This is a genomic window from Labrys monachus (assembly GCF_030814655.1).
GTDB lineage: Bacteria > Pseudomonadota > Alphaproteobacteria > Rhizobiales > Labraceae > Labrys > Labrys monacha.
The window spans coordinates 1,592,842-1,702,510 of record NZ_JAUSVK010000001.1 but is presented as its reverse complement, the minus strand read 5'-3'; the positions used below and the strand labels follow the sequence as shown (position 1 = coordinate 1,702,510).

Here is a 109,669-nt window from a genome sequence, read left to right as displayed (position 1 = left end):
GCGGTCGCACATGACGAACAATTCTTCCATTTCCGACGAAGCCACGATGACCGCGATGCCATCGGCTGCAAGCTCCCGCAGCAGCCCGTAGATCTGGATCTTCGCTTCGATGTCGACGCCGCGGGTCGGCTCGTCCAGCAGCAGGATGCCGATGCCGGCGTTGAGCCACTTGCCAAGGACGATCTTCTGCTGGTTGCCTCCGGAAAGCGTGTGCACGGCCCTTCCCGGATCATCCACCTTGATCGACAAGCGCCGGATAGAAGCCGCGGCGATGGCATTCTCCCGGCTCCGCGACAGGAAGCCCCCTCGCCGGATCCTGGCCGGGCAGGACATGGCGAGGTTGTTGGCCACCGACATGCCGAGGGCCAGCCCCTCACGCTTGCGATCTTCCGGTGCGAAGCCAAGCCCGCAGGCAATAGATCGCCGGGGCGAGGCGCCCCGCATGGCGGCACCGATAATTTCGACGCTGCCCGCGAATGGCTGAGACAGGCCGTAGATCATCCGAAGGAGCCGAGTGCGGCCGGAACCAAGCAAGCCGGCAAGGCCCAAGATCTCGCCCTTGCGCAGTTCGAACGTGATGCCGGCCAGCTTTTCATCCGAGAGGTTCGAGACACGGAGCGCAACTTCGCCAAGCGACGCCGTCCGAGGCGTTGGTGCGAAGGCAGTCGAGGCACCGCCGGTCATCAGGCGGACGACTTCAGCCGTCGGCATCTCGCCGATCGGGCGGGTTGCGATATGCCGACCGTCCCGCAGCACGGTGACGCTGTGGGCGATTTTAGGGATCTCATCCATACGGTGTGAGACATAGATGATGGCAATGCCACGGCTCGACAGATGCCGCACAAGCGCCAGCAAACGCTCGACCTCGCTCGCCGGAAGCGAGCTGGTGGGTTCGTCGAGAATGAGCAGCCGCGGCCGGAAGGAGAGTGCCTTGGCAATTTCCACGATCTGCTGGTGGGCGATGGAAATCCGCCCTGCCTTGGTGCGAGGATCGAGATCAACGCCCAGTTCTGCGAGTTGCCTGGCCGCCTTGGCCTCCAGCACGGCGGGTCTGACGAACCCGCGCTGGCCGGAGGCTTCGCTCCAGCGTCCAAGATAGATATTCTCGGCAACGGAGAGTTCGGGGACGATCGCCAGTTCCTGGTTGACGATGGCGATGCCTCGCTCTCGCGCCGAATGCGGCGATTCGAGCCGAGCCACCTCGCCGCCAACGAGGACATCACCGCGGTCGGGCGTCGTAATCCCGGCCAGTATCTTGACGAGCGTCGACTTCCCGGCGCCGTTCTTGCCCAGCAATGCGCGAACCTCGCCGGCCGCGATCTCGAAGTTGACGCCGTCGAGCGCCTGAACGCCGGGATAGGCCTTGAAGCATTCGCGCACCGCCAGCACGGGTCCCGGACGACGCCCGCCTTGGCCGACTTCCTTGATTGCGATCATCCGTTAGCCGCCATTGGTAAGACCCCGTCCCGGTCGTCAGTGCGTCTCGAGATATTTCTTCGCCGCGGCGATATCCTTCTTCGAATAAGTGGGCGAGGCGGTGAACTGATAGAAATCGCCGAGGCTCTTGCCCCGAACCTGCTTGAGAGCCAGCTCGACGCCGGCAGCGCCCATGGCATAGGGGTCCTGGCCCGTGGTCCACACCACCGCGCTCTTGGGATCGACGATCGCATGCGCGACCTGCGGATTGATGTCGATACCGAAGACCTTGACCTTGTCCGCCATTCCTTTGGAATCAACCGCCTGGCCGGCGGCGATGGTGCCGTCATCGTTCTCGCCGATGAAAACCTGCGCATCCGGATGCGCCGTCAGCATGGCATCGGCGATCGGCCGGGCCTTGTCGACCTGGAAGCCCTCCTGCTCGTCGGCGAGCGTGATGTTCAGACCCGGGCCCGCGAGCGCTTTGTTGATGCCGGCTCGCCGGTCTTTGCAGGTGTCGAAGGTCTGGCAGGTCAGCATGAGCAAGGTTGCCTTGCCGCCCAGTTGCTGGCGCACATAGTCGGCGACCTGGGTGCCCGTGATCTCTCCGATCTTCTTGTTGTCGCTGGTGACGAAGGCTTTGACGAGTTGCTTGTCTTCCGGCGAGCGGATGCAGGTGTTCCAGCACACGACCGGTATGCCCGCGTCCTTGGCCAGCTTCAGCGCGGCGATTGAACCCGTGGCTGACTGTGCGGAGATCAGGATTACGTCGACCTGGCGGCGGATGAAGGTCTGCACGAGTTCGGCTTCGCGGCCGACGTTCGAGTTCGCGTTCTCGATCAGAAGTTCCGCGCCATCCTTTTCAGCAACGCTCTTCATGCCCTTGCGAGCTTCAGCGAAGAAAGGGTTACCGAAAAGCTCGATGACCCCGATGACCGGCTTGGCGGCGTCGGCCCTTGCGGCGCCCTGCGTGAAACAGGCGATGGCGGAAGCCATAGCCAGAGCCGTCAATAATTTCGTCCTCATGAGCGTTCCTCCTGCTTGCATTTTTTTCATTGGGTCGTACATGTGTTCGGTATGTTGAACAAATGAATGCTAGGAGAGCACGCGAACGGTGTCAAGGGGATCAACTTGCACGGACTGGTGGAGATTGGTGGCGCTGCATTCCGGAGTTGCGGCTGCAGCCTGCCTGCGCCATGCTCCATGCCCCCGGCCGACGCCGCATTGGAACGCCGCAACTATCCGGTCCGACAAGGCTTCGCCGCAGCGGACGAACAGGGCAGCGCCGGAAGACTTTCATGGAACGCGAAGTAGTAGGCATTATGCGCGATCACGACGACCGTGGCCGTTCGATGGCCCCTGATGGGACTGAGCTCGGCCCGCGTGGCGAGGCAGCCAATTCCCCGGCGGCCCCACAGGCTCAGAGCCCCGCAGCGGAAGCCGCCGGCGCCAGTCGAGTGCCCGCCTTGTCGAGGGCGGCAGCGCTTCTCGACGTGGTATCGACGGCCGAGAAGGGCTGTACGCTGTCCGAGCTCGCACGCTTGCTCGCCGCGCCCAAGAGCAGCCTGCTCAATATCTGTGACACGCTGGTGGGCGAGCGGCTGCTGCGCAAAGATGCGACGGGCCACTATCGCATTGGCATACGGATGGCGGAGTTCGCGGCCGCGCAGCTCAGCCATCCGCCGCGACTCAAGACGCTGGGCGTGGTGGTCCAGAACTTCACCAATCCGTTCTTCCGGGTGGAAGCGGATGCGATCACCGTGGCGGCGGAGCGAATGGGCGTGGCGGTGACGGTTCTCGACGCTGAGCAGATGCTGGACCGCCAGCTTCTGCAGCTGGAAAGCCTCGCGGCCCAAGGCGTCGACGCAGTGATCATCGATCCCGTCGACTCCGAGGCCGTTGCGACGGGAGTGGCGGCCGTCGTCAGGCGCGGCATCCCGGTGATTGCCGTCAATGCGGGCGCAAGCGGTGCCGATGCCATGGTGGCCACCGACAACGTGCAAGCGGGCGAGCTGATCGGCCGCCATCTGGGCGCGGCGCTCCATGGAAAGGGCGACGTCGTCGTCATCGGCGGGACACGCATCACCGGCAACGTCGACAGGATCGGGGGCTTCCTCGGGGCGTTGCGGGAATACCCCGAGATCCGAGTGGTCGACCGCCTGGACGGCGACAATACGTTTGAACGCGGGCGGAAGCTCGCTCATACCATTCTCGACCGCCATCCGAATGTCGATGCGGTATTCAGCATCAATGATCCGACGGCACTCGGCGTCCTTGAAACGTTCGAGGAGCGCCACGCCACGGTGGCCGTCGTCAGCGTCGACGGCTCGTCGTCCGCAGTCGAAGCTCTCAGGTCCGGGCGTGGCATTATCGCAACTGCGGCGCAGAATCCTCAAGAACTCGGTCGCGCCGCGCTCCGACTGGCCGATCTTCTCTATTCGGGAGGGAATATGCCACGCCGCACGTGGCTGCTGCCCACGGCTCTGGTAACATCCTCCAACGCCGACACCTATGCGCCATGGGACGCCCCGCCGACGTGAATGAACCGTCTTTGACAGAGGTGACGAGGAAACGCGCGCTGCGCCAGTCTTCTGCCCCAGCCAATAAAGCGCCTGCGGTCGCCAAGGCCATCGCGATTCTCGACGATCTGGCGCAACTGTCCGGCGCGGCCTCGGTTTCGGCAATCGCCCGACGGACCGAATTCTCCAAGAGTTCGGTCTCGGACATCTGTTCGACGCTATCAGGTCTGGGGCTGCTCTGGCGCGACCGCGAAGGACACTATCTGCTTGGACACCGCATCGTCGAGTTGGCGCGCGCCCTCGTCGGTGGTCACAGGCTGATCGAAGTCTTTGCCGAGGCCTGTGAGTCGGTGCCGGAAGTGCGCGACGAGACCGTCACCCTTTCAATTCTCGACGGCGTCGACGTCGTCATCGTCGCGACGAGGCACGGCCGCGCAGCCCTGCCAATCACCGCGAGGATCGGGCTGCGTTTGCCGGTGTGGTCGACAGCCTCCGGCCGGTGCTTTCTCCAATCTCACACGCCGGCCCGTCTCGAGGAAATCCTCGCCGTCGCTTCTGCGGCGCCGACCAGCGTTTCCGGGCGGGTTCCGTCCATCCGACAATTGGCATCTGAGCTTGCGCTCGAGCACGTCAAGGGCTTCCATGTAGACGAGGGATCGACCGCAGCCGGCCTGACGTGCTTCGGCGCCCCTGTCGAAGCCGACGCTCCGGGTAGAACCATTGCGGCCGTGGCGATCGCGGTGCGGAGCGATGCGCTGTCGGCGACACGGCGAGCCGATCTCGGCCGAGCCGCCGTCGCTGTCGCCGTCGCATGCAAGACGCTGGCGGGTCCCGATTTGGTGGACCTCGCCGCCGCTCGCTGAGATGCGCCATGGTGCTGAAGTCAAACCCAAGTAAGACGAGAAAGTGCCTTACGCCGGTGTCGGGCACGATTTTGTCGCCGCGGAACTGCCAATGGGGCGTGGAGAATTTTGCCTTCAGAGACAAGCCGGGGGCGACGCGACCATTCCGCTCTTGAGCGCGACGAAAGCCTCGCGAAGGCGCGCATATCCTTGGCGGAAAAGTCCATCAACTTCGCTGAAAGATGCTCTACGGCCCCGATTGCAGCAGGTTCAGGCGCTGCCAATACGCCGTCGCGATGCAGGCGACGGCGCTGCCGCAGCGGTCGCGCTGGGAGCGCCAAGCCGCCTGGTCGGCCGAGAACGGGGCGCGGGCCTGATCCGGCAGGGCGCGGAAGCGCAGCTTGAAGGCGACGGTCAGCGCCTGGTCGAGGCGCGCGAGGTCGCCGTTCCCGCAGATCGCTCTTTCGGCAGGATTGAGCCTGCCGCCGCAAGGAAAGCTCGGCGAGACCCGATCGGCGCTTCGTGCGACCTGGCCGAGAAGCGCCAGCCGCTGCCGGTAACTTGCGGCGATGCAATCGGCATCGCTGCCGCAGCGGTCGCGCTGGGCGCGCCAGTCCGCCTGGTTCGTCGTCAGCTGCGCGCGTCCGTTGCCGGACAGCGCGGAGAGGACCGCGCCATAGGTCGCAGCCAGGCTCTGGTCGAGGGCGGCGAGGCCGCCATTCCGGCAGATCGTCGCCTCGGCGGGGTTGAGCATGCCGTCGCAGCGAAAGCTCGGATGGGCCGCCTCGGCCGGCACGGCGAAGGCCTGCTGCTGTTCCGGCGGCTCCGGCTCCAGCGAGGCCTGCTGCGTCCGCACCGGCGTCTCCGGCTGAGCGAATGCCTGAGCCGCCTGCGTCGGCTGGACGGCGGCGGCATTGTCCTGGGCGGGCTGGACGACCGTCACCGGCTGCGGATCGGCGACGCTGCCGGCGATGGCGAAGGAGCCGATGATCGCCTCGTTGACCCAGGGCGTCTGCGCGCCCTGCGTCGCCTGGTCGACATCCGCCCGGACCTGGCCGAACATCTGGCGGATGTCGAGCCCGGGCGTGCCCATATGCGCCAGCAGCGCCTGCGTGAACGGCGAGTTGCGCCCGGTGCCGTCCTGCGCCACCGAGCCGGGCGCCGTCGAGAAGGCGATCAGCGTGCCCTTGGCCTCGGACGCGTCGAGATCCACCCGCGCCAGCCCCCGCGTCCCCGCCCCGCGCACCAGAGCATGCGCCAGCGGATTGTCCCGGCACGAATCCAGGATCACGATCTTCACCTTCGCCGAGGCCCCGTCCACCAGGTCCAGCAGCTTGTCCAGCGACAGCGCCTGGGTGTCGAGGTCAAGCTCGTCCGCGATCTTCGCCGACACCGGGATCAGGTAGTTGCGCCCCTTCACCTGCACGCCATGGCCCGAATAGAACACCACCACGCTGTCCGCATGGTCGGCATCGCGCAGGAACGCGCGCACCCCATCATTCATCGCCTGCAGGTCGCCGTCCCTGACCAGCGTCACCCGGTAGCCCAGCCGCCCCAGGCTCGCCGCCATGTCCGACGCATCGTTCGCCGGATTGACCAGGGGCGTCACCGACCGGTACGCCCCGTTCCCGATCACCAGCGCCGCCTTCGGCGCGGCATGGGCGGAAACCATGCCGAGCCACGCTGCAAACACAAGATTCAGCACGACGGAGACGGCAAGGCGGATCAGGCGCTTCATGGGATACTCGGAAGGCCGGCAAAAGTAAGCGGACCTTACTGCGCCCATCCGGCCCGTGTAAACGGGATTGGCTGCATGACAGCGAGGAAGCGCCCGGAGCCTGTCAGTCCGAGCGGCTCGCTTCCATCCGGCGCCGTCATGGCCTAAGGACAGCGCCTGACTTGCCGACAGGTGCCCCGTGCTCGACTACGTCCGCAGAATTCTCGATGCCCGCGTCTACGATGTCGCGTTGCAGACCCCGCTCGACGCGATGGTGCGCCTCGGCCAGCGGCTCGGCCGCCCCGTGCTGCTCAAGCGCGAAGACCTGCAGCCGGTGTTCTCGTTCAAGATCCGCGGCGCCTACAACCGCATCGCCCGCCTCTCCGACGAGGCGAAGGCTGCCGGCGTGATCTGCGCTTCGGCCGGCAACCATGCGCAGGGCGTCGCGCTTTCGGCCCGCAAGCTCGGCATCGAGGCGACCATCGTCATGCCGGTGACCACGCCCAGCATCAAGATCGACGCCGTGCGCTATTGGGGCGGCAAGGTCGTCCTCCACGGCGACACGTTCGACGAGGCCCACGGCCATGCCCGCCAGCTCGAGCGCGAGCAGGCGCTGACCTTCGTCCATCCCTATGACGATGCCGACGTGATCGCCGGCCAGGGCACGGTCGGCGTCGAGATCCTGCACAGCCATCCCGGCCCGATCGAGGCCATCTTCGTTCCCATCGGCGGCGGCGGCCTGGCGGCCGGCATCGCCTCCTATGTGAAGTTCCTGCGCCCGGAGACCCGGGTGATCGGCGTCGAGCCGGTCGACGCCGCCTCGATGAAGGCGGCCATCGAGGCCGGCGAGCGCGTCGTGCTCGACCGCGTCGGCCTGTTCGCCGACGGTGTCGCGGTCAGGCAGGCGGGCGAGGAAACCTTCCGCCTGTGCCGGCAGCTGCTCGACGACGTGCTCGTCGCGGATACGGATGCGATGTGTGCGGCGATCAAGGATATTTTCGAGGATGTCCGCGTTCTCGCCGAGCCCGCCGGCGCCCTCTCGCTGGCGGGGCTGAAGGCCTATGCGCTCGCCAACCCGGAACGCCGCGGCGCGCTCGTCGCCGTCAACAGCGGCGCCAACATGAATTTCGACCGCCTGCGCCATGTCGCCGAACGGGCCGAGGTCGGCGAGGCGCGTGAGATCCTGCTCGCCGTCACCATTCCCGAACGGCCCGGCAGCTATCGGCGCTTCATCCAGGTGCTCGGCAGCCGCATCGTGACGGAATTCAACTATCGCTTCGCGGGCGGTTCGCAGGCCCATGTGTTCGTCGGCCTGAAGCTCGCCGACGCCAAGCGCGAAAAGCCCGCCATCATCGCCGAACTGCATGGGCTCGGCTATGGCGTGCTCGACATCAGCGCCGACGAGACCGCCAAGCTGCATGTCCGCTACATGGTCGGCGGGCGCGCGCCGGCGCTCGTCGACGAGCTCATCCTGCGCTGCGAATTCCCGGAGCGTCCGGGCGCGCTGCTGCGCTTCCTCGACGGCATCGGATCCGACTGGAACATCACCCTGTTCCATTACCGCAACCATGGCGCCGATTACGGCCGCGTGCTCGTCGGCGTGCAGGTGCCGCCGGCCGACAGGGCCCGTTTCGAAGGCCGCATGGCGTCGCTGGGCTATCCCTACGAGGACGAGAGCGCCAACGAGGCCTATCGGCTCTTCCTGCGCGGATAGGACGGGAGCGGGCGCACAGGCGGCGTCGGATCCCGGATGTCGAAATTGCCGGCCTGGAACGAGCGGAACAGCGCGCATCCCGAGGCCCTTCAACCGCAGGCAGCGCCGCCCGCGCGATCAAGCCGTCAATTCAGGCGTCGCTATCGCCGGTTTGCGTCCAGCGCGATGCGGCGGCCTCGTCTTCGTCCTTCGCGCCGACCCATCCGGAGCCGTTCGCGCGCTCCTCATATTTCCAGAACGGCGCCCGCGTCTTGAGGTAGTCCATGAGGAAGGACGCCGACTCGAAAGCCGCCCGGCGATGCGCCGACGCGGTGACGACGAGGACGATGTTGTCGCCGGGGACCAAGCGCCCGTAGCGATGGATGATGGTCACGCCCTGCAGCGGCCAGCGGCTGCGCGCCTCCGCCTCTATCCGCTCCAGTTCGGCCTGGGCCATCTCGGGATAATGGTCGAGCGTCATCGCGGTGATGCGGTCGTCCCCCGCTCCCGCCCGGCAGATGCCAATGAAATTGACCACCGCCCCGATGTCCGTCCGCCCCTTCGCCAGGGCGGCAACCTCGGCGCCGACGTCGAAATCCGCGCGCTGCAGGCGGACGCCCATCTCAGCCGCCCGTCATCGGCGGGAAGAACGCGATCTCGCCGGCTCCCGCGATCGACGCCGCCGGCTTGACATGCCGGCGGTCGATGGCCGCCCGTACGATCCGGCGGTTCCCGAAGGCGTGGGCATGGGCCTCGTCCCGCTCCGACAGCCATTGCATGAGGTCCTCGATCGTCCTGACGTCCGGCGGCAGGTCGACGACCTCCTCCGTCAGGCCGATGCGCTCGCGCAGCCAAGCGAAATAGATCAGCTTCATTGCGGATCCTCCAGCAGGTGCCGCACGCCGCTGCGGAAATAGTCGTAGCCGGTGTAGAGCGTCACCACCGCGGAGATCCAGAGCAAAACCAGGCCGATATTGACGGTACCCGGCAGGATGGTCTCGCCCGCGGGCCCCGCCAGCAGGAAGCCGATCGCCAGGAGCTGCGCCGTCGTCTTCCATTTGGCCAGCCGCGTCACCGGCACCGAGACGCGCAGTTCCGCCAGGAATTCCCGCAGGCCGGACACCAGGATCTCGCGGCAGAGAATGACGATCGCCGCCCATAGCGACCAGCTCCGGATGGTATTGTCGGCCGTGAGCATCAGGAGGCAGGCGGAGACCAGCAATTTATCGGCGATCGGATCGAGCATGCGCCCGAGCGAGGATTGCTGTCCCCAGGCCCGCGCCAGGTACCCGTCGAAATAATCGGTGATCGCGGCGAGCGCAAAGGCGCCGAAGGCGACCCAGCGCACCCAGATATCCGCCGGCCAGAACAGGCAGGCGACCACCACCGGCACGGCGGCGATCCGGCCGTAGGTCAGGATGTTCGGCAGGGCCAGCGGCGAGATGCGTCGTTTGGGACTGTCTGGAGTCATGGTCCGAAGGAACATGGCGAGGGCCGCTGCGTCAACAAGCTTCAAATGAGCTTTTCGTGAAAGAAAGCATACACCTTGCGCGCGGTCGCCTCGTCGATGCCGGGACAGCCCTCAAGATCCGTCATCGAGGCGCGTTCGATCGCCTTGAGCGTGCCGAAATGCCGCAGCAGCGCCCGTTTGCGCTGGGGACCGATGCCGCCGATTTCCTGCAGCCCGCCCTCGCGCATGGATTTCGAGCGCTTCTGGCGGTGGGCACCGATGGCGAAGCGGTGGGCTTCGTCGCGCAGGCGCTGGACGAAATAGAGCACCGGGTCTCGCGGAGCGAGCTTGAACGGCGGCTTGCCCTCGGCAATGAAGGTCTCCCGTCCGGCATCGCGGTCGATCCCCTTGGCGACGCCGACCAGGGCGACGTCCTCGATGCCGAGGTCGGCGAACACCTGGCGCGCCACCTGCATCTGGCCGGCGCCGCCGTCGATCAGCACCAGATCCGGCCAGGCGGGCAGCCCCTCCTCCGCGGCGCCGCCGCTGTCGACGCGCGGCGTCTCCTTGATGAGGCGCGAGAAACGCCGCTGCAGCACCTCGCGCATCATGCCGTAATCGTCGCCCGGCGTGATCTCGTCCGAGCGGATGTTGAACTTGCGGTACTGGTTCTTGGCGAAGCCTTCCGGCCCCGCCACGATCATGCCGCCGACCGCATTGGTGCCCATGATGTGCGAGTTGTCGTAGACCTCGATGCGGCGGGGCGTCTCCTCCAGGCCGAAGGCCTCGGCCGCCCCCTCCAGCAGCTTGAGCTGGGAGGAGGATTCCGCCAGCCGCCGCCCCAGCGCTTCGCGCGTGTTGGTCAGCGCATGTTCGACGAGATCGCGCTTCTCGCCGCGCTTGGGGGTGACGACCTCGATGCGGTGGCCGGCGCGCAGGCCGAGAGCCTGCTGCAGGAGGTCCGCGCCTTCGATCTCATGCGAGAGCAGCACCAGCCGCGGCGCCGGCTTGTCGTCATAGAATTGGCCGAGAAAGGCTTCGAGCACCTCCGCCTCGGTGAGCGTCCGGTCCGCCTTGGGGAAATAGGCGCGATTGCCCCAGTTCTGCGAGGTGCGGAAGAAGAACACCTGGATGCAGAACTGGCCGGCCTGCTCGTACACGGCGAAGACGTCCGCTTCCTCGATCGAGCGCGGATTGATCCCCTGCGAACCCTGGATGGCCGAGAGTGCGGCGAGGCGGTCGCGATAGCGGGCGGCGCGCTCGAATTCGAGCGTCTCGGAGGCGACCTCCATCTCGCGCGCCATCTGCTCCTTGATCGCCTTCGACTTGCCGGACAGGAAGGCCCTCGCCTCGCCGACCAGCGCGCCATACTCCTCGATCGCGATCTCGCCGGTGCAGGGCGCCGAGCAGCGCTTGATCTGGAACAGGAGGCAGGGGCGCGTGCGCGAGGAAAACACCGAATCCGTGCACGAACGCACGAGGAAGGCCCGTTCGAGCGCATTCATGGTGCGGTTGACGGCGAGGACGCTGGCGAAGGGGCCGAAATAGTCGCCCTTGCGGTTGCGGGCGCCGCGATGCTTGGTCAATTGCGGCGCGGGATGGTCACCGGTGAGCAGGATATAGGGAAACGACTTGTCGTCGCGCATCAGCACGTTGAAGCGCGGCTTGAGGCTCTTGATCAGGTTGGTCTCGAGCAGCAGCGCCTCGGTTTCCGTCTGCGTGGTGACGAACTCCATCGCCGCGGTTTCGGAGATCATGCGGGCGATGCGGGCGCTCGACGCCACGCCGCGCGCATAGCTCGCAACGCGCTTCTTGAGCGAGCGTGCCTTGCCGACATAGAGCACGGTCCCCTCGGCATCGATCATGCGATAGACGCCGGGCGCATTGGGCAGCGCTTTCCAGAAATCGTGGATCACCGCCGCACCGGCCCGCATCGAGGATGGGAGAGCGGCGACGTCGAAGGCGAAATCGACCGAAGAATGGGTCTCTTCGGTCTCGGGGGTATCGATCGAGTCGGTCATGTCCCTAAAATAGGATGCGGCGGAGGCGGTGACGAGAGGGAAGCGCCGCATTCGCGCCCGATCGCGGCATGCTCGCACGGCGCGGCAGCGTCCGGAGAAACGATGGGCCGGGCTCAGGGCACCAGATGCTGGCCGGCATCGACGGCGAGCATCTGGCCGGTGACGCTGCGGGCCGAAGCGAGGAAGAGCGCCGCCTGCACGATGTCCTCCACCGCACTGCCATGATGCAGGAGGGTCGCGGCTTCCTCGGCGGCGAATTCCTCCGGCGACTGGGTGACGCTCTGGAGCGTCGGCCCGGGCGCGATGGCGTTGACGCGGATGCGCGGTGCCAAGGCCTGCGCGAGCGTCTGGGTCGCGACCTGGAGCACCGCCTTGCTGAGATAATAGGAAAAATAGTCGGGCTGCGGGCGAAGCACGCGCTGGTCGACCAGGTTGATGACGGAGGGATCCGGTGCCTCCCCGGCCACCTGCGCGGCGAAGGCCTGGGTCAGCAGGATGGGCGCCTGCGCATTGACGGCGAACTGGCGGTTCCATTTCTCCGCGCGGAGGGTGCCGACCGCATCCGCCTCGAAGCTGGAGGCGCTGTTGACCAGCAGGCTCAGGGGCCCGAGCGCCGTCGCCGCCTGCTCGACGATGGCGGCGACGCCGTCGCCGGCCGAAAGGTCGCCGGGAACGACGCTCGCCACGCCGCCCATGGCCGCGATCTCAGCGGCCAGCGCATCGGCCTCCACGCGCGAACGATTGCAATGCAGCGCCACGGCATAGCCCTGGCCCACCAAGGCGAGCGCGATCGAACGACCGATGCGCTTCGCAGCGCCGGTGACCAGAGCGGCACGGTGCAAAGCTGTGACTGCCATGAATTCCCTCTCAGAGTCCGGTTCGGCATGGTTACCTTCAAACCGGCTTTCTTCACAGACCATTTACGCTGCGACAAGATTGCCGCCCCCGCCGCTGGCCGTTAACGCCACCTAGCGAGTTATCGCTGTTCAAAGGCCAAGAGGACCAGCCCGCAGGCGGTCGCCGGAACATGCGATGCTGAAGATCACCATCCTCACCTGCGCGATCATCACCATGCCGCCCGCGCTCGAAGCGGCGCTGGCCGGTGATTCTGCGCCCCAGGCGTCCGACCACGCCGCGCTGGTGTGGACCGGCCGCTTCGTCGACATCGCGCGGGTGCCCGCAACGCCGGGGAACGCGCCGAACCAGCGCGATATTCCGATACGCGGCTCCGGTGACCCCGACATCGTCGGCTCGATTCCGCCCGCGGCCGCCGGCATCGCCTATCTGGAGCGCATGCTCGCCCGCGGGACGCAGGACGTACGCTCATGCGCCGCGCCGGCGGCCGATGCGCCCGGCCAGGACCTTGCCTGCGGCGGCGCCGGCAACAACCGATGGTCCGAACGAGTGGAGCATTTCAACTACGACGTCGGGACGGCGGACATGCGCTGGATCGATCCCCTGCTGCACTCCTCCCCTTCCTCGGCAGGTCCTTGAGCCCGATTTTCCGCGGGCGCCTCTTTACGTAAAATTCACCATAAGCAAACACAGAGCCGAGACAGAACGCCTTATAAAGACATATGGCATGGTTAACAATTATATACCTGAACAATATCTCTTGTCGTCACAATATTGCCTTTTTGAAATCCAACAATAGGAACGTCAGAAACCTTCTCTTAACAAACTTAAACTAACACGGCTGTATCTTTGTTCGATCGGGGGCTCCCCGCCACCATCGCGAGTGTGAGTATCAGGAGTTCACGATGAAAAAGCTTCTTCTGGCCATGGCAGCGACGCTGATCGCCGGCTCCGCCTATGCAGCCGACCTGCCGAACTACCAGGAAAACCAGCCGGCCTATCAGGCGGCGGAACCGGCGATGACGTGGACCGGATTCTATGCCGGTGCCAATATCGGCTATAATTTCAGCGGCGATTTCGACACGCATATCGTGAGCACCCGCCTGAACAGCGGCAGCGGCTTCAGCGGCGGCGTCCAGGCCGGCTACAACATGCAGTTCAATCCGATCGTGCTGGGCATCGAAGGCTCGATCAATTACGGCAGCGTCACCGATTCGTTCGCCGGTGCCCGCGGCAATTACGGCTTCAACGGCTCGCTGACCCCGCGCCTCGGCTATGCGATGGGCAACCTCATGCCCTACGTCAAGGCCGGCCTCGCCGTGGGCGATGTCGAGCTCAAGGCCTCGGGCGCCAGTGCCTCGCAGACGCGGGCGGGCTGGACCGCCGGTGTCGGCGCCGAATATATGGTGACGCCCCAGATCTCCGTCCGTGCCGAGTATAATTATACGGATTACTCCCGCACGAACTACACTCTCGGCCTCACGCCCGCGAGCGCCGGCTATAGCGGCAGCGACATCAAGCTCGGCGTGAACTATCACTTCTGATCGTCCGGAGCCGCGAGCGGCTACCCTGAGCAGAATTTTGCTGCGTCTTTTCAAAAGTCTTGCAGAGATTCACGGGCGTTCTCGCTCGTGAATCTCTGCTTGGCCCGGCCTCGTGCCGGGCCTTTCGCCGTTCGAGGGCCGCCCGTTCTCCGCCACGATATTGCCGATGACGGCCGCCATCACCACGGCGCCGCCCAGCAGCGTGGCCGGCTGCGGCGTCTCGCCGAAGGCGAGCCATACCCAGAGCGGCGCGAGCGGCGTCTCCAGGGCGCCGATCAAAGCCGTCTGCGCCGCCGGGATCAGGGCCGCGCCGATGACGAAGAGGATGAGGCCGAGACCCATATTGGTGCTGCCGAACAGCGCGAGGGCGGCCAGGTCATGCCACGGCACCGGCCAGGGCGAGGCGAGCGGCAGGCTGGCGAGCGCCGTCAATGCCGCCGAGAGGCAGGCGGCGGGCACCATCGGGACGTCGCGGCTGCGCCGGCGGACCACCATCACCGCCGCCATGAAGCAGGTCATCGCCAAAGCGAGGGCATCGCCCGCCAGGCCCCCTTCCCCGCCGCTTCCCGCCACCGTCACCGCCACCCCGGCAAGGGCGGCGAGGCTCGCCGCCAGGGTCGCCGGGGAAGCGCGCTCGCGCAGGACCGTCCACGCCAGGGCCGCCGCGACGAAGGGAACGGCGGCATAGATGATCGCGACATGGGCGACGCTCGTCAGCTTGAGCGCGTAGAGGAAGCTGATCATGCCGCAACTCGACAGCACGCAGAAGGAAAGGCCCGGCCATCCGATTCTCGCGAAAGCCCGCAATGTTGCGCCCCGTTCCATCGCGACGATGAAGACCAGGCCGGTCGCCGCGCCGAAGACGCCGCGCCAGAACAGGATCGTGCCGGCATCGAGGGGTATGGCACGCGTGAAATAGCCGGCCGTGCTCCAGGCGACGGCGGACAGGGTGACGAGCAACAGGCCCATCCTGTAGGCCGACGCCGAATCCGCCGGCAGGACACCGCGTTCGATCGTCATGGTCATCGTCCTCCTCACAAGAGTCTTGCCTGCCCATTGAAGCAGAGCCTTGCTGACATGAACCTGTCAGCAGTATGAGGACGTGTCCGGATGCGAGGGGCCGATCGATGCGCCGTACCACGCGCCTCTTCGAGATCATCCAGCTGCTGCGGGTCGCCAGAAGGCCGTTGACGGCCGAGACGATCGCCACGCAGCTCGAAGTCACCAAGCGCACGGTCTATCGCGACATCGCCTCGCTCCAGGCCCTGTCCGTGCCCATTCATGGCGAGGCGGGCATCGGCTATGTGATGCGGGCCGGCTACGACCTGCCTCCGCTGATGCTCTCCATCGACGAGGTCGAGGCGCTCGTCGTCGCGCTCGGTCTGGTCGAACGCACGGGCGACCGCGGCCTGAAGGCTGCGGCGGCATCGATCCGCGCCAAGGTGACGACCGTGCTGCCGGTCGCGGCGCGCCAGCCCATCCAAGGGCGCAGCCTCTATGTCTCCAACTGGGGCAGCAGCGAACCGACAGCGGTCGACCTCGCCGAGGTCCGGCGGGCCATCCGCGAGGAACGCAAGCTGGCGCTGTTCTACGGCGACGCCCAGGGGCAGGAGACGAACCGGATCATCCGTCCGATCGCCGTCGTCTATTATGTCGAGGTGGTCAGCATCGTCGGCTGGTGCGAGCTGCGCGGCGATTTTCGCAGCTTCCGCGCCGACCGCATCCGCGCCTGCAAGCCGACCGAGGAACGTTTCGCAGGCGAAGGCGCCCGCCTGCGCGACCTGTGGCAGGCGAGGCAGGAATAGAAGGGAACTACGCCGGTCGCGTCAGGCCGAAGGCCGGTATCCGCTCCTCGAAAGCCGTCAGCCAGGCGACGAGCCCGGGATGCTCGGCGCGCCATGTTCCCGCAAAGCGCAGATCGAGATAGCCGAGCGCGCAGGCCAATGCGATGGCGCCGGCGTCGAGGGCGGGATCGAAGGCCCCCGCGCGGCTTTCGAAGGCGGCCAGCCCCCGGCTGACCTTGCCGGCCTGGAGCTCGAGCCATCTGGGACTGTGCTGCTCGGGCGTGCGGAACCGGCCTTCATAGACCTGCAGCAGGGCAGCATCCATGATACCGTCCGCCAGCGCCTGGCGCGTCAGCACGTCGAAGCGCGCCGGGCCGGGCGGCAGGAGCAGGCCGCCGCCGGCCAGATGGTCGAGGTATTCCACGATGACTCGGCTGTCGTAGAGCGCCGTGCCGTCATCGAGGATCAGCGCGGGTATCTTGCCCAGCGGCGCCTGCCGGCGCAGGGGCTCTTCGGGATCGGTGGTATCGGCGGGAACGACGGTGATGCGATCCATCAGCCCAAGGAAATGGGCGGCGATCTTGACCTTCCGCCCGAAGGGCGAGGCCGGGGAGGAACGTAGCTGCATGTGAATTGCCGACATTGAGGTGGAACGAACGCGCCCGACGGGCTGCAGCATCACCTTGCATGCCAGCCTTCCACCCACAAGGAATATCCGGCCGGCGCCGCCTGTGCCGCAGCGACGGGCGGTCCGCGGCTCAGGCCTTGATCAGGTTCACGGCCTTCGGGCCCTTGCCCTTCTTGTCGGGCTCGACATCGAAGGAAATCTTCTGTCCTTCGATCAGCGTTCCCAGACCGGAGCTCTCGACGGCGGTGACGTGCACGAAGATATCCCGCCCGCCATCGTCGGGCGTGATGAAGCCATAGCCTTTTTGGGCGTTGAAGAACTTGACGGTGCCGCTCTGCGCCATCTTATGCTCCCAGTCCCGACCCGGCGCCTGCAGCCGGATCCATTTCACATGACCGAAAACGAAGTCTCTTCCAAAGAACGGCCATGTGCAAGAGGCGATCTTGCCGGGGTAGTTCTTCACAGGTCCGTCGATTGCGCCGGCAACGACTGAATTGACGGGACAGAACATCGTTCCAGCCTTGCCTTCGCTCCCGTTCAGCCCTGCAATTCTCGTCCCTCCAACACGCCTGTCGGCGAAGCATGATCGGCCCGCGCAGTTCCGAATATCCACCCGGCCGCTACTGCCGGAAGAGGCGTGAGCACGACGCAGACGCCGCCCTCTTCTGCGCATCGGAAAGCACACCCACGGACACTCGCCGGACAGCCACTGTTGCGCGGAACGACGACACGGAAAAAGACTGGTTCCGGCACCCCGAAAACATGGCCGCCATCCTTGCGAGAGCCTCGCCGCCGAACCCGCGGCCGCGGCGATCGGCCTGCAGCCTTTCGCCTCAGGGCGCGCTATATCATGCGGCATGAGCGACGACATCCCCTTCAACCGCGCGCCTCCGGCCGGCGGCCCCCTCGAGACGGTCCTGCCGCATCTGAGGCGCCTGATCGCGCCCAATGGCGGGCCCTTCACCTTTACCGGCACGTGCTCCTATATCGTCGGGCGCGACAAGGTCGCCATCCTCGATCCCGGCCCGGACGATCCCAGCCATATCGCGGCGCTCCTCGACGCCGTAAGAGGCGAAAGCGTGGAGGCGGTGATCGTCTCCCATACCCATCGCGATCATTCGCCCGCCGCCGCCGCGATCGCCTCGGCGACGGGTGCGAAGACCTATGGCGCGGGTCCCCACCGCAGCGCCCGCCCCCTCCATCGCGGCGAAGCCGCCGCGCTCGACACCGGTGCCGACCGGCAGTTCATGCCCGACCTCCGCCTTGCGGAGGGAGACACCCTCGATGGGCCGGGATGGCACGTGGCGGCGATCGAGACGCCCGGCCATTGCGCCAACCATCTCGCCTTCGCGCTTGACGGCGCGCCCGGCAGCGGGCCGGTGCTGCTGTCGGGCGACCATGTGATGGCGTGGTCGACCAGTATCGTCGCGCCGCCCGACGGCTCGATGGGCGACTACATGGCCTCGCTGCAGAAACTCGTCGGCCGGCCGGAAACGCGTTACTTTCCGGGCCATGGCGGCCCCGTCGACGAGCCGCAGCGCTTCGTGCGGGCGCTGATCCATCATCGCCGCATGCGCGAGGCCTCGATTCTCCAGGCCCTCGCCGACGGCGCCACCACCATTCCGGCCCTCGCGGGCAGGGTCTATGCCGGCCTGCAGCCCGCCCTGCTCGGCGCCGCCGCGCTCAACACCTTCGCCCATCTGGAGCACCTGGTCGAACAGGGCCGCGCGGCCACCGACGGTCCGCCGTCATTCGAGGGAACCTACTGGCTGGCCTGATCGGGCAGCAGGGCCAGATCGCGCAGGTCCGCCATGAACCGCTCGACCCGGCCGGCATTGACGCCGAAATCGAAGGCGCCGAACCGGGCCGCCGAACGCATGTCGATGCGGGACTTGCCGTCCTCGGTACGGATGCGGATCGCGATGTCGTCGATCGTGCCGAACAGCGTCGAGGCCGCGACCGCCTCGATGCGGTCCATCGGCGCGATATCGGGAAGGCGGACCCGCGCGGCCGTCTCGGCGAGGCGGATGTCGCCGACGATCTGCCAGCGCCGATCGCGGACCAGGCGCAGGACCAGTTTGCGCATGTCGTCCGCGGGAAGGTCGACCAGCATCGAGCGGATCTGCGGAAAGGCCTCGTGCTGGCGGGCGATGTTGGCGGGATCGTAGGCGGCCGGGTTGGCATCCGGCGGGCGGACCCGCGCGGCAAAGGACAGGGCCGGCGGATCCACGACGTCGGTCGAGATGTCGACGATCTCAGGCACGCTCAGCGCCAGGGCGGCCGCGAAGGCCGCAGGCGCCAGCATCAGCAGCGCCAGGGAGAAGGCGACGACGGCGCGCCCGAACCCCCGCACGCCCTTGCGCCAGATCGCGACGAAGGCGGCGACGGCGAGCGCCAGCGCCAGCAGCGCCACCGCAAGTCCGCCGGTCAGCGCCGCCAATCCCGGCATGAAGGGCACCAGATGGAAGCGGAGCAGGAACAGGGCGATCAGCACCGCATCGAACGCGAACACCGCGGCCTTGCCCGCGGCGCTCGCCAGGTCCGTGGGTGGTGCGGCCGCCAGCCGGCGCATCGTCAGCCCTTGAGCGTGCGCAACAGGGCCGGAAGCGCCATGACGTCGTCGAGGACATAATCGGCATGGGGCGCCAGTTCCTCGCGTCCGGCAAGACCGGAAAGGACGGCGACGGCGAGGCCTCCCGCCGCCCTCACGGCATGCAGGTCATGGGTGGAATCCCCCACCAGCACGATCTCCTGCGGCGCGAGGCCGTGGGCGGCGGCGAAACCGAGGATCGGGCCGGGCTCCGGCTTGCGGCCATGGCCGGAATCATAGCCGATCACCATGTCGAGCCATGGCATCAGGCCGAGCTTCTCACATTGTGCCCGGGCGCCGGCTTCCGAATCATTGGTGCAGATGCCGAGCAGATAGCCTTCCGCCTTCAGCGTCGCCAGCAGCCAGGGCGGGTCGCCGATCGCCGAGACGTGCAGCAGGCTTTCCTCGGTCAGCAGCCTGTCCATATTGGCGATGAAGGCGGCGTCTCCGACCTCGTCGAGGGCCTGGGCCCATGCGAGGCCGTAATCGGCCGAAGATCCCGCCACCAGGACGGAGGTGGGACGGATGCGCCCATTCTCCAGGTCGTAGTCATTGACCTCGACGAGCCGCGCCAGCTTGGCCGGGTCACCGCCGCTCATGCGCTGCATGACCGAATAGGTCGCCGCGCTCCAGGTCAGGTGAAAATCGACCAACGTACCGTCCTTGTCGAAGAGAATGGCGCGAAGCGTCATGGCGAATCCTGGAAATCCCGATGATGGCGCCCCTGCATAGGCCATTTCCGATCGAGGATGGAAGCTCGGCTGTTGTTCTTGAACAAACGATGCGATAAGGCCATCTCATCGTGGCTTCTTGATGCCGTTATTTGCTCGGAGGCCGCCGACGTCGAGAAATTGACGCATTGGCATCGTGGGCATATTGCCGAATCCGCCGCTTGTTCCCATCTTTCCTGTGCGTCGCGGGCCAATGGCGGACTGTAGGGTCTGAGGCCGCGAAGCCGGTCGCCCGGATGGGGACCGGCCGGAGGAATGTAGAATGCGTGATCCCTATACCATATTGGGCGTCTCGAAGACGGCTAGCGTCTCGGACATCAAGAAAGCCTATCGCAAGCTCGCCAAGCAATACCATCCTGACCAGAACAAGGATGCGAAGGCGGCCGCGAAATTTGCTGAGATCAACAGCGCCTACGAGATCGTCGGCGACGAGAAGAAGCGCGGCCAGTTCGACCGCGGCGAGATCGACGCCGAAGGCAAGCCGCGCTTCCAGGGCTTCGAAAATCAGGCGGCCGGCGGCCCGGGCGGCTTCGCCCAGGACGGCGGTTACGAGTTCAACTTCGGCGGCGGCCGCGGCGGATTCGCCGGCGGCGGCTTCGACGATATCCTGTCGGAAATGTTCGGCGCCCGGGCGAACCGGCGCGGCGGGCGTGAATCCGCCCCGCGCGGCAGCGACCTTCAGGCCACCGCGCATGTCCCCTTCTCCGTCTGGGCGCTGGGTGGGAAGATCCGCGTCGAACTCGCGCCTGGCCGTGTGGTCGATGCCTTCATTCCCGCGGGCATCGCGCCGGGCAAGAATGTGCGCCTCAAGGGTCAGGGCGAACCCGGCCCGTTCGGCGGCGAGCCGGGGGATGCGCTGCTCACCGTGGCGGTGGACCCGCACGAGCAGTTCCGCGCCGACGGCAAGAACATCCGCGTCGACGTCAACGTCACCATCTATGAGGCCGCCTTGGGCGCCAAGGTCCGGGTGCCCACCCTCGATGGCTCGGTCGACCTGACCCTGCCTGCCGGCACGACCGGCCTGCGCTCCTTCCGCCTCAAGGGCAAGGGCGTGCAGGTCAGGGAAGGCGCGGGCGACCTGATCGTGCAGCCGCGCATCATCATGCCCGACAAGATCCCCGCGGACCTCGAGGCGGCCCTGCTGAAGCTCCGCGACGAGGGGTATGATCCGGGACGCTGACGCATAGCGGCAAACCCGGCGCCACCGCCGGGCGCCGGCCGTCAATCCGCCGGCGCGAAGGGCCACGCCACCGAGGTGCCGACCTGGCCGCGATGCCTCAGCACATGGTCGGCGAGGACGCAGGCCATCATCGCTTCCCCGACCGGAACGGCGCGGATGCCGACGCAGGGATCGTGCCTGCCCTTGGTGACGACCTCGGTGTCCCGCCCGTAGCGATCGACCGTCCGCCGCGTCTGCAGGATCGAGGATGTCGGTTTGACGGCGAAGCGGACGACCACCGGCTGCCCCGTCGAAATGCCGCCGAGAATGCCGCCGGCATGGTTGGAGAGGAACAGCAGCCTGCCGTCATTGCCCATTCGCATCTCGTCGGCATTGGCCTCGCCGCCGAGTTCCGCCGCGGCGAAGCCGTCGCCGATCTCGACGCCCTTGACCGCATTGATGCTCATCATCGCCGCGGCGAGATCGGCATCGAGCTTGCCGTAGACCGGCGCGCCGAGGCCCGGCGGCACGCCTTCGGCCACCACCTCGACGACCGCCCCGATCGAGGAACCCGCCTTGCGGATCGAATCGAGATATTCCTCGAAGAACGCCGCTGCGACAGGATCGGGACAGAAGAACGGATTGGCGCGTACGGCTTCCCAATCCCAGCGTTGCCTGTCGATCTTGTGCGGCCCCATCTGCACCAGGGCGCCGCGGATCGACACGCCCGGCAGGACCTGGCGCGCAACGGCGCCGGCCGCCACCCGCGAGGCCGTCTCGCGTGCCGAAGAGCGTCCGCCGCCCCGATAGTCGCGCAGGCCGTATTTGACGTCGTAGGCGAAATCGGCGTGGCCCGGCCGATACTTGTCCTTGATGTCACCGTAATCCTTCGACCGTTGGTCGACGTTCTCGATCATCAGGTGGATCGGCGTCCCCGTCGTCTGCAACTCCCCGCTCGCCTCGTCCGCCATAACCCCCGAAAGGATCCGCACCGCGTCCGGTTCGCGGCGCTGCGTGGTGAAGCGGCTCTGCCCCGGCCTGCGCTGGTCGAGAAACCCCTGGATCATGCCTTCGCTCACCGGCAGCCGCGGCGGGCAGCCGTCGATGATGCAGCCCAGAGCAGGCCCGTGGCTTTCACCATAGGTCGTCACGCGAAAGAGATGGCCAAAACTATTGAAGGACATGAGTTTGTTCCTGAGATTTAAGCCCGTCTCCAATACCGAAAACTTTTTCAACAAGCTTATCGTCGATAGAAAATTCCATTTCCGCCCGAACGCCGGCACCGAAGCCGCTTTTCCGAGACAAGATCACGGAAAAATCACCGGTACTCAAGCTTATCTCCCATCGTAGCATCACGCGTACAGAGGTATCGAAGTCGAAGCGAAGGGCTGGATGCGATGTCTTTGGCGTCTGACGTAACGTCTCGGGAGAATGCGAGCGTTCCGAAACGCCAAAGGCATGCCGCTTCGTGGCTCGCGACTGCCATTCGAGAGGCAAAGCCTCGCAGAGGAGAAGCTCATGAACATGCCAAGGATCATTCTTGTCCCCGCCGTTGCGCTGGCACTTTCGCTCGGCGCGGAGGCCGCGGCCTTCGCCGAGTCGCCCGCCCATGCCTCGCCTGCGTCCTCCAACGCGATACCGACCGACGCCGAGGTCAAGGCGGCCACGACGCCCGTCCGGAAGATCGACGTCTCCAAGGCCTGCTCGGCCGCTGCGGACAGACAGAACCTTCATGGCAAGGCGCGCAAGACGTTCTACAGCGACTGCAGGAGACATGGCGGACCCTCGAGCTGATCCGCGCCTCTCGCGACCCGGAAGGTTGACCGCCGCGCCGGGCTTCGATGCATAGCCCGGCTACGTGTTCAAATCCATTCGGCCGTGTCGCCCCGGAAGACGAGAAGCCGGCCCTGCCAGATGTCGGCATCGGCGGCATCGGCTTCGGCAAGGCCCGCCCGCAGCACGCACAGGACGCGGGCCACGCCGCCGTGGCTGACCACCACGGTGTCCTGGCCTACCGTCTGCAGCCAACCGGCGATGCGGTCGCGCAGCATGGCGTAGCTCTCGCCGTCCGGCGGCACGAAATCCCATTTGCTGCGGAAACGTGTCGCCACCGCGGGGGCATCGACCGCACGCAGGTCCTGCCAGGTCTTGCCTTCCCATTCGCCGAAGGTGAGTTCCTTCAGCCTGTCGTCCATGCCGTAGCGCTCCGGCGGCAGGCCGATCGCGGCGCGGGCGATCTCGGCGGTCTCGCGGGTGCGCGACATCGGGCTGACGATCCAGGGCAGGCTGTCCGGTTCCGGCAGGATGGTCGCAAGGCGGCGCCCCGCCTCCGCGGCCTGGACGCGCCCCTTCGCATTGATCGGAATATCCCGCTGCCCCTGCAGGCGGGCATCGACATTCCAGTCGGTCTCGCCGTGCCGGATGAAATAAAGCGTGGGCGCCACGTCTCAATCCTTGCCGGCAAGGGTGATGTCGGGCGAAGTCGGGTTCTTCATGCCGACGACGTGGTAGCCCGCGTCGACATGATGGATCTCGCCGGTGACGCCGCGAGACATGTCGGAGAGGAGATAGGCTCCGGCCTCGCCCACCTCGTCGATCGTCACGGTCCGCCGCAGCGGCGCGTTGTATTCGTTCCATTTGAGGATGTAGCGGAAGTCACCGATGCCCGAGGCGGCGAGCGTCTTGATCGGGCCCGCCGAGATCGCGTTCACCCGGATGCCCTTCTCGCCGAGATCGGCTGCGAGATAGCGCACGCTCGCTTCCAGCGCGGCCTTGGCGACACCCATCACATTGTAGTGCGGCATCCATTTCTCGGCGCCGTAATAGGTGAGCGTCAGCAGAGCGCCGCCATCCGTCATCAGCTTCTCGGCCCGCTGAGCAACCGAGGTGAGCGAATAGCAACTGATCAGCATCGTCTTGGTGAAGTTCTCCTCGGTCGTCTCGATATAGCGGCCATCGAGCTGATCCTTGTCCGAGAACGCGATGGCATGCACCACGAAATCGAGCTTGCCCCATTTGTCCTGGACCTGGGCGAACACCGCGTCGATCGAATCGCCGTCCGTGACATCGCAGTGCCCGACCACGAGGGCATCCAATTCCGCCGCCAGCGGCTCGACGCGCTTCTTCAGCGCCTCCCCCTGATAGGTGAAGGCGAGTTCCGCTCCGTGCTGCTTGCATGCCTTGGCGATGCCCCAGGCGATCGACCGGTTATTGGCCACACCCATGATGAGGCCACGCTTGCCGGCCATCAAACCACTTGCTGTCATTCCGCAACTGCCCATTCGAAAGGAACGGCATGAATAACGGAAGGGCGCGCAGGGCGAAAGGGGCGTTTGCCTTATTTCTCATATGCCTGCGGCAAACCCCGCGGCAGGGCCGCGGGGTTTGCCGGACCCGATTCAGACGTGCTGGCCGCCATTGATGGCGATCTCCGCCCCGTTCACATAGGAACTCTGGTCCGTGCAGAGGAAATAGATCGTCTTCGCCACCTCGTCAGGGGTGCCGAGCCGGCGCATCGGGATCTGCGCGACGATCTTGTCGGTGCCGGGCGACAGGATGGAGGTGTCGATCTCGCCGGGCGCGATCGCATTGACGCGAATGCCGCGCGGCGCGAAATCGGCGGCCATCTCGCGGGTCAACGCCGCGAGCGCCGCCTTGGACGTCGCATAGGCTGCACCGGCGAAGGGATGCACCCGCGCCCCGGCGATCGAGGTGACGTTGACGACCGATCCTCTCGCCGCCTCCAATTCGTTGATCAGGCCGCGGGCCAGCATGATCGGCGCGAAGAAATTGACCTGGAAGACCCATTGCCAGTCGCTGACCGAGGTGTCGATGCTGCTGAGGCGCCCTCCGCCGGACGCCTTCGGCGAGATCGCCGCATTGTTGACGAGGGCATGGAGGCTCGTGCCCGCGAGCCGGCTCTTGATCTCGCCGATCGCCTCCTCGGTATTGGCGGGATCGGCGAGGTCGACCTGGATATGGTCTTCGGGGCCCGCCTCCCAGGGGCATTCCTCTGGAAAGGCATGGCGCGAGCACGTGATCACCCGCCATCCGGCGGCTGAGAAGCGCTTCACGGTGGCATGGCCGATGCCTCGCGACGCGCCGGTCAGAATCATCGCGCGCTGCGGCGTGGAAGCGGAATTGCTGGACATGGTGGACGGTCGATCCTGGTTTGGCGAAGGGCGGGGATTCGAGGGAGATCGCAACGCCTCCCCGCTTCGCATGGAAAAGCCTTAGATAAGAATGCCGAGGCGCTTCGCATATGGGGGCAGCCTCCCGTGGGGCTGCCTCGAAGAGGCGGCGTCCGCCTTACGGATAGAGCCGCGTCCGCGACCAGCCGTCCGCCTCGCCGCCGCGCCGGAACAGCACGCGGTCATGCAGGCGGAACGGCCGGTCGTGCCAGAACTCGATCTGTGCGGGCAGAACGCGGAAGCCGGTCCAGTGCGGGGGGCGCGGAATGTCACCGACGGCGAATTTGGCCGTATAGGAGGCAACCGCCTTTTCGAGGGCGAAACGGCTCTCGAGCGGCCGCGACTGCTGCGACGCCCAGGCGCCGATGCGGCTGCCGCGCGGACGCGTGGCGTAGTAGGCGTCCGCCTCGGCGTCGCCTACCTTTTCCACCGCGCCCCGGACCCGGACCTGCCGGCGCAGGCTCTTCCAGTGGAAGACGAGCGCCGCCTTGGGCACGGCGGCGAGCTCGTTGCCCTTGGCGCTCTCGGTGTTGGTATAGAAGACGAATCCCCGCGCATCGAATCCGTTGAGCAGGACCATCCGCACGTCCGGCAGGCCCTCGGCATCGACGGTGGCGAGGGCCATGGCGTGCGGATCATTCGGTTCGGAAGCCTTTGCTTCCTCGAACCATTGCGAGAAGAGCGAGAAAGGCTCGCCGGCCTCGACGAAATCGGCCGAGTCACCCGACGTTAACGGGCTTGTGCCAGGATTACTCAACGTCATGCTCACGGGGTGGCTCCAACATGTCACGTGTCTCCGCATCTGTAGCCGGTTATAGCGTGCGATGCGCCTTCATCCCACTGGCGGCGCTCGCCGGTTGCGTTATTTTGGCCGGCTGCGCCATTTCGACGCCGCTGGGGCCCATCTTCGGATCCGCCGGTGACAACACCCCCACCGGTTCGATCCCCGCACCCGACATCCGCTTGAACGCCACCATGAACCAGGCCGACTGGGAGCAGACCAAGGCTGCCCTCCAGGCCGCCATGGATGCCCGCAATCCCGGCCAGTCGATCCTGTGGGCCAACACCTCGGCCAATACGCACGGCTCGGTGACGCCCGTCGCCGATGCCTTCAACGAGAACAAGATTCGGTGCCGAAGCTTCGTCGCCGCCCTCGCCGATGCGGCCGCCACGCAATGGTATCAAGGCAAGGCCTGCCAGAAGGAAGGGCTGTGGACCGTGACCAGCACGGAGCCCTGGGCGCTCCCCCGGGCATGACAGGGCCTCGCCGGGGCCTGACGGCGGCGAGGCCGGTTCATGGAATATTCACGGCGGAAGGCGCAACATCACCTCATAAACAGACGGGAACCCCCATCGGACGCCCCTGCTTGAGGGATGGGCTTCGCCGTCAAATGTCCACAGTACTGCCCTTGCTTCGCTTCAAAGCGCCATCAGGTTGAAGACAAGTCAAGCGTGCAGTTGCGTATGGAGTACACCATGACCAAGTCCAGCGATATCCCGGCCCGGCCCAGCGATATCCCGGTCCCGACAGCCCCCCCGCCCGGCCATGCCCGGGAGCGGCTCGAACATCTCTACCGCGCCATCGGCATTCCGGCGGTCGCCGCCGCGGCGGCCCAGGTCTCGCGCGAGGAACGCCCGGTGGACAAACCGCGACACGAACTTCCGGCCTGCCTTCGCGACGACGACGTCGCGGCCTGATCAACCTTCGCCTCGCTTCCGGCCTATCGTGACAGCGGCTACCGGTACCCGGTCGTGCCGGCCGGACCGCTGCGTGCGGCGCGGCACATCCGACATGTGACGAAAATGCGACACCGCACCGATAAAATCGGACGAATGTCGCAAACGGAGCATCCGCGTCGCGGATTCGTCGTGAAAAAAACGAAGCAGGCTCGTAATTTAGAAGCGAATTCCATCCAGGGTTGCATCCGCCGCACCCTGGGCGGTCACGAGGTCGAGGATCAGATCATGGATAGCGAAGGAACCCGTCCGCAGCAGCCGGCGCGACCGAAGCCCGAAAAGCTCGAGGATCGTTACGGCAAGATCGCCATGCCGGCGCTTGCGGCAGCGGTCGGCGTCGGGCGGAAGGAAACCGATTCGCCGCGCCAGATGAGTGCGGAGACGCTGGTGAGCCGCCTGCAGCAGATGGCGCAGTCGTAAGCGCAGTCCCGGCGGGCTCGCCCAGAGCATCTGCCAGAAAAGTCGACGGACTTTTCAGCTGAGAACATGCGTCGAAGCAATAAGCCGGAGCAAATTGCGATGCGATGAGATCGCAATTTGCTCGCGTTCCCGCTCGGACTGCACGCCTCCTCGGCGCGGCGATGCATCGCGGATGTCGACGCGGTACCGATTCCCCAGCGTTCCAAAAGAGAATGCGCTCCAACGCCGTGACCGTCCGGCGCGTCGGGATATTGCGGGCCCGACGCCAGGGTCCGCCGCGGAATGTCTATCGCACGATCACCTTCGTGCCGACGGGAACCCGGTTGAACAGGTCGATCACGTCGATATTGCGCATGCGGATGCAGCCGGAGGAAACGCTGCGCCCGATCTTTTCCGGCTCGTTGGTGCCATGGATGCGATAGAGCGTGTCCTTGCCGTTCTGGAAGAGATAAAGGGCCCTGGCGCCGAGAGGATTGGTCCATCCGCCGGCGGTCTGGTGCACCTGCGGCCAGCGCGCGATCATCTCGGCCGGCGGGTTCCAGGCCGGCCATTCGGCCTTGTGGTCGACGACCGCCTCGCCCGTCCACCCGAAGCTCTCATTGCCCAGCGCCACGCCGTAGCGCATCGCCTTGTTGTCCGGCATCGTATAATAGAGCAGATGCTGATGGGTCTCGACGACGATGACGCCGGCCGGCTCGCCCGTCGTATTGTCGACCATGTAGCGGGCGAACATCCTGTCCGGCTCCGCATTGGGAATCAGCGCCATGAATTCCGCGTCGCGCTGGGACAGTTGCGGGTCCGGCGTCGACGCATACATGCAACTGCCCAAACTTGCCGACATAGCGGCGAACAGCGCAAGCTGAACGAATTTCATGACATCCCCCGAATAAGATCATGGCCTCTGCCAGGCCATCGAACAAAAATATGGTTAACGTGGCGTTTAACTGACCGTACCTTACGAAAAAGATTTGCCCGCGCGGTGTCAACGCCGTCCGCACAAAAAATTCCGAGTGTTGCCAATATCATACGCAACCGCTCAAGACGAATCGCCGCCGCATGTCGACGATTCCGCCTGATTTGAAACACAAAAGCCGAGGCATGTCGCGCCGAAATCCTCGGCACTTGGCGATAGGGTTTCCCCCGTCCGGGCGCGGGGCCTCGCCGCGTGCCGGCCCTGCCATTCGGCTCCGCGCGAGGTCTACCGGCACGAGCGACCGGCCGGATCAAACGGCCGCAACAGAGCGCGGCGCGCCGCGGCCTCAATGCGCGACCGCCGGACGTGTCGGTGCCGAATAGGTCAGGACATCGTCGATCCCGGCGATGATCCCGCGGGCGAGATCGACATGGCGTTCGATGCCGGCGGAAAGAGCGACACGCTCCTGCGAGTTCAGCGGGGAATTGTCGATGGCGACGCCGAGCTTCGACAAGGTGGAGCACAACTCGTTGAGAAGATGCTGGTGCTGGCGGATCGACGACATGTAGACACGATGCAGATCGGCAATGCCGGGCTCGGACATCTCGGCGTCGTCGGTATCCCCGCGTATAGTACGATAAAACATCAAATTTCCCCCAACAACATCGGCAAGGCCCGTCGCGACAGGCACGCCCTGCCGACGGCCAACCGTTAATTGGGATCGGGCCGTCAGCGATGTGCGAAAACGCACAGCACGGACCGGCCGCGTATACATTCGGGCCTCATGTCGATTATAGGGCGACGAGAGGATCCGGATCACAGGATCGCATCAAAAAGGCCTCGGGCGGGCGGCCGAGGCTCTGACCTTGAATCCTCCCGCCGGTCCGGCAGGCCCTTCGAGCAGGAAGGCGATTTGGAAACAAACGTTGGCGAAGGTTGCGATTCGATGGAATCGCTATTTTCTCTCGTCTGCCGGCGGGAACTGCCGGATCAGGATATCGGCGACCTGTTCACGCGCCTGGTGGGCCTCGGGCAGGGGCAGCAGCATCCAGGCATGCACCATGCCGGCATATTCGATGAGGTCGACGGCCTGTCCTTCGGCCCTCATCCGCTCGGCGAAGCGTCTCGCATCGGGGTTGAGGATATCATGCGTGCCGGTCAGCACGGTGATGGGCGCCAGTCCCGTCAGCACGCCGTTGATCGGGCTGAGGCGCGGGTCGTCGAGCGGCATCTCGCCGGCATACATGCGGGCCGCCGCGAGGGCTGCCTCGATCTTCAGCACGGGATCGTGGCCGGCCTCCTCATGCGTCAGGGTGGCCGGATCACTCATCGTCAGGTCGAGCCAGGGCGAGAGCAGGACGATGCGTGCCGGCTGCGGCAGGCCGGCACCGGGCAACGCCTGCGCCAGGGCGAGCGACAGGCCTCCTCCCGCCGAATCGCCCATCAGCACGATCCTGTCCGGCCCGGCCCGGCCGACGAGGTCCCGGTAATGCGCCTGGGCGCTCGCCAGCGCCTCCTTCGAGCCATGTTCCGGCGCGAGCGGATAGAGCGGCACCGTCACCGCGCAGCCGGTCAGGCGAATCAGGCTTTCGATGAATTGCCAGTGGACGAAGCCGATATCGATCGAATAGGCGCCGCCATGCAGGAAGAAGACATGGAACGGAATGCTCCGCCCCCGCGGTGTCAGGCGGTAGACGAGATCGCCGTGGACCTTGCCGCTCCTGACCTCGCACAAGGCACGCAGGCGGCGCGACGGCCTGGCGGCGCCGCTCCGGCGGCTGAGCCTGACGATGGCCTCCAGCGTCGCCGGGCTCGCCCAGGTCTTGACCCGCAGGAGGCGCAGGCCGGCAAGGAGCAGACGGTTGGCGACGCTGCCCCGCATCCGCCTGTCCCCGAGGTCACCCCGCAGGGTGGACCGCCCGCCAATGGCGCGCAATCTCGACGCGCCTGGCGATCCAGACGCCGTCATGCGCCCGGACATAGTCGACGAAACGTTCCAGCGCAGCCGACTTGCCGGGCCGTCCCACCAGCCGGCAATGCAGGCCGACGGTGAACATCTTGGGCGCCCCCTCCATGCCTTCCCGGTAGAGCACGTCGAACGTGTCCTTCAGATAGGTGAAGAATTGCTCGCCGGTGTTGAAGCCCTGCGCGGTGGCGAACCGCATGTCGTTGGCCTCGAGCGTATAGGGGATGATCAGGTGCGGCCCCTTCGGCCCGTCGACCCAATAGGGCAGATCGTCGGCATAGCTGTCGGAGGAATAGAGGAAGCCGCCCTCCTCCATCACGAGGTCGTTGGTGTTCATCGAGCAGCGGCCCAGATAGAAGCCGAGCGGCCGCTCGCCGGTCACCTCGCGGTGGAGGGCGACGGCTTCGCGCAGATGGGCGCGCTCGACATCCGGCGGCACGTCCTTGTATTCGATCCATTTCAGGCCGTGGCTGGCGATTTCCCAGCCGGCTTCCCGCATCGCCGCCACCTGCTCCGGCGAGCGCTGCAGTGCGGTCGCGACGCCGTAGACGGTCACCGGCACGTCCCGGCTGGTGAACAGGCGCCACAGCCGCCAGAAGCCGGCCCGGGCGCCATATTCGTAGATGGATTCCATGTTCCAATGGCGCTGCCCCGGCCAGTTGGTCGCGCCCATGATGTCGGAGAGGAAGGCCTCCGAATGGGGGTCGCCGTGCAGGACGTTGTTCTCTCCGCCCTCCTCGTAGTTCATCACGAACTGGACGCACACCTTTGCCCCGCCTGGCCAGCGCGGGTCGGGCGGCGTGCGGCCATAGCCGCGCATGTCGCGGGGATAGGGGGTGGAAACGCCGCCGGCGGTCGATCCCTCATGCATGCCAGGCCCCCGTCAGCCCCGCTTGAAGATCGGCTCGACGCGGGTGGCCTGCCGCAGGAAGACGACTATCGCATAGATGGCGCAGAGCCCGAACACGGCTTGCAGGATCGTCTCGAAGGTCGGTCCAAGCTGGAAGAATCCGGCCAGCGCCCATCCCGAGGCCCATGCGGCCCCGAGAAGTTCCGTGCCGATGAGGACGGCGGCGGAGGCGATCGTGATCAGGCTCGTCCAATTGATCGATTTGTCAGGGCTGGGCATGGCAGGTTCCGGCGAGTGTCACTAAGCCTCTATACCATGGCGATGCGCTTTGCTACGCCCAACAGGATCAGCGCCTCTTTGCCGGCGCATCCTCCGCACAACGGATCACAGGAAGACCCGCCTATGGAAACGCCCGCCTTTGGACATGCCGCCGTCGCCGCGCCACACCAGCTGGCTTGCGAAACCGGCCAGCGCATCCTCATCCAGGGTGGCAACGCCATCGAAGCGATGATCGCCATGGCCGCGACGGTGGGCGTGGTCTATCCGCATATGAACAGCCTCGGCGGCGACGGCTTCTGGCTGGTGACGGACACCCGCAAGCGCGTACGCTTCATCCAGGCCTGCGGCCCGGCCGGCGCCGGGGCCACCATCGCCGCCTATCGCGAACTCGGCCACGACACCATCCCGGCACGGGGGGCGCTGGCCGCCCTCACCGTACCCGGCGCCGTCGGCGGCTGGCAGGTCGCCCGCGAGATGGCCAAGGCCTTCGGCGGACAGCTCCCTCTCGAGCTCCTCCTGGAGGATGCGATCCGCCATGCCCGCGAAGGCGTGCCGGTGTCGCCGTCGCAGGCGCGGGTCGAGCCGCGCGAATATGATGGGCTGAAGACCGCGCCGGGCTTTGCCGACGCTTTCATGAAGGACGGAAAGCCGCTCGCCGCCGGCGAGACGATGAAGCAGCCCGCGCTGGCGGGGCTGCTGGAGCAGCTGGTGCATGCCGGCCTCGAGGATTTCTATCGCGGCGACGTCGGTCGCGAGATCGCGGCCGACCTCGACAGGGCGGGAAGCTTCGTCACCCGCGAGGACCTCCAGCGCTTCGAGGCCCGCGTCCGCGAGCCGCTGGGCGTGCGCATCGAAGGCGCGACGCTCTACAACGGCCCGCCGCCGACCCAGGGCCTGTCCGCCCTGATCATCATGAGCCTGTTCGAGCGCCTGGGCGTCAAGCGGGGGGGCGGCTTCGAGCATATCCACGGCCTCGTCGAGGCGATCAAGCGGGCGACCGCGGTGCGGGACCGGGTGATCGCCGACCCCGCCATCATGACGGTCGACCCGGCATCCTATCTCACCCCCGCCTTCCTCGACCGCGAAGCCGGCGGCATCTCGATGACGCGGGCCGGCACGACTCCCCTGCCCGGCGCGGATGGCGACACCATCTGGATGGGCGCGATCGACCGCGACGGCATCGCCGTCAGCTATATCCAGTCGGTGTTCTGGGATTACGGCTCGGGCATGGTGCTGCCGCGGACCGGCCTCCTGATGCAGAACCGGGGCATGTCCTTCTCGCTCGACCCGCGCGCCCTCAACCCGCTCGCGCCCGGCCGCCTTCCCTTCCATACGCTGAGCCCGGCCACGGCGCTGTTCGACGACGGCCGCGTCATGCCCTACGGCACCATGGGCGGCGACGCGCAGCCGCAGATCCTGGCGCAGACCTTCTCGCGCTTCCGCTTCGGCGCGAGCCTCGCCGAGGCGCTCGACGCCCCGCGCTTCATCCTCGGCCGCGACGCCAGCGGCAAAAAGCCGGTCCTGCGCATGGAGAACCGCTTCGACGAGGGTCTCCTGAACGCCCTCGATCGGGCCGGCCACCCGGTGGCGGTGATCGATGCACCCTATGCCGATTCCTTCGGCCATTCCGGTGCGCTGGTCCGCCATCCGGCGAGCGGCCGCATCGACGCCGCCCATGATCCGCGCTCGGATGGCGGAGCGCTCGGGGTGTAGGAGGGCGCAGCCAGTCCCCCCGATCCCCTCCCCGAACTCCGACGGAAGCACGGCATGGCGACACGCTACGCGATCTACTTCGTGCCCGGCGCCGACACGGCGCTGTGGCGCTTCGGTTGCGAAATCCTGGGTCATGACGCCTATACGGGCCTGGACGTCCCGCAATGGTGCCCGCCGGGCCATGCCTCCGAGGCCTGGCACGTCATGACGGCCGATCCGCGGCTCTACGGCTTCCACGCCACGCTCAAGGCCCCGTTCCGGCTCGCCGAAGACCGGAGCGAGGCCGGTCTGCTGGCGGCCCTCGAGGCTTTCGCGGGCGGGCACGCGCCGGTCGCCCTGGGGCCGCGCGCCATCCGGCCGATCGCCTCGTCCAGCCCGAACCGCGCCTTCCTGGCGCTGGTGCCGGCCTCGCCGCCGCCGGCCCTGGCCGCCCTCGAGGGCGCGATCGTCCGTCATTTCGACGCCTGGCGGAGCCCCCTGACGCCGGCGGAGGTGGCCAGGCGCAATCCCGGGCGGCTGAACGAGCGCCAGCGCCATTATCTCGACGCGCATGGCTATCCCTATGTGCTGGAGGAGTTCCGCTTCCACATGACCCTGACCGGGGCGGTCGAGGGCGCCGCCGCGCTCGCGGATCTGCTGCAGGCCCGTGCGGAGGCGCTCGACGTCGCCCCTGCGCTGCAGCTCGACAGGCTCGGCCTCTTCCGGCAGGACGGGAACCAGCGCTTCCGCATCGTCGCGGTGGCGCCCCTGCGCGGGGGAAGCTGACCGGCGCCTCCGCGTGCGGCAACGCCGGCGTGCGCCCATCCGCCCGCCGCCGGCGTCATCGTTCCGCCCCAGTCGGGCGATTAGGTTCCCACTGCCGTGAATCACCGCGATCCCCGGCACATTCCCCTGATGGGTCCCGGAGCTCGATGCGCGCCCTCCTTCTCGGCATTCTCCTTCTTGGCTGCCTTGCCGGTACGGCGAGCGCCCATCCGCATGTCTTCGTGACCTCGGCCAGCGATATCGTCTACGACCAGCAGGGCCGCGTCACCGGCGTGAAGCAGAGCTGGACCTTCGACGAAGCGTTCTCCGCCTATGCGACGCAGGGGCTCGAGCAGGGCTCCGACGGCGGCTATACGCGCCAGGCGCTCGCGCCTCTCGCCCAGACCAATGTCGAGAACCTCAAGGAATTCGGCTATTTCACCTTCGCCAAGCTCGGCGGCAAGGATCTCCTGTTCCGCGATCCCGTCGATTATTACCTCGACTACGCCAACAACGTGCTGACGCTGCATTTCTTCCTCCCGCTGTCGTCGCCGCAGATGCAGAGCCGCAAGGCCCTGGCCCTCCAGATCTACGACCCCACCTACTATGTCGATTTCGAGCTGGCCGAGACCGACCCGGCCCGCATCTCGGGAGCGCCGCAGGGCTGCCTCCTCGACGTGCACCGCCCGAGACCGCCGAGCGACGCCCAGAAGGCGGCCGCCCTGCAGCTCGACGAGGCCTATTTCAGCGCGCTCGACGCCAACAAGAATTTCGGGGCGCAATTCGCCAACAACATCCTGGTGAACTGCCCGTGAGTTCCCATGCCGGCGGGCGCCTGCGCTGGGCCGCCATCGCCCTGCCCTGCTTCGTCCTCGCCCTGCTGCTCGGCGCCGGCCATGCCTGGGCGCAGCGCAATTCGCCCTTCGGCGTCACCCAGCCCGAGGCGAACCTGCCCGGGCTCGCCAACCCCTTCTTCGCCTGGATCTATGTCCAGACCGCCGAGTTCAACCGCCAGATCAACACGCTGGTGGTCGAGGCCAAGCGCCACGGCACGCTGGGCTGGGGCCTGATCACCGCGAGCTTCATCTACGGGGTGTTCCACGCCGCCGGGCCCGGACACGGCAAGGCGGTGATCTCCTCCTACCTCTTCGCCAATGACGAGGCGGTGAAGAAGGGCGTCATGCTGTCCTTCGCCTTCGCGCTGGTCCAGGCGGTGTCGGCCGTCGTCATCGTCACCGTCCTCACGGCGTTCTTCAACGCGACCGCCGCGGTCATGGACAATACCACGCTGGCGCTGGAGCGGCTTTCCAATCTCATGGTGATGGCGATCGGGGCCTGGCTCCTCTGGCGCAAGGGCGGCGCGCTCTGGGGCCTGGTCGCCGCCCGGTACGGGCTGCCGGGCGGGCATGTCCATGTCCATGGCGCCGATTGCGGCCATTTCGCCATGCCGCCCGACACCGCTGCCGCCCGGCGCAACAGCATCCGGGCCATCCTCCTCGCCTCGCTGAGGCCCTGCACCGGCGCGCTGGTCGTGCTCGTGCTCGCATGGAAGCTCGACGTCTACGGCGTCGGCATCGCCTCCACCTTCGTCATGGGTCTGGGCACCGCCTGCACCATCGCGGCCATCGCCCTCGTCGCCGTGACCGCGAAGGGACTGGCGGTGCGCCTCGCCGCGCCCGAGAGCTTCGGCGCCGCCGTCGCCGTGCGCAGCCTGGAGACCTGCCTGGCCCTGGCGGTGTTCTCGCTCGGCCTCGGCCTGCTGCTGCTGAGCACGATAATAACCATGCCGGGCTTCTAGCTGCGGCTTGGAACAAAAGACATCATCCAATACTTGGACGAAACACCGGCTCGCAGTAGTATGTCCGCAATGGCGAGGTCTCGGTGGGGCCTCGGACAGCTGTGTCATCCGCGTCGCGAACCCGGAAAGACCAGGATGGCCGGAGGGATCGACCGATGGGCCAACAGATCGAAGTCATGGTGCAGCGCCTGCGGCGTTTCGCCCGGGCGCTGACGCAGGACACCGCCGGCGCGGATGCGCTGGTCCTCGAAGCGCTCGCCGCGACCGAGGACAAGCGGATGGACTTCCACCGCATACTCACCTTCATCATTGCCCGACGACGCGACCAGGAGGAACTCCAGACCCACCAGAGGCAGGCCCGGCCCGTCCCGAAGACGGGCAGCCGTCCCGACATCCTGCGCGTCTTCGAGCACCTCTCCCTGCAGGACCGCGAGGTGATCGCGCTGATCAGCGTCGAGCGGCTGAGCTATGAGGATGCGGCTGCGGTTCTCGCCTTGCGCGAGGAGGCCTTCATCGCCCGCCTCACCCGGGCGCGCGCGGCCTTCGCCCGCCAGATCGACGGCGAGCGCCACACGATTCTCAGGATCGTCAAATGAGCGAGCCCGGCCAGATCCCCGACCGCATGTTCAATGCGCTGGTCGACGAGCGCCTGTCGCCCCGCGTCGAGAGGGAGACGCGCCTCGCCCTCGAAGCCGATCCGCAGACCAGCGAGCGCGCGGCGGCCTGGCAACGCCAGAGCGAGGCGCTTCACGCCGCGCTCGCGCCGATCGCCCGGGAATCCCTGCCGCTGTCGATGATGCTGAAATTGCGCAACAACGCGCCGCCGGAATGGCACCGGGATCCGACATTCTGGCTCTATTTGGCGACCTTCGCCGCCGGTATCGCCGTAGGGCTGGCGATCGATTTCGCCTGGCCGACGGTGCGGATCTATATCGGAGTCTGAAACGGAGAGGCGATCACCGATCGCCTTTTGGGACACGCCGGGCTCGCGGGAGAGGAAGAGGTCGATCGGTGATCGACCCTCCCGTCCGGCGAGAAAGCCCCTGCATTTCAGTCACACTGAAATCGCCGCTCATTTTCATTGAAATTGAACGGGCCCATGCCTATTCTCCCGGCATGAAACTGGATGCATGGCTCAAACAGACGGCGACACCGCGCAACGCCTTCGCGCGGACGGTGGGGCTTTCCCCTGCCAGCATCACCGCCCTGTGCAACGACGACACGGCGTGGATCTCGCGCGAGACCGCCAGCCGCATCGCCGAGGCGACCGGCGGCACCGTCACCCCCAACGATTTTCTGGGGCTCGCCCCCACCAAGGAGACTTTCGTGTCGCATCAGACGATTCAAGCGGCCATCGAGGCCTTTGCCCGCGGCGAGATCGTGGTGGTGGTCGACGACGACGACCGCGAGAACGAGGGCGATCTGATCATTGCAGCCTCCCACTGCACGCCCGAGAAGATGGCCTTCATCATCCGCCATTGCTGCGGCATCGTCTGCGCGCCACTGACGCAGGCCGAGGCCAAGCGGCTGCGCCTCGATCCCATGGTGTCGCAGAACGACGCCCCGCTGGGCACCGCCTTCACCGTCTCGATCGACGTGCGCCACGGCCTCACCACCGGCATTTCCGCCGAGCAGCGCTCCAACACGGTGCGCGCCCTGTCCAACGGCAACATGGGTGCCGCCGATTTCGTCAGGCCGGGCCACGTCTTCCCGCTGGTGGCCAAGGACGGCGGCGTGCTGATCCGCTCGGGCCATACCGAGGCGGCCGTCGATCTCTGCCGCCTGGCGGAACTGCCGCAGGTGGCGGCGATCTGCGAACTCGCCAATGACGACGGCACGGTCAAGCGCGGGCCGGAAGTCGTCGCCTTCGCCGAGCAGCACGGCCTGCACATGGTGTCGATCGCCGATCTCATCGCCTTCCGCCAGGCCCGCGAAAAGCTCGTCGACCGCATCTCGACCTTCACGGTGGACAGCGACATCGGCCCGCTGACCGCTCATGCCTACACGACCCCCTACGACAATGTACATCACCTCGCCTTCGTCTACGGCAAGATCGGCGACGGCGAGAACGTGCCGACCCGCCTGCACCGCGCCGACGTGGTGACGGATGTCTTCGGCGGCGCCAAGACGATCAACACCGCGCTGGCGAAATTCAAGGAGGCCGGCCGCGGCGTCATCGTCTATCTGCGCGACGGCTCGGTCGGCGTGCCCACCGTGTCGCACGGATCGGAGCAAGGCGCCGAAGCGTTGCGCGCCGAGCAATGGCGCGAAGTGGGGATCGGGGCGCAGATCCTGAAGGATCTCGACATCACCTCGATCAAGCTGCTGTCGACCAAGCCGCGCACCTATATCGGCCTCAGCGGCTTCGGCATCGAGATCAAGGGCACGGAAACGGTGTGACCGTCGCGGACGGGCGATAGCCGGCGCAGGCCGAGAAGCGAGCATGAAAACCGCATCGATCGATGTGATCGTGCCTTGCTACGATGCACAGGCGACCCTGGCCAAGGCGGTTCGCAGTGCGCTCGCGCAGAAAGCCTGCGGCACCGTCTGGATCGTCGACGACCACTCGACCGATGGGAGCCTGGACGTGGCGGAGCGCCTCGCCGGCGACAATCCGGGCCGGATCCAGCTTGTTCGGCAGCCGGCCAATGGCGGCGCCGCCAGAGCGCGCAACGAAGGTATCCGACGCAGCCGAAGCGACCTGATCGCTTTTCTCGATGCCGATGACGGGTATGAGCACGATGCGCTCCATGTCCCGTCGGCGGCCTTCGATTGGCTGCCGGAACTCGCGATGGTCCGCCTGCCTCTGCGCCCGCTGGGCGTGCCGCCGGCCTATCTCTCGCATCCCGGCTTCTCGAAGGCATGGCGCGTCATGGAGATGACCGTCGCCGGAAACATGATCGTGCGCCGCGACATATTGCTGGCCTGCGGGGGCTTTCCGGAACACGACCTGTTTCGCCGCTTCGGCGGAGAAGACGCCGCGCTGGGCAACGCAATCAAGGCTGTCTGCCGTGTCGGCACGGCTTTCGATCAACCCGGCGTCGTGTATCGATACCGCCCCGGAGCCTTCGCCCAAAGGCTGTTGGATCTTCATCTCTTCAATCGAATGCCTCCGCAAATATCCGATCGCGACATCGAGGCTTCACGACAGATCAGCGCCTCGATCGCGGACTCCTTGCAGTCGCTGAGCCCGGTCTATCGCGAGAAGGCCGGCGTCGTTCCGATTGAAGTCACCTATGGATAGCAACCCCAAGCCGTGACCGCACCGGGCCTGACATCGCGTCGCCCGGCCTATACCGGCAGCGCCGTCGTCTTCTTGACGCTGCGCAGCGCCAGGGTCGACTGCACCCTGACCACGCCGGGAAGCTGGGTCAGGATCTCGGTGTGGATGCGCTCGAAATCGGCCGCATCCGCATAGGCGACGCGCACCATATAGTCGGCGGCGCCCGCCAGCAGGCAGCACTCCGTCACTTCGGGATGGCGCTGGATCGCAGCCTCGAAGGCGTCGAGAGCGCCGCGCCCCTGCTGGTCCAGCGTGATCAGCACGAAGGCGACGCCCGCCAGCCCCGCAGCCTTCTCATCCAGGAGCATGACGTAGCGCGCGATCAGCCCGCGCTCCTCCAGGAGCTTGACCCGCCTGAGGCAAGCCGAAGGCGACAGGTTCACCCGCTCGGCGAGGTCGACATTGGTGAGCCGGCCGTCCGCCTGCAACAGCTGCAGGATGGCGCGATCGCGCGAATCGAGGGCGGAAACGAGGCTTGGCATCTCATGCGGCCCTATATTGGATCTGCCGCATAAGATGCGAACCTTTGCTCCCGGGAGCAACATGTTCGGCGGGAAATTGCGCGATCTTCCTCCTAATATTCGCCACACGCGGCAAGCCTGGCAAGGGCGGCCTCGACACATCCGGACAGGGGAAAGATCATGCTCATCGGCGTGCCGAAAGAGATCAAGGACAATGAATTCCGCGTCGGCCTCATTCCGTCCTCGGTGGCGGAATTGGTGCATCACGGCCATGCCGTCATGGTCGAGACCCATGCCGGCCTCGGTGCCGGGCTTGCGGATGCCGACTATGCCAATGCCGGCGCCGTCATCGTCGAAGGCCCGGACAGGATCTTCGCCGAGGCCGAAATGATCGTGAAGGTGAAGGAGCCGCTGGCCGCCGAGCGCAAGAAGCTGCGCCAGGGCCAGATCCTCTTCACCTATCTGCATCTCGCCCCCGACGCGGCGCAGACCCACGACCTCGTCGCCTCCGGCGCCATCTGCATCGCCTATGAGACGGTGACGTCCCATTCCGGCGCCCTGCCCCTGCTGACGCCGATGTCGGAAGTCGCCGGCCGCCTCGCGCCGCAGGTCGGCGCCCACAGCCTCGAAAAGGCGCAGGGCGGCCGCGGCGTGCTGCTCGGCGGCGTTCCCGGCGTCCCAGCGGCCGAGGTGGTCATCCTCGGCGGTGGCGTCTCCGGTACCCATGCCGCCACCATCGCCGTCGGCATGGGCGCCAAGGTGACCGTCGTCGACCGCTCGGCCGAGGCGCTGAAGCGCCTCGCCACCCAGTTCGGCACCTCGATCTCGACCGTGTTCTCCACCCGGTCGGCGATCGAGGAACTCGTCAAGCGCGCCGACCTGCTGATCGGTACCGTGCTCGTCCCGGGCGCCGCGGCGCCGAAGCTCGTCAGCCACGCCATGGTGCGGACGATGAAGCCGGGTGCCGTGATCGTCGACGTCGCCATCGACCAGGGCGGCTGCGTCGAAACCTCGAAGGCGACCACCCATTCCGATCCGACCTATGTCGTCGACGGCGTGGTGCATTACTGCGTCGCCAACATGCCCGGTGCGGTAGCGCGGACTTCGACCTTCGCCCTCAACAACGTGACGCTGCCCTTCGCCGTCGCCCTCGCCGACAAGGGCTGGAAGAAGGCTCTCGCCGAGGACCCGCATCTGCGCAACGGCCTCAACGTCGCCGAGGGCCAGATCACCTGCCGGCCCGTCGCCGACGCCCACAATCTCGCTTACGTAACGGCGGAGAGCCTCATCGGCGGCTGATGCCGCAGGTGCCGCAGGCAACGGGGCTGCGGCCGGCCGCACAGGGCCGGCCCGGTATCACGGCGTGACCGTCTCGGCCGGCGCTTGCCTGGCCGCGACGATCGGAACCCGCCTGATATGGACGCGGGTCAGCAGCTTTCCGGCGACGAAGGCGCAGACGGTTGCGGTCAGCACGTCGTCGAGCCGGCCTAAGATCGTGTTGTCCGGAATGAAATCGTAGAAGAACGTGCAATAAAGCAGCGCGAATATCAGGAGCCCCCAGGCGAAGAACTGGTTTCGGGGCTTGCCGAGCATTCTCGACTTTCTCCGCAGATAGCGGGCGGCCCGCTGCGGGAAAGGCCCTCTCACATGACGGACGGCCGGTCTCGCCGCGGCCACGGGCATCGGCGCCGACGCCGTCTTGGAGGAAGAGGCGAGAATCGCATCGGCCTGCAGTTTCATCATCCGGACATAGGGGTCGTCCGCGATCTCCGGATACATCGCCAGCATGTCCATGATCAGCGAGACCGTGCCGGGGTCGAGGCTGCGGCCCCGGCCGGCGACGCCGACGTTCAGCCGGGCTCCCCCGCCCGTGGAAGCCCGCGCGACGCCGGCCGCGACCTGCTCGTCGCGGACCGCGATGCCCGCATAGTCGAGGATGTCGCAAACCGTCTTCTCGGGGGCGGCGATGAGATCCTCATATAGGACGATCCTGGCGTCGCGCTTCCCCCGCCAGCCCATGTAGAAATTGACGTACCAGGGGATGGCCAGCGTCGCCACCATCCGCTCGATATCCGAATTGCTGCGATCGACGTGCTTTTTTTCGAGGTAGAACATCGAGCAGACCGGGCTTTCCCGGCGTACATGATCGCGCAGGCTGACGACGACGTCGAACAGGCTTCGGATCAGCACCACGACACAGACGCCGTAATCCCGGCAGAGCTTCTCGCTCCATTGGCTGTGCCGGATATGATGCTGGGCGACATAATCGAGGCCGGCATTCTCGACCATGCGGATTTCGCACAGTTCCTGCTCGCGCCGTCCGTAGTCCGGTACAAGATCGACCCGTTTCAACTTCGCCGAGAAGGCGACCGCAGTCGAGAGGAACGTCGATCCGGACTTCGGCATGCATGCGATAAGGATATGCTGCGGCATGGAACAACCATTCGTAGAAGTTTATCTTCTGTGTATCCGAATTCGCATCAAGTCGAACCGGCCGGGCAATCGTAGAGGCGCTGCCGTCAGGACCGAAAGGCAGCCGAGCGCGGCCGAACCAGAGGCCTGAATCTTGCGCCCGCAACGTCATCATGACGGCTTGTGCTGGCGCCGTCCAGATGAGAAGCCGCAAATTCTTGGGATAACGCAGGTTGCCGCGCATCAGCATTGTGCGCCGCAGCAACAGGAAGGGGCGGCGATTGCCTGGCGTCGCGCCGCACATGCCATCTGGATGGTCGGTCGCGAGCGCCGCTTCGGCGCAGGTCTTCGATCCAGGTCATGGGCCCTGCGCGATACGGCTCGGGCTGCACGGGTCGCGGGGCTCGCGCTCCTTTTGGGACGCCTGCACCTCTGTGATTGCCTGGCCGGCTAGCCCGAGAGGCAATCATTCGATGGGATGAACAGGGGCTTCATCACGTCCCGACAGGCCTTCACCGCCAGGATTGCGCCCACGCCCAGCACGAAGGAAAGGCGGGGCCGATGGCCCCGCCTCAGCCAATGTCGGTCAGCTGTTCTTGTGGCTCTGCTGACCAGCCTTCACGTGCTGCTCATGCGAACCGCCGCGAGTCGAGCGGCCATCATTGTCGGAGGCCTGGGACATCTGCCCAGAACCCGTATTCTTGTGGCTCTGCTGTCCGGCCTGGACATGCTGCTCGTGCGAACCGCCGCGAGTCGACTGATCTTCGTTGCCCGAACCATGGGACGACTGCGCGGAACCGCTGTTCTTGTGGCTCTGCTGACCCGCTTTCACGTGCTGCTCGTGGCTTCCGCCCTGGCTTGTCATAGGACACCTCACATGTTGGCTTGATGATGCCGGCCACGGGCCGGCGGAGCTCGGTCAGAGCTTCCGCCTTTGAAACGATGTGAGACAGATGGCGTTCCAATCCGTGAAAGATTTTTTGAGAATGGCAAAGATCATAATTTTTACACGATCGAAAAATGTAGAATAAAATTTTACATTGACAATTTACTATCAATTTATCCGTCCGATATGAAGATTGTATTCTCAAATATTGATATACTAGACTTTCAAATACGAGAAATCTAACATGAGTATCAGATATTTTTCGCATATATTGAGAGAGAATTGGGTCTACAGCCGACTGCAAAGGACGTAGTAAACGAGAGGAAGAGGTACAACGTCCTCATGCAAAATCACGCTATTGGTGCCCGGCGGCCCCGGTCCGTACCACGCGGAAAAGCGACCCGCGGATTGGAGCCGACATAAGCATACCGAGGAGAATGCCCGTCCGGTCGGGGTCTTGCGAGACTGCAGGATGCGCACCGGCAGCGGCGTCCACCGGACCCCGGGGGATCGCAAGCGCCCGCGCGCCATCGCATGGCTGGACCGCCACCGCGCAGACCGTTGCACTTCACGCCGACCTCCGCGGCCTGGCACGACGCCGTCAAAGGCCTCTTCGCCATCCGGGCCGAGCGTCGCCTCAAGCGCAGCGTCTTCAAGGTGGCGCCCACACCAAGCCGCGATCAACGGCGTTGTCGCGACCGCCCACGGGCAGCCGGGTCGGATCCAGCCGCTTTTCTAGCGTTCCGCCGCGGCCCGCGCCAGCCGGTCGCGAATCGCCTCGCCGAGGCCCCGCGGCGGGATGGGCGCCACAGCGATGGCGCTGATGTCGGGCCGGTCGAGCGCCCGCAGCATGCCGAACAGATTGGCCGCGGCCTCCGTCAGGTCTCCCGCCGGGCTCAGATCCGCCGCCACGCGCGCCTTGCTGCCGTCGCCCCTGCCGCCGAAGCCGAGCCAGGCTTCGGTCGGGCCGGCGCTTTGCGCGTCGAGCCGCACAGATGCCTTCGGTGCGTAATGGGAGGCCAGCATGCCGGGAGCGAGCGGCTCGTCCGCCGCGCCCTCCGGCCCCTCGGCGAGCGGAAAGCCGAGCACGGCCTCGACGGCCTCGCGCGACAGCCCGCCCGGCCGCAGCATCGCCACGCGGTCTTCCAGGCAGGCGAGGATCGTCGACTCGACGCCGACCGGCGTGGCCCCTCCGTCGACGATGGCGGCGATGCGCCCGTCGAGGTCGGCGGCGACATGCGCGGCCGTCGTCGCGCTGACATGGCCGGAGCGGTTGGCCGAGGGCGCGGCGACGGGGCGCCCGACGGCGGCGAGGATCGCCTGCGCCACCACATGGTCGGGCACGCGCAGGGCGACGCTGTCGAGCCCGGCGGTGGCGATCTCGCTGACCGTGCAGCCCGGCGACTTCGGCACGACCAGCGTAAGCGGCCCGGGCCAGAACGCCTTGGCCAGGCGCTCGGCGGCCGGCGAGAACCGGCCCTGCCCGCGGGCGAGGTCGAACGAGGCCAGATGGGCGATCAGGGGGTTGAAGCGCGGACGTCCCTTGGCTTCGTAGATGCCGGCAACGGCACGGCCGTTGGTGGCGTCCGCCCCGAGGCCATAGACGGTCTCGGTCGGAAAGGCCACGAGCCGGCCTTCCACGATGAGACGCACGGCCTGCTCGATCGAATGCCGGTCGGCCGTCAAATGCAAAGTATCCGAAGCCATCATCCGCCATTGCCCGCCGCGACGCATTCCGTCAAGGTCGAACCTGCGCACCGCCTTCGAGAACGTATCAGCCCGGAACCCCGCATGACCTATCAAGCGCCCGTCGCCGACATCGCCTTTGCGCTCCGCCATGTCGCCGATCTCGACAGCCTGCAGCAGGAGGGCCTCTATCCCGAGGCGACGCCCGACGTCGCCGCAGCCGTGCTGGAGGAAGCCGGACGCTTCGCCTCCGAACGCATCGCGCCGCTGAACCGCGACGGCGACCGCGTCGGCGCCAGGCTGGAGGGACACGGCGTCGTCACCGCGCCGGGCTGGCGCGAGGCGTACCGGGACTGGAGCGCCGCCGGATGGAACGGCCTGGCCGCACCGGCCTCCTTCGGCGGCCAGGGCCTGCCGCTCCTGCTCAACGCCGCCTGTCTCGAAATGTGGAACGCCGCCTCGATGGCCTTCGGCCTCGGGCCGCTCCTCACCATGGGCGCAGTGGAAGCGCTCGGCTCCCATGGCTCGCCGGCGCTCCGGGCGGCCTATCTCGGCAAGCTCGTCAGCGGCGAATGGATGGGCACCATGAACCTCACGGAGCCGCAGGCCGGCTCCGATCTCGGGGCGTTGCGCAGCCGGGCCGAGCGGCGGGACGACGGCAGCTATCGCATCTTCGGCCAGAAGATCTTCATCACCTATGGCGACCACGACCTCACGCCGAACATCGTCCACCTCGTTCTCGCGCGCCTGCCCAACGCGCCGGCCGGCACGCGCGGCATCTCGCTGTTCCTGGTGCCGAAATATCTGCTCGATGCCGAAGGCCGGCCGGACCGGCGCAACGACGTGCTGTGCGCCGGGCTGGAACACAAGCTCGGCATTCACGGATCGCCCACCTGCACGATGGTGTTCGGCGACAAGGAGGGCGCCGTCGGCTACCTGGTCGGCGAGGAGCACCGGGGCCTGGCCTGCATGTTCACCATGATGAACAATGCACGGCTCGCCGTCGGACTGCAGGGGGTGGCGATCGCGGAGCGGGCCTACCAGCAGGCCTTGGCCTATGCCCGGGAGCGGCGGCAGGGCCGCAGCGCCGGATGGCGCGAAGGCGGCATGAGCCCGATCATCGACCATCCGGATGTGCGCCGCATGCTGATGGAAATGCGCGCCAAGACCGTCGCGGCCCGCGGCTTGTGCTACCAGCTCGCCGAAGCGCTCGACCGGTCGCGCCGGAGCGAGGATCCGGCGCGCCGCGAGGACGCCCAGAATCTGGCCGCGCTGCTCACGCCGGTCGCCAAGGCCTTCGCGACGGATATCGGCAACGAGGTCGCCTCCCTCGGCATCCAGGTCCATGGGGGCACCGGCTTCATCGAGGAGACCGGCGCCGCCCAGCATTTCCGCGACGCCCGCATCGCCGCGATCTACGAGGGCACCAACGGCATCCAGGCGATCGATCTCGTCACCCGCAAGGTTCCGCTGGGGGACGGCCGGGTGATGGCCGGCTTCATCGCCGGCCTGCGCAATTCGCTGGAGCCAATGGCCGGCACGCCCCGCTTCGCCGGGTTGGCTCCCCTGCTCCTGCAGCCGGTGGACGCCCTCGAGCGGGCGACGGCCTTCGTTCTCGCCGCCCTGCGCGACCGGCCGGCGGATGCGCTCGCCGGCGCGGCTCCCTATCTGCGCCTGTGCGCCGTCGCCGCCGGCGGCGTGGTGCTCGCCCGCGAGGCGATGGCCGCCGCCGCCATCGACCCGCACGATCCCGCCCATCGCCGGCGCATCGATACGCTGCATTTCCACGCCACCCAGATCGCGCCGCCCGCGGCCGCCCTGGCAACAGGAATCATGCGCGACCATGCGGATGCGGGCCTCGAAACCGTGTTCTGATCCATGGCAGGATGAGGTTCGATAGATTCGCCGTCCCGCTCGAACGATTGCCACGCCATTCTGCCCGGGCGCCCCGCCCCGGCACAGTACCCGGTTGAGGAACCGCCGATGTCGCTCGCCAACAAGACCCTCTTCATCACCGGCGCCTCGCGCGGCATCGGACTCGCCATCGCGCTCAGGGCCGCTCGCGACGGCGCCAACATCGTCATCGCCGCCAAGACCGACGCGCCGCATCCCAAGCTGGAGGGAACCATCCACTCGGCGGCCGAGGACATCGAAAAAGCGGGCGGCCGCGCCCTGCCCCTCGTGGTCGACGTCCGGGACGAAGAGAACGTCAAGGCCGCCCTCGCGCGGGGCGCCGCCGAGTTCGGCGGCATCGACATCGTCGTCAACAACGCTTCCGCCATCCAGATGAGCACGGTGGCGGACATCGAGATGAAGCGCTTCGACCTGATGCACCAGATCAATGCGCGTGGCACCTTCATGGTCTCGAAATTCGCCCTGCCCTATATCGCCAAGGCCGCCAATCCGCACATCCTCATGCTGTCGCCGCCGCTCGACATGAAGGAGAAGTGGTTCGCGCCGCACACGGCCTATTCGATGGCCAAGTTCGGCATGAGCCTCGTCGTGCTCGGCCTCGCCGGCGAATTGCGCGGGCGCATCGCCGTCAACGCCCTGTGGCCCCGCACCACGATCGCGACGGCGGCCGTGCGCAACATCCTCGGCGGCGACGCCCTGATCCGCCGCTCGCGCAAGCCCGAGATCCTCGCCGACGCCGCATGGCGCATCTTCGGCAAGCCCGTCGACTTCTCCGGCAACTTTCTCATCGACGACACGTTCCTGAGCGGCGAGGGCGTCACCGATTTCGAGCCCTATCGCGCCGACCCCACCCAGACGCTCGCGCCGGACTTCTTCGTCCCCGACGATTCGGTTCCTCCCCCCGGCGTGGTCGTCGGCACCACGATGGTATAGGACGATGGCGACCCTCCTCGTCACCCACCCCGCCTTCGCCCGCCACGAGACGCCGCGCGGCCATCCCGAGCGCGTCGAGCGTATTCTGGCGGTCGAGTCCGCCCTTTCCAGCCCCGCTTTCGAGGCGCTCGAACGGCAGGCGGCGCCGGAAGCCGCCTTCGATGCGATCGAATCCTGCCACTCGCGCCGCTATATCGAGACCTTGCAGCGCCTCAGTCCGCATGACGACGAGGGCCTGGCATCGCTCGACGCGGACACATCGATGTCCGCCGGCACCCTCGAAGCCGCCCGGCGCGGCGTCGGCGGAGCCATGCTGGCGGTGGACCAGGTGATGACGGGCAAGGTGCGCAACGCCTTCGTGGCCGCGCGCCCGCCCGGCCATCATGCCGAGCCCGAGCGCGCGATGGGGTTCTGCTTCTTCAACAATGTCGCCGTCGCGGCCCGGCATGCCCAGCGGGCGCACGGGGCGGTGCGCGTCGCGATCATGGATTTCGACGTGCATCACGGCAACGGGACGCAGGCGATCTTCTGGGCCGATCCCACCATCCTCTACGCATCGACGCATCAGATGCCGCTCTATCCGGGCACCGGAGCGCGCGATGAGGTCGGAGAAGCCGGCACCATCGTCAACGCGCCCTTGCGCGCCGGACAGGGCGGCGCCGAGTTCCGCGAGGCGATGAAGACGCTCATCCTGCCCCGGATCCGCGCCTTCGCGCCCGATCTGCTGCTGGTCTCGGCGGGGTTCGACGCCCATGCCGACGATCCCCTCGGCAGTCTCAACCTCATCGAGGAGGACTATGCCTGGGTGACGCTGGAATTGATGCGGGTTGCGGACGAGACGGCCGGGGGCCGCATCGTCTCGGTGCTCGAAGGGGGCTATGACCTCGCGGCGCTCGCCCGCTCCAGCGCCGTCCATGTGGCGGCATTGATGCAGGCCTGAAACGAAGGGAGGGGAGCGCAGCCCGCATCGACCTTGCGAGGCGATCGGCCGATGCGCCGCCGCCGAACGGTGTTCTGAAACCGGCCTCTTGACCTCAGTCGCCGTCCTCGAAGAACTGCCACTTGCCGTCCGGGCCGATGCCGAGGCGGTAGAAGGAGTAGACGCCCTTGTCCTGCATGTCCTGGAAATCGCCGGCGGTGATCAGCCGGAACAGTTCCACCATCTGCGGGCCTGTGAGCTTGCTGAGGGGGTAGCGCGCGAAATAGGGCCAGACATAGGCCTCCTGCGGCGTGCCGACATCGACATGGACGTAGCCGGATTCCAGCACGTCCTCCATGATCGCCAGAATCTCCCGGCCCTGCGGATCCCCGGCGAGCAGCTTGAGCGTGGCGATCGGATCGTCGCTGTCGCCGCCGGACAGTTCGGGCGTCGCGCCATTGGCCTCGATGATCGGCCGCAGCGATTCGAGATCGCCCGTCTTGATGGCGGCGATCAGCTTGCGGCGCAATTCCTTCACCGGGGCGGGCAGGCCATCCTCGCCGTAGAACACCTGGGGCGCCTGGGCGTCCGTGCTGTCGTCGTTCGCCGGCGGGGTAACGGTAACGGTCGGCGTCTGGGTGCTCACCGAGGGCGGAGAGCCCGGGGAGGACTGCGTGGCGTCATTGGCTGCGAGGGACGAGGTGGCGCCCATCAGGAGGACAGCGAGGCCGGAAATGGCGAAGGCTATGCGGCGCATGGGCGACCATCGGGTGAGGAACGTACGAATCGGGGGCGGGCTCATTCCAAGCTAATCACTGCGCCGGGGCATTACGAGGGCGACAACCCGCCTCATGCCACAATCCCCCTGCGGCCAGCGTAACAATCTATTGATGCATACCCTGAAGGGTGAACTCCCCATTGCGCACGCGCTCGGGCAACCGCTCCGCAAAGCGCGCCACCGGCTCTTCGCCATAGGTCGCGACGAGTTCCTTGAATGCCGCGAACAGGGCGGCATTCGCCACGCAGTCCCCGTCGATGCCGTCGAGAATGGCCTCTTCCCACGCCTGCAAGAGATAATCGAGCGCCGCCCGACGCGCATCGTCGGCAGCGAATTGCTGTTGGAGGGTGGTGACGCGATCAAACATGGCCTTTTCCGTGCCGCGGCGCCTGCCGTCGACACCGGCAACATAGCATGCCGGCGTCCCGGGAATAGACAGTTTGAAATTAATCGTTAATGGCCGTAGCGGGATTCGAGCTCCTTGGTGATGGCACCGCTCTGGTCGAGATAGGAGCGGATGATCCCTCCCGCCGCCTCGTTGCAGGTGCGGTAGGTCTCGGAGAACGTCCGGAAGCCGCGGTTGAAGGCACCGGCGAAGCGCTCCTTCGCCGCCTCGTCGAGCGCCTGCGCCGCCATCAGGGCGTTCATCTCGTCGCGCCAGGCCGGCGCATCCGCGAACCCGCAGAGACCGCGCAGATAATGCAGCGCGCCCATCAGCTCCGACAGGCGCAGCAATTGCGGTTCGTAGGGGGGCGCCGAGGGCGCCTGGGCCGGCGGAGGCGGGACCGGAGGCGTCTGGGCTCGCCCCGGCGTGGCGCCGCCCAGCAGGGCCGCCACGAGGCCGGCAAGGAGCCACCGGGCTGCGGAATGTAGTCGCCGCTCGCGCGTCACAACAGACGTCCGGCGGCGGCGACGACCGCGGCGAGGCCCTCCGTCACCGGCAGCCCGTCGAGGGTCTGGGGATCGGCCCAGCGGAAGCCGAGGACCTCGTCGTTCGGACGTGGCTCGCCGGCGCAGCCTCTCGCGGCGAACACTGCGATGACGAAGTGCCGATGCACGGCTCCCGCCTCGTCGCGATGGATCACTTCCTTGTGGCAGACGAAGCCCGCGATCTCCACGTCGAGCCCGGTTTCCTCCCGCACCTCGCGCCGGGCCGCCGCCTCCAGCCCTTCGCCGGCCTCGACGGCACCGCCCGGCAGGGAGAACAGGCCCCGCCCCGGCGAACGCGCCCTTTCCCCCAGCAGCACCTTGCCGTCCCTGAAGATGACGACGCTCGCTGCGAGGATGGGGCGGATGGGATAGGCTCGGGACGCATCTTCCATCCAGGCAGTATTCCTGGCGGACGGACGCGCCGCAACCCATATCGGCGTCAGGAGGCGCACGGTCGCCGAGGGAAATTCCTGGACGCGCCAAGGGGCTCACCTGTCGCCGTGCGGCGTCCGAACCGGATCCATCCCCCTGCCGGCTATCTCAGCCGAACGGGAACATGTCTTCCGGCTTGCGGGCCGCCAGCCTGGGGATTTCCAAGGTGACGGCCAGACCGCCGCCGGCGGCGATCGAAGCCGTCACGCGGCCGCCATGCTCTTCGATCGCATGTTTTGTGATGGCCAGGCCAAGGCCATAGCCGCTTCGCGCAACCGCATGGCTTCCGCGCGAAAAAGGCTGGAAGATCCATTCGAGCTCGGACGCCGGCACGCCGGCCCCCTCGTCCGTGACCGTCACGCGAAGCCGCTCGTCGACGATTTGAGAAAAAATCGAAACGCGGGAATTGTCGGGTGAATATTTGAGCGCGTTGCGGATGACATTCTCAAACGCCCGATAGATCAGTTCCCCGTTGACCTCGGCGACGAATGCCGCGACGCCGTCATGGGACAGGGAAATTCCACGAGCCTGAGCCTCGAAGGCCGCATCGTCCACGATCCCGTTCAGGAGATCCATGAGGTCGAGGGTTTGCACCGCGCCGTCGCCGGAGCGGGCGCTCAGTCGGGCGAGTGTGAGGATCTCGCCAACCAGCCCGTCGATACGCTCGATCTCGCGATCCATGCGATCCATCATGATATCGAGCCTGGACGGATTCTGTCTGAGCACGCCGATGGCCGCCTGAAGACGGGACAGGGGCGAGCGGAGCTCATGGGACACGTCATGAAACAGCCGCTGCTGGATCCCTTGGAGTTCCTCCAGGTGGGCGGCGCTGGCATCGAAGTCGTGCGCGAGAGCCGTCACTTCGTCCTTCCGGCCGTCCATCTTGTCACCGATGCGCACGTCGAACCGGCCCTGGGCGAGAGCGCTCAGACCGTGGCGGAGATGGACGACGGGGAGAATGAGATAGCGGGCCAGCCAGAAGGCGGACACCGCGCTGGCGATGAGGGCCGAGACCCATGGCAGCAGCTTCGGCCAGTCTCCCGCCATGGTGCCGGATTCCTGCGCGATGATGCTCACGCGGCTGCAAGTGCCGCCGACAGCGACGCTCCGCACATTTTCCGCCTCGACGCCCGGGCAAGCGCTGGAAGGGCCAATCTCGGAAACAGACAGGTTGACAGGCCGAGGCAGCGCCGCCACGGCCCGGGCGAAAGCCTCGGCGGCATCTTTCCCTTGCTGCTCGAGCAGCCGCGCCGCCACATCCAGGGTGAAGTCTCGCCGCTCGCGCGCGATATCCTGGGAGAATGGAGCAGCGTCGAGCAGGTTGATGATGATGAAGGGCCCCGCGACCGACGCGGCCATCGTCAACCAGATGATGGTGAAGAACTTCCAGAACAGGCGACGCATCATCGATCCTGCAGGAGCTGGTAGCCTTGCCCGCGCACCGACTGAATCCAGGACTGGCCATCGCCCCTTGCGCCGAGCTTCTGACGGACGCTGCTCAGGTGAACGTCGATCCGCCGATCGAAAGGCGTCAAGGGCCGCCCGAACGCGTGCCTTGAAATCTCCTGCTTGGACACGAGCTGGCCGGCGTTGCGGGCGAGAACTTCGAGCAGGCTGAATTCGGTACCTGTCAGTTCCAGAGGCTTGCCGCGCCATTCCGCCGCCCTGTTTCCCGGGTACATGACGAGTTCGCCCGCACGGAGCACTTCCTGCGCCGTTCCGGCCCCCGACGGGCCGGCGCGGCGCAATATCGCCTTCAATCTTGCGGCGAGTTCGCCGGGAGAGCACGGCTTCGGCACATAATCATCGGCACCGAGGTTGAGCCCGGCGATCCGATCGACGTCATCGCCCTTGGCCGTCAGCATCAGGACGGGCACCGTACTCGACCGTCGGATCCGCTGCAGGACATCGATGCCGTTCATGTGCGGCATCATGATGTCGAGGACGATGATGTCGACGGCGTTCGATGCAGCCTGTGCGATCGCGGTGCGCCCGTCCTGCGCGGTCGAGACCTCGAAACCCTCCTCATTGAGATACTCTTTCAGGAGGGTCGTGAGATCGACATCGTCGTCGATGAGAAGGACCTTTACCATTCTGAGTGCCCGTCATTCGTCAAGAGAAAACCCATACAAGAAAAATGCCGGCCGGATAGGGAGTTTTACTTATCTTAACATTGACTTAACGGCACTTAACGCCCGCGCCGCTATTGATGGATGAGTTTACTGTGTCCCGGGCGCCGAATGAGAGTTGTATTTGACAAGCAAATTGCGCTCGAGCAGGGGCTCGCGGCAGCCATGGCCGATGTCGGGGCGGCGAAAGCCGATCTCTATCCCAGCCTGAGCCTCGGCGATCCGGCGAGGATCGACAGTTCGATGCCGACCGGAACGTCAGTGCCGTGGTCCTTCGGCCCGGCGCCGACGATCCCGCTTTTCGACGGCGGATCGCGCCAGGCCGCCAGGAGCGCGATCGCCGAGATCGAAGCCGCTCTTATGCGGGTCGACGGCGCCCGCAGGCGGATCGGCGATGCGAGCAGCGCAGCTCGTTTCCCTGCCGCTGGCCCATGCAAAGGCACAAGGAAATCTCCTGTGATGTGGCGTTCCGCCTGTTTATTCGTTGCTCTGCTCGCCGGGGCGAGCCCTGCTTTTGCTGCTGAGACCTCCAATGGACAGCAGCAGGAGGAAGCTGCGGCCCTCACCGTGGCCGTGGTCAAGCCGACCCAGCGCCAATGGCCGGAGACCGTCCCCGCGACCGGCTGGCTCAAGCCTTGGCATGAAGCGATCATCGCCTCGGAGATCGGCGGTCTTCGCATCACGGATGTTCTCGCCGATGTCGGTTCGGTGGTCTCGAAGGGCCAGCCGCTGGTGCGCCTCGCCCAGGAAACGGTGCTTGCGGATCTGCGCAAGGAGGAGGCCTCGCTCGAATCGGCCAAGGCGGACCTGGCCAAGGCGAAGGCGAATGCGGACCGGGCGCGCAAGGTGCTGGGCAGCGGCGCGCTTTCGGACGAGAAGGTCACGGAATATCTGATCGCGGAGCAAACGGCGGCCGCCAGCCTCGATTCCGCACAGGCCACGCTCGACGGTCAGAAGATCAAGGTCAACCAGACGACGATCGCAGCGGTCGACGATGGCTTGATCACGTCGCGGTCCGCCCAGCTCGGCGCGGTGGTCTCGTCCGGCACCGAGCTTTTCCGGCTCATCCGTCAACAGCGCGTCGAATGGCAGGCTGAGGTCTCGGCGCGCTACCTCCCCCGCATCAAGGAGGGCCTTGGGGTCGTGATCTTCGGCCCCGGCGATCGGCGCATAGAAGGGACGGTCAGGCTGGTCGGCCCCACGGTCAGCACCGACACGGGTCGGGCGATCGTCTATGTCACGCTGCCGGCAGAGGCCCATCCCCCGGTCGGCATCTACGCGACGGGGCAGATCCAGCTTCAGACGACAAGCGCGCTCACGGTACCCGAGACGAGCCTCGTGTTCCGCGACGGCATCAATTACCTCTTCACCGTCGGCAAGGATCGGCGCGCCCTGCGCGTACGCGTCGAGACAGGCCGCCGCAACGACGGCGAAGTGGAGATCATATCCGGTCTGGAACCGTCCGCCGATGTCGTGAAGTCCGGTGGCGCATTCCTCTCGGACAAGACCCTGGTAAGGGTCGAAGGAGAGGCGCCATGAACTTCTCCGCCTGGTCGATCCGCAATCCGGTTCCCGCCATTCTGTTGTTCGTTCTCCTGACGGTGGGCGGTCTTCTCGCCTTCGATCGACTGTCGGTCCAGAATTTTCCCGACATGGATCTGCCGACGGTCAAGATCACCGCGAGGCTGGAGGGCGCCGCGCCGTCGCAGCTGGAAACCGAGGTCGCGCGAAAGATCGAGGACAACCTCGCCTCGCTCAGCCTCCTCGATCACATCACCACGACGATCACGGACGGGTCCGTGTCGATCAGTGTCTCCTTCCGCCTCGAAAAGAACAGCGAAGAGGCGCTGAACGAGGTCCGCAACGCCGTGGACAGCACGACGGACCTGCCGTCGCAGATGGAGTCGCCGAGCGTGACGAAGGTCACGCTCCAGAGTTCTCCGCTCCTCACCTATGCCGTGCGCTCGACCCGCCTGAACGAAACCGAGCTTTCCTGGTTGGTCGACAACGACATGACGAAAGCGCTGCTCTCGGTCTCCGGCGTCGGCGAGGTCAGCCGGGTCGGCGGGATCGACCGCGAGGTGCATGTCGACCTCGATCCCGGAATCATGGCCTCGCTCGGGATAACGGCCGAGTCCGTCTCGTCGCGTCTGAAATCGGTCCAATCCGATACGTCGGGCGGTCGCGGCGAGATCGGAGGCGGCAAGCAGACAATCCGGACGCTCGGCGCCGTCGCATCGGTGGAGGAGCTCAAGGCCATCGTCGTCCCCCTCTCGAATGGCGCGCTCGTACGCCTCGACGAGATCGGCACGGTGACCGACAGCTTTTCCGATCGCTCGTCGCTCGCCTATCTTGACGGACAGCCGGTGATCGGCGTCCAGGTCAAGCGCTCGAACGGCTTTTCGGACACCGGCGTCGCCACCGCGATCCAAGCCGCGATGCAGAAATTCGCGGCCGCCAATCCGGACGTGAACATCGTCGAAGCTTACACCACGGTCACGCCGATCATCGAAAACTACGACGGCTCGATGCACATGCTCTACGAAGGCGCGATCCTCGCCGTCGTGGTGGTCTGGCTTTTCCTGCGCGACCTGCGGGCGACCTTCCTGTCCGCGGTGGCCCTGCCGCTGTCGGTCATCCCGACCTTTCTTGCGATGTATTTCGCCGATTACAGCCTGAACACCGTAACCCTTCTCGCGCTTTCCCTGGTGGTGGGCATCCTGGTCGACGATGCCATCGTGGAAGTGGAGAACATCGCGCGCCATCTGCGGATGGGGAAGTCGCCGATCGACGCGGCGCTGGAGGCGGCCGACGAGATCGGCCTCGCGGTCATCGCCACCACCTTCACGCTCGTCGCGGTATTCCTGCCGACCGCCTTCATGAGCGGTATCCCCGGGCTCATTTTCCGTCAGTTCGGCGTCACGGCGGCGGTGGCCGTGCTGGCCTCGCTTCTGGTCGCTCGCCTTCTGACGCCGATGATGGCCGCCTACATGATGAAAGCCCTTCCGGTCGAGGAGAAGGATGGCTTCATCATGCGCGCCTACATGGCGGCGATGAAAGCCTGTCTGCGCCACCGGAAGCTGACGGTCGTTGCCGTCTGCGTGTTCCTCGGCTTGTCTCTGTCGACGATCCCCTTCCTGAAATCGGGCTTCCTGCCTGCGTCCGACGACGCGCAGACAAAGGTCACGCTCAAGCTGCAACCCGGCAGCACCCTCGCGCAGACGGACGCGATAACGCGCAAGGCCACGGACATCATTGCGAAGCTGCCCGACGTCACCGGCGTGTTCGCGGCGGTCGGCAGCGCCACGTCGGGGTCCGGTCTCGATTCTTCGATGACGAGCGATGTCACCTCCGCGACCCTCGTCGTCGATCTCAAGCCGATCGGCGATCGCGATCGCAAACAGTCCGTGATCGAGAACGACATCCGCCGGGCCTTGGCCGTGCTGCCGGGCCCGAGGGTCGAAGTCGGCACCGGCGGCAATGGAACCAAGCTCGAGATCACCCTCGCCAGCGATGACGCAGGCGCCCTCGACGAGGCGGGGAGTGCCCTCGAAGAGCAGTTGCGTAGCCTTCAAGGCATCGGCGCCGTGACCTCCAGCGCGTCGCTCCAGGCACCGGAAGTCCAGATCGTGCCGGATTTCGCGCGCGCCGCGGCACTCGGCGTGACATCGGAATCGATTGCCGAGGCGGTCCGTGTCGCGACCAATGGCGACTATTCCTCGTCGATGGCGAAGCTCAACCTATCGCAGCGACAGGTCTCGATCCGCGTGCGGCTGGATCCTCGCAACCGGACGACGCTGGACGATATCGCCAATCTCCGCGTGAGCGGCGCGAAAGGCAGCGTCGATTTCGGCTCGATCGCGGACATTCGGATGGGAGGCAGCCCGTCCGAGATCGACCGCATCGACCGCTCGCGTAACATCACGCTCACGGTGGAACTCAACGGCCGGATCCTCGGCGACGTCAACCGTGAGGCCCAGGCCCTCCCGGCGCTGAAGAATTTGCCGCAGGGGGTTCGGCTGGTCGAGCAGGGCGAGTTGCAGCGGAGCTCCGAATTGTTCGAAAGCTTCGGCATCGCCATGGCGATCGGTGTTTTCTGCATCTATGCCGTGCTGGTTCTGCTCTTCCACGACTTCCTGCAGCCCCTGACCATCCTCATGGCGCTGCCGTTGTCGCTGGGCGGAGCCCTCCTGCCGCTCGTCGTCACCGGCACGAGCTTCTCCATGCCGGCGGTGATCGGATTGCTCATGCTCATGGGCGTGGTGACGAAGAACTCCATCCTGCTGGTCGAATATGCGATCATGTCGAGGCGGGGCGGCCTGTCGCGCTTCGATGCCCTCGTCGACGCCTGTCACAAGCGCGCCCGGCCCATCGTGATGACCACCATCGCCATGGGATGCGGCATGCTTCCCGTCGCCCTGAGCCTCACCGGGGGCGATTCGAGCTTCCGGCAGCCCATGGCGATCGTCGTCATCGGTGGGCTGCTCGCCTCGACATTTCTCAGCCTCCTCGTCATTCCCGTCATATTCTCCTTCGTCGACGACTTCCTTGAACTCGTCAAAAAGCCGTTTCGCGCAAGGCAGGGCAAAGAGCCGGAGGAAATGCCTGGGAAGGCGGTCTGACCTGCCGCCGCCGGGAGCTGCGATCGAAGCAGACGACGAATTTCTATCGCAGCATCGGGGGATCCGGCCGTAAACTGACCGGAGCAATGTCCGCTCTCGATGATCGACCGAACCGCCGAGGCCCTTGATGACCGGCCGCTTCGCCCTCACCCATCCGCCCTCTGAGGTCCGTGACTGGTTCGGCTATGCCGAGGAACCGGATTTCCCGCCGCGCTACAACATCGCGCCGAGCCAGCCGGTGGCGGTGGTGCACGCCGATTTCACGGCGAGGCATTTCACCCTGATGCGCTGGGGCTTCATCCCCGGCTTCATCAAGGACACCTCGACCTATCCCCTCCTCATCAACATCCGTTCCGAGACCGTGCAGGAGAAGCCGTCCTTCCGTGCCGCCTTCATGCGCCGGCGCTGCGTGCTGCCGGCCGACGGCTTCTACCAGTGGCAGGCGTCCGGGCGCGCGCGGCAGCCCTTCCTGCTGCGGCGGCCGGACCGCGGTCTGTTCGCCCTTGCGGCGATCTGGGAGACGTGGTCCGGCACCGACGGCAGCGAGATCGACACGGTCGGCATGCTGACGACCGATGCCAACGGCACCCTGGCGGCCGTCGGCGAGCGCAGCCCGGTCATCGTCCCGGAAGATCGGCTTTCATTCTGGCTCGATCCGCTGACCCGTCCGGGCGACGCCGCCGCCTTGCTGCGGCCGCCTTCCGCCGACTTCCTTGAACTGGTGCGCATCGGACCGCATGTAAACAGGGCGGACAATGATGGCCCGGAAATCCAGCAAAGCGCGTGAAGGCCCGTTGGGCCGGACGCGATCACCGTTCGAGGAGCGTCCCCATGAAGAACCCGCTGATCGGCCTTGCGGCGCTACTTGCCCTCTGTCTCACCGGCTGCTCCGCCGGTGTCTATGCCGGCTCGGCAAGTCTTCGGTCCGGTCCGGCTGCGCAGACGATATGCACCCACAGCTATGGCGCGCAGGTGCAGGTGCCCGACGGCGCCGACAACGGGCTGCGCGAACACAGGCGGTGCGTCACCGCGCCCGATGATGACGACGACGGCTATTGAGACGGCATTTCGGCCGTCCCGCTGAGGATCCGGGCGAGGTTCCCGCTACAGGACCTTGCCGGGATTCATGATTCCGTTCGGATCGAGCGTCGCCTTGATCGAGCGCATCATCGCCAGTTCCACCGGATCCTTCACACCCGGCAGCAGGGCGCGCTTGGCCTGGCCGATGCCGTGTTCGGCCGAGATCGAGCCGTGGAATTCGGCGACGATGCCGTGCACCAGCGCGTTGGTCTGTTCCCACTGATCGAGGAAGGCCTTCTTGTCGCCGCCGACCGGCTGGGAAACGTTGAAGTGGATATTGCCGTCGCCGAGATGGCCGAACGGCAGAGGCCGGCTGCCGGGAATGAAGGCTTCCACCGCCGCGATCGCCTTGTCGAGAAAAGCCGGCACGAGCCGGACCGGCACCGAGACGTCGTGCTTGATCGAGCCGCCTTCGAAGCGCTGGGACTCGGACAGGAGCTCGCGCAGGCGCCAGAAGTCGGCGGCCTGGTCGAGCGAGGCCGCGATCACCGCATCCCTGGCATAGCCCTTCTCATAGGCCTGCATCAGCATGGCCTCCAGCGCCTCGCCGACGCCCAGCTCGGCCGAGGACGAGACTTCGAGCAGGATGTACCAGGGATATTTCTCCGCCAGGGGATCGCGGGCATCGGCGCCGTGGGCCAGCACGAAGTCGACGCCGCGGCGCGGCAGCAGCTCGAAGGCGGTGACGGTGCCGCCGCCATTCTCCCGCGCCACCTGGAGGAGCGAGAGCGCCGCCGCCGGACTGTCGACGCCGATGAAGGCGGTGCCGACCGAGCGGGGCTTGGGAAACAGCTTGAGGACGGCCGCAGTGACGATGCCCAACGTGCCTTCCGAGCCGATGAAGAGGTTCCTGAGATCGTAGCCGGTGTTGTCCTTGCGCAGATGGCGCATGCCGTGCCAGATCCGCCCGCCGGGCAGGACGACCTCGAGCCCGAGAACGAGGTCGCGGGTATTGCCATAGGCGATCACGCCCGTGCCGCCGGCATTGGTGGCGATGTTTCCGCCGACGGTGCAGCTGCCCTCGGACGGCAGCGTCAGCGGAAAGAAACGCCCGGCCGCCTCGGCCGCTTCCTGCGCGCGCTGCAGCGTGACGCCGGCCTCGACGTCCAGCGTGTTGCCTTCGGGATCGACGGCCCGGACCTTGTCGAGCCGCTTCAGGGAAACCACGATCTCATGGCCGGTGGCGTGGGGGATCTGGCCGCCGACCAGGCCGGTATTGCCGCCCTGCGGCACGATCGGCGTGCGGGTCTCGTCGGCGAGCCTGAGGATGGCGGCGACCTCCTCCACCGAACCCGGGAGCAGCACCAGCGGCGTCTTGCCGTGATAGCGGTCACGCCATTCGCGCAGATAGGGCCCCTGCCCGCCGGCATCCGCGATGGCGTAGCGTTCGCCGACGAGGGCGGCAAAGCGCGCCGACAGATCGGCGGAGAATTCGGAAGGCGTCGGCGAAGGCGTGGACGAAGGCATGGGCATTGTCTCTATTCAGATGAATTGGCTGAACGGTTCGATCTCGCTCGCCGTCGCCAGCAAGCCATGCTGACGCAGCGTATCCAGGTAATCGAGGGCTGACCGCGGCGGCTTCTTCAGGCGCATTCTGACGGTCCGGACGGCGTTGAGGAAGGCTGGCTGGCGCAGATGAAATTGGTGTCGCAGGAATTCATCCGGATGTAGCGCCTCGATATCCCATCTCTCAAGCGCGGAAGAGGGAAAGTCCTTCAAATTTGCCGTCACGATCAAGTCCGCGCGTCCTTTGATCGCAGCGGCGAGAACATGGCGATCATCGCGATCCGACAACGACAATCCATCGATCAGCGGCTCGAAATCGATCACCAGCGCATCCCGAACGTGCGCATTCATGAGCCGCCTCGTGCGCTCCAATTGGTCCCGGGTCAGATCGGTGCGGTTTCGCAGCACCGCATGGATCCACTCGTCATGAACCCTGTTCGACCATTTTGCGAAATAAAGGTCTCCGACGGCCAGTTCGAGCAGGATATCGCGTATGGCAGCCGGATAAAGGACGGATGCATCCAGGAATGCCGTGAACCGCGCCAACTCAATATCCCATGTCCAGTTCTTCGGCCTGGGCCACGAGTTCGTCGAGCGCGAGGCGACGATCGCGGTCAATCGCGGTCTTGAACGCCATGACGTCCTCGAATCGAAGACGACGATGCGTTCCAACCGTGCGATACGGAAGCTTGCCGTCTTTCAGCAACTGGATGACGAACGGGCGCGAGACGTTCAGGACATCCGCAGCCTGCTGGGTCGTGAGCTCCGCATCCTGCGGAACGATCGTGACGGCATGGCCTGCGGCCATATCTTCGAGAATATCCATGAGGAGTTGAACCGCACCGACCGGCAATTCGATAATTGTGTCTCGACCGGCGTCTCGCACGCTCATCGTGAGGGGACGCTTCATGCGAGCCAGAGGCGCCAGACGCTGGCCGGAGACACGCGCAAGCTCGGCGTCCTCCTGCGAAGGAGGCAATCTTGAAAGAGATGCTTTGCTCATGGCGGAACTCTCGCATCGAACGTCGAAGGTTCGTCATCATACAGCAAACGAAATAAACGAAACAATCCTTCGCCTGTATCTCAACGAGGAGACTTCGATCCGCGGCTGAACCCAGCGAGTTTTTCCAGCACCATGGCGGCGATCTCGTCGGGCGTCGCGCCGATCGAGACCGCGAGCGGCGCCTCGTCGGCGCCCGGCGGCTCGAGTGTGGCGAACTGGCTGTCGAGCAGGGCCGGCGGCATGAAATGATTCTTCCGCTTCGCCAGCCGCGACGCGATGAGGTCCTTCGTTCCCTCCAGATAGACGAAACGCACATCGCCATGGCCGTCGCGCAGGGCATCGCGATAGATCCGCCTCAGCGCGGAACAGGTGACGATGACGTGCCCTCCCCGCCGGCGGGCTTCCTCGATCCAGGCTGCGATCGCCGCGAGCCAGGGCCAGCGGTCCTCATCCGTCAGGGGCGTGCCGGCATGCATCTTGGCGACGTTTTCGGGCGGATGGAAATCGTCGCCGTCACGGAACGGCCAGCCGAGCTCCGCGGCGAGAAGCTCCGCGATGGTGCTCTTGCCGCTGCCGGAGACGCCCATGACGATCAGGGCCGTGGGAAGTGGGGATTCGACAGGCATGCGCTCCATCCGGCGGCAGGGACGATGGTGATTGGTAAGGGAAGGAGCGAGGGATATGCAAGCGCAACCCGCCCCCGGAGCAGGCCGCCTATCCGCGGTCGAACAGGCCGACGACCTCGACATGGGCGGAATGGCGGAACTGGTCGACGGGCGTCACCCTGGCGAGCCGGTAGCCGCCCGCCACCAGCAGCGCGGCGTCGCGGACGAAGGTCGCCGGGTTGCAGGAGACGGCGACGATGCGGCGGACCTTGGAGGCGGCGAGGCGCCGGGCCTGCGCTTCCGCACCGGCACGCGGCGGATCGAACACCACTGCGCCGAAAGGCTTGAGCTCGTCCGCCAGCAGGGGCCGGTGGAACAGATCGCGCGCCTGCGCCGTCAACGGCTTCAGCCCCTGCGCCCGGCGCGCGGCCCGCTCCAGCGCGGCGACCGACGGCTTGTCGGCGTCATAGGCCTGGACATGAGCCGCCGCAGCCAGCGCCAGGGCGAAGGTGCCGCATCCGCAGAACAGATCCGCGACGGTCTTCGCGCCGGAGACGCCCTCGCGTACCAGATCCGTCAGCACGGCATCGGCCTCCGCCGTCGCCTGCAGGAAGGCGCCGGGCGGCGGGGAGACGTCGGCGGCGCCGAAGCGGACGACCGGGGCACGCCGCTCGATAAGGATGTCGCCATGGTTGGACAGCCGCGCGAGGTCGAAGCGGGCGGCGAGATCCGTCAGGCGCAGGCGCAGCGCCGCGTCGATGCGGCCGGCGCCGCGGATGTCGCAGTCGAGCCCGGTCGCGGTCGCCGTCAGCACGATGTCGAGAGGCTTGCCGAGACCGCGCAGCATCTTCTCGATCGCGCGGACGGCCTCCAGCCCCCCATTGAGTTCGGGTACCAGGATCGGGCAGGCGTCGAGGTCGACGAGCTCGTGCGAGCGTGCCTCGGCAAAGCCCACTTTGCCCTTGCGCGCATGCAGCGTGACGCGGCGGCGGCCTCTGCCATGGGCGTCCACCAGCGGCTCGACGGCGATGTCGAGGCCGGCCTGGCGCAAGGCGTCGACGACGAGGCCCCGCTTCCAGGCGCGATAGGCCGGTTCGGCCAGATGCTGCACCGCGCAGCCGCCGCAGCGCGTGAAATGCGGGCAGAAGGGCTCGATGCGGTCGGGACTGGCTTTGTGCAGGGCCACGAGCCGCCCGCGCTCGCCCTCGACCTCCGCATCGGCGATCTCGCCCGGCAGCGCATAGGGCACGAAGATCGGTCCGGGGGCGACGCCGTCGCCGCGATGGCCGAGCCGCTCGATCGTCACTTGAATCAATGTACCCGCCCCGCTCAAGAAACCCGTTCCGCCGCCAGGAGAAATTCCCGGTTGCCGTCTCCGCCCTCGATCGGCGAGGGCACGGTGCCGCGCACGCGCCAGCCGAGCCCGGTGACGAGATCGGCGATGCGGGTGCAGACTTCCGCATGGACGGCCTCGTCCCTGACGATGCCTCCCTTGCCGATCCTGTCGCGCCCCGCCTCGAATTGCGGCTTGATCAGCACGGCGAGATCGGCCCCCCCGCCGGCCAGCGCCAGCGCCGGCGGCAGCACGAGGGCCAGCGAAATGAAGCTGACATCGGCCACGACGAGATCGACCGCATCGGGGATCAGCGCCGGGTCGAGCCGGCGGGCATCGACCCCTTCCAGCGAGACCAGCCGCGGCTCCCCGCGCAGGCTCGCATGGAGCTGGTCGCGCCCGACATCGACAGCATAGACCTTGGCGGCACCGCGCCGCAGGAGCACGTCGCTGAAGCCGCCGGTCGAGGCGCCGACGTCGAGGGCGATCCGCCCTTCGACGGCAATGCCGAAATGGTCGAGGACATGGTCGAGCTTGACGCCGCCGCGCGAGACGAAGGGGTGGGCCGGCCGGGCCTCGATGACGGCATCCGGCTCCAGCGCCTCGGATGCCTTCTTCACCGGCCGGCCGTCCGCGGTGACCAGCCCGGCCTGGATCGCAGCCTGCGCCCGGGCCCGGCTGTCGAAGAAGCCGCGCTCGACGAGAAGGAGATCAGCCCTTTTCCGCATCACATCCCTTCAGCGGCGGACGCCGCAAGACAGAACGCCGGAGGTGGATCGGCCCTCCCGGGACCGCAGGCTTCCAGCCTGCCCCTTCCGGCCGGCGGCGCGGATCCCAAGAGGCGGGCAGGATGCCCGCGGTCCCAGGATGTCCGCGCTCCCCGGGAAGCATCACGCGCGTTTGGCGCCGGAAAGCGTGTCGCGTCCGAGGACGGCGAGGACCTTGGCGACGATGCCGGCGGCGTCGAGGCCGGCGCGGGCATAGAGCGTCTCGGGCTTGTCGTGGTCGAGGAACAGGTCCGGCAGCACCAGCGAGCGGAACTTCAGCCCGCGGTCGAAGGCGCCCGCATCGGCCAGGCACTGCGCCACGAACGAGCCGAAGCCGCCCACCGAGCCTTCCTCCACCGTCAGCAGCACCTCATGCTCGCGCGCCAGCCGCAGCACCAGATCCTGGTCCAGCGGCTTGGCGAAGCGCGCATCCGCCACCGTCGCCGACAGTCCGAACGCCGCCAGGTCCTCCGCCGCCTTCAGGCATTCGGCCAGCCGCGTCCCCAGCGACAACAGCGCGATATGGCTGCCCTCGCGCAGCACCCGCCCCCGCCCGATCGCCAAGGGCACGCCCTGCTCCGGCATCTCCACCCCCACGCCCTCCCCGCGCGGGTAGCGGAACGCGATCGGCCCCGCGTCATGCGCCGCCGCCGTCGCCACCATGTGAACCAATTCCGCCTCGTCCGCCGCCGCCATCACCACCATGTTCGGCAGGCAGCCCAGATACGCCACGTCGAACGCCCCGGCATGCGTCGCTCCGTCCGCCCCCACCAGCCCCGCCCGGTCGATCGGGAACCGGACGGCCAAGTTCTGGATCGCCACGTCGTGCACCACCTGGTCATAGGCCCGCTGCAGGAAGGTCGAATAGATCGCGCAGAACGGCTTGTAGCCCTCCGCCGCAAGCCCCGCCGAAAACGTCACCGCATGCTGCTCGGCGATCCCCACATCGTAAAGACGCTGCGGGAAGGCCTGGCCGAACAAATCCAGCCCCGTCCCCGACGGCATCGCCGCCGTCACCGCCACCACCCGCTCGTCCCGCTCCGCCTCCTTCACCAGCGCCTCGGCGAACACACGCGTATAGGCCGGCGCATTCGCCTTCGCCTTCACCTGCGTCCCCGTGATCACGTCGAACTTCACCACCCCGTGATACTTGTCCGCCGACGCCTCCGCCGGGCCGTAGCCCTTGCCCTTCTGCGTCACCACATGCACCAGGATCGGCCCCTCCGCCTGGTCGCGCACATTCTTCAAAACCGGCATGAGATGGTCGAGATTGTGCCCGTCGATCGGCCCGACATAATAAAAGCCGAGCTCCTCGAACAGCGTGCCCCCCGTCAGCAGCCCCCGCGCGAACTCCTCCGTCCGCCGCGCCTTGTCGTAGAAGAAGCGCGGCAGCTTCTGCGCCAGCATCTTGCCGAAATCGCGCAGGTTCTTGTACGTGCCCCCCGACACCAGGCGCGCCAGATAGGCCGACATCGCCCCCACCGGCGGGGCGATCGACATGTCGTTGTCGTTCAGGATCACGATCAGCCGCGACCCCAGCGCCCCCGCATTGTTCATCGCCTCATAGGCCATGCCCGCCGACATCGCCCCGTCGCCGATCACGCAGATCACATTGTTCCGCCCGCCCTTCAGGTCCCGCGCCGCCGCCATCCCCAGCCCCGCCGAGATCGACGTCGAGGAATGCGCCGCCCCGAACGGGTCGTATTCGCTCTCGCTGCGCCGCGTGAAACCCGAAAGGCCCCCGGGCTGGCGCAGCGTCCGGATCCGGTCCCGCCGGCCCGTGAGGATCTTGTGCGGATAGGCCTGGTGCCCGACATCCCAGATCACACGGTCCGCCGGCGTGTCGAACACCGCATGCAGCGCCACCGTCAGCTCCACCACCCCCAGCCCCGCACCCAGATGACCGCCCGTCACCGACACCGCGTCGATCATCTCCGCCCGCAACTCGTCCGCAACCTGCCGGAGCTTGTCCTCCGGCAGAGAACGTAGATCGGACGGTATACGGATCGTATCCAACAACGGCGTCGAAGGCTGGGGCAAGGTGTCACCGGGAGTCGATTGGCGGGAATCCGGCCCGGCCGCAGGGGCCGGGAAGAATCCTGCGTGTTGAGGTTCGTGGCGTTCAGGCCATGGGCCGGCTGGGGCTCAGCCGGATCGAAGCGTCACCCGCTCCTCAGGCCTCGGGCAGCGCCTCGAGGCCGGCGGGTCTGCCTTCCGCGTCGAGGCGGATCTTGTCGACCTTGGCCTCCGCCACCTTCAGCAATTTGTCGCAATGGGCCTTGAGCTGTTCGCCGCGCCCGAAAAGCGCGATCGATTCTTCCAGCGGCACGTTGCCGCCCTCAAGACTGCGGACGATCTGTTCGAGCTCTGCGAGCGCCTTTTCGAAGCTCAGAGCCACGATTTCGGACGGCTTTTCGGCCATGACCTACCTGTTACATACCATAATTTTCCCCTCTATAGCCCTTTCCGGGCCGCCGGAGAAAGAAAAAGCCATGCAGCGGACGCGCCCCTTCGGTGGAGAAGCGCCCCGGACGCGCTTCGCCGCATCCGCCATCCCTGAACGATCGCAGTTGCGGCGAGGCGCCGGTTTCGGCAAAACCCCGCCATGGACCTGCAGCTTTTCCTTGCCCTCTCCGCCGCCTCCTATTCGGCCGTCATCATCGCGCAGATGGTCATCACGCAGGTCCACCGCCTGCCCGGCAGCGCGAAGGAGTTCGCGATGCATGCCGGAGTCATCGTGCTCGCCGCCGCCGGCTACGAGTTGTTTCCCGCCATCTACGGCTATGTCGCGGCGCTGGCGCTGGCGCTGACCCTCCTCCCGGCCCTCCTCATCGGCATGGCCAACCGCCGCCTCGTCGCCAGCCGCTTCAAGGACGCCGCCCTCTATGCGCGCCTCGCCTTCCTCCTGCATCCGACCGCAAGGATGCGTTTCGAGGCACGGCATTGCGCCGCCCTGGCGCAATCCACACCCGAAGGCCGGATCGCCGCTCTCGCCGCACTTCAAGCCTCTGCGACCCCCGACCAGGCTTCCGTCCTGCAGATGCAGATCCTGAGCCAGCGCGGCGACTGGCAGGGATTGGCGGCGTTCCTGGCCCGCCACCCGATGCGGGCCACCCCGGAACTCGTCAATCACGCCATCCGCGCCTTCGGTGAGACCGGGCAGCTCGATGCAATGGTCCGCGCCCATGCCAGCTATGCGGGGGCACTGACCGGCAGCACCGCCTCGCTCGCCCGGCTGATGGTGCTCGCCTTTTGCGGCCGCGTCGAAGCCACGCGCCGGCAATTGGCGACCGTGGCCATCATGCCGCCCGCTTCGGGACCTTCTGGACGGCGACCGCCCTGCAGGCCGCCGGACAGGGTGAGGAGGCACGCCGTCTCCTCGGCGGCATCGACACCGGCGGCCTCGATACCCGGCAGCGCGACATGATCGCGCGCCGCCTCCAATCGCCGGTCGAGGAAGCCGCCTGGATCCTGTCGCCGCCCGCCCGGGCCCATGCCGACGCCCTGGAAATGCAGGGCAGCCACGATCGCGCGCCGGGGCGGACGAGTTGGCGCGAGACCCCGGTGACCTACGGGCTCATCCTCGCCAATTGCGCGATGTTCGCCGCCGAGACGTATCGGGGCGGCTCGCAGGACCTGCAGACCCTGTTCGATCTCGGCGGGCTCTGGCCCGAATCCGTCCTGCGGGACCACGAATGGTGGCGGCTGGCGACCGCGATGTTCCTGCATGCCGGCCCCGAACACCTCGTCAGCAACATGTTCGCGCTCTGGGTGCTCGGGCGCTTCGTCGAAGCCGCGATGGGGCCGCTGCGCACGGGCCTCATCTACGGCGTCGGCGGGCTGGCGTCGATGGCCGGCGTCCTGTGGCTGACGCAGATGGGCTTGATCGAGCCCAACCTGCTCGTCGGCGCGTCCGGCGCGATCTTCGCCCTGCTCGGGGCGATCGCCCTGCGCCGTCTCGCCGACTTCCTCGCCTCGCGCGCGGTGGCGGACCGGCGCAACCTCACCTTGATCATCATGGTGCTCGCCATCCAGGCGGTGATCGATCTCGCCGTGCCGCAGATCAGCTTCACGGCCCACGGTATCGGCCTGGCGGTGGGGCTGCTGCTCGGCTGGCTGCTGATGCCGACGCGCCGAGGTTGACCGGCCCGGGCCCGAATCAAAATCGCAGCCCGAGCCCGCAAGTGCCTGCGGCGCCGATATTTTCTCCGGCTTCACACCCTTTCTTCGAGTTGATTCTCCACGTGAGGATGAGACCGGCCGCGCCTACGCCGTCCAGAACCGCACCGGCTCGCCGCGCGCCTTCTCGTCCAGCGCGCCTTCCCACATCACCCGGGCGCCGCGCACGATGGTGCCGATCGGCCAGCCCGTGACGGTGAGGCCGTCATAGGGCGTCCAGCCGCAGCGGGAGGCGATCCAGTCGTTGCGGATGGTCTGCCGGCGCTTCATGTCGACGATGGTGAGATCGGCATCGTAGCCGACCGCGATGCGTCCCTTGCCGGCGATGCCGAAGATGCGGTTGGGGCCGTGGCTCGACAGGTCGACGAAGCGCTCCAGCGTCAGGCGCCCGGCATTCACATGGTCGAGCATGATCGGCACCAGGGTCTGCACGCCCGTCATGCCGGACGGCGAGGCCGGATAGGGCTTGGCCTTCTCCTCCAGCGTATGCGGCGCGTGATCCGAACCGAGCACGTCGACGACCCCCTGCTCCAGGCCGCGCCAGAGGGCGGCGCGATGCGCGGCATCGCGCACCGGCGGGTTCATCTGCACGAGCGTGCCGAGCTTCTCATAGGCTTCCGGGCCGGCCAGGGTGAGATGGTGCGGCGTCGCCTCGCAGGTCGCGAGCGCCTTGTGATCGGCGAGGAAGGCCATCTCCTCGGCGGTGGAGATATGGAGGACGTGGATCGGGGCGCCCGCCGCCTCGGCGATCGCCACGAGGCGACGGGTCGAGCGAAGCGCCGTCTCGACATCGCGCCACACCGGATGGGAGGAAGCGTCGCCCGGCACGCGCAGGTCGCGCCGCTCGCGCAGGCGGAATTCGTCCTCGGAATGGAAGGCGGCCCGGCGGCGGGTGCGCTTCAGGATCTCGCGCACGCCGTCGTCGTCCTCGACCAGCAGCGAGCCGGTGGAGGAGCCCATGAAGACCTTGATGCCCGCGGCGCCCGGCAGGCGCTCCAACTCGGCGACATCAACGGCATTCTCCCGTGTCCCGCCCACCCAGAAGGCGAAGTCGCAATGCATGCGCCCGCGCCCGCGGCCTACCTTGTCGGCCAGCGCCTCCGGCGAGGTCGTCAGGGGATCGGTGTTGGGCATTTCGAACACAGCCGTCACCCCGCCCATCACGGCGGCGAGCGAGCCGGTCTCGAGGTCTTCCTTCTGCGTCTGCCCGGGCTCGCGGAAATGCACCTGGCTGTCGATGATGCCGGGCAGGATGGTCAGGCCGGTACAGTCGACGACCTCGCCGGCGTCGGCCCGCGACAGGTCTCCGATGGCCGCGATCCGGCCGGCGCGCACGCCCAGATCGCTGCGATGGCGCCCGTCCTGGTTGACGATCTCGCCATGTCTGAAGATGCGGTCGAAGGTCTGGGGCAAGGTGCTCTCCGTGAGGTTCGCTTCCCGGGACCGGCGGGATGCCGGCGGTCCCGGGAGAAATTCTCCCCTTCTCCCCCACACCGCGCCGTACTTCAATCGGCAATCTCGCCCTCTTCACGCCGGGCGGGGCGATCGCCATATAGGAACGGCCGAACAGGAGACGATGCGATGACCCATCTGCCAGATCGTGCGGTGCTGCGCCTCACCGGCGAGGACGCCCGTTCCTGGTTCGCCAATATCGTCACCTGCGACATCGCCGGCCTGATGCCGGGCGAGGCGCGCTGGGGCGCGCTGCTGGCGCCGCAGGGCAAGATCCTGTTCGATTTCCTCGCCACGCCAGACGGCGGCGACGGCCTTCTTCTCGACACCGACCGCGACAAGGCCGCCGATTTCTCCAGGCGGCTGAACTTCTATCGTCTTCGAGCGCGGGTGACGATCGAGGACCTGTCCGCGGATGAGGGTTTCGCCGTGCATGCCTTTCCGCCGGCGCAGGACGGCGGCGCCATCGCCGCCTATGTCGACCCGCGCGATCCCGATCTCGGCCGGCGCGGCATCGCCCCCCGTCCGGGGCAGCCGGATGACGAGGCTTTCGCGGCCTATCACGCCCGGCGCATCGCCCTCGGCATTCCCGAGGGCGGCAAGGACTTCGCCTGGGGCGAGGCCTTCCCCCACGAAGTGCTGATGGACATGCTCGGCGGCGTCGACTTCCGCAAGGGCTGTTATGTCGGCCAGGAAGTCGTCAGCCGCATGCAGCACCGCGGCACCGCCCGCACCCGGATCGTGCCGGTGTCGGCGAGCGACGTTCTGCCGCCGGCCGGCACCGAAGTCCGCATAGCCGACAAGGTGGCGGGGACCCTCGGCTCGTCGTCGGGACGGCGCGGCCTCGCCATGCTGCGCCTCGACCGGGTGCAGGACGGGCTCGACGCCGGCGCGGTCCCGACGGCAGGTCATGTCGCCCTCGCCCTCGTCCGGCCGCGCTGGTGGATGGCGTCCTGGCCCGCGCCGGCTCAGGCCGACGCCATCCCGTAGGAGCCGACGAGTTCGGCAAGGAGGCGCGTCGGTCCCGGCGGTGCCTCGCATCGCGCGCCGATCTCCTTCGCATAGGCCGGGCCGACATGTCGGTGTGTTTCAACCGCGACATCAAGGCCCCGGACCGCCGCCTCTGTCGTCCGGCTCGAATGAACCGGCGGGCGGATCACGGCGATCCGCGATTTCCGCTATGCTCCCTCCGCCGTGAAAAGCCTCGCAGTCGCGCGCCACCGTCTCGGGGATCCGAACATAGCCGGAGCCAGACCATGAACCCAGTGCCCGCCGCCGATCCGACCATCTATATCCACGTAAGAACGATCATCAGCATCATCGTCGGCCTGAGCCTCGGCCGGCTGTTGACGGGCCTCGCCCGCTTCGTGCAGCATCCGAGCCTTCAGAAGATCTATCCGGTCCACCTCGTCTGGACGGTCTTCATGATGGTCAACATCGTCTATTTCTGGTGGTGGGAATTCCATCTTTCCGGGGTCGGCTGGACTTTCCCGCTCTATGGCTTCGTCGCGCTCTACGCCAGCACGTTCTTCTTCCTGTGCACCATGCTCTTTCCCGACACGATGCAGGAATATAGCGGTTTCCGGGACTACTTCATGTCGCGCCGGAAATGGTTCTTCGGCATCCTCATCGCAACCTTCCTGCTCGACATCGTCGACACCACGATCAAGGGCTCGGCCTATATGCACGCCCTCGGACCGGAATACTGGATCCGCATCGGCTTCTACGTGGTGGCGAGCGCCGTCGCCATCCGCGTGGAGAACCAGCGCTTCCAGCTGGCCTATGCGATCGTCGCGCTCGTCTATGAGGTGGCGTGGGCGCTGAGTTTCTACGACACGCTGGTCTGAAGCTCGCCGGCCGCCCGCGCGGGCGCGATCATGACATCGGCCAGGATCTCATAGGACCGTATGCAGGCCGCGTGATCGAACATCATGTTGGTGGTGATGACCTCATCGGCGCCGGTGCGGCGGATGAAGTCCTCCAGGCCCGCCTTGACCGTCTGCGGCGAGCCGACCACCGAGCAGAACTGCATCTGGGCGAGGACGGAGCGCCCGACCGGGTCGAGCGTCTCCTCGTAGCGTTCCACCGGCGGCGGCAGCGGGCCGGCACGGCCGGTGCGCAGGTTGACGAAGGCCTGCAGGCGCGATGTCTGCAGGAACTGCGCTTCGGCGTCGGTCTCGGCGGCGACGACGTTCAGCCCGAGCATGACATAGGGCTTGGCGAGATAGGCGGAGGGTTCGAAGCGGGAGCGGTAGAGGGCGACCGCCTGCTCCATGTCGCCCGCCGCGAAATGCGAGGCGAAGCCGAAGGGCAGGCCGAGCATCGCGGCGAGCTGGGCGCCGAAGAGGCTGGAGCCGAGGATCCAGACGGGGACGTCGAGCCCGGCGCCCGGCACCGCCTGCACGCGCTGGCCGGGTTCGACCGGCCGGAAATAGCCGAGCAGCTCGACGACGTCGCGCGGGAAGGCGTTGACATCCGCGTCGAGATTGCGGCGAAGCGCCTGCGACGTCACCTGGTCGGTTCCCGGCGCCCGCCCGACGCCGAGGTCGATACGGCCGGGATGGAGGGCGGCGAGCGTGCCGAAGGCTTCCGCCACCATCAGCGGCGCATGGTTGGGCAGCATGATGCCGCCAGAGCCGAGGCGGATGGTGGAGGTTCCCGACGCGACATGGGCGAGCGCGACCGCCGTCGCCGCGCTGGCGATGCCCGGCATGTTGTGGTGCTCGGCGAGCCAGAGCCGCTTGTAGCCGAGGCGTTCGGCGGCCTGGGCCAGGCGAAGCGAATTGCGAAGCGCCTGCCCGGCATCGCTGCCGAGGGCGATGGGAGAAAGGTCGAGGATGGAAAGCGGCGTCATGAAGGTCACTGATGCGGTCATCGATGAGAGCAATATGGGTGCTGGGTCGCGATAATCCCATGCGCCGGGCGTCGCCTGCGTGAAGAAAGGCGGCCGGCGGCGCCGGCCCGCCCCGACGTCGGTGTGCCGGTCCCCGACCGGCACGCAGGCACCGCGTCATCCGAAGAGGACGAGGGGCCTTCCAGAGTCGCATCCGACATGGCAAAGAATGGCGATGGAACGCATCCCCATCCTCCACGACGACGGCAAATGGCGCTGTCCCTGGCCGGGCACGGACCCCTTCTACGTCGCCTATCACGACGAGGAATGGGGCGTGCCCGAATATGACGGCCGGGCGCTGTACGAGAAGCTGATCCTCGACGGCTTCCAGGCGGGATTGTCCTGGATCACCATCCTGCGCAAGCGCGAGCATTTCCGCAAAGTCTTCGACGGCTTCGAGCCGGAAAAGGTGGCGCGATACGGGCCGGACAAGGTGGCGGCGCTGATGGGCGACGCCGGCATCGTCCGCAACCGCGCCAAGATCGAAGGCACGATTGGGGGCGCCGGGGCCTGGCTGAAGATCGAGGAGGAGCAGGGCTTCTCCCGCTATATGTGGGATTTTCTCGACGGAAGGCCGCTCCAGAACCAGTGGCAAGGCGGCGAGCAGGTGCCGGCGGAGACGCCGCTGTCGCAGCGCATCTCCAAGGACCTGCGTTCCCGCGGCTTCCGCTTCGTCGGGCCGACCATCGTCTACGCCTTCATGCAGGCGGTCGGCATGGTCAACGATCATCTCGTCGGCTGCTACCGCCACGCCGAATGCGCCGATCTCGGCCGAGCCGGGCATCCCGGCTGAGATGGCGCGGGCAAGGACAGGCACCACCACGCGCGCCTGGCAGCGCATGCTGTCGGGGCGGCGGCTCGACCTGCTCGATCCCTCGCCGCTGGACATAGAGATCGAGGACATCGCGCATGGCCTCGCCCGCGTCGCGCGCTGGAACGGGCAGACGCGCGGCAACGCCATCTTCTCCGTGGCCCAGCACAGCGTGCTCGTCTGCGACGTGCTCGGCGCGTTCGAACCCGATGCCCCCGCCTCGACCAAGCTGATGGTGCTCCTGCACGATGCGCCCGAATATGTGATCGGCGACATGATCTCGCCCTTCAAGGCGGTGATCGGCGAGAGCTACAAGGCGGTGGAAGCCCGGCTTCTGTCCGCCATCCATATCCGCTTCGGCCTTCCCGCCGTGCCGCCGCCGGCGATCCGGGCGCTGACCAAGAAGGCCGACCGTGTCGCCGCCTTCCTGGAGGCGACGCAGCTCGCCGGCTTCGGCATCGAGGAATCCTGCCGCTATTTCGGCGATCCCCGCCCCTTGCCCATGCCCATGGAGGAGGCCATCCTCGTCCCCCAGCCCGCCGCGGAAGCCCAGCAGGCCTTCCTCGACCGTTTCGCGCAATTGTTCCGATAGGCCCATCCATGCAAATCCAGACCCGGACCGCAGAACAGGTCCTGAAGGAGCCGCTCCGCCGGCAGATCAATGTCTGTCCGCTTTCCCTCGTCGATGCGACCGTGCTCGCCACCGGCGCGCGGCGGATCCTGACCCTTCTCAATGTCGGCACCCGGATGGTGCGTCCGGCCTCGGTCGAGGAGCGGATGCACCTCTTCCTCGGCATGAACGACATCATCGAAGCGGCGGACGGGCAGGTCCTGCCCGGCGAGGACCATCTGTCGCAATTGCTGCGCTTCGTGCGGGCCTGGGACCACGAGACGCCGCTGGTGATCCATTGCTATGCCGGCGTCAGCCGCTCCACCGCCGCCGCCTTCGTTTCGGCCTGTATGCTGGCGCCGGAACGCGATGAACACGACATCGCGCAGACCATCCGCCGCCTCTCGCCGACCGCCACCCCCAACCGCCGCATCGTCGCCCTCGCCGATGCGAGACTCGGCCGCGAAGGCCGCATGCTCGCCGCCATCGACGCCATCGGCCGGGGCGAGGAGTGCTTCGAAGGCGTGCCCTTCGCACTGACGTTCTGAAGATCGGCGGAGCGCCTCGATCCCGTCAGCGACCGGGCTGCGGAAAAATACTTCCCCTCGCCCGGAATAAGCCGCGCCGCCCGTCGTCTGTCTGCGCATGAGACCAATGCGGAGAACGGCGATGGCGGATGGCACGACGCCGGCGAAACTGGGCGCGGGCGCGACGATGTCGCGGCTCGCAGTGATCGGCGCGGCTGTGGCGGCGATGGCCGGGGGGTTCGCCTATGCCGGCGGATGGCTGTCGCCGGGCACCCTCACCCCGGCGCGACTCGTCGACCAGTTCGAACGGGACAACGGCGTCCATGCGGGCTTCCGCCGCAACCACGCCAAGGGCGTGTGCGTCGGCGGCTTCTTCGAAGGCAGCGGCGAGGCATCCGGCCTTTCGAAGGCGCAGATATTCGCGCGGGGGCGCGTCCCCGTCATCGGACGCTTCGCGCTGGCCGGCGGTCAGCCCTATGCCGCCGACGCCGCCGTCACCGTGCGCAGCATGGCCCTTCGCTTCACGCTGCCGGACGGCGAGGAATGGCGGACGGGCATGAACGACATCCCCGTCTTCGCAGTCAGCACGCCGCAGGGCTTCTACGACCAGCTGGTGGCCTCCAGGCCGGATGCCGCCACCGGCAAGCCCGATCCGGCGCGGATGAAGGCCTTTCTGGACCGGCATCCCGAGACGGCCCGCGCCGTCGCCGCGATCAAGGCGGCGACGCCGTCGAGCGGCTTTGCCGACTCCACCTTCAACAGCCTCGACGCCTTCCGCTTCGTGAACGCTGACGGCGTCTCGACGCCGGTGCGCTGGGCCACGGTGCCGGTCGGACCGGCGACATCCGAAACCCCGGCGCAGACAGCGCAGACCGACAAGAATTACCTGTTCGACGCCTTGATCGCCGCCATCGGCCAGCATCCGCTGCAATGGCGGCTCGTCGTCACCATCGGCCAGCCCGGCGATCCCACCGACGATGCCACCATCGCCTGGCCCGCCGGCCGCCGGACCGTCGACGCGGGAACGCTGACGATCGATCACATCGAAGGCGAGGCGACCGGCCCGTGCCGCGACCTCAATTTCGATCCGCTCGTGCTGCCCGCGGGCATCGAGCCTTCGGACGACCCGCTGCTCAGCGCCCGCTCGGCGGCCTATGCGCAATCCTTCACGCGAAGGGCCGGCGAAGCCAGGCAGCCGAGCGCCGTCGCCACCCCTGCCAGGACGGAGGGACAGAATTCATGAGCAGCCGACCCGGCTTCACCCTTCTCTCACGGGGCCTGCACTGGCTGATGGCGGCCCTGATCCTCGCCATGCTGTTCATCGGCGTCGCCATGGTCGCCTCGCTGGCGGACTATCATGCGCTCGTCTCGCTGCATGAGCCCTTGGGTATCCTCATCCTCGCCCTCGTCGTCATCCGCCTCGCGAACCGCCTCCTCCACCCGGCACCGCCTCTGCCCGGGCATCTGCCGCGCTGGCAGAGACTGGCGGCGAAAGCGTCCCATGTCGCACTCTATGGCCTGATGCTGGCGATGCCGCTGATCGGCTGGGCCATGCTGTCGGCGGCGGGCTATCCGATCGCGCTGTGGGGATCGCTGCACCTGCCGCCGATCCTCCCGCACGACGCCATGGTCTATGCCGCCCTGCGCCAGGCGCACACGGTGCTGGCCTATCTCCTGTTCGCGACCATATCGGCCCATCTCGCCGCCGCCCTGATGCATGCGCTGATCCACCGCGACGGCGTGTTCGAGAGCATGGCGCCCTGGCGCGCACCGAAAGGGCGGAACGAGGAACCGCCCGCCGTCGTGCCCGTGCCCTGAGCGGCCTGCTCCACCCCCGCGGCAGGCAAGAGCCGACGGGGACGTCGGCGGTCCCGGAAGCCTGCGCTCACGCCTTCCTGTCGCGGCCGCTGCCGAAGAGCAGGCGCTGATAGACGAGCCCGATGCCGATCAGCGCCGCGCCCAGCCCCATGAAGGAGAGCGCCCGCCAGATGCCGGAGAGTTCGGACATGTCGAACAGGAAGGCCTTGGCGACGGCGAGCATGATCGCCGTCGCGGAAGCCAGGCGGATGCCGCGCGAGCGCGCCGCGATGCCGAGCGCCAGCAGCGCCACGCCATAGAGCAGCCAGGCGAGCGTATAGCCGTAGCTTTGCGCCGAGGAGATCGCCTGGTCGGCGGCCTGCCCGCCCGTCACGATCTTCCTGGCCTCGAAGGTCACATAGCAGAAGCCCAGGAGGAAGGCGGCGAGACCGCTGAGCCAGGCAAAGGGATGCGGCGCCTCGGGCCTCGCCTTCGGGCTGACCCCAGCGAATCGCCCGCCGAACCACAGCCAGAACATCCCGGCCGCTCCGGCAAGAAGCCCGGGCAGCGCATAGCCCGGCAGCAGCGTGTTGGCGAGGACGCCGCCGGCGATGTCCTCCCCGCTGACGAGGGGGTTGGCGAGGCCGAGCGGGCCCGCGACCGCCAGGCAGAGCGCCAGAAGGGCGCTCGCGGGCGCGGCGGCGCGATAGACAGGGCTGGTGGTCGGCGAGGCGCGCTGCACGAGCAGGGCCGAGGCCGCGAAGGCGAGCGCCGCGTAGAGGCCGGCCTCGGCGAGGCTCAGGCCAGGCGCGAGCGCCTCCGCCGGGCCGCGCACGCCGAGGCGGATCGCCAAGCCCGCGCCGGCTGCGCCGAGAAGAATGGCGCCGCAGTCGAGGATCGCGGCCGGCAGGTCCAGGCTGTCCCGCCGCAGCAGGCGCCCGCCCCAATAGATCGCAGCCGCCGGGACGGCATAGCGCAGGGCGATGTCGTGCCAGCCGGGGAAACTGTCCAGCATCTCGCCGGCCAGCATCCAGGCTCCGCCCATGCGGGCGAGCACGATCAGCACGAATCCGGCCGCGCACCAGCGCAGCGCCGGCAGGGGCCGCAGGGTCGAGACCCAGGCGGCGCCGAGCGCCGACAGGCCGAATGCCAGGGTCAGCGGCGAATCGGCGATGACGAAGGTGACGGTCAGGGCCACCGCCGCGCAGCTCGCTGTCGCGTGCAGCGCCGAGCCCATGCCCGGGGAGGCTTCCCCGCCGCCCCGCCGCCTCTCGACGGCGAGGAAGCGCTCCGTCGTCGCGGCGAAGAGCAGCGCCAGGCCTGCCGCGACGCCGCCGAACGGCAGGCTGAACTGGAAGCCTGCGACCCTGAGATAGGTGACCGCGAGCGCGAAGATCGGCGTCGCCGTCCCGGCCAGCGCCAGCGCGAAGCCGGGCGGCACGGGCCTCGGCCGCCGCATCAGGCTCGCCGTGGTGGCAAGGAACAGGGCGGCGGCGGGGATGACGGCGATTTCGAGATAGGCTTCCAGCGCATCCGGCACGAGGATGGGCATGACGAGCTGGTTCGGTATGATCTGGATCGGGTTCTCGGCAAGCTGATGCGCGATCGGCCACAGCAGCAACGATGCCAGCACCGCGAGGCCGGCGATCACGGCGCCGGGCGCGAGCGCGTCGAACATCAGCGCGGCGGCCAGGGTGAAGGCGGCGACGAGGAGCAGTGTCGCCAGGGAGGCCTGCGAGAACATGTCCGCCTGGGCGAAAAAGACCGCGAGGGCGGCGAGCCCCGCCATCGCGCCGAGCCCGACGGCATCGAAGCGCTGATAGGCCCTGCCGCGATGCACGTCATAGACGAGCACGGCGCCGACAAGCGCCGCCAGGGCCATGACGAAGAAGATGACGGGCCCGTCCCCGTCGCCGGCGAGGTCGACGAGGACGAAGCCATAGGCGATCGCTGCCACCGTCGCCGCGACTGCGAGCCAACGCCAGAGCCGCATGCGGGCGAGAAGGAAGGCGGCGGCGGTGACGACGATGACGAAGGAGGCGAGCGCCCATGGGTCGGGCTCGTCGGAGGAGACGAGCAGCGGCGTCGCATAGGCGCCGACGAGCCCGAGCCCGGCCAGCCATGGTCCGTGCAGGGCGGCGGCAAACATGGCGGCGACGCCGACGACGCCGAGGATGACGAAGGTTTCCGCGGGCCCGAGGAAACCGTAGAGCGCATGGGCCGCATAGACGGTGGCAAAGAGTGCCGCGGTTCCCGCCGCGGTCACGACGCCCGGTATATAGGCGGCCCTGCCGGGGAGAGGCAGGCCCTGCCGGCGGCGCAGATATTCGCCGGCCGCAATCAGGCCGAGCGAGAAGGCGAGGCCCGCGAGGATGCGGGCGCCCGGACCCAGCAGGTCTTCCTCGACGGCGTAGCGGACGAGGAAGGCGCCACCGAGCGCCAGCGCCACGCCGCCGACCCACACCGCCCAGCGGCTGCCGAGCTTCTCCTCGAAGCCAGGGCCCGGCCTGTCGGCAGCGGCGCGGCCGCGCGGCGTCGGGGGCGATGAAGCGGAAATCGGCTCGTCCCGCGCGAAAGCGGGCTCCTCGCCGTCCGGCATTGGCTCGCCGCCGGTGCGTGCCGCCTCGGGCGCGAAGTCTTCTGAGACAATGTCCTCGGAAACGGTGGCTTCGGAAACGGCGTCCTGGCGAACGGCTCCAGGCGGCTCTGCCGGCGACGAATCGCCAGCCGGAACCGACGCGGGGACGTCAGGCGAGCGCAGCAGCGAGAGCTGCCGCACCTGCTCCTCGAGCCTTGCGAGCCGCCCCCTCTGCACCAGGACCATGACGAAGCTGACGATCGCCAGGATCGGGAACAGGATCAGCGCGAGTATGGCAAGCACGATCAGCGAATCTTCGTCCATGCCTTTGCATAGGACGAATTGACCGGGATGTGTATGCCCTGCGAAACACAACCAAAAGATGCACTACGGCGGCGGGACACGTACCTGCCTGCCATGAAGGATCCCGGCGGACAGCCCGCCGGGATCGAAGGGCCCCGCAGACTTACTGCTCGATCTTCCGAGGCAGGCGGCGCTGGTGGTGGCGGACCGCATAGGCCGGCTGGTAGCCGTTGAGGAAGACCCGGCGCCCAGGTACTGCTTCGGGCGCGGCATGGTTCACCGGCGCCGCGCCGGCATAGGGTTCGCCGCGCTGGATGGCGTAGAAATCCTCGTCCATGCCGTCTGCGAGGGCGGCTGTCGCCGAACCGGCGATCACGGCGGCTGCAATGGCTGAAACAATGGCAATCTTCATGAATTTTCTCCCTATTCACCTGTGGCGGTAACCCTCGCCCAATAAGCGCATTTTAATTTCCGCGGTTTTGCCACTCAATCCCGTATTCGTTTCATTCGATGCTGAGAGGAATTCAGCAATGCAGCGCGGTGACCTCGCGGATCTCAGGGCGTTTGTCGCCATCGCAGATCATCTGAGCTTTCGTGCCGCCGCCCTTCGCCTCGGCATCACGCCGTCCGCGCTCAGCCATTCGATGCGGCAGCTGGAGGAGCGCCTGGGGGTACGCCTGCTGCATCGCACGACGCGCAGCGTCTCGCCGACCGACGCCGGCTTCCGGCTGCTGGAGCGGCTGAGGCCAGCGCTGGAGGAGATCGACGGCGCGCTGGAGGACCTGAACGGCGAACGCAGCCGTCCCTTCGGGCATCTGAGGATCTATGCCACCCATATGTCGGCCGCCGCGGTGATCACGCCAATCTGGCAGCGCTTTCTTTCGGCCTATCCGGACGTTCACCTCGAACTCCAGGTGGACGAAGCCCCCATCGACATCGTGGCGAAGGGCTTCGATGCCGGCATCGGGCCGCAGGACCGGGCGGCTGCCGACATGATCGTCGTACGGATGACGGGGCCGCTGAAGAGGGCCGTGGTCGGCGCGCCCTCCTATTTCGCCCGGCACCATCAGCCGCGGACCCCGGAGGAGCTCGCCCACCATAGCTGCGTGCAGTTTCGCCGGCGCGCCGATGGCGCCATGTTCGAATGGCCGTTCGAGCGCAACGGCGCGTCGCGGGTGATTTCGGTACGCGGGGCGATCATGGTCAACGATCCGGATCTGGCCGTGCGCGCGGCCGTCGACGGCCTGGGGCTCGCCTACACGCTCGAAGCCCAGGCCGGCCCCTTTCTTCGCTCCGGACAACTCGTCCGCGTGCTGGAGGAGTGGTCATCGACCTTCGAGGGACTTTTCCTTTATTATCCGAGCCATCGGCAGGTGCCGGCCGCGCTGCGGGCCCTCATCGAGATGATCCGCAGCCAGCACCTGTCTGCGAACGACAATCCTTTCCTGAAGGGTTGAGGCGACCGGCGCCCGGAGGTCGACATAGCGGATCCACGGCGCCGGCGTCGCAGAAGACGTCGACCGGAGATGCCCGCTGCGGTCAGGCCCACCATTTCACGCGATAGAAGATGTGCTTGCCGATCCTGTCCTTCTCGGTCATGTCGCGCACCCAGCGCGGCCGGACATAGTCGGCATGGTAATGCGTGGCATTGCCGATTTCGGGAATCCAGTCCTGCGCATTCATCACCCGGGCAGCGATGGTGAGCGCCTGTTCCCACGGCTCCTTCTCGGTGATCCTGTCGGCGACGCCGTCGCATGCGAAGGAGAATTGGCAGCCGCCATAGCGGCGGTTGCTCGCGCCCTGATAGACCACGTCGCAGACATTCTTCGGATAGAAGGGCGAGCGCAGGCGGTTGATGACGACCTGGGCCACCGCGACCTGTCCTTCCCGGCTCTCGCCCCGCGCTTCGAAATAGATCGCGGTGGCGAGGCAGGTCTGCGCCCTGGTGAAGGCGACGGGCGGCAGATCGAGCGGCCGCGCCTTGCCGTCGTCGAGGCCGGGAAGACCCGCGATGCGGGATTTCTTCTGGGCCTCGGTAAGCCCCTCGTCGTCGCCGAGGTCCGGCATCGGGGAGGCCCCGTCCGGCGTGGTGGGATGGACGCTGGCGAGCGTGATCACCGGCTCGCCCGCCTCGGGGCCGGCCAGCGCCATCTCGACGGGGGCGCCATCCTCCGCATGTGTCGCGCTGCGCTCCAGGCTGGCGAGATCGGGGCGGCTCGCCGCCGGCGAGGTGCCGCCCGCCGGTGCGAGCGAATGATAGAGCGGAACGGCACCGTCGGCGCCGCCCATGCGGGTTTCGTTCCGGGCGAAGCGTTGCGCCAACCGGGTCGCCAGCGCCGCGCTCATCCGGGTCGGCCGGAACGGCTCGAGCCCTTCGGCGCTCGCAGGTCCCTGCAGCTTGCGCGACAGCCGGGCCATCGGCACGGCGCCTTGCGGAGGCAGAAGGAGGTAGGACCCGGCCGAGACCAGGTGAGCGACGTCGTCGAGAGGCTGCGGATCGGCGTCGAGGTCGCCCTTGCCGCCGCGCATGACCTCGGGCCACGCGGTCGCCCCGTCCTTCATGCCGTCGTGAATCGGCAGGCCCGGCGGATCGACGTCATCGGGCATGGCGACATCGTCGCTGCGGTCCGGCGACGGGATCAACGAGGCGGACGAAGGGAGCGAGGCAAAGATGGGCCCCATCGCCGAGCGCGGCACGGAGCGCATGTCGGAGAGGCTCAGCAGCGGCATCTGGAAGAGCCCCGCCTGCATCACGGGCCCGTGCAGGGCGGCGAAGGTCGTCAGCCCACGGTCGAGCGCGCCGCGCTCGGAAGAGGCCGGTGGCACCGCCGTCACCGCCGTGAGCCGGCGATACGTCACCGTGGTGGTGATGCCGGCGCCGATCAGGAGCGCGATGATGAGGGGTCGACGCCATGCGACCATAGGCGGGGCTCGCTCGTTGAAGCCGGCTGTCGGTGCCGGTGCGTCCAGTGATGCGGCATTAACCTTGATGGGCGGTTAACGACGCCGGCGGGCCTGGCCGCCCGCCGGCTCCCGGCAGATCGCAGTTCAAACCCGCCGGGCTTTGCTCTATCCTGGCGGCATGCCGTCATTGCCAGCCTCACCGGAAGAAGTCATCGCGCTGCTGCGCTGGTACGCGGAAATGGGCGTCGACGTGCCCGTCGACGAGACGCCGGCGGACCGCTTCGCCGAGAGCGCGGCGGCCGCCGCTTCCGCTCCGGCCCGCATGCCGAGCCCGGCACCGGCTTCGCAGCCCGCGGCGGCGCCGCCGCGCGTCGCCGCCCCCGCCCCTTCCCTGCTGACGGCGGCCCCCGACGCGGTGGTGCTCGCCGCCCGCGAGCAGGCGGGCGCCGCGCAGTCCCTGGAGGAGCTGCGCGACATCCTCGACCGTTTCGAAGGCTGCGCGCTCAAGGCGACGGCGACGCGCCTCGTCTTCTCCGACGGCGTGCCGGATGCCCGGGTGATGTTCGTCGGCGAAGCGCCGGGCCGTGACGAGGACCTGCAGGGAAAGCCGTTCGTCGGGCGGTCCGGCCAGTTGCTCGACAGCATGCTGGCGGCAATCGGGCTCGACCGCACCAAGGTCTATATCGCCAACATCGTCCCCTGGCGCCCGCCGGGCAACCGCGACCCGACCCCGCAGGAGACCACGATCTGCCGCCCCTTCATCGAACGGCAGATCGAATTGGTGAATCCGAAGATCCTGGTGTGCCTCGGCGCCCGCAGCGCGCAGACGCTGCTGGGCGTGACCGACGGCATCCTGAAGCTGCGCGGCCGCTGGATCGACCACGAGATCGGCGGCGCCCCGAGGCGCGCCGTCGCCACGCTGCATCCGGCCTATCTGCTGCGCCAGCCCTTGCAGAAGAGGCTGGCCTGGCGCGACTTTCGCGCCATCCGCGCGGCGATCGGGGAAGGCTGAGCCGCCGAACATGCCCGGGGCCGGCCCTGTCGCGGCCGGCCGGAGGAGGCCCGCTCGACAGGGGCCATCGAGCGCGCGGCGCCCGGGACGTGCATCGAGGCGCCCGCGGCTTGATATGGAAGGAGCTGCATGCGGGCGCGGAACTTTCGCTCGATAGCGGCGTCGATGCTTCGGTGCCCGCAAGACCGGGCTGGACTTTGTGAAAATCGCGGCGTCTGCCTTAAATTGCGGTAGGATGCATGACGAGTTCGGGCGGATTGAAATCCCCTGGGGAAGACATCGGAGCAGAGCAATGAAACTCGACGATTTTCGTTCATCCGACAATGTCGAGGATCGGCGCGGTTCCGATGGCGGCAGCGGTGGCGGCGGTTTTCCCATCGGGCGCGGCGGGCTCGGCATCGGGGGCATCGTCATCGTCCTCCTGATCTCCTATTTCACCGGCATCAACCCCGCGACGCTCATCAACGGCTATGAGACCGTCAACGGCGGCGGGCAGACGGTCACCCAGCAGCAGACGCGGCCGGCCAGCCAGGTCGGCGGCCCGAACGATCCGTCCGGCCAGTTCGTCCGCAAGGTGCTGGGATCGACGGAGGATACCTGGACCGAGATCTTCAAGGAGCAGAACGCCGGCCGCGCCTACACGCCGACGGCTCTCGTCCTGTTCAGCGGCGCCACGCGTTCGGCCTGCGGCACCGCGCAGTCGGCGATGGGCCCCTTCTATTGCCCGAACGACAAGAAGGTCTATCTCGACACCGAGTTCTTCGACGAGATGCGCAACCGCTTCAACGCCTGCCCCGCGGCGCAGGGCGCCTGCGCCTTCGCCCAGGCCTATGTGATCGCGCATGAGGTCGGCCATCACGTGCAGGACCTGCTCGGCATTCTCTCGCAGGTGCATCAGGCGCAGCAGCAAGCGAGCGAATCCGGCGCCAACGCGCTCTCCGTTCGGCTCGAGCTGCAGGCCGACTGCCTTGCCGGCGTCTGGGCCAACCGCACGCAGAGGGACTTCAAGTTCATCGAGCAGGGCGACGTCGAGGCTGCGCTGCAGACCGCGAACGCCATCGGCGACGACATGCTGCAGAAGAAGGCGCGCGGCTATGTCGTGCCGGACAGCTTCACCCACGGCACGTCGGCGCAGCGCCAGCGCTGGTTCAGCGCCGGCCTGCAGAGCGGGACCATGTCGTCCTGCAACACCTTCCGCGCCCAGCAGCTCTGAAGCGGCACGCTCCGGTCACGCCCTTCCGAAGGGAGCTGCCTCTCCGCCGCTGAAGGCCCTCGCCCGCAAGGTGTAGGCCATCAGTTTCTCGCCCCGCAGCAGGGCCGCCCGGGGCGCCAGCACCGCCTGGCGCCGGCGGCGCGTGCGCGAAAATTTCAGCCCTATCTCGCTCAGCCGCGCCCGCCAGCCCTGGTCGTCCACCACGCAGCGAAACAGGGCCGACACCCGCTGCCCGCCGCGCTGCAGCCGGTGCAGCGTGACGCCGGCCTCGCGGAACCAGTCCGCTTCCAGCCTTATGCCCGGGGCGATCAGCAGCACCCATTCGCTGCGCGCCGCCCGCAGGCCCGCGGCCGCGTCACCCGCGACGATGACGCAGCCCACTGCGTCGGCGACGATCAGCGTGCCGTCCGTGGAGCCGCCGTCGGCCACGACGACCTCCCGTACGAAGCCTTCCGCCGCCGCGGGGACGAGGGCCGCCAGGGTCTCGGCCAGCGCATATTCCTGGTCCTTGGCGGCGATGACGACACTGATCATGGAAATGGTTTTCCGGCGGTTTCCGGCGGCTCCCGATTTGGCCCGCATATCACGCCGCGCAGGGGAGCGGCAGCGGGAACAGGGGCGGAAACTGCGTAAATAATCGGCATTTCATGTCCGCTTGCATCGATGTTCTCTTTTTGTTCTAATCGGAAAAGACAAGATGATTCGCGGAGGCTTCCATGGGCGTGCCGGCAACCAGACAATCCCTCGTCGCACCCGCCCCCATCGGGTCGACGCTGGTCGACATCGACAGGCGGCGCGGGCGCGGTTCGGCGTCGAATGCGAGCGGCCGCTTCGAGAGCCTCGCCCGTTTCGCCGAGGATGACGGCTGGAACTCGACGGAGGAACTGCCGCCCCTGCGCACCGAGGTGCAGGACGAGCAGGCGCGCAAGATCATCACCTTCAACGATTCGCCCGACATCTCCTTCGACCGGTCCATCAATCCCTATCGCGGCTGCGAGCATGGCTGTGTCTATTGCTTCGCGCGCCCGACCCACGCCCATATGGGTCTTTCGCCCGGCCTCGACTTCGAGACGAGGCTCTTCGCCAAGCCGAATGCGGCCGCGCTGCTGGAAAAGGAGCTGGCGGCGAAGAACTATCAGCCGAAGACGATCGCGATGGGCACCAACACAGATCCCTACCAGCCGATCGAGCGCCAGCGCCGCATCACGCGCTCGATATTGGAGGTGCTCGACCGCACCAACCACCCGGTCGGCATCGTCACCAAGTCGGGTCTGGTCACCCGCGACATCGACATTCTCGCGCGCATGGCCGAGCGCGGCCTCGCCAAGGTCGCCCTTTCGGTGACGACGCTGGACGCCGGGCTCGCCCGTTCGCTCGAGCCGCGTGCGGCGACGCCGTCCCTGCGCCTGAAGGCGATCCGGCAATTGGCCGAGGCCGGCATTCCCGTCGCCGTCATGGTCGCGCCGGTCATCCCGCGCATCAACGATGCGGAGATCGAGCGCATCCTGGACGCGGCGCACGCCGCCGGGGCGCGCGAGGGCGGCTACGTCATGCTGCGCCTGCCGCTCGAGGTCAGCGGCCTGATGCGCGAATGGCTCGCCGAGCATCGCCCGGACGCGCTCAACCATGTGTTCTCGCTCGTGCATTCGACGCGCGACGGCAAGGACTATGATTCGCGCTGGGGCCTGCGCATGACGGGCACCGGGCCCTATGCCTGGACCGTCGGCCGGCGCTTCGAACTGGCGGCCGCCCGGCTTGGCCTCAACGCGCGGCGGCTCAAGCTCCGCACCGATCTCTTCGTCCGGCCGAGCCGGGCCGGAGACCAGCTGTCGCTGTTCTGACGCCGTCAGGCGCCCCAATAATGGCGCGAGGCGACCACCGCCACCGCGGCGATGACGACGAGGCCGAAAAGCATGGCGAAGGCGCTGCCGCCGAAGCGGGACGGACGCCCCACAGGCGTCGTGGACGGTCCCGCCGTGGGCTCCACCATCGGAGCGCCCGGCAGTTCGCTCACCGGCGTGAGGGAGGCCGAGGCCCAGAAGGCGTTGCCGGAAAGCGCGTTCTCGGCGAGCTTGCGGTAGGTCGCGAGCCGGCGCTCGATCCGCTCGCCGATGTCGTAGGCGGCAAGCTCGGCGCTGTTGGGATCACGCCCGACTTCCTGGTGGAAGGCGGCCAGCCAGTCGCGCTTGTTCTGCATCGACAGCGAGAAGGCGAGGAGCCCGATGATGTCCTCCTCCTCGCGCACGAGCCGGTCGAACACGGTATCCCGCACGCCCTCCACGCCGTCGATGGCGGATGCCTGCTGCTTGGGCGCCTCGGAAACAGGAGCGGCCGGAGCCGCGATGTCGGTTGCATCTTCTCGGGTCACAGCTTCTTGAGTCACAGCCTGCCTCACCATGATACCTGTCTCTTGTTGGCTTCGGGCGTTCGCGTCCGGAACCGAAACGCCGTCGATCGGTTCCCGGTCCTTCGGTCGCCGCCTGCCTTGCCTGGGAGTATGCTCCAGTTTTCGCATGAGGCCAGCCTAAATCAAGAAGAGTTTTGGGGAGCATCGCACGAACGGCTGGATATCATGCCCTAAATGATCTAACGCCGAAACATGACAAACAGTTTTATCGCCGGTGTCGACGAAGCGGGACGCGGGCCGTTGGCCGGGCCGGTCGCTGCGGCAGCGGTCATCCTGGATCCTGCCCATATCCCGGCCGGCCTCGCCGATTCCAAGGTGCTGACGGCGGCCAGGCGCCAGGCGCTCTACCGGGACATCATGGGGTCGGCGATCGCGGTTTCCGTCGCCTTCGCCGGACCGGCCACGATCGAACGGCTCAACATACGCGTCGCCACGCTCGACGCGATGCGTCGTGCCGTCCGCGGCCTGTCGGTCCGCCCGTCATCGGTGGAGATCGACGGCAAGGACGTGCCCCATGGGCTCGATCTTCCCGCGCGTGCCATCGTGGACGGCGATGCGCTGGTGCCGGCCATTTCGGCAGCCTCGATCATCGCCAAGGTCACGCGCGACAATCTGATGGTCCGGCTCGCCGCCGAATTCCCGGCCTATGGCTTCGAGCGCCATATGGGCTACGGCACTCCGGAACATACCTATGCGATCGAGGTTCATGGACCGACGCAGCATCATCGATTGACCTTCGGGCGCCTCAAGGCCTACCAGGCCTGAGGCATCCGTCGCAGGGAGCGGATGAGACCGTCGGCGCTTCTTCCGGGAAGCCGGAGCGGCTGCGGTGTCGTGATCCGAAAGGAAGCTTCCTTGCACGTATCGAAACGACCTCCCGCCTCCTCAGCCGGCCGTATCGAAGACTATGCGATGATCGGGGACTGCGAATCGGCCGCCCTGGTCGGCCGAAACGGCTCGATCGACTGGCTGTGCTGGCCCCGCTTCGATTCCGATGCCTGCTTTGCAGCCCTGCTCGGCTCACCGGACAACGGGCGCTGGCTGATCGCGCCGGAGGAAGCCTCGATCCTGTCGGTCGAGCGCTCCTATCGCGGCGACACCCTCATTCTGGATACACGCTTCGCCACGCAGGCCGGGACGGTGCGCGTCACCGATTTCATGCCCCTGCGCAACGGCATCGAATTGATCCGCCAGGTCACGGGCGAAAGCGGGTCGGTGCGGATGACCACCGAATTCGTGCTGCGCTTCGGCTATGGGGCCGACGTTCCCTGGGTCTCGCGCACGCCCGACGGCGCGCTCCAGGCGGTCGCCGGCCCCGACATGGTGGTCCTGCGGACGACGGTCGCGCTTCGCGGCGTCGGCATGAAGACCGTGGGGGAATTCACCGTGGCCGAAGGAGAGACGGTCTCGTTCGTCATGTCCTACGGGCGTTCCCACCTGCCGCCGCCCCCCGCCATCGATCCGGACGAGGCACTGGCCAGGACGCAGGCGCAATGGACCGAATGGCTGGGGCGCTCCAACGCCGAACCCGCCGCGAAGAAGATCATCGCCCGGTCCTTGATCACGCTCAAGGCCCTCATTTATGCGCCGACCGGCGGCATCGTGGCCGCGCCCACCACCTCGCTTCCCGAGACGCTCGGCGAGGCGAGGAACTGGGATTACCGCTTCTGCTGGCTGCGCGACGCGACGCTGACGCTGATGGCCCTGATGAATGCCGGTTTCTTCGACGAGGCCAAGGCCTGGCGCGACTGGCTGCAGCGCGCCATCGCGGGAAATCCCGCCGCCGTCCAGATCATGTATGGCCTCGCCGGCGAACGGCGGCTCTCCGAATGGACCGCCGACTGGCTCCCCGGCTATGAGGGCTCCCGGCCGGTCCGCATCGGCAATGCCGCCGCCGGCCAGATGCAGCTGGACGTCTATGGCGAGGTGATCGACAGCTTCTACCAGGGCCTGAAGGGCGGCCTCGCCCTCGACGCGACCGGATGGGCCCTGGTCCAGGCCCTGCTGCACGAGCTCGACGGGCGATGGTCCAAGCCGGACCACGGCATCTGGGAATCGCGCGACGAGCCCAGGCACTACACCCATTCCAAGATCATGTGCTGGGTCGCCTATGACCGGGCCGTCCGCATGGTCGAGACGTTCGGGCTCGAAGGTCCCTCGGAGCGGTGGCGCCAGACGCGCGATGCGATCCATCGCGACGTCTGTGCCCGGGGCTTCGACCGGAACATCGACAGTTTCGTCGCCTGGTACGGGTCGGATCTGCTCGACGCCAGCCTGCTCCTGGTTCCGATGACCGGCTTCCTGCCGCCGGACGATCCCCGCCTCCACGGCACGATCGCGGCCATCGAGCAGCGCATGATGGCCGGCGGCTTCGTGCTGCGCCACGACCCCGGCCTGGTCGAGCGGAACCTGCCCACCCGCGAGGGCGCCTTTCTGGCCTGCAGCTTCTGGCTGGCGGATGCCTATGCGCTCCTCGGCCGGCTCGGCGACGCCGAGACGCTCCTGCGCAGGCTGCTGGCTCTGCGCAACGATGTCGGCCTGCTGGCGGAGGAATATAGCGGCCCGCTCGGCCGCCAGCTCGGCAATTTCCCGCAGGCCTTCTCGCATGTCGGCCTCATCAACACCGTGCACAATTTGATGCATTCCAAGAAGCCGGCCGAACAGCGTTCCGGCCAGGATGCGAGGCAGGAGGCGCCGAAGGAAGAAGCGGTCTGACGCTGCTGCTGCGGCGTCCGGTCGGCGGGCCGGCGTGCTCCTCGTCCATCGCGTCGCCGAGGATCGCCGTCATCAGGCGGTTTCTGCGCGCGCCCCGCTTTCGAACATCGCAAGCGCCGCCGCCAGCAGCATGATCGCCATGCCGAGGACGTCGAGCATGCGCAACTGCTCGCCGAAGAACGCCATGCCGAGCAGGACGGCGACGACCGGCGAAACGAAGGCATAGGTGCCGGCCCGGGTGGCGCCGATATCCCTGAGGAGGCGCATATACATCGTGTAGCCGAGGAGCGAGCCGAACAGCACGAGGAAGAGCCAGCCGCTCCACGCCGCAAGGCCCCACCGCCCCGACAGGGCGGCGGCCGCTCCCGGCTCGAACGCCAGCGACAGCGCGAGGAGGACACCGCCGCCGGCAAAGGTGGTGACGCCGGCCACGAGCAGCGAGGGGTAGGTCCTGAGCAGGGGACGGGCGGCGACGGAGCCCCAGGCATAGGTGATCGCCGCGAAGGCGACCGCCGCCGCACCGAGGACACGCATCATGCCCGCCGCGTCGGTGCCGGAGCGGATGAGCCAGCCCCTGTAGGCCGTCGGGCCGAACAGGACGGCGAGGCCGCAAATGCCGAGCGCGATCGCCCCCGCCCGCCGGCGGTCGAACGCCTCCTCCCCGAGCAGTACCGCAAAGCCCATCAGCGCGATCGGCGTGAGGGACATTTCGAGCACGGCGGCCGTGCCGGAATCGACATAGAGCATGCCCCAGAACAGCGGCGCGTAGCAGAAGGTGATCATCAGCAGGCTGGTTCCGGCCAGCCTCGGCCAATCGCGCCGAGCGACCGACGGCATCCGGCCGCCCAGCACGCAGGCCGCGAGCATGACGAAGCCGGCCGTCGTGAAGCGTGTGCCCGCGAAGAAGAGCGGCGGAACCGCCTCGACCCCGGCCTTGATGCCGATCCAGGTCGTGCCCCAGATCGCGCAGAGGACGAGGAAGAGCAGCAGATTGCGATCGAATTTCATCCTCGGCCCTCCCCCGCGAATCGGCGTGATACGCCGCACGCTTGCGTAACGCTTATACTCTATTTATAGCGTTACAACCTCCCTTGAACGCTCGAAGTTCCCGAACCGACGAGGAGCCGATGGAAAAGACGAAGACCATTGCGGACATCCCGCTCCTCGGCGGCCACCCTGCCCTCGATTTCGTCAACACCGTGGATGCCTGGCGGGACCGCTGGGGGCCGGATTTCCTGCTGTGCTACGAAGATCTCCTCGCCTGGGGGGAACGGGCCGGCCTGATCGCGCGCGAGCACGCGGAAAGGCTGCGCGGCGAGGCACGCGCGGATCCGGCCGCTGCCGCCGAGGCGCTGGACCGTGCCAAGGCGCTGCGGCGGGCCCTGCACGCCTTGTTCCTGGCGGAAGCGGAGGGAATGGTGCCGGCGCCCTCCGACGCGGGAGAACTCGATGCCGCCGTCAGGGATGCGGCAGCCCGCCGCGTGCTGGCCTACCGGTCGGGAACCTTCGCCTGGCAGTGGCGCGACGACGACGACCTCGACGCCCTCACCCGCCGCGTCGCGGTGGCCGCGGCCGATCTCCTCACCGCACGGACCGGACGCCGGCCGGTGCGCGAGTGCCACGGGCGCAATTGCGGGTGGTTGTTCCTCGATACGTCGCGGGGCGGCCGCCGCCGGTGGTGCTCCGACGAGACCTGCGGCTCGCACGCCCGGGTGCTTCGATTCCGTGCGAAGGCCCCGGGCGCCTTGTGAGCGCCAAGCGGAGATTCATGGGCGAGAACGCCCATCATCTTAGCAAGACTCTTGAAGGGACGCGGCAATTTTCCGCTCAGGGCGCGATCACGCCCTTGCGGAAGATGAAGCAGCCGTAGAAGCGGCGCTCCCCGCTCTGGATCACGCAATAGGCGTCGCGTGCGTGCTCGTAGAATTCCATGCGTTCGATCGAGGTCATCGGCCAGGACTTGCCTTCGGCCCTGTCGATCTCGACCTGGACTTCGCGCTGGACGGGGGGAATTTCGTCGGGGCTGCCGACGATCTCCATGCGCCTGGCCGAATCGTCGACGAAGGTATCGAGCGGCAGGACGGAGAGCACGGCCCTCACCGCTTGCGGCGCATCGGCGCCGTCCATGCGGAGCAGGCTGCCATAGACGGTGGCGCGGGCGACCGAATCGGCCGGAAAATTGGCGTCGCAGACCACCATCGTGTCGCCATGGCCCATCGCCGCCAGCGCATAGAGCACATCGGCGTTGAGTAGCGGATCAATGTTCTTGAGCATCGTGTCTCCTGTCGCAGTTTGGTTTTCTCTCCTGCCTTGGCTCGCCGGCAGGCTTGCGCTGCAGGAAACGCCGCCGGGCGCCGATTGCCAAGAGGCCGGAGGAAAAAACCCCGGTTGCCATGCCCGAATTCGCAGACGGCCCGATGACGTCGGCCGGTGCGGGCCGCAGTCCCGAACCGGCACGCAAGTTTTATCGGCGTCTCAACGCGGCATTTACCAGAACCGGGCGAGGATCACCGCGTCGTCCCAGTAGCGTAGCGTGTGAGTAGCCCATGAGTATCTCGCGTACCGGCGCGGCAGTCGCCCCCCGGATGAGCCTTGGGTCGAAGCGTACGGAACCGCGCCTGGTCTCTCCGGCCGGCGCGGTTCTTCCGCTCGATACCATCATCGAGAGCGACTGCATTGCCGCGCTCGAACGCCTGCCGGCCGGCAGCGTCGATCTCGTCTTCGCCGACCCGCCCTACAACCTGCAGCTGGGCGGCGACCTGCACCGGCCCGACAATTCGATGGTCGACGCCGTCGACGACGACTGGGACAAGTTCGCCTCGCTGCGCGACTATGACGACTTCACCCGGGCCTGGCTCGCGGCCGTGCGCCGCGTGATGAAGCCGGACGCCACTCTGTGGGTGATCGGCTCCTACCACAACATCTTCCGCGTCGGCGCCACCCTCCAGGATCTCGGCTACTGGATCCTCAACGATGTCGTCTGGCGCAAGACCAATCCGATGCCGAATTTTCGCGGCAAGCGCTTCACCAATGCGCATGAGACGCTGATCTGGGCGGCCCGCGAGCAGCGCTCGCGCTACACCTTCAACTATGAGGCGCTGAAGGCCGGCAATGACGACGTGCAGATGCGTTCCGACTGGCTGATCCCGCTGTGCACCGGCGGCGAGCGGCTGAAGGACGGCGACGGGCGCAAGGCCCACCCGACGCAGAAGCCCGAGGCCCTGCTCGCCCGCGTGCTGATGGCGGCCTCCCGGCCGGGCGACGTCGTGCTCGATCCCTTCTTCGGCTCGGGCACGACCGGCGCCGTCGCCAAGAAGCTCGGCCGGCACTTCGTCGGCATCGAGCGCGACCGCGACTACATCGCCCATGCGCGCGAGCGGATCGCCCTCGCCTCGCCGGTCGGCGACGCCGACATGCTCGCGCCTTCCGAAAAGCGCAGCGAGCCGCGCATTCCCTTCGCCAGCGTCGTCGAGCGCGCCTTGCTGCAGCCGGGCGCCGTCCTTACCGACGGCAATGAGCGCCACCAGGCCCGGGTCCGCGTCGACGGTTCGATCATGCTGGGCGACATCGTCGGCTCGATCCACAAGATCGGCGCCCTCGCCCAGGGATTGCCGGCCTGCAACGGCTGGACCTTCTGGCATTACAAGGACAACGGCAAGCTGCGCCTCATCGACGATCTGCGCGCCGTGCTGCGCAAGGAATTGGCCGCAGCGGGCGGCTGAGTTCCCTTCGATCTTGGTGAATGACGTTTTGAGGGACTGCGCCCTACGTCATGGGGCGAGGGCCTGATGCCGTTCGTCTGCATTCTCACCGACAAGAGAGATGGATCAACGGCTGCCTGCCTCTATCAATTACGCCCTGCGACATGGCTTTCTTCCCTCGGCCTCGCCGGAATGACGGAAAAGGAGGATCGCCATGGCACCGAGAACCGACGCCGCTTCGAGGATCATCAAGGCGACGCCGCAACGGATCTATGAAGCCTTTCTCGACGGGCAGGCCGTCGCCTCCTGGCGGCCGCCAAAGGGCATGACCGCCGAGGTCTTCGCGTTCGAGCCGCGGGAAGGCGGCGTGTTCCGGATGTCCTTCACCTATGCCGATGCCGCCCATGCGGTGCCGGGCAAGACATCCGAGCATGCCGACGTCTTCCGCGGACGATTCGTCGAGCTGGTACCCGGCCGCCGCATCGTCGAGGAGGTCGAATTCGAGGCGGACGACCCCGCCTTCGCCGGCGCGATGAGGATCGTCACGACGCTCACCGCCGTGCCGGATGGCACCGAGGTCGCCTTCCGCTGCGAGAATGTCCCCGACGGCATAAGGCCGGAGGACCATCAGGCCGGAATGGCCTCGACGCTGGCGAACCTCGCCGCCTTCACAGAATAGGCCCCGCCCTGCCGCGCCGTTGACTTGCGTTCTCGACGCACGGCATTTTCGCATGTCTCGCCTCGCAGGCGGCAATCCGGCGGTCGGTCTTCGGACGCCCCCCGGCAACAAGACCGATTCCACAGGGAGAAGCCATTCATGACCGACATTTCCGCAACGCCGGGCCGTTCCTGGACGGGCCGCATCCTCAGCGCCGTCGTCGTCGCGGCCCTGCTCGCGGATGCCGCCGTGCAGCTCTTCGCGCCGGACATGATGCGGGCGGAGATGGAGCTGACGGGCTTCCCGCCGAGCCAGGCCTTCGCGCTCGGGGTCATCATGCTGGCCTGCGCGATCGTCTATGCGGTCCCGCAGACGGCCGTGCTCGGCGCCATCCTGGTGACCGGCTTCCTCGGCGGCGCGATCTCCACCCATTTCCGGCTCGGCGAGATCGGCTCGCCGCCGCAGCTGATCTGCCTCCTCCTCGGCGCGCTGACCTGGGGCGGGCTGTATCTGCGCGACGGGCGCCTGCGGACATTGCTGCCGCTCGGCGCCTGATCCCGGACGAAAAGCTGGCGAGCGCACGCCGCTGTCGTGCGTTCACACCAGCGGCTTCATCTCGCCCAGCATGGTCGGCACCAGTTCCGACACCGTGGGATGGATGTGCACGGCGCGCTGGATGGTGCTGTAGGGCGCATGCGCATACATGCCGTCGAGCATGCCGTGGATGACCTCGTCGCCCCCGACGCCGAGGATGGCGGCGCCGAGAATGGCATGGCTCTCCGCGTCGACCACCACCTTCATGAAGCCGCGCGTCTCGCCCTTCTCGATGGCGCGGCCGACCTGCGTCATCGCCCGCCTGCCGATGAGCGCCTTGCGGCCCGACCGGCGCACCTGGTCCTCCGTCATGCCGATGCGGCCGAGCGGCGGATCGATATAGAGCGCATAGGCGGTGATGCGGTCGCTGACGCGGCGCGGATCGTCGTCGAGCAGGTTGGCGGCGACGATCTCGAAATCATTGTAGGAGGTATGGGTGAAGGCCCCTCTGCCGTTGCAGTCGCCCATCGCCCAGATGTCCTCGACGCTGGTGCGCAGCTGGTCGTCGACTTCGATATAGCCACGCGAATCGACGGTCACGCCGGCCTTGTCCAGGCCGAGATCGTCGGTATTGGGACTGCGGCCGACGGCGACCAGCACGTGGGAGCCGGTCAGATTGGCGGCGCCCTCGCTGCCCGAAACCGCCACCGCGAAGTCGTCGCCCTGCGGCGTGAAGGCGATGCTCCCGGCCCCGGCATGGACGCGGATGCCCTCGGCTTCGAGAATCTCGCGGATCGCGGCCGAGATGTCCTCGTCCTCGCGGGCGATGAGGCGGGGGCCGCGCTCGATGATGGTTACCTCGCTGCCGAAGCGGCGAAACATCTGCGCGAATTCCAGCCCTATATAGCTGCCGCCGATCACCACCAGATGGCGCGGCAGCGTGTCGAGCTCGAGGATCGAGGTGTTGGTGAGATAGTCGACCCGGTCGAGGCCCGGAATGTCCGGCACCGAGGCCCGGCCGCCGGTGTTGAGGAAGATGCGCGGCGCCGAGAGGATCTCGCCGTCCACTTCGATCTCCCGCGGCGAGACGAAGCGGGCATGGCCCTGATACACCGTACAGCGCTCCATGCCGCGCAGCCAGGATTCCACCCCGCGCCGCGCATTGCCGGAAACCTCATCCTTTCGGGCACGGACCCTGTCCATGTCGATGCCGACGCCGCCCGTCAGGGCGACGCCGTAGTCGGCCGCCCGGCGGGCGACATGGGCTGCATAGGCGCTGGCGACCATGGTCTTGGTCGGCATGCAGCCGGTGTTGACGCAGGTTCCGCCGAACAGCTTGCGCTCGATCACGGCGACGGTCATGCCCGCCTGGGTGAGGCGGCCCGCCAGAGGCGGCCCGGCCTGGCCGGCGCCGACGATGATCGCGTCGTAAGGCTTCGTCATGCCAGCGCCTTCACGATCAGCAGGGCGCCGATGACGGCGACCGCGTCCTCCAGCAGCGCGGCCGGCATGTCTTTGCCGAAGGATTCGGCCAGACGCCTGCGGATCTCGGCGCCGCCCAGCGTGCCGATCACCGCGCCGATCACGCCGGCGACGAGGCCGGCGATCCAGGAGCCGCTTCCGAGCCCGATCGCCGCGCCGCTGAAGGCGCCGGTGACGAGGCGTGCGCCGAACTGCATGGGCGTCTTGCGGCTCGGCGTCGCCGGCAGCTGGTCGCCGATCAGCTCCACGATCGCCAGAATGGTGATGATATAGGGCGTGACGGTATAGCCCAGGAAGGCCAGCGCCGTGCCCTCGAGCGGCAGCCAGCCGAGATAGGCTGCCCAACTGACGGCTGCCGGCGCGGTGAAGGCGCGCAGCCCCGCGATCACGCCGATCAAAAGTGCCCCAACGATTGCCATGACATCCCCCTTGTAAGGCGGCCATGCTCGCTGAAAACACCTTGCCGACGCAAATCAAATCGCAGCCGAAGCGATGTAGACTTCACCCGTTCTTTGCGACACCGGCCGTCGGACGGGGCCTCGCGCATCCCGGCCTTCACTGCCCTCTGGCGAGGGCGGCGATCTTGCGCATGACGGTCGGCAGCGCCTCGCCGTCGAGATCGGCGAGGCGGACCCAGCGGCAATCGGGCGGGGCCTTGGCGGTCAGCGGCGCGTCCGCGGCATAGACGGTGACCGCAAGTTCGAAATGGGTGAAGCCGTGCTGGACTTCGCCGGGGAGCCTGCGCCATTTCATCTTGAGCGGCGCATGGCCGACGGCGCCGGCGGCATCGAAATCTTCGCTCCAGACGCTCGAGGGAATCTCAGTCATGCCGCCGAGCAGGCCCTTGTCCGGCCGCTTGCGGACCAGGACCCAGCCATCCGGCCGCGTCACCCAGAAGGCGGCGCCCCGCCGCAACGGACGCCGGGCCTTCGGCGCCTTGCGCGGAAAGGTCTCCTGCGTACCCGCCTGCCGGGCGCTGCATCGCGCCATGAACGGACAGAGGGCGCAGGCCGGCCGCTTCGGCGTGCAGATCGTGGCGCCGAGATCCATCATGGCCTGGGCGAAGTCGCCGGGGCGCGACTCCGGCGTGATCGCCTCGACGCAGGCGGCGATCAGCGGCTTGGCCTGGGGCAGCGGCGTCTCGATCGCCTCGAGCCGGGTGACGACCCGCTCGACATTGCCGTCGACCACCGCCGCGCGCCGGCCGAAGGCGATCGCCGCCACCGCCGCCGCGGTATAGGCCCCCACCCCGGGCAGCTTGCGCAGGCCCTCGACGTCGTCGGGAAACCGCCCGCCCAGCGTCTCGCTGACGACGCGCGCGCAGGCGTGCAGGTTGCGGGCCCGGGAATAATAGCCGAGGCCGGCCCATGCCTTGAGGATGTCCTCCACGTCGCTCGCCGCCATCGCCCCGACATCGGGCCATCGCGCGACGAAGGCCTCGAAATAGGGGCCGACCGTCTTCACCGTGGTCTGCTGCAGCATGATCTCCGAGAGCCAGACCCGGTAGGGATCCGCGGCCTCGCCCGGCAGCGCACGCCAGGGCAGCCGCCTGCGATGCCTGTCGTACCAGGCCAGCAGGGCATCGGCATGCTTGACCTCGGGGTCGGTGTTGGCGAGCATGGCGCCTCATCCCACAGGTCGGCCATGATCAACAAGCCCCAGCGTTCCGCTTCCAGGACTTTCAAGCCTTCCCGGCCTTCCTCGGTCCGCTCGGTCTCCGACCTGCTCGGTCCGACGCTCGCCGATTCTTTGAAGGCGCGCGGCTTCGCCACCGCGGACATCGTCGGCCGCTGGGCGGACATCGTGGGCGCGCGCCTAGCGACCCAGTCGCAGCCGATGAAGATCCAATGGCCGCCGCGTCCCAAGACCGAGGCGCCCGAGGCCGCGCCGCGGGCCGCCACCCTCGTCCTGCGCGTCGAGAGCGCCTTCGCCCTGGAAGTCGAGATGTCGGCGGCCCAGATCATCGAGCGCATCAATGCGGTGTTCGGCTGGCGCTGCGTCGGCAAGCTGCGCATCCGCCAGGGGCCGGTCGAGCATCCGGTCCGGCGCCAGCCGCCGGCCGCGCCGAAGCTCACGCCGCTGCAGGCCAGGACGCTCGCCGACGACCTCGGCGGCATCGAGCACCCGGGCCTGCGCGAAGCGCTCGAAAGACTCGGCCGCCAGGTCCGCGGCGCGGGGCCGGTCAAAGCTCCGTGATATTTCCGGCCGGCCGCGTCTGGCTGTTGCCATAATCGTACGGCTCAAGTACCGCAGCTTCCGGACAATGAGACTGGATTGAAATGCGCTTTGGCGCCAGATCGAAGGACATGAGCCCAGAATGAGCCCGATGCTTTCCCGCCGTACCCTGATCGCAGCCCTCGCGGCGACCTCGGCGCTTCCGGTTCTGCCCGCTTTCGCCGCCGACGGCGACAAGTTCAATCCGATGGAGCTCGTCGTCCCCGGCCCGATCCCCGATCTCGCGCTCGGCAAGGCAGACGCTCCGGTCAAGGTGTATGAATACGCCTCGATGACCTGCCCGCATTGCGCGCGTTTCGCCAAGGAGGTCTTTCCGGCCATCAAGGAAAAATACATCGACACCGGCAAGGTCCAGTGGACGATGCGGGAGTTCCCGCTCGATCCGCGCGCCACGGCCGGCTTCATGCTGGCGCGCTGCATCGCCAACAGCGACGCCGGAAAGTATTACAGCGCTCTCGACGTGCTGTTCGCCCAACAGGACAATTGGGCCTTCGTCGATGCTCCCAAAGTGCTGCCGGGCCTGCAGAAGATCGCGCAGCAATCCGGTTTTACACAGGAACAGTTCGAGGCCTGCTTGAAAGACAAGACGCTGTATGATGGCGTGATGGCCGTCAAGCAGCGCGGCGAATCGGTCTTCAAGATCGAGGGTACGCCGACCTTTTTCGTCAACGGCACGGAAAAAAGCGGCGAGATCACGCTCGATGATTTCGCCAAGATGGTTGATCCGCTGATCAAGTCCTGAGAGCGACGTCCCGCACGTCGCGGGGTGAAGGATGAAACTTACCAGACTGAGGCTCCTCGGCTTCAAATCTTTCGTCGAACCGACCGATTTCGTCATCGAGCCCGGCCTGACCGGCGTGGTCGGGCCGAATGGCTGCGGCAAGTCCAACCTCGTCGAGGCGCTGCGCTGGGTCATGGGCGAGAATTCGCACAGGAACCTGCGCGCCGCCGAGATGGAGGACGTCATCTTCGGCGGATCCGGCAGCCGCCCGGCCCGCAACATGGCCGAGGTGGTGCTGACGGTCGAGAACCGGGATCGTACGGCGCCCGCGGTCTTCAACGATGTCGACACGCTGGAGATCTCGCGCCGCATCGAACGCGAACGCGGCTCCAATTATCGCATCAACAGCCGCGAAGTGCGCGCCCGCGACGTGCAACTCATCTTCGCCGATGCCTCGACCGGCGCCCGCTCGCCGGCCATGGTGCGCCAGGGCCAGATCGCCGAGCTGATCGCCGCCAAGCCGCAGGCCCGCCGGCGCATCCTCGAGGAGGCCGCCGGCATCTCGGGCCTGCATTCGCGCCGCCACGAGGCGGAACTGCGCCTCAAGGCCGCCGAGCAGAACCTCGAGCGTCTCGAAGACGTGCTCGCCCAGATCGAATCGCAGCTCGAAGGCCTCAAGCGGCAGGCGCGCCAGGCTTCCCGCTACCGCGTGCTGTCCCAGGAGATCCGCCGGGCCGAGGCGCTCCTGCTCCATCTCTCTTTCGAGGAAGCAGGCAGGCAGATCGCGGACGCCGAGAAGCGGCTCGACCGGGATGCCACCACCGTCGCGGAACGGCTGAAGGCCCAGGCGGAGGATGCCCATGCCGCCGCCCTCGCCGCACATGAAATCCCGCCCCTGCGCGAGGCCGAGGCGGCGGCGGCCGCCGCGCTGCACAGGCTGGCGCTGGCTGGCGAGACGCTCCACCAGGAGGAGCGGCGTGCCGGCGAGAGGAGGGTCGAACTCGACCGGCGCATCGCGCAGGCCTCCACCGACGCCACCCGCGAAAGGACGATGATCGCCGACGCCGACGCCATTCTGGCGCGCCTCGGTGCCGAGGCGGCAGGGCTGGCAGCCGGGCAGGAAGCCTCGGGCGGCCAGGCGAGCCAGGCCGCCGAGGCTTTGCGCGCGGCGGAGGCCGGGCTGGCGGCCAACGAGAAGGCGATGGCCGAAGCGCAGGCGGCCTGCGCCGAATCGCAGGCCGGCCGCGGCCAGGCGGAGCGCGCCGAGCGCGAGGCCGCCGACCGCCTGTCCCGGCTCGAACGGGAACTCGCCGCCGTCAGGCGCGAAGGCGAGGCGCTGAAGGCCGGATCCGACGCCATGCGGATCGCCGAGGGTCTGCGCGCCGAGCTCGGCGCCCTGCTCGCACGGCAGGGCTCGGCGGAACAGGCGGCCCTCGTTGCCGAGGCGGAGCACGCGGCGGCGCGCGAGGCGGAGGCCGCGACGCGCGGCCCGCTGGAGGAGGCGGAGCGTCACGCCGGCAGGCTCGAGACCGAGGCGAGAACCCTCGCCAAGCTGGTACTCGCTCCCTCCGCCGCGAAATACCCGCCCGTCGCCGACGGAATCGAGGTCGCCAAGGGCTACGAGGCCGCGCTCGGCGCCGCGCTCGGCGACGATCTCGACGCGCCCGCCGATGTCGCCGCGCCGGCACACTGGTCCGGGGTGGCGGCCGGCGGCGAAGATCCGGCCTTGCCTCAAGGGGCCGAGCCTTTGGCCGGCTTCGTCCGCGCGCCCCCGGCCCTGCAGCGCCGCCTGGCGCAGATCGGCCTCGTCGATGCCGCAGACGGTCCGAGCCTGATGCCCGTGCTCGCCCCCGGCCAACGCCTGGTGACGCGGGCCGGCGACCTCTGGCGCTGGGACGGCTTCGTCGCGGCGGCAGGCGCCCCCTCCGGCGCCGCCCGCCGGCTCGCCGAACGCAACCGGCTTGCCGAGCTCGAGCAGGAGGCGCACGCCGCGCGCCTGGCCGTCGCGCCGAAGCGCCTGGCCGCCGAGGCCGCCGAGGCGGCCCTGCGTGCAGCGGGTGAGCGCGATCGTGCGGCACGCGACGCCTCGCGCGCGCTCGGCGGCGAGGTCAACCAATTGCGTGACCGCGCCGCGAGGGCCGAAAGGCAGGCCTCGCAGATCGCCAGCCGGCAGGCGGCCCTCGACGAGGCGGCGGCCCGGCTCGGGGCGGATCTCGCAGAGGCGCTGAAGCAGCGCGAAAACGCCCGCGGCGCGCTGGCCGCCCTGCCGGACGGCAGCGCCCTGCAGGCAAGGCTGCAGGATCTGCGCGGCGACGTCGCCATGGGGCGCGCCGTCGTCGCCGAGGCGCGGGCCAGGGCGCAGACCATCGCCCGCGAGGACGAGATCCGGACGGCCCGCCTTGCCGCCATCGCACAGGAGAGCCGGTCCTGGCTCGATCGCAGGCGGGCAGGCCAGGCCCAGATCGAGATTCTCGATGCCCGCCTCGCCGAACTTCAGGCCGGGCGTGCCGACCTCGAAGACGTTCCGGCGGTGTTCGCCGCACGACGCCGCGCCCTGAAGGGCGAGACGGACGCAGCCGAATCCCATCGCCGGGCCGCCGCCGACCGCCTCGCCGAGGCGGAAAGCGCCGCCGCCGCCGCCGAGCACCGGAGCCGCGACGCGCTCGTCGCGCTCAGCCGGGCGCGCGAGGAACAGGCGCGTTCGGAGGAGAAGCTCGGCGCCCTTCGGAGCCGCCGCAAGCAGATCGCCGGCGAGATCGAGGAGGCGCTGCAGGTGCCGCCCGAGCGGCTCCTGAAGATCGCCGAGCTTGCGCCCGACGCCCCGATGCCGGACCGGCGCGACGCCGAGCGCAGGCTGGAGGAAGCCCGGCGCGAGCGCGACCGGCTGGGCTCGGTCAACCTGCGGGCCGAGGAGGAGCAGAAGGACGTCCAGGCCCGCCTCGACGGCCTCGTCTCCGAGCGCGACGATCTCGTCGGGGCGATCAAGCGGCTGCGCCAGGCCATCGCCGGCCTGAACAAGGAAGGACGCGAGAGGCTGCTCGTCGCCTTCGATGTCGTCAACGGCCATTTCCAGAGCCTGTTCGAGACGCTGTTCGGCGGCGGCACGGCCGAGTTGCAGCTCACCGAATCGGACGATCCGCTGGAGGCCGGCCTCGACATCCTCGCCAAGCCGCCGGGCAAGAAGCCCCAGACCCTCTCCCTGCTGTCGGGCGGCGAGCAGGCGTTGACCGCGATGGCACTGATCTTCGCGGTGTTCCTCACCAATCCCGCGCCGATCTGCGTCCTGGACGAGGTCGACGCCCCTCTCGACGACGCCAATGTCGAGCGCTTCTGCGACCTCCTCGACGCCATGATCCTGAAGACCGAGACGCGCTTCATCACCATCACCCACAATCCGATCACCATGGCGCGCATGAACCGGCTCTTCGGCGTCACCATGGCCGAGCGCGGCGTGAGCCAGCTCGTCTCCGTCGACCTCGGCGACGCCGGCAAATTCCTCGAAGCGGTGTGACGCTCGGGCCGGCCGGTCGCCGGCCCCGCCCGAGCAGGACGCCTCAGCACGCCCGCGATCGGCTCTTGCCGAATATATAAGTGTGCGCTTATAAGAAGATCATGAACCAAGCCGATCTCTTCCGCGCCCTCGCCGACCCGACGCGCCGAGCCGTGTTCGAAAGGCTGGCGGCACGCGAAATGAGCGTCTCCGAACTCAAGGCGGGGTTCGACGTATCGCAGCCGGCGATTTCGCAGCATCTGGCGGTACTGAAGCAGGCGGGGCTGGTGATCGAACGGCGCGAGGGCCGCAAGGCCCATTACCGCATCGCGCCGCAGGCCCTGGCGCCGCTCGCCGAATGGGTGGAGCGCTATCGCGACTTCTGGCCGGCGCGGATGGAAAGGCTCAAGGACGTGCTCAAGGGGATGGACCAATGACGATGGTGCAGGATGGAGCGGCGCCGGTGGCCGGCGAGGACGTCGTGATTGAATGCAGCCTCGACGCACCGCCGCAGAAGGTATGGCGGGCCCTGACGGTGCCGACGCTCGTCGCCGCCTGGCTGATGCCGGGCGAGGTCGACGCGACGCCCGGAGCCCGTTTCGATTTCGACGGCGAGGCATCGGGCCTGCCCGGCCCGATCGAATGCCGTGTTCTGGCCGCCGAGCCCCACCGGCTGCTGCGCTATTCCTGGCGCGAGCGTGACGGGGAGCGGACGATCGACAGCGTCGTGACCTTCGAACTCGACGCCGACGGCCGGGGCGGCACGCGGCTGCGCATCGTCCATGGCGATTTCGTCGCCACGCCGCTCGCGGCCAATACCAATATCCCGGCAATGATGATGCTTGCAGCCTGAGGCGATGACGCAATGACCCTTTCCATGAATGCCCTCGTGCCGATCGTCGTCGAGCAGTCGATGCGGGGAGAACGGTCCTTCGACATTTTCTCGCGCATGCTGCGCGAGAGGATCATCTTCATCAACGGGCCGATAGACGACGGCACATCGGCGCTCGTCTGCGCGCAATTGCTGTTCCTCGAGGCGGAGAATCCGAAGAAGGAGATCTCGATCTACATCAATTCGCCGGGGGGCTCGGTCACCAGCGGCCTGGCGATCTACGATACCATGCAGTTCATCGCGGCCCCCGTGTCGACGCTCTGCATGGGCTCGGCCTTTTCCCTCGGATCGTTCATCCTGATGGCCGGCGCGCCCGGGCGGCGATTCGCCCTGCCCAACGCCTCGATCATGGTCCACCAGCCATTGGGCGGCTATCAGGGACAGGCCAGCGACATCCTGATCCACGCCGCCAACATCGCCAGGACGAGGACGCGGCTGCACGCCCTCTACGCGCGGCACTGCCGGCGCACGATCGAGGAAGTCGCGGCCGCCCTCGACCGCGACAATTTCATGACGGCGGAGGAAGCACAGGCCTGGGGCCTCGTCGACCACGTCTCCGAGCGGCGGGCCGAAGCCGCCTAGCCGAAACCGCCTCTTCATATTGGCGCATTGCGACGGTATGCTCGCCTCCTCCCGACATCGAGGAGGGAGGGCGCCGGAATGCGAGCCGGCCCGAGCGATGCACACCCAGAGGCCCGGTGACCCAGACTCATATACTTATTGTCGAGGACGATGCGGAAATCAGCGGCCCGCTCGCCGGCTTTCTGAGCGAGAAGGGCTTCGCGACTTCTGTGGCCGGAAGCGTGGAGGCCGCGGACCCGATTCTGGCGGCGAACGACATCGATCTCGTCCTGCTCGACCTGATGCTGCCCGGCGAGACCGGGCTCGACCTCTGCCGACGCCTGCGATCCTCGGACGGACCGCGCATCATCATGCTGACCGCGCTGGGGGAGCCGACCGACAAGGTCGTCGGACTGGAGCTCGGCGCCGACGACTATGTCTGCAAGCCGTTCGACCTGCGCGAGCTGCTGGCGCGGATTCGCGCCGTCCTGCGGCGTCCGCCCCTGGCCGAGGAGGAGCCGCGCCCCCGCGGCGCGGACACGGTCCTCCACTTCACCGGGTTTTCCTTCTATCCGCAGCGCCGCTTCCTGCGCTCGCCCGCAGGGCTGAGGGTACCCCTGACCGGCGCCGAGGCTGATCTCCTGCTCGTCCTCTGCCAGCATCCGCGCAAGGTCCTTTCACGCGAGGAGCTGATCGCGCTGACCCGGGGCGAGGGATTCGCCATCGCCGCGCGATCCATCGACATCCTCGTCAGCCGGCTCCGGCGCAAGCTGGCCGGCAACGACCCGCTCGCCGACGTCATCCGGACGGTCCGGACCGACGGATACGCGTTCCAGCCGCAGGTCGTCGCGGAATGATACGCCGCTTCCTGGGAACGACTCTCGGGCAGATTCTCGCGATCACCGCCAGCGCATCCGCGGTCACCTTCATTCTGATCCTCCTTCTGCTGTGGTCCCTGTATCCGGGCCCGCCCCCTCCCCCCTGGCCTTGGTTGACCGCCTACAGGATCGCGGACCTCATCAAAGAGTTGCGCGTCCTTCCGGAGGGGGAATGGGCCGGCGCGATCGCCGCCGTGAACCGACCGGAGCTGTCCGCCCGGCTGACACAGACGCCGACAGCCTGCAGCGGATTCGACGCCGATGCAGAAAAGATGCAGGACGCCCTGACGAGCAAACTCCGCGCCCCGCTGCCGGATCTTACCATCCGCTCCTGCGACATGCCGAACGCGCATGACGAAGGAGACATCCAAGTCCTCGCGAGGCTGAACGGCCAGACGGTGGAATTCGTGACGAGAGGGAGGGAACCGCCTGCCTTTGCCAAGCTGACCTTCCCGCTGGTCGGCGCTTTGCTCTTCCTCTGCGTGGCGGTCGCGGCCATGTCGGCCTGGGCCGTCTGGCGCGTGATCGGTCCGCTGCGCCGGCTGTCGGAGAAGGCGGACGCCTTCGGCCACGACATCGCCGTTGCCCCGATCGACGAGGAGGGTCCCGTCGAGATCAGGCGCGTGGCGCGCGCCTACAACCTGATGCAGGAGCGCATCGCCCGCTCGGTCCAGGACCGCACGCGCATGCTCGCCGCCATCAGCCACGACCTTCGCACGCCGCTGACGAGGATGCGCCTTCTCCTCGAGACCAGCCCGCCCGGAGACATGGAGGCCAAGCTGCTCAGGAACGTGATTCTGATGCAGTCGATGGTCACCTCCGCCCTCGCCTATCTCAGCGGTCGCGTCGACCAGGAAGAGCCGGAATGGCTCGATCTCGGCGCGCTCCTGCACACACTGCGCGATGAATTCGAGGAAGCCGGTTTCCACGTGCATTATGATGGGCCCGAGCGGCTCGAATGCTTCTGTCGGCCCAATGCCATGGCCCGGGCGCTGACGAACCTGCTGGAGAACGCCTGCCATTTCGGCCGTGAGATCACCATCCGCGCCGACACGACCGTCGGCGGGATCATCGTCGACGTCGAAGACGACGGACCGGGCATACCGGACGACCGCCGCCGCGACGTGGTCGAGCCGTTCGTCCGCCTGGATCCGTCACGCGCGAACCGTCCCGGCAGCGTCGGGCTGGGACTATCGATCGTGCAAGAAATCCTGTCCGGCCATGACGGCACGCTGGCTCTCCTCGACCGTCAGCCGCATGGGCTCGTCGCACGGATCACGCTTCCGAATCGCGGTTCGGCGCCGGCGCGTCCGCACGAAATTCAACGTGGCGTGCCGCCCGTATCCTAGTATTATAGCCCGCCGGTTTAGGGCCCGTCGGCCGATGCCATTTATATATCCGTTGCGGAAAGCGTCGACTTCCTTCCGGCGCCACGCCGATACTTCGAATCGCGCGCCCTCGCCTTCGCCCCATCCCTTTCCGCCCGGCGGAACGTTCCATTTGACTGAAGATGGGATGTCAGCAGTTGCGTATTGTAAAAGAATTTAAATATTTCAAGCGTTGCTCTTCCTGTCTTCAGCGCTTATTTATAAGTGGCGTACTTTGAAGGAGCGGATGTAAGTCTAATCTACATCGCCCCTGTCGAGATCGAAACAGAGAAAGCAAAAGGCGAGACGTACGGCTTACCGGAGAGGCGGGTCTGTACGGAAAGTTCGTCGCATTCTTGTCTGTACGCTGTTTCGCAGTCCCGCAGGCGTGAAATCGCGCTGCGCGGAAGAACATGCCATCGCTCGCATCGAACCGCTCCACCTCAGGCGTGGCGGCGGAATGGTCTGGAATTGATTGAATGACCGACAGGCTCGCCACGATTACGGCCAGAATCATCGTCGCCTATGTCTCCAACAATTGGATGACGTCCGCCGGCCTCACGGGCCTCATCGACGATGTCCACAGCGCCCTTCATCGTCTGGCCAAGGACGCCCCCTCTCCGTCGCGGACCAAGCCGATCCCGGCTGTCCCGATCAGGGGGTCCGTAACCCCCGACTTCATCGTCTGCCTCGAGGACGGCCTCAAATACAGGTCGCTCGTCCGCCACCTCTCGACGAAATACAATCTGACGCCCAAGCAATATCGGGAAAAATGGGGCCTGCCCAACAATTACCCGATGGTGGCGCCGAACTTCGCCGTCCGGCGGCCGGCCGTCGGCAAGAAGCCGCACGTCAGGCATCACACCGAAAGCCGCGCGGAAAGCCGGGCCTAAGCAGAATTTTTCGCCGCGTCCTTTCAAGAGTCCCGCGGCACCGGTCCTCCGTTCGCTTTTCGCATCGCAGGCCCGAGATTGGCGCGCAAGCCGCCGCTTCGCCGCACTCCCCCTCCCGAATCAGACGCTCCCTTCCGCCTGCGGCGATCCCGCCGACGTGCGGATCGGCGCCGCCGGAAAGGCCGACGGAGAGTGGCCGCCGCGTTCTGCACGGCGACATTGCGGCCGGCGGCGGGCTGGAACAGGGCTTTCTGCGGGACGAACCGGGCGCACGGCATGTGCAAAAGCAGCCCCCGCGCGAACGGAAAGCGCTTTTTTATAATCATTATCAAACGCTTAAGTAATTTCCGACTCGCCTTGACACCGCAAGGGGGCGTGGGTATGGTCCGCCCGTTTTCAAGGGGGCGTCCGGCAGGGTTTTGCCGGCCAGGGAGCATGTTGCCGCGATGGCGAGCGACGAGGCGAACCAGGCCGGTCCACCCGGCAAAGACAATCCCAGCGAAGCCGACCTGTCCGATCGCCTGCGCCGTCTCGACGAACGCCTCGGTAGCGTGAAAGCCGAAGCGGATGCTCGGGAGGTTCGGCGGCAGAAGCAGGAGGGGGATCCCTCCTCGCTTGGCAAGGCGTTGCGCCTTTCGTCCGAATTCGTGGCCGGCATTCTCGCCGGCGCGGCCCTCGGATGGGTGGTGGACAGGTTCGCGGGCACCTCCCCTTGGGGCCTCTTCGTTTTCCTGATACTCGGCTTCGTGGCGGGTGTCCGGAATCTGATGCGCGCCGCGGACGCGCTGGGCAAACCGCCCGGCAAACAGGAATAACGGCGCATCGCGCCATAGAAGACAGGGCCTCACAGGCGATGGATCCGATTCATCAGTTCGCAATCGAGCCGATTTTCACGTTTGGCCATGGCTTCGCCTTCACCAATTCGGCTTTCTTCATGCTTCTCGCCGTCGTGCTGACGGCCTTGCTGATGATCGCGAGCACCTCGAGCCGCGCCGTGGTCCCGGGCCGCTGGCAGGCTCTCGCCGAGACGTTCTATGAATTCGTGGCCGGCACGGTGCGGGGCTCGGCCGGCGTCGAAGGCATGCGCTTCATGCCCTTCGTGTTCTCGGTCTTCATGTTCGTGCTGATGTGCAACATGCTCGGCCTGATCCCCGGCTTCTTCTCGGTCACCAGCCACATCATCGTCACCTTCGCGCTCGCCGCGCTCGTCATCGGCGTCGTCATCATCTACGGCTTCTACAAGAACGGCATGCATTTCCTGCACCTGTTCACGCCGTCGGGCGTGCCGGGCTGGCTGATGCCGCTTCTCGTGGCGATCGAGATCATCTCCTTCGCCTCCCGTCCGATCAGCCTCTCCGTCCGTCTCTTCGCCAACATGCTCGCCGGCCACATCGCCCTGAAGATCTTTGCGAGCTTCATCATCGCCCTGGCGAGCGGCGGCTTCCTGGTCGCGCTCCTTTCGCCCCTGCCCTTCCTTCTGGTCATCGCCCTGGTGGCTCTCGAAACGCTGGTTGCGGTGTTGCAGGCCTATGTGTTTGCAACGCTCACCTGCATCTACCTCAATGACGCCCTTCATCCCGGCCATTGATCGCATCCCGACCACTCAACCTCTGCCAACATTCTAAACAGGAGTTTCCCATGGATCCCGTCGCAGCAAAGTACATCGGCGCTGGTATCGCTTGCCTCGGCATGGCTGGCGCCGGCATCGGCCTCGGCAATCTGTTCGGCCAGTTCCTCTCCGGCGCGCTGCGCAACCCGTCGGCTGCCGACGGCCAGCGTGCGAACCTGCTGCTCGGCTTCGCGCTGACGGAAGCGCTCGGCATCTTCTCGCTGCTGATCGCGCTGCTGCTGCTCTTCGTGGTCTGACGCCAGCCGGCGACAGAGGCGACGGCTCTTCGGCCACCAGGCCGGGGAGCCGTGCATAGCTTCGGCGGCGATGCTGCAATCATATTGGCTCCGCCTGTCGTGGACGGGCCCGCAATCCGTTGAAGGTGTTTCATGGCCGCAACGACTGCAGGAACCGAGGTTCCTGCCGAATCACATAAGGACGGCGCGTTTCCGCCCTTCGACAGCTCGACCTTCGCTTCGCAGATCGTGTGGCTGGTTATCGCTTTCGGGCTTCTCTATCTCCTGATGTCGAGGATCGCGCTGCCGCGCGTCGCCGGCATCCTGGACGATCGGGCCGGCAAGATCGCGGCCGACCTCGATGCCGCCCGCAAGGCGAGGGCGGAGAGCGACGCGGCTCTCGCGACCTATGAGACGTCGCTGGCGCAGGCGCGCGCCAAGGCGCAGAACATCGCTGCGGAAACCCGGCAGGCGGTGACGGCGGAAACCAATGCCACCCGCCAGCAGCTCGAAGCGGAGCTTTCGGCCAAGCTCGCGACGGCGGAGACGCAGATCACCGCCACCAAGACGGCGGCGCTCGGCAGCGTGAACGGCATTGCCGTGGAGGCTGCCGCCGCCATCGTCGAGCAGCTCATCGGCAAGGCTCCGGACGCCCACACCGTCCAGGCGGCGGTCGACGCCGCGGTCTCGAACTAGGATCGCGCCATGTACTTTGCAGAGATGCTTCACGAAGTCTTCGATCCTGCCGGTCCGGAATTCTATATCCTGCTCGCGGTGGTGATCTTCCTCCTCGTCATCTGGAAGGTCGGCGGCTTCGCCCAGATCGGCAAGGCGCTCGACGCCCGCGGCAATGCCGTGCGCATGGAACTCGATCAGGCCCGTTCGCTGCGTGAAGAAGCGCAGAGGCTGCTGACGGACTACCAGCGCCGGCAGAAGGAAGCCGAGGCAGAGGCGGCTTCGATGATCGAGACGGCCAGGATCGACGCGGAACGCTTCAAGGCCGAGCAGATCGCCAAGATCGAGGATTTCGTGGCCCGCCGTACCAAGCTCGCGGACCAGAAGATCGCCCAGGCCGAAGCCACCGCGATCGCGGAAGTCCGCGCGGCCGCAGCGGACGCCGCCGTGAAGGCGGCTTCCTCGATCCTGTCGGACCAGCCGGCATCGAGCGCCGCCAATCTGATGTCGGCCGCCCTCAACGAGGTTCGCGCCAAGCTCAACTGAGCCCCGATCCGTCGGATTTCTGAAGAAAAGGCCGCCCACAAGGCGGCCTTTGCCATTTCCCCTGGAGCAGGCCCCCTGCCCTCTCTTCCTTATGCCCGGAAGGCCAGTTGCTGCGCGAACAAGCCCGGACGGAATGATCGCGTCCATCCGCTGATGCCCGGACACCTGTCGTCGAGGCGTCCGCGCACCCGGCATGCGCTCCCCGGTCTCAGGTCGGGTCTTCGCGATGGAGGTCGTGGATGGCGACGCCGGCGTCCTGGTTGACAGGGGGCAGCAGCCACTCGCTGTGGCGCAGGGTGCGCTGCGTGTCCTCGAGGCCGGCGGTCCAATGCTCCCGCATCGAGGTGCCCGAGAACTCGTAGTCCTTGGCGTGGCCCTCGTAATTCTTGTGCTGGTAGATCAGGTGCACGATGTTGACGACGCCGGCATCCGAGTAATCCTCGATGAGCGCCCGCTCTTCCCCCGTGAGCTGGTCGGCCGGCACCCGTTTCAGCGCCTCCAGAAGCTTCTGCTTGAGCTGGTGGATGCGTTCGAAATTGTCGGTGTTCTGGC

At 67.2% G+C, this 109,669-nt stretch carries 115 protein-coding genes and 1 pseudogene (2 of these 116 running past the window's edge); 61 read left to right on the top strand and 55 right to left on the bottom strand.

Features of this window, described 5'->3' with window-relative positions; translation table 11 throughout:
- Window positions 1–1,437, bottom strand: the 5' portion of a protein-coding gene (locus tag J3R73_RS07685; RefSeq protein ID WP_307424590.1) for a sugar ABC transporter ATP-binding protein. The gene continues 102 nt to the left of window position 1, outside the view; 1,437 of the gene's 1,539 nt are visible here — the first part of the coding sequence; its start codon is at window positions 1,435–1,437; the stop codon falls past the left edge of the window.
- A gap of 36 nt (window positions 1,438–1,473) precedes the next feature.
- The gene (locus tag J3R73_RS07680; RefSeq protein ID WP_307424588.1) at window positions 1,474–2,442 is read right to left on the bottom strand and encodes a sugar ABC transporter substrate-binding protein; all 969 of its coding nucleotides are present in this window, start codon (window positions 2,440–2,442) and stop codon (window positions 1,474–1,476) included.
- A 272-nt stretch (window positions 2,443–2,714) separates the two neighbouring features.
- Here J3R73_RS07680 and J3R73_RS07675 point away from each other — a divergent pair, with 272 nt between their 5' ends.
- Both J3R73_RS07675 and J3R73_RS07670 read left to right on the top strand, forming a co-directional pair.
- On the top strand, window positions 2,715–3,956 hold the full coding sequence (locus tag J3R73_RS07675) for a substrate-binding domain-containing protein (protein ID WP_307424586.1): 1,242 nt from the start codon (window positions 2,715–2,717) through the stop codon (window positions 3,954–3,956).
- Window positions 3,957–3,976: 20 nt separating this feature from the next.
- Window positions 3,977–4,798, top strand: a complete 822-nt coding sequence (locus J3R73_RS07670) for an IclR family transcriptional regulator (RefSeq protein ID WP_307437195.1) — start codon at window positions 3,977–3,979, stop codon at window positions 4,796–4,798.
- A gap of 226 nt (window positions 4,799–5,024) precedes the next feature.
- On the opposite strand, the gene J3R73_RS07665 is transcribed toward J3R73_RS07670, so the two are convergent.
- Entirely contained in the window at window positions 5,025–6,515 is a 1,491-nt protein-coding gene (locus J3R73_RS07665; protein WP_307424584.1) for a caspase family protein, read from the bottom strand.
- 178 nt (window positions 6,516–6,693) lie between these two features.
- On the opposite strand from J3R73_RS07665, the gene ilvA reads away from it, so the two are divergent.
- The gene (gene ilvA, locus J3R73_RS07660; RefSeq protein ID WP_307424582.1) at window positions 6,694–8,208 is read left to right on the top strand and encodes a threonine ammonia-lyase, biosynthetic; all 1,515 of its coding nucleotides are present in this window, start codon (window positions 6,694–6,696) and stop codon (window positions 8,206–8,208) included.
- A 130-nt stretch (window positions 8,209–8,338) separates the two neighbouring features.
- Here ilvA and J3R73_RS07655 read toward each other — a convergent pair whose 3' ends face one another.
- From J3R73_RS07655 to J3R73_RS07635, 5 genes are all read right to left on the bottom strand, one after another.
- A complete protein-coding gene (locus J3R73_RS07655) occupies window positions 8,339–8,809 on the bottom strand; it encodes a molybdenum cofactor biosynthesis protein MoaE (RefSeq protein WP_307424578.1) in 471 nt (156 codons plus the stop codon).
- A gap of 1 nt (window position 8,810) precedes the next feature.
- Entirely contained in the window at window positions 8,811–9,062 is a 252-nt protein-coding gene (gene moaD / locus J3R73_RS07650) for a molybdopterin converting factor subunit 1 (RefSeq protein WP_307424576.1), read from the bottom strand.
- The gene (gene pgsA / locus J3R73_RS07645; protein WP_307437192.1) at window positions 9,059–9,673 is read right to left on the bottom strand and encodes a CDP-diacylglycerol--glycerol-3-phosphate 3-phosphatidyltransferase; all 615 of its coding nucleotides are present in this window, start codon (window positions 9,671–9,673) and stop codon (window positions 9,059–9,061) included. The genes moaD and pgsA overlap by 4 nt, the downstream gene beginning before the upstream one ends.
- 26 nt (window positions 9,674–9,699) lie before the next feature.
- The gene (gene uvrC, locus J3R73_RS07640) at window positions 9,700–11,658 is read right to left on the bottom strand and encodes an excinuclease ABC subunit UvrC (protein WP_307437190.1); all 1,959 of its coding nucleotides are present in this window, start codon (window positions 11,656–11,658) and stop codon (window positions 9,700–9,702) included.
- 113 nt (window positions 11,659–11,771) lie between these two features.
- Window positions 11,772–12,515, bottom strand: coding sequence for an SDR family oxidoreductase (locus J3R73_RS07635; protein WP_307424573.1), 744 nt, complete (start codon window positions 12,513–12,515; stop codon window positions 11,772–11,774).
- A gap of 175 nt (window positions 12,516–12,690) precedes the next feature.
- Here J3R73_RS07635 and J3R73_RS07630 point away from each other — a divergent pair, with 175 nt between their 5' ends.
- Together J3R73_RS07630 and J3R73_RS07625 are read left to right on the top strand one after the other, a co-directional pair.
- Window positions 12,691–13,152 (top strand): hypothetical protein, encoded by a 462-nt coding sequence (locus J3R73_RS07630; protein ID WP_307424571.1) that lies wholly within the window; start codon window positions 12,691–12,693, stop codon window positions 13,150–13,152.
- 266 nt (window positions 13,153–13,418) lie between these two features.
- On the top strand, window positions 13,419–14,057 hold the full coding sequence (locus tag J3R73_RS07625) for an outer membrane protein (RefSeq protein ID WP_307424568.1): 639 nt from the start codon (window positions 13,419–13,421) through the stop codon (window positions 14,055–14,057).
- A 69-nt stretch (window positions 14,058–14,126) separates the two neighbouring features.
- Here the strand turns inward: J3R73_RS07625 and J3R73_RS07620 are convergent, their stop codons facing one another.
- Complete coding sequence (locus J3R73_RS07620; protein WP_307424565.1) at window positions 14,127–15,077, bottom strand: DMT family transporter; 951 nt, start codon at window positions 15,075–15,077, stop codon at window positions 14,127–14,129.
- 107 nt (window positions 15,078–15,184) lie between these two features.
- Here J3R73_RS07620 and J3R73_RS07615 point away from each other — a divergent pair, with 107 nt between their 5' ends.
- The gene (locus J3R73_RS07615) at window positions 15,185–15,862 is read left to right on the top strand and encodes a helix-turn-helix transcriptional regulator (RefSeq protein ID WP_307424563.1); all 678 of its coding nucleotides are present in this window, start codon (window positions 15,185–15,187) and stop codon (window positions 15,860–15,862) included.
- Window positions 15,863–15,869: 7 nt separating this feature from the next.
- On the opposite strand, the gene J3R73_RS07610 is transcribed toward J3R73_RS07615, so the two are convergent.
- Window positions 15,870–16,469, bottom strand: a complete 600-nt coding sequence (locus J3R73_RS07610; protein ID WP_307424561.1) for a glutathione S-transferase — start codon at window positions 16,467–16,469, stop codon at window positions 15,870–15,872.
- Window positions 16,470–16,599: 130 nt separating this feature from the next.
- Window positions 16,600–16,812, bottom strand: coding sequence for a cold-shock protein (locus J3R73_RS07605; protein WP_307437186.1), 213 nt, complete (start codon window positions 16,810–16,812; stop codon window positions 16,600–16,602).
- 514 nt (window positions 16,813–17,326) lie between these two features.
- Between J3R73_RS07605 and J3R73_RS07600 the strand changes: the two genes are divergently transcribed.
- Entirely contained in the window at window positions 17,327–18,247 is a 921-nt protein-coding gene (locus tag J3R73_RS07600) for an MBL fold metallo-hydrolase (RefSeq protein WP_307424557.1), read from the top strand.
- Here the strand turns inward: J3R73_RS07600 and J3R73_RS07595 are convergent.
- Entirely contained in the window at window positions 18,232–19,041 is an 810-nt protein-coding gene (locus J3R73_RS07595) for a DUF1499 domain-containing protein (RefSeq protein WP_307424554.1), read from the bottom strand. The genes J3R73_RS07600 and J3R73_RS07595 overlap by 16 nt on opposite strands.
- A gap of 2 nt (window positions 19,042–19,043) precedes the next feature.
- Entirely contained in the window at window positions 19,044–19,751 is a 708-nt protein-coding gene (locus J3R73_RS07590; RefSeq protein WP_307424551.1) for an HAD family hydrolase, read from the bottom strand.
- 301 nt (window positions 19,752–20,052) lie between these two features.
- On the opposite strand from J3R73_RS07590, the gene J3R73_RS07585 reads away from it, so the two are divergent.
- Window positions 20,053–20,970, top strand: a complete 918-nt coding sequence (locus J3R73_RS07585) for a DnaJ C-terminal domain-containing protein (RefSeq protein ID WP_307424548.1) — start codon at window positions 20,053–20,055, stop codon at window positions 20,968–20,970.
- Between the two features lie 41 nt (window positions 20,971–21,011).
- Here the strand turns inward: J3R73_RS07585 and aroC are convergent, their stop codons facing one another.
- Both aroC and J3R73_RS07575 read right to left on the bottom strand, forming a co-directional pair.
- Entirely contained in the window at window positions 21,012–22,133 is a 1,122-nt protein-coding gene (gene aroC, locus J3R73_RS07580) for a chorismate synthase (protein WP_307424545.1), read from the bottom strand.
- Complete coding sequence (locus J3R73_RS07575) at window positions 22,120–22,281, bottom strand: hypothetical protein (RefSeq protein WP_307424541.1); 162 nt, start codon at window positions 22,279–22,281, stop codon at window positions 22,120–22,122. The genes aroC and J3R73_RS07575 overlap by 14 nt, the downstream gene beginning before the upstream one ends.
- A gap of 186 nt (window positions 22,282–22,467) precedes the next feature.
- On the opposite strand from J3R73_RS07575, the gene J3R73_RS07570 reads away from it, so the two are divergent.
- Complete coding sequence (locus tag J3R73_RS07570; protein WP_307424538.1) at window positions 22,468–22,743, top strand: PsiF family protein; 276 nt, start codon at window positions 22,468–22,470, stop codon at window positions 22,741–22,743.
- A gap of 68 nt (window positions 22,744–22,811) precedes the next feature.
- Here the strand turns inward: J3R73_RS07570 and J3R73_RS07565 are convergent, their stop codons facing one another.
- The 4 genes from J3R73_RS07565 to pdxH all read right to left on the bottom strand — a co-directional run bounded on the left by J3R73_RS07565 (window position 22,812) and on the right by pdxH (window position 25,902).
- The gene (locus J3R73_RS07565; protein WP_307424536.1) at window positions 22,812–23,393 is read right to left on the bottom strand and encodes a histidine phosphatase family protein; all 582 of its coding nucleotides are present in this window, start codon (window positions 23,391–23,393) and stop codon (window positions 22,812–22,814) included.
- A gap of 3 nt (window positions 23,394–23,396) precedes the next feature.
- Window positions 23,397–24,215, bottom strand: a complete 819-nt coding sequence (fabI, locus tag J3R73_RS07560) for an enoyl-ACP reductase FabI (protein WP_307424533.1) — start codon at window positions 24,213–24,215, stop codon at window positions 23,397–23,399.
- Between the two features lie 132 nt (window positions 24,216–24,347).
- A complete protein-coding gene (locus J3R73_RS07555) occupies window positions 24,348–25,100 on the bottom strand; it encodes an SDR family NAD(P)-dependent oxidoreductase (RefSeq protein ID WP_307424531.1) in 753 nt (250 codons plus the stop codon).
- Window positions 25,101–25,257: 157 nt separating this feature from the next.
- A complete protein-coding gene (pdxH, locus tag J3R73_RS07550) occupies window positions 25,258–25,902 on the bottom strand; it encodes a pyridoxamine 5'-phosphate oxidase (RefSeq protein WP_307437183.1) in 645 nt (214 codons plus the stop codon).
- 200 nt (window positions 25,903–26,102) lie between these two features.
- On the opposite strand from pdxH, the gene J3R73_RS31620 reads away from it, so the two are divergent.
- The 3 genes from J3R73_RS31620 (at window position 26,103) to J3R73_RS07535 (ending at window position 27,296) form a co-directional block, all read left to right on the top strand.
- Window positions 26,103–26,396 (top strand): RT0821/Lpp0805 family surface protein, encoded by a 294-nt coding sequence (locus tag J3R73_RS31620; RefSeq protein WP_503128787.1) that lies wholly within the window; start codon window positions 26,103–26,105, stop codon window positions 26,394–26,396.
- A 219-nt stretch (window positions 26,397–26,615) separates the two neighbouring features.
- Window positions 26,616–26,837, top strand: coding sequence for a hypothetical protein (locus J3R73_RS07540; RefSeq protein ID WP_307424526.1), 222 nt, complete (start codon window positions 26,616–26,618; stop codon window positions 26,835–26,837).
- Window positions 26,838–27,008: 171 nt separating this feature from the next.
- Window positions 27,009–27,296: a hypothetical protein gene (locus J3R73_RS07535; RefSeq protein WP_307424523.1), complete on the top strand. Its 288-nt coding sequence runs from the start codon at window positions 27,009–27,011 to the stop codon at window positions 27,294–27,296.
- A gap of 286 nt (window positions 27,297–27,582) precedes the next feature.
- Here J3R73_RS07535 and J3R73_RS07530 read toward each other — a convergent pair whose 3' ends face one another.
- From J3R73_RS07530 to J3R73_RS07510, 5 genes and pseudogenes are all read right to left on the bottom strand, one after another.
- Window positions 27,583–28,113: a L,D-transpeptidase gene (locus J3R73_RS07530; RefSeq protein ID WP_307424519.1), complete on the bottom strand. Its 531-nt coding sequence runs from the start codon at window positions 28,111–28,113 to the stop codon at window positions 27,583–27,585.
- Between the two features lie 442 nt (window positions 28,114–28,555).
- A complete protein-coding gene (locus J3R73_RS07525; protein ID WP_307424517.1) occupies window positions 28,556–28,855 on the bottom strand; it encodes a hypothetical protein in 300 nt (99 codons plus the stop codon).
- A gap of 309 nt (window positions 28,856–29,164) precedes the next feature.
- Window positions 29,165–30,091: an alpha/beta hydrolase gene (locus J3R73_RS07520; protein WP_307424513.1), complete on the bottom strand. Its 927-nt coding sequence runs from the start codon at window positions 30,089–30,091 to the stop codon at window positions 29,165–29,167.
- Window positions 30,092–30,119: 28 nt separating this feature from the next.
- A pseudogene (gene puuE / locus J3R73_RS07515) lies at window positions 30,120–31,046 on the bottom strand (allantoinase PuuE); the annotation flags it as partial.
- Window positions 31,047–31,058: 12 nt separating this feature from the next.
- Entirely contained in the window at window positions 31,059–31,304 is a 246-nt protein-coding gene (locus tag J3R73_RS07510) for a hypothetical protein (protein ID WP_307424510.1), read from the bottom strand.
- 123 nt (window positions 31,305–31,427) lie between these two features.
- On the opposite strand from J3R73_RS07510, the gene J3R73_RS07505 reads away from it, so the two are divergent.
- The 8 genes from J3R73_RS07505 to J3R73_RS07470 all read left to right on the top strand — a co-directional run bounded on the left by J3R73_RS07505 (window position 31,428) and on the right by J3R73_RS07470 (window position 38,803).
- Window positions 31,428–33,017, top strand: coding sequence for a gamma-glutamyltransferase family protein (locus tag J3R73_RS07505; RefSeq protein ID WP_307424506.1), 1,590 nt, complete (start codon window positions 31,428–31,430; stop codon window positions 33,015–33,017).
- A gap of 54 nt (window positions 33,018–33,071) precedes the next feature.
- Window positions 33,072–33,782, top strand: a complete 711-nt coding sequence (locus tag J3R73_RS07500; RefSeq protein ID WP_307424503.1) for a DUF1045 domain-containing protein — start codon at window positions 33,072–33,074, stop codon at window positions 33,780–33,782.
- Window positions 33,783–33,928: 146 nt separating this feature from the next.
- The gene (locus tag J3R73_RS07495; RefSeq protein ID WP_307424500.1) at window positions 33,929–34,576 is read left to right on the top strand and encodes a DUF1007 family protein; all 648 of its coding nucleotides are present in this window, start codon (window positions 33,929–33,931) and stop codon (window positions 34,574–34,576) included.
- Entirely contained in the window at window positions 34,573–35,559 is a 987-nt protein-coding gene (locus J3R73_RS07490; RefSeq protein WP_307424497.1) for a nickel/cobalt transporter, read from the top strand. Before J3R73_RS07495 ends, J3R73_RS07490 begins: the two co-directional genes overlap by 4 nt.
- 155 nt (window positions 35,560–35,714) lie before the next feature.
- Complete coding sequence (locus J3R73_RS07485; RefSeq protein WP_307424493.1) at window positions 35,715–36,155, top strand: sigma factor-like helix-turn-helix DNA-binding protein; 441 nt, start codon at window positions 35,715–35,717, stop codon at window positions 36,153–36,155.
- Complete coding sequence (locus J3R73_RS07480; RefSeq protein WP_307424488.1) at window positions 36,152–36,502, top strand: anti-sigma factor; 351 nt, start codon at window positions 36,152–36,154, stop codon at window positions 36,500–36,502. Before J3R73_RS07485 ends, J3R73_RS07480 begins: the two co-directional genes overlap by 4 nt.
- A 173-nt stretch (window positions 36,503–36,675) precedes the next feature.
- Window positions 36,676–37,959, top strand: a complete 1,284-nt coding sequence (ribB, locus tag J3R73_RS07475) for a 3,4-dihydroxy-2-butanone-4-phosphate synthase (protein WP_307424486.1) — start codon at window positions 36,676–36,678, stop codon at window positions 37,957–37,959.
- Between the two features lie 43 nt (window positions 37,960–38,002).
- Complete coding sequence (locus J3R73_RS07470; protein WP_307424483.1) at window positions 38,003–38,803, top strand: glycosyltransferase family 2 protein; 801 nt, start codon at window positions 38,003–38,005, stop codon at window positions 38,801–38,803.
- Window positions 38,804–38,850: 47 nt separating this feature from the next.
- Here J3R73_RS07470 and J3R73_RS07465 read toward each other — a convergent pair whose 3' ends face one another.
- Window positions 38,851–39,324 carry an Lrp/AsnC family transcriptional regulator gene (locus J3R73_RS07465; protein WP_307424481.1) on the bottom strand — a complete coding sequence of 158 codons (474 nt, stop codon included), beginning with the start codon at window positions 39,322–39,324 and terminating at the stop codon, window positions 38,851–38,853.
- A gap of 159 nt (window positions 39,325–39,483) precedes the next feature.
- Between J3R73_RS07465 and ald the strand changes: the two genes are divergently transcribed.
- Window positions 39,484–40,602, top strand: a complete 1,119-nt coding sequence (gene ald / locus J3R73_RS07460; protein WP_307424478.1) for an alanine dehydrogenase — start codon at window positions 39,484–39,486, stop codon at window positions 40,600–40,602.
- Between the two features lie 57 nt (window positions 40,603–40,659).
- Here ald and J3R73_RS07455 read toward each other — a convergent pair whose 3' ends face one another.
- From J3R73_RS07455 to J3R73_RS07445, 3 genes are all read right to left on the bottom strand, one after another.
- Entirely contained in the window at window positions 40,660–41,736 is a 1,077-nt protein-coding gene (locus J3R73_RS07455; RefSeq protein WP_307424475.1) for a sulfotransferase domain-containing protein, read from the bottom strand.
- Window positions 41,737–42,301: 565 nt separating this feature from the next.
- Entirely contained in the window at window positions 42,302–42,580 is a 279-nt protein-coding gene (locus tag J3R73_RS07450; protein ID WP_307424472.1) for a hypothetical protein, read from the bottom strand.
- Between the two features lie 756 nt (window positions 42,581–43,336).
- Window positions 43,337–44,308, bottom strand: a complete 972-nt coding sequence (locus J3R73_RS07445; protein WP_307437178.1) for an L-threonylcarbamoyladenylate synthase — start codon at window positions 44,306–44,308, stop codon at window positions 43,337–43,339.
- An 84-nt stretch (window positions 44,309–44,392) separates the two neighbouring features.
- Here J3R73_RS07445 and J3R73_RS07440 point away from each other — a divergent pair, with 84 nt between their 5' ends.
- The 3 genes from J3R73_RS07440 (at window position 44,393) to J3R73_RS07430 (ending at window position 48,074) form a co-directional block, all read left to right on the top strand.
- Window positions 44,393–46,162, top strand: coding sequence for an acyl-CoA dehydrogenase family protein (locus tag J3R73_RS07440; protein WP_307437175.1), 1,770 nt, complete (start codon window positions 44,393–44,395; stop codon window positions 46,160–46,162).
- Between the two features lie 108 nt (window positions 46,163–46,270).
- On the top strand, window positions 46,271–47,134 hold the full coding sequence (locus J3R73_RS07435) for an SDR family oxidoreductase (protein ID WP_307424469.1): 864 nt from the start codon (window positions 46,271–46,273) through the stop codon (window positions 47,132–47,134).
- A 4-nt stretch (window positions 47,135–47,138) separates the two neighbouring features.
- Entirely contained in the window at window positions 47,139–48,074 is a 936-nt protein-coding gene (locus tag J3R73_RS07430; RefSeq protein WP_307424466.1) for a histone deacetylase family protein, read from the top strand.
- A gap of 94 nt (window positions 48,075–48,168) precedes the next feature.
- Here J3R73_RS07430 and J3R73_RS07425 read toward each other — a convergent pair whose 3' ends face one another.
- The 6 genes from J3R73_RS07425 to J3R73_RS07400 form a co-directional block, all read right to left on the bottom strand.
- Entirely contained in the window at window positions 48,169–48,810 is a 642-nt protein-coding gene (locus J3R73_RS07425; protein WP_307424461.1) for a hypothetical protein, read from the bottom strand.
- 127 nt (window positions 48,811–48,937) lie between these two features.
- Window positions 48,938–49,198 carry a hypothetical protein gene (locus tag J3R73_RS07420; protein ID WP_307424458.1) on the bottom strand — a complete coding sequence of 87 codons (261 nt, stop codon included), beginning with the start codon at window positions 49,196–49,198 and terminating at the stop codon, window positions 48,938–48,940.
- An 86-nt stretch (window positions 49,199–49,284) separates the two neighbouring features.
- Complete coding sequence (locus J3R73_RS07415) at window positions 49,285–49,668, bottom strand: TIGR02301 family protein (RefSeq protein WP_307424455.1); 384 nt, start codon at window positions 49,666–49,668, stop codon at window positions 49,285–49,287.
- Window positions 49,669–49,718: 50 nt separating this feature from the next.
- Entirely contained in the window at window positions 49,719–50,153 is a 435-nt protein-coding gene (locus tag J3R73_RS07410) for an NUDIX hydrolase (protein WP_307424453.1), read from the bottom strand.
- Window positions 50,154–50,301: 148 nt separating this feature from the next.
- Complete coding sequence (locus tag J3R73_RS07405; protein WP_307424451.1) at window positions 50,302–51,597, bottom strand: HAMP domain-containing sensor histidine kinase; 1,296 nt, start codon at window positions 51,595–51,597, stop codon at window positions 50,302–50,304.
- On the bottom strand, window positions 51,597–52,286 hold the full coding sequence (locus J3R73_RS07400; protein WP_307424448.1) for a response regulator transcription factor: 690 nt from the start codon (window positions 52,284–52,286) through the stop codon (window positions 51,597–51,599). The genes J3R73_RS07405 and J3R73_RS07400 overlap by 1 nt, the downstream gene beginning before the upstream one ends.
- 120 nt (window positions 52,287–52,406) lie before the next feature.
- Here J3R73_RS07400 and J3R73_RS07390 point away from each other — a divergent pair, with 120 nt between their 5' ends.
- From J3R73_RS07390 to J3R73_RS07375, 4 genes are all read left to right on the top strand, one after another.
- Entirely contained in the window at window positions 52,407–53,861 is a 1,455-nt protein-coding gene (locus tag J3R73_RS07390; RefSeq protein WP_370879862.1) for an efflux RND transporter periplasmic adaptor subunit, read from the top strand.
- The gene (locus tag J3R73_RS07385; RefSeq protein ID WP_307424445.1) at window positions 53,858–56,944 is read left to right on the top strand and encodes an efflux RND transporter permease subunit; all 3,087 of its coding nucleotides are present in this window, start codon (window positions 53,858–53,860) and stop codon (window positions 56,942–56,944) included. The genes J3R73_RS07390 and J3R73_RS07385 overlap by 4 nt, the downstream gene beginning before the upstream one ends.
- Window positions 56,945–57,071: 127 nt before the next feature.
- The gene (locus J3R73_RS07380; protein ID WP_307424442.1) at window positions 57,072–57,731 is read left to right on the top strand and encodes an SOS response-associated peptidase; all 660 of its coding nucleotides are present in this window, start codon (window positions 57,072–57,074) and stop codon (window positions 57,729–57,731) included.
- 44 nt (window positions 57,732–57,775) lie between these two features.
- Entirely contained in the window at window positions 57,776–58,003 is a 228-nt protein-coding gene (locus J3R73_RS07375; protein ID WP_307424439.1) for a hypothetical protein, read from the top strand.
- A 45-nt stretch (window positions 58,004–58,048) separates the two neighbouring features.
- Here J3R73_RS07375 and J3R73_RS07370 read toward each other — a convergent pair whose 3' ends face one another.
- The 8 genes from J3R73_RS07370 to J3R73_RS07335 all read right to left on the bottom strand — a co-directional run bounded on the left by J3R73_RS07370 (window position 58,049) and on the right by J3R73_RS07335 (window position 65,660).
- Window positions 58,049–59,497, bottom strand: a complete 1,449-nt coding sequence (locus J3R73_RS07370) for an FAD-binding oxidoreductase (RefSeq protein WP_370879861.1) — start codon at window positions 59,495–59,497, stop codon at window positions 58,049–58,051.
- A gap of 9 nt (window positions 59,498–59,506) precedes the next feature.
- Entirely contained in the window at window positions 59,507–60,076 is a 570-nt protein-coding gene (locus J3R73_RS07365; protein WP_307424434.1) for a VapC50 family PIN domain-containing toxin, read from the bottom strand.
- Between the two features lies 1 nt (window position 60,077).
- Window positions 60,078–60,533 (bottom strand): helix-turn-helix domain-containing protein, encoded by a 456-nt coding sequence (locus J3R73_RS07360; RefSeq protein WP_307424431.1) that lies wholly within the window; start codon window positions 60,531–60,533, stop codon window positions 60,078–60,080.
- Between the two features lie 80 nt (window positions 60,534–60,613).
- A complete protein-coding gene (locus J3R73_RS07355; protein WP_307424429.1) occupies window positions 60,614–61,159 on the bottom strand; it encodes a gluconokinase in 546 nt (181 codons plus the stop codon).
- An 88-nt stretch (window positions 61,160–61,247) separates the two neighbouring features.
- The gene (locus J3R73_RS07350; protein ID WP_307437170.1) at window positions 61,248–62,444 is read right to left on the bottom strand and encodes a class I SAM-dependent RNA methyltransferase; all 1,197 of its coding nucleotides are present in this window, start codon (window positions 62,442–62,444) and stop codon (window positions 61,248–61,250) included.
- Between the two features lie 23 nt (window positions 62,445–62,467).
- Complete coding sequence (locus J3R73_RS07345) at window positions 62,468–63,199, bottom strand: TlyA family RNA methyltransferase (RefSeq protein WP_307424426.1); 732 nt, start codon at window positions 63,197–63,199, stop codon at window positions 62,468–62,470.
- 162 nt (window positions 63,200–63,361) lie between these two features.
- Window positions 63,362–65,278, bottom strand: a complete 1,917-nt coding sequence (dxs, locus tag J3R73_RS07340) for a 1-deoxy-D-xylulose-5-phosphate synthase (protein WP_307424423.1) — start codon at window positions 65,276–65,278, stop codon at window positions 63,362–63,364.
- A 133-nt stretch (window positions 65,279–65,411) separates the two neighbouring features.
- Window positions 65,412–65,660, bottom strand: coding sequence for an exodeoxyribonuclease VII small subunit (locus tag J3R73_RS07335; RefSeq protein WP_307424420.1), 249 nt, complete (start codon window positions 65,658–65,660; stop codon window positions 65,412–65,414).
- 183 nt (window positions 65,661–65,843) lie between these two features.
- Between J3R73_RS07335 and J3R73_RS07330 the strand changes: the two genes are divergently transcribed.
- Window positions 65,844–66,665: a hypothetical protein gene (locus J3R73_RS07330; RefSeq protein ID WP_307424418.1), complete on the top strand. Its 822-nt coding sequence runs from the start codon at window positions 65,844–65,846 to the stop codon at window positions 66,663–66,665.
- Window positions 66,662–67,381 (top strand): rhomboid family intramembrane serine protease, encoded by a 720-nt coding sequence (locus J3R73_RS07325; RefSeq protein WP_307424415.1) that lies wholly within the window; start codon window positions 66,662–66,664, stop codon window positions 67,379–67,381. Before J3R73_RS07330 ends, J3R73_RS07325 begins: the two co-directional genes overlap by 4 nt.
- A gap of 123 nt (window positions 67,382–67,504) precedes the next feature.
- Here the strand turns inward: J3R73_RS07325 and J3R73_RS07320 are convergent, their stop codons facing one another.
- A complete protein-coding gene (locus tag J3R73_RS07320) occupies window positions 67,505–68,830 on the bottom strand; it encodes a dihydroorotase (RefSeq protein WP_307424412.1) in 1,326 nt (441 codons plus the stop codon).
- 168 nt (window positions 68,831–68,998) lie between these two features.
- Between J3R73_RS07320 and ygfZ the strand changes: the two genes are divergently transcribed.
- Complete coding sequence (ygfZ, locus tag J3R73_RS07315) at window positions 68,999–69,859, top strand: CAF17-like 4Fe-4S cluster assembly/insertion protein YgfZ (RefSeq protein WP_307424409.1); 861 nt, start codon at window positions 68,999–69,001, stop codon at window positions 69,857–69,859.
- Window positions 69,860–70,125: 266 nt separating this feature from the next.
- On the top strand, window positions 70,126–70,716 hold the full coding sequence (locus J3R73_RS07310) for a hypothetical protein (protein WP_307424406.1): 591 nt from the start codon (window positions 70,126–70,128) through the stop codon (window positions 70,714–70,716).
- Here J3R73_RS07310 and J3R73_RS07305 read toward each other — a convergent pair.
- Entirely contained in the window at window positions 70,698–71,723 is a 1,026-nt protein-coding gene (locus J3R73_RS07305) for an LLM class flavin-dependent oxidoreductase (protein WP_307437168.1), read from the bottom strand. The two genes, J3R73_RS07310 and J3R73_RS07305, sit on opposite strands and share 19 nt — an antisense overlap.
- Before the next feature lie 214 nt (window positions 71,724–71,937).
- Here J3R73_RS07305 and J3R73_RS07300 point away from each other — a divergent pair, with 214 nt between their 5' ends.
- From J3R73_RS07300 to J3R73_RS07280, 5 genes are all read left to right on the top strand, one after another.
- Window positions 71,938–72,555 carry a DNA-3-methyladenine glycosylase I gene (locus J3R73_RS07300; protein ID WP_307424405.1) on the top strand — a complete coding sequence of 206 codons (618 nt, stop codon included), beginning with the start codon at window positions 71,938–71,940 and terminating at the stop codon, window positions 72,553–72,555.
- Between the two features lies 1 nt (window position 72,556).
- On the top strand, window positions 72,557–73,165 hold the full coding sequence (locus J3R73_RS07295; RefSeq protein WP_307424403.1) for an HD domain-containing protein: 609 nt from the start codon (window positions 72,557–72,559) through the stop codon (window positions 73,163–73,165).
- An 8-nt stretch (window positions 73,166–73,173) separates the two neighbouring features.
- Entirely contained in the window at window positions 73,174–73,731 is a 558-nt protein-coding gene (locus J3R73_RS07290) for a tyrosine phosphatase family protein (RefSeq protein ID WP_307424400.1), read from the top strand.
- A gap of 121 nt (window positions 73,732–73,852) precedes the next feature.
- Window positions 73,853–74,953 (top strand): catalase family peroxidase, encoded by a 1,101-nt coding sequence (locus J3R73_RS07285; RefSeq protein ID WP_307424398.1) that lies wholly within the window; start codon window positions 73,853–73,855, stop codon window positions 74,951–74,953.
- Window positions 74,950–75,528 (top strand): cytochrome b, encoded by a 579-nt coding sequence (locus tag J3R73_RS07280; RefSeq protein ID WP_307424396.1) that lies wholly within the window; start codon window positions 74,950–74,952, stop codon window positions 75,526–75,528. Before J3R73_RS07285 ends, J3R73_RS07280 begins: the two co-directional genes overlap by 4 nt.
- A gap of 67 nt (window positions 75,529–75,595) precedes the next feature.
- Here J3R73_RS07280 and J3R73_RS07275 read toward each other — a convergent pair whose 3' ends face one another.
- Both J3R73_RS07275 and J3R73_RS07270 read right to left on the bottom strand, forming a co-directional pair.
- On the bottom strand, window positions 75,596–78,409 hold the full coding sequence (locus tag J3R73_RS07275; RefSeq protein WP_307424393.1) for a DUF2339 domain-containing protein: 2,814 nt from the start codon (window positions 78,407–78,409) through the stop codon (window positions 75,596–75,598).
- A 142-nt stretch (window positions 78,410–78,551) separates the two neighbouring features.
- On the bottom strand, window positions 78,552–78,800 hold the full coding sequence (locus tag J3R73_RS07270) for a hypothetical protein (protein ID WP_307424389.1): 249 nt from the start codon (window positions 78,798–78,800) through the stop codon (window positions 78,552–78,554).
- Window positions 78,801–78,918: 118 nt separating this feature from the next.
- On the opposite strand from J3R73_RS07270, the gene J3R73_RS07265 reads away from it, so the two are divergent.
- A complete protein-coding gene (locus tag J3R73_RS07265) occupies window positions 78,919–79,845 on the top strand; it encodes a LysR family transcriptional regulator (protein ID WP_307424386.1) in 927 nt (308 codons plus the stop codon).
- 82 nt (window positions 79,846–79,927) lie between these two features.
- Here the strand turns inward: J3R73_RS07265 and J3R73_RS07260 are convergent, their stop codons facing one another.
- On the bottom strand, window positions 79,928–81,310 hold the full coding sequence (locus tag J3R73_RS07260) for a cell wall hydrolase (RefSeq protein WP_307424384.1): 1,383 nt from the start codon (window positions 81,308–81,310) through the stop codon (window positions 79,928–79,930).
- 160 nt (window positions 81,311–81,470) lie between these two features.
- Between J3R73_RS07260 and J3R73_RS07255 the strand changes: the two genes are divergently transcribed.
- Window positions 81,471–82,304 (top strand): uracil-DNA glycosylase, encoded by an 834-nt coding sequence (locus J3R73_RS07255; RefSeq protein ID WP_370879859.1) that lies wholly within the window; start codon window positions 81,471–81,473, stop codon window positions 82,302–82,304.
- A gap of 292 nt (window positions 82,305–82,596) precedes the next feature.
- Window positions 82,597–83,517, top strand: coding sequence for a KPN_02809 family neutral zinc metallopeptidase (ypfJ, locus tag J3R73_RS07250; RefSeq protein WP_307424382.1), 921 nt, complete (start codon window positions 82,597–82,599; stop codon window positions 83,515–83,517).
- A 15-nt stretch (window positions 83,518–83,532) separates the two neighbouring features.
- Here the strand turns inward: ypfJ and J3R73_RS07245 are convergent, their stop codons facing one another.
- Complete coding sequence (locus J3R73_RS07245; RefSeq protein ID WP_307424380.1) at window positions 83,533–84,051, bottom strand: glycosyltransferase family protein; 519 nt, start codon at window positions 84,049–84,051, stop codon at window positions 83,533–83,535.
- A 182-nt stretch (window positions 84,052–84,233) separates the two neighbouring features.
- On the opposite strand from J3R73_RS07245, the gene J3R73_RS07240 reads away from it, so the two are divergent.
- The gene (locus J3R73_RS07240) at window positions 84,234–85,358 is read left to right on the top strand and encodes a PA0069 family radical SAM protein (RefSeq protein WP_307424377.1); all 1,125 of its coding nucleotides are present in this window, start codon (window positions 84,234–84,236) and stop codon (window positions 85,356–85,358) included.
- A gap of 5 nt (window positions 85,359–85,363) precedes the next feature.
- Here J3R73_RS07240 and J3R73_RS07235 read toward each other — a convergent pair whose 3' ends face one another.
- Complete coding sequence (locus J3R73_RS07235) at window positions 85,364–85,885, bottom strand: hypothetical protein (protein WP_307424374.1); 522 nt, start codon at window positions 85,883–85,885, stop codon at window positions 85,364–85,366.
- A gap of 231 nt (window positions 85,886–86,116) precedes the next feature.
- Here J3R73_RS07235 and rnhB point away from each other — a divergent pair, with 231 nt between their 5' ends.
- Complete coding sequence (gene rnhB / locus J3R73_RS07230) at window positions 86,117–86,689, top strand: ribonuclease HII (protein WP_307424371.1); 573 nt, start codon at window positions 86,117–86,119, stop codon at window positions 86,687–86,689.
- A gap of 69 nt (window positions 86,690–86,758) precedes the next feature.
- On the top strand, window positions 86,759–88,639 hold the full coding sequence (locus J3R73_RS07225) for a glycoside hydrolase family 15 protein (protein ID WP_307424368.1): 1,881 nt from the start codon (window positions 86,759–86,761) through the stop codon (window positions 88,637–88,639).
- Between the two features lie 72 nt (window positions 88,640–88,711).
- Here J3R73_RS07225 and J3R73_RS07220 read toward each other — a convergent pair whose 3' ends face one another.
- Window positions 88,712–89,647 (bottom strand): DMT family transporter, encoded by a 936-nt coding sequence (locus J3R73_RS07220; protein WP_307424363.1) that lies wholly within the window; start codon window positions 89,645–89,647, stop codon window positions 88,712–88,714.
- 119 nt (window positions 89,648–89,766) lie between these two features.
- Here J3R73_RS07220 and J3R73_RS07215 point away from each other — a divergent pair, with 119 nt between their 5' ends.
- A complete protein-coding gene (locus J3R73_RS07215; protein ID WP_307424360.1) occupies window positions 89,767–90,390 on the top strand; it encodes a CGNR zinc finger domain-containing protein in 624 nt (207 codons plus the stop codon).
- A 76-nt stretch (window positions 90,391–90,466) separates the two neighbouring features.
- On the opposite strand, the gene J3R73_RS07210 is transcribed toward J3R73_RS07215, so the two are convergent.
- Window positions 90,467–90,913, bottom strand: a complete 447-nt coding sequence (locus J3R73_RS07210) for an RbsD/FucU family protein (RefSeq protein WP_307424357.1) — start codon at window positions 90,911–90,913, stop codon at window positions 90,467–90,469.
- Window positions 90,914–91,185: 272 nt separating this feature from the next.
- Between J3R73_RS07210 and J3R73_RS07205 the strand changes: the two genes are divergently transcribed.
- From J3R73_RS07205 to J3R73_RS07195, 3 genes are all read left to right on the top strand, one after another.
- Window positions 91,186–92,361, top strand: a complete 1,176-nt coding sequence (locus J3R73_RS07205) for a site-specific DNA-methyltransferase (RefSeq protein WP_307424354.1) — start codon at window positions 91,186–91,188, stop codon at window positions 92,359–92,361.
- A 193-nt stretch (window positions 92,362–92,554) separates the two neighbouring features.
- Window positions 92,555–93,019, top strand: a complete 465-nt coding sequence (locus J3R73_RS07200; protein ID WP_307424352.1) for an SRPBCC family protein — start codon at window positions 92,555–92,557, stop codon at window positions 93,017–93,019.
- A gap of 138 nt (window positions 93,020–93,157) precedes the next feature.
- Window positions 93,158–93,553, top strand: a complete 396-nt coding sequence (locus tag J3R73_RS07195) for a DoxX family protein (protein WP_307424349.1) — start codon at window positions 93,158–93,160, stop codon at window positions 93,551–93,553.
- A gap of 42 nt (window positions 93,554–93,595) precedes the next feature.
- On the opposite strand, the gene J3R73_RS07190 is transcribed toward J3R73_RS07195, so the two are convergent.
- The 3 genes from J3R73_RS07190 to mutY form a co-directional block, all read right to left on the bottom strand.
- Window positions 93,596–94,975 carry an FAD-containing oxidoreductase gene (locus J3R73_RS07190; protein ID WP_307424345.1) on the bottom strand — a complete coding sequence of 460 codons (1,380 nt, stop codon included), beginning with the start codon at window positions 94,973–94,975 and terminating at the stop codon, window positions 93,596–93,598.
- Window positions 94,972–95,433 (bottom strand): DUF4126 family protein, encoded by a 462-nt coding sequence (locus tag J3R73_RS07185; protein WP_307424342.1) that lies wholly within the window; start codon window positions 95,431–95,433, stop codon window positions 94,972–94,974. The genes J3R73_RS07190 and J3R73_RS07185 overlap by 4 nt, the downstream gene beginning before the upstream one ends.
- 136 nt (window positions 95,434–95,569) lie before the next feature.
- Window positions 95,570–96,634 carry an A/G-specific adenine glycosylase gene (mutY, locus tag J3R73_RS07180; RefSeq protein WP_307424340.1) on the bottom strand — a complete coding sequence of 355 codons (1,065 nt, stop codon included), beginning with the start codon at window positions 96,632–96,634 and terminating at the stop codon, window positions 95,570–95,572.
- Window positions 96,635–96,658: 24 nt separating this feature from the next.
- Here mutY and J3R73_RS07175 point away from each other — a divergent pair, with 24 nt between their 5' ends.
- From J3R73_RS07175 to J3R73_RS07110, 14 genes are all read left to right on the top strand, one after another.
- Window positions 96,659–97,210, top strand: coding sequence for a DUF721 domain-containing protein (locus J3R73_RS07175; protein ID WP_307424337.1), 552 nt, complete (start codon window positions 96,659–96,661; stop codon window positions 97,208–97,210).
- 226 nt (window positions 97,211–97,436) lie between these two features.
- Window positions 97,437–97,991 carry a DsbA family protein gene (locus J3R73_RS07170; protein WP_307424334.1) on the top strand — a complete coding sequence of 185 codons (555 nt, stop codon included), beginning with the start codon at window positions 97,437–97,439 and terminating at the stop codon, window positions 97,989–97,991.
- A 31-nt stretch (window positions 97,992–98,022) separates the two neighbouring features.
- Entirely contained in the window at window positions 98,023–101,481 is a 3,459-nt protein-coding gene (locus J3R73_RS07165) for a chromosome segregation SMC family protein (RefSeq protein ID WP_307424331.1), read from the top strand.
- Between the two features lie 101 nt (window positions 101,482–101,582).
- Window positions 101,583–101,897 carry an ArsR/SmtB family transcription factor gene (locus J3R73_RS07160; RefSeq protein ID WP_307424328.1) on the top strand — a complete coding sequence of 105 codons (315 nt, stop codon included), beginning with the start codon at window positions 101,583–101,585 and terminating at the stop codon, window positions 101,895–101,897.
- Window positions 101,894–102,313, top strand: a complete 420-nt coding sequence (locus J3R73_RS07155; RefSeq protein WP_307424326.1) for an SRPBCC family protein — start codon at window positions 101,894–101,896, stop codon at window positions 102,311–102,313. The genes J3R73_RS07160 and J3R73_RS07155 overlap by 4 nt, the downstream gene beginning before the upstream one ends.
- Before the next feature lie 24 nt (window positions 102,314–102,337).
- Window positions 102,338–102,934 (top strand): ATP-dependent Clp protease proteolytic subunit, encoded by a 597-nt coding sequence (locus J3R73_RS07150; RefSeq protein ID WP_370880072.1) that lies wholly within the window; start codon window positions 102,338–102,340, stop codon window positions 102,932–102,934.
- Between the two features lie 116 nt (window positions 102,935–103,050).
- Window positions 103,051–103,770 carry a response regulator gene (locus tag J3R73_RS07145; protein ID WP_307424321.1) on the top strand — a complete coding sequence of 240 codons (720 nt, stop codon included), beginning with the start codon at window positions 103,051–103,053 and terminating at the stop codon, window positions 103,768–103,770.
- Window positions 103,771–104,063: 293 nt separating this feature from the next.
- Window positions 104,064–105,140 (top strand): ATP-binding protein, encoded by a 1,077-nt coding sequence (locus tag J3R73_RS07140; protein WP_307424319.1) that lies wholly within the window; start codon window positions 104,064–104,066, stop codon window positions 105,138–105,140.
- A 497-nt stretch (window positions 105,141–105,637) separates the two neighbouring features.
- Window positions 105,638–106,051: a Ros/MucR family transcriptional regulator gene (locus J3R73_RS07135; RefSeq protein ID WP_307424317.1), complete on the top strand. Its 414-nt coding sequence runs from the start codon at window positions 105,638–105,640 to the stop codon at window positions 106,049–106,051.
- Between the two features lie 446 nt (window positions 106,052–106,497).
- A complete protein-coding gene (locus tag J3R73_RS07130) occupies window positions 106,498–106,866 on the top strand; it encodes an AtpZ/AtpI family protein (RefSeq protein WP_307424314.1) in 369 nt (122 codons plus the stop codon).
- 38 nt (window positions 106,867–106,904) lie between these two features.
- A complete protein-coding gene (locus J3R73_RS07125) occupies window positions 106,905–107,639 on the top strand; it encodes a F0F1 ATP synthase subunit A (protein WP_307424312.1) in 735 nt (244 codons plus the stop codon).
- A gap of 50 nt (window positions 107,640–107,689) precedes the next feature.
- A complete protein-coding gene (locus tag J3R73_RS07120) occupies window positions 107,690–107,917 on the top strand; it encodes a F0F1 ATP synthase subunit C (RefSeq protein ID WP_307424310.1) in 228 nt (75 codons plus the stop codon).
- A 132-nt stretch (window positions 107,918–108,049) separates the two neighbouring features.
- Complete coding sequence (locus J3R73_RS07115; RefSeq protein WP_307424307.1) at window positions 108,050–108,592, top strand: F0F1 ATP synthase subunit B; 543 nt, start codon at window positions 108,050–108,052, stop codon at window positions 108,590–108,592.
- A 9-nt stretch (window positions 108,593–108,601) separates the two neighbouring features.
- The gene (locus J3R73_RS07110) at window positions 108,602–109,117 is read left to right on the top strand and encodes a F0F1 ATP synthase subunit B family protein (protein ID WP_307424303.1); all 516 of its coding nucleotides are present in this window, start codon (window positions 108,602–108,604) and stop codon (window positions 109,115–109,117) included.
- Window positions 109,118–109,325: 208 nt separating this feature from the next.
- On the opposite strand, the gene J3R73_RS07105 is transcribed toward J3R73_RS07110, so the two are convergent.
- A protein-coding gene (locus J3R73_RS07105; protein WP_307424301.1) for a DUF3734 domain-containing protein crosses the window boundary here: on the bottom strand, window positions 109,326–109,669 show its final stretch. The gene runs 820 nt beyond the window's last position; the window shows 344 of its 1,164 coding nt (coding positions 821–1,164); its start codon lies beyond the right edge, outside the window; it ends in the stop codon at window positions 109,326–109,328.

Coding starts and splice junctions, on each gene's coding strand:
- J3R73_RS07680 (WP_307424588.1), bottom strand. CDS start 2,442: ATGAGGACGAAATTATTGACGGCTCTGGCTATGGCTTCCGCCATCGCC.
- J3R73_RS07675 (WP_307424586.1), top strand. CDS start 2,715: ATGGAACGCGAAGTAGTAGGCATTATGCGCGATCACGACGACCGTGGC.
- J3R73_RS07665 (WP_307424584.1), bottom strand. CDS start 6,515: ATGAAGCGCCTGATCCGCCTTGCCGTCTCCGTCGTGCTGAATCTTGTG.
- J3R73_RS07655 (WP_307424578.1), bottom strand. CDS start 8,809: ATGGGCGTCCGCCTGCAGCGCGCGGATTTCGACGTCGGCGCCGAGGTT.
- moaD (WP_307424576.1), bottom strand. CDS start 9,062: ATGAAGCTGATCTATTTCGCTTGGCTGCGCGAGCGCATCGGCCTGACG.
- pgsA (WP_307437192.1), bottom strand. CDS start 9,673: ATGTTCCTTCGGACCATGACTCCAGACAGTCCCAAACGACGCATCTCG.
- uvrC (WP_307437190.1), bottom strand. CDS start 11,658: ATGACCGACTCGATCGATACCCCCGAGACCGAAGAGACCCATTCTTCG.
- J3R73_RS07635 (WP_307424573.1), bottom strand. CDS start 12,515: ATGGCAGTCACAGCTTTGCACCGTGCCGCTCTGGTCACCGGCGCTGCG.
- J3R73_RS07630 (WP_307424571.1), top strand. CDS start 12,691: ATGCTGAAGATCACCATCCTCACCTGCGCGATCATCACCATGCCGCCC.
- J3R73_RS07625 (WP_307424568.1), top strand. CDS start 13,419: ATGAAAAAGCTTCTTCTGGCCATGGCAGCGACGCTGATCGCCGGCTCC.
- J3R73_RS07620 (WP_307424565.1), bottom strand. CDS start 15,077: ATGACGATCGAACGCGGTGTCCTGCCGGCGGATTCGGCGTCGGCCTAC.
- J3R73_RS07615 (WP_307424563.1), top strand. CDS start 15,185: ATGCGCCGTACCACGCGCCTCTTCGAGATCATCCAGCTGCTGCGGGTC.
- J3R73_RS07610 (WP_307424561.1), bottom strand. CDS start 16,469: ATGCAGCTACGTTCCTCCCCGGCCTCGCCCTTCGGGCGGAAGGTCAAG.
- J3R73_RS07605 (WP_307437186.1), bottom strand. CDS start 16,812: ATGGCGCAGAGCGGCACCGTCAAGTTCTTCAACGCCCAAAAAGGCTAT.
- J3R73_RS07600 (WP_307424557.1), top strand. CDS start 17,327: ATGAGCGACGACATCCCCTTCAACCGCGCGCCTCCGGCCGGCGGCCCC.
- J3R73_RS07595 (WP_307424554.1), bottom strand. CDS start 19,041: ATGCGCCGGCTGGCGGCCGCACCACCCACGGACCTGGCGAGCGCCGCG.
- J3R73_RS07590 (WP_307424551.1), bottom strand. CDS start 19,751: ATGACGCTTCGCGCCATTCTCTTCGACAAGGACGGTACGTTGGTCGAT.
- J3R73_RS07585 (WP_307424548.1), top strand. CDS start 20,053: ATGCGTGATCCCTATACCATATTGGGCGTCTCGAAGACGGCTAGCGTC.
- aroC (WP_307424545.1), bottom strand. CDS start 22,133: ATGTCCTTCAATAGTTTTGGCCATCTCTTTCGCGTGACGACCTATGGT.
- J3R73_RS07570 (WP_307424538.1), top strand. CDS start 22,468: ATGAACATGCCAAGGATCATTCTTGTCCCCGCCGTTGCGCTGGCACTT.
- fabI (WP_307424533.1), bottom strand. CDS start 24,215: ATGACAGCAAGTGGTTTGATGGCCGGCAAGCGTGGCCTCATCATGGGT.
- J3R73_RS07555 (WP_307424531.1), bottom strand. CDS start 25,100: ATGTCCAGCAATTCCGCTTCCACGCCGCAGCGCGCGATGATTCTGACC.
- pdxH (WP_307437183.1), bottom strand. CDS start 25,902: ATGACGTTGAGTAATCCTGGCACAAGCCCGTTAACGTCGGGTGACTCG.
- J3R73_RS07540 (WP_307424526.1), top strand. CDS start 26,616: ATGACCAAGTCCAGCGATATCCCGGCCCGGCCCAGCGATATCCCGGTC.
- J3R73_RS07530 (WP_307424519.1), bottom strand. CDS start 28,113: ATGTATGCGTCGACGCCGGACCCGCAACTGTCCCAGCGCGACGCGGAA.
- J3R73_RS07525 (WP_307424517.1), bottom strand. CDS start 28,855: ATGTTTTATCGTACTATACGCGGGGATACCGACGACGCCGAGATGTCC.
- J3R73_RS07520 (WP_307424513.1), bottom strand. CDS start 30,091: ATGCGGGGCAGCGTCGCCAACCGTCTGCTCCTTGCCGGCCTGCGCCTC.
- J3R73_RS07510 (WP_307424510.1), bottom strand. CDS start 31,304: ATGCCCAGCCCTGACAAATCGATCAATTGGACGAGCCTGATCACGATC.
- J3R73_RS07505 (WP_307424506.1), top strand. CDS start 31,428: ATGGAAACGCCCGCCTTTGGACATGCCGCCGTCGCCGCGCCACACCAG.
- J3R73_RS07500 (WP_307424503.1), top strand. CDS start 33,072: ATGGCGACACGCTACGCGATCTACTTCGTGCCCGGCGCCGACACGGCG.
- J3R73_RS07495 (WP_307424500.1), top strand. CDS start 33,929: ATGCGCGCCCTCCTTCTCGGCATTCTCCTTCTTGGCTGCCTTGCCGGT.
- J3R73_RS07485 (WP_307424493.1), top strand. CDS start 35,715: ATGGGCCAACAGATCGAAGTCATGGTGCAGCGCCTGCGGCGTTTCGCC.
- J3R73_RS07480 (WP_307424488.1), top strand. CDS start 36,152: ATGAGCGAGCCCGGCCAGATCCCCGACCGCATGTTCAATGCGCTGGTC.
- ribB (WP_307424486.1), top strand. CDS start 36,676: ATGAAACTGGATGCATGGCTCAAACAGACGGCGACACCGCGCAACGCC.
- J3R73_RS07470 (WP_307424483.1), top strand. CDS start 38,003: ATGAAAACCGCATCGATCGATGTGATCGTGCCTTGCTACGATGCACAG.
- J3R73_RS07465 (WP_307424481.1), bottom strand. CDS start 39,324: ATGCCAAGCCTCGTTTCCGCCCTCGATTCGCGCGATCGCGCCATCCTG.
- ald (WP_307424478.1), top strand. CDS start 39,484: ATGCTCATCGGCGTGCCGAAAGAGATCAAGGACAATGAATTCCGCGTC.
- J3R73_RS07455 (WP_307424475.1), bottom strand. CDS start 41,736: ATGCCGCAGCATATCCTTATCGCATGCATGCCGAAGTCCGGATCGACG.
- J3R73_RS07450 (WP_307424472.1), bottom strand. CDS start 42,580: ATGACAAGCCAGGGCGGAAGCCACGAGCAGCACGTGAAAGCGGGTCAG.
- J3R73_RS07445 (WP_307437178.1), bottom strand. CDS start 44,308: ATGGCTTCGGATACTTTGCATTTGACGGCCGACCGGCATTCGATCGAG.
- J3R73_RS07440 (WP_307437175.1), top strand. CDS start 44,393: ATGACCTATCAAGCGCCCGTCGCCGACATCGCCTTTGCGCTCCGCCAT.
- J3R73_RS07435 (WP_307424469.1), top strand. CDS start 46,271: ATGTCGCTCGCCAACAAGACCCTCTTCATCACCGGCGCCTCGCGCGGC.
- J3R73_RS07430 (WP_307424466.1), top strand. CDS start 47,139: ATGGCGACCCTCCTCGTCACCCACCCCGCCTTCGCCCGCCACGAGACG.
- J3R73_RS07425 (WP_307424461.1), bottom strand. CDS start 48,810: ATGCGCCGCATAGCCTTCGCCATTTCCGGCCTCGCTGTCCTCCTGATG.
- J3R73_RS07420 (WP_307424458.1), bottom strand. CDS start 49,198: ATGTTTGATCGCGTCACCACCCTCCAACAGCAATTCGCTGCCGACGAT.
- J3R73_RS07410 (WP_307424453.1), bottom strand. CDS start 50,153: ATGGAAGATGCGTCCCGAGCCTATCCCATCCGCCCCATCCTCGCAGCG.
- J3R73_RS07405 (WP_307424451.1), bottom strand. CDS start 51,597: ATGCGTCGCCTGTTCTGGAAGTTCTTCACCATCATCTGGTTGACGATG.
- J3R73_RS07400 (WP_307424448.1), bottom strand. CDS start 52,286: ATGGTAAAGGTCCTTCTCATCGACGACGATGTCGATCTCACGACCCTC.
- J3R73_RS07390 (WP_370879862.1), top strand. CDS start 52,407: ATGAGTTTACTGTGTCCCGGGCGCCGAATGAGAGTTGTATTTGACAAG.
- J3R73_RS07385 (WP_307424445.1), top strand. CDS start 53,858: ATGAACTTCTCCGCCTGGTCGATCCGCAATCCGGTTCCCGCCATTCTG.
- J3R73_RS07380 (WP_307424442.1), top strand. CDS start 57,072: ATGACCGGCCGCTTCGCCCTCACCCATCCGCCCTCTGAGGTCCGTGAC.
- J3R73_RS07375 (WP_307424439.1), top strand. CDS start 57,776: ATGAAGAACCCGCTGATCGGCCTTGCGGCGCTACTTGCCCTCTGTCTC.
- J3R73_RS07370 (WP_370879861.1), bottom strand. CDS start 59,497: ATGCCCATGCCTTCGTCCACGCCTTCGCCGACGCCTTCCGAATTCTCC.
- J3R73_RS07360 (WP_307424431.1), bottom strand. CDS start 60,533: ATGAGCAAAGCATCTCTTTCAAGATTGCCTCCTTCGCAGGAGGACGCC.
- J3R73_RS07355 (WP_307424429.1), bottom strand. CDS start 61,159: ATGCCTGTCGAATCCCCACTTCCCACGGCCCTGATCGTCATGGGCGTC.
- J3R73_RS07345 (WP_307424426.1), bottom strand. CDS start 63,199: ATGCGGAAAAGGGCTGATCTCCTTCTCGTCGAGCGCGGCTTCTTCGAC.
- J3R73_RS07335 (WP_307424420.1), bottom strand. CDS start 65,660: ATGGCCGAAAAGCCGTCCGAAATCGTGGCTCTGAGCTTCGAAAAGGCG.
- J3R73_RS07330 (WP_307424418.1), top strand. CDS start 65,844: ATGGACCTGCAGCTTTTCCTTGCCCTCTCCGCCGCCTCCTATTCGGCC.
- J3R73_RS07325 (WP_307424415.1), top strand. CDS start 66,662: ATGATCGCGCGCCGCCTCCAATCGCCGGTCGAGGAAGCCGCCTGGATC.
- ygfZ (WP_307424409.1), top strand. CDS start 68,999: ATGACCCATCTGCCAGATCGTGCGGTGCTGCGCCTCACCGGCGAGGAC.
- J3R73_RS07310 (WP_307424406.1), top strand. CDS start 70,126: ATGAACCCAGTGCCCGCCGCCGATCCGACCATCTATATCCACGTAAGA.
- J3R73_RS07305 (WP_307437168.1), bottom strand. CDS start 71,723: ATGACGCCGCTTTCCATCCTCGACCTTTCTCCCATCGCCCTCGGCAGC.
- J3R73_RS07300 (WP_307424405.1), top strand. CDS start 71,938: ATGGAACGCATCCCCATCCTCCACGACGACGGCAAATGGCGCTGTCCC.
- J3R73_RS07295 (WP_307424403.1), top strand. CDS start 72,557: ATGGCGCGGGCAAGGACAGGCACCACCACGCGCGCCTGGCAGCGCATG.
- J3R73_RS07290 (WP_307424400.1), top strand. CDS start 73,174: ATGCAAATCCAGACCCGGACCGCAGAACAGGTCCTGAAGGAGCCGCTC.
- J3R73_RS07285 (WP_307424398.1), top strand. CDS start 73,853: ATGGCGGATGGCACGACGCCGGCGAAACTGGGCGCGGGCGCGACGATG.
- J3R73_RS07280 (WP_307424396.1), top strand. CDS start 74,950: ATGAGCAGCCGACCCGGCTTCACCCTTCTCTCACGGGGCCTGCACTGG.
- J3R73_RS07275 (WP_307424393.1), bottom strand. CDS start 78,409: ATGGACGAAGATTCGCTGATCGTGCTTGCCATACTCGCGCTGATCCTG.
- J3R73_RS07270 (WP_307424389.1), bottom strand. CDS start 78,800: ATGAAGATTGCCATTGTTTCAGCCATTGCAGCCGCCGTGATCGCCGGT.
- J3R73_RS07265 (WP_307424386.1), top strand. CDS start 78,919: ATGCAGCGCGGTGACCTCGCGGATCTCAGGGCGTTTGTCGCCATCGCA.
- J3R73_RS07260 (WP_307424384.1), bottom strand. CDS start 81,310: ATGGTCGCATGGCGTCGACCCCTCATCATCGCGCTCCTGATCGGCGCC.
- J3R73_RS07255 (WP_370879859.1), top strand. CDS start 81,471: ATGCCGTCATTGCCAGCCTCACCGGAAGAAGTCATCGCGCTGCTGCGC.
- ypfJ (WP_307424382.1), top strand. CDS start 82,597: ATGAAACTCGACGATTTTCGTTCATCCGACAATGTCGAGGATCGGCGC.
- J3R73_RS07245 (WP_307424380.1), bottom strand. CDS start 84,051: ATGATCAGTGTCGTCATCGCCGCCAAGGACCAGGAATATGCGCTGGCC.
- J3R73_RS07240 (WP_307424377.1), top strand. CDS start 84,234: ATGGGCGTGCCGGCAACCAGACAATCCCTCGTCGCACCCGCCCCCATC.
- rnhB (WP_307424371.1), top strand. CDS start 86,117: ATGACAAACAGTTTTATCGCCGGTGTCGACGAAGCGGGACGCGGGCCG.
- J3R73_RS07220 (WP_307424363.1), bottom strand. CDS start 89,647: ATGAAATTCGATCGCAATCTGCTGCTCTTCCTCGTCCTCTGCGCGATC.
- J3R73_RS07215 (WP_307424360.1), top strand. CDS start 89,767: ATGGAAAAGACGAAGACCATTGCGGACATCCCGCTCCTCGGCGGCCAC.
- J3R73_RS07210 (WP_307424357.1), bottom strand. CDS start 90,913: ATGCTCAAGAACATTGATCCGCTACTCAACGCCGATGTGCTCTATGCG.
- J3R73_RS07205 (WP_307424354.1), top strand. CDS start 91,186: ATGAGTATCTCGCGTACCGGCGCGGCAGTCGCCCCCCGGATGAGCCTT.
- J3R73_RS07200 (WP_307424352.1), top strand. CDS start 92,555: ATGGCACCGAGAACCGACGCCGCTTCGAGGATCATCAAGGCGACGCCG.
- J3R73_RS07195 (WP_307424349.1), top strand. CDS start 93,158: ATGACCGACATTTCCGCAACGCCGGGCCGTTCCTGGACGGGCCGCATC.
- J3R73_RS07190 (WP_307424345.1), bottom strand. CDS start 94,975: ATGACGAAGCCTTACGACGCGATCATCGTCGGCGCCGGCCAGGCCGGG.
- J3R73_RS07185 (WP_307424342.1), bottom strand. CDS start 95,433: ATGGCAATCGTTGGGGCACTTTTGATCGGCGTGATCGCGGGGCTGCGC.
- mutY (WP_307424340.1), bottom strand. CDS start 96,634: ATGCTCGCCAACACCGACCCCGAGGTCAAGCATGCCGATGCCCTGCTG.
- J3R73_RS07175 (WP_307424337.1), top strand. CDS start 96,659: ATGATCAACAAGCCCCAGCGTTCCGCTTCCAGGACTTTCAAGCCTTCC.
- J3R73_RS07170 (WP_307424334.1), top strand. CDS start 97,437: ATGGAGCTCGTCGTCCCCGGCCCGATCCCCGATCTCGCGCTCGGCAAG.
- J3R73_RS07165 (WP_307424331.1), top strand. CDS start 98,023: ATGAAACTTACCAGACTGAGGCTCCTCGGCTTCAAATCTTTCGTCGAA.
- J3R73_RS07160 (WP_307424328.1), top strand. CDS start 101,583: ATGAACCAAGCCGATCTCTTCCGCGCCCTCGCCGACCCGACGCGCCGA.
- J3R73_RS07155 (WP_307424326.1), top strand. CDS start 101,894: ATGACGATGGTGCAGGATGGAGCGGCGCCGGTGGCCGGCGAGGACGTC.
- J3R73_RS07150 (WP_370880072.1), top strand. CDS start 102,338: ATGAATGCCCTCGTGCCGATCGTCGTCGAGCAGTCGATGCGGGGAGAA.
- J3R73_RS07140 (WP_307424319.1), top strand. CDS start 104,064: ATGCAGGACGCCCTGACGAGCAAACTCCGCGCCCCGCTGCCGGATCTT.
- J3R73_RS07135 (WP_307424317.1), top strand. CDS start 105,638: ATGACCGACAGGCTCGCCACGATTACGGCCAGAATCATCGTCGCCTAT.
- J3R73_RS07130 (WP_307424314.1), top strand. CDS start 106,498: ATGGCGAGCGACGAGGCGAACCAGGCCGGTCCACCCGGCAAAGACAAT.
- J3R73_RS07125 (WP_307424312.1), top strand. CDS start 106,905: ATGGATCCGATTCATCAGTTCGCAATCGAGCCGATTTTCACGTTTGGC.
- J3R73_RS07120 (WP_307424310.1), top strand. CDS start 107,690: ATGGATCCCGTCGCAGCAAAGTACATCGGCGCTGGTATCGCTTGCCTC.
- J3R73_RS07115 (WP_307424307.1), top strand. CDS start 108,050: ATGGCCGCAACGACTGCAGGAACCGAGGTTCCTGCCGAATCACATAAG.
- J3R73_RS07110 (WP_307424303.1), top strand. CDS start 108,602: ATGTACTTTGCAGAGATGCTTCACGAAGTCTTCGATCCTGCCGGTCCG.